Source organism: Bradyrhizobium sp. AUGA SZCCT0105 (assembly GCF_018129565.1).
GTDB lineage: Bacteria > Pseudomonadota > Alphaproteobacteria > Rhizobiales > Xanthobacteraceae > Bradyrhizobium.
This window is the reverse complement of record NZ_JAFCMK010000002.1, coordinates 1,175,528-1,288,850: the sequence shown is the minus strand read 5'-3', so window position 1 is coordinate 1,288,850 and position 113,323 is coordinate 1,175,528. Positions and strand designations below refer to the sequence as shown.

The 113,323-nt window shown below is 65.2% G+C and carries 102 protein-coding genes, 1 other RNA gene, 1 pseudogene and 1 riboswitch (1 of these 105 only partly in view); of the genes and pseudogenes, 60 read left to right on the top strand and 44 right to left on the bottom strand.

Translation table 11 applies throughout. The features are described from left to right. The 7 genes from JQ573_RS15170 to JQ573_RS15140 form a co-directional block, all read right to left on the bottom strand. Positions 1–1,180: the 5' portion of a HAMP domain-containing sensor histidine kinase gene (locus tag JQ573_RS15170; protein ID WP_212310611.1), read on the bottom strand. It extends 614 nt beyond the left edge of the window; 1,180 of the gene's 1,794 nt are visible here — the first part of the coding sequence; its start codon is at positions 1,178–1,180; its stop codon lies off the left edge, out of view. A 62-nt stretch (positions 1,181–1,242) separates the two neighbouring features. Then, a complete protein-coding gene (thiC, locus tag JQ573_RS15165) occupies positions 1,243–3,141 on the bottom strand; it encodes a phosphomethylpyrimidine synthase ThiC (RefSeq protein WP_212310610.1) in 1,899 nt (632 codons plus the stop codon). Between the two features lie 139 nt (positions 3,142–3,280). Further along, positions 3,281–3,907, bottom strand: a complete 627-nt coding sequence (locus tag JQ573_RS15160; RefSeq protein ID WP_212310609.1) for a thiamine phosphate synthase — start codon at positions 3,905–3,907, stop codon at positions 3,281–3,283. Continuing rightward, on the bottom strand, positions 3,894–4,676 hold the full coding sequence (locus JQ573_RS15155; RefSeq protein ID WP_212310608.1) for a thiazole synthase: 783 nt from the start codon (positions 4,674–4,676) through the stop codon (positions 3,894–3,896). The genes JQ573_RS15160 and JQ573_RS15155 overlap by 14 nt, the downstream gene beginning before the upstream one ends. 179 nt (positions 4,677–4,855) lie before the next feature. Further along, a complete protein-coding gene (gene thiS, locus JQ573_RS15150) occupies positions 4,856–5,053 on the bottom strand; it encodes a sulfur carrier protein ThiS (RefSeq protein ID WP_212310607.1) in 198 nt (65 codons plus the stop codon). Continuing rightward, positions 5,044–6,057: an FAD-dependent oxidoreductase gene (locus tag JQ573_RS15145; RefSeq protein ID WP_212310606.1), complete on the bottom strand. Its 1,014-nt coding sequence runs from the start codon at positions 6,055–6,057 to the stop codon at positions 5,044–5,046. The genes thiS and JQ573_RS15145 overlap by 10 nt, the downstream gene beginning before the upstream one ends. Further along, a riboswitch (TPP riboswitch) is annotated at positions 6,045–6,188 on the bottom strand. (Overlaps the previous gene by 13 nt.) A 198-nt stretch (positions 6,189–6,386) precedes the next feature. Continuing rightward, on the bottom strand, positions 6,387–6,914 hold the full coding sequence (locus tag JQ573_RS15140) for a lytic transglycosylase domain-containing protein (protein WP_212310605.1): 528 nt from the start codon (positions 6,912–6,914) through the stop codon (positions 6,387–6,389). A 360-nt stretch (positions 6,915–7,274) separates the two neighbouring features. On the opposite strand from JQ573_RS15140, the gene JQ573_RS15135 reads away from it, so the two are divergent. Beyond that, on the top strand, positions 7,275–7,469 hold the full coding sequence (locus tag JQ573_RS15135) for a hypothetical protein (protein WP_212310604.1): 195 nt from the start codon (positions 7,275–7,277) through the stop codon (positions 7,467–7,469). A gap of 45 nt (positions 7,470–7,514) precedes the next feature. Here the strand turns inward: JQ573_RS15135 and JQ573_RS15130 are convergent, their stop codons facing one another. Beyond that, positions 7,515–8,870, bottom strand: coding sequence for an ATP-binding protein (locus JQ573_RS15130; protein WP_212310603.1), 1,356 nt, complete (start codon positions 8,868–8,870; stop codon positions 7,515–7,517). Between the two features lie 2 nt (positions 8,871–8,872). After that, positions 8,873–9,610 (bottom strand): response regulator, encoded by a 738-nt coding sequence (locus tag JQ573_RS15125; protein ID WP_021079973.1) that lies wholly within the window; start codon positions 9,608–9,610, stop codon positions 8,873–8,875. A 287-nt stretch (positions 9,611–9,897) separates the two neighbouring features. Between JQ573_RS15125 and JQ573_RS15120 the strand changes: the two genes are divergently transcribed. Both JQ573_RS15120 and JQ573_RS15115 read left to right on the top strand, forming a co-directional pair. Further along, the gene (locus JQ573_RS15120; protein WP_212310602.1) at positions 9,898–10,275 is read left to right on the top strand and encodes a PRC-barrel domain-containing protein; all 378 of its coding nucleotides are present in this window, start codon (positions 9,898–9,900) and stop codon (positions 10,273–10,275) included. Between the two features lie 379 nt (positions 10,276–10,654). Further along, positions 10,655–11,173 carry a PRC-barrel domain-containing protein gene (locus tag JQ573_RS15115; RefSeq protein ID WP_212310601.1) on the top strand — a complete coding sequence of 173 codons (519 nt, stop codon included), beginning with the start codon at positions 10,655–10,657 and terminating at the stop codon, positions 11,171–11,173. 90 nt (positions 11,174–11,263) lie between these two features. Here JQ573_RS15115 and JQ573_RS15110 read toward each other — a convergent pair whose 3' ends face one another. The 4 genes from JQ573_RS15110 to JQ573_RS15095 all read right to left on the bottom strand — a co-directional run bounded on the left by JQ573_RS15110 (position 11,264) and on the right by JQ573_RS15095 (position 17,141). Continuing rightward, on the bottom strand, positions 11,264–12,661 hold the full coding sequence (locus JQ573_RS15110) for a glycerophosphodiester phosphodiesterase family protein (RefSeq protein ID WP_312011471.1): 1,398 nt from the start codon (positions 12,659–12,661) through the stop codon (positions 11,264–11,266). A 202-nt stretch (positions 12,662–12,863) separates the two neighbouring features. Then, positions 12,864–13,835: an HlyD family secretion protein gene (locus JQ573_RS15105; protein ID WP_212310600.1), complete on the bottom strand. Its 972-nt coding sequence runs from the start codon at positions 13,833–13,835 to the stop codon at positions 12,864–12,866. Next, positions 13,822–16,173, bottom strand: coding sequence for an ABC transporter permease (locus JQ573_RS15100; protein ID WP_212310599.1), 2,352 nt, complete (start codon positions 16,171–16,173; stop codon positions 13,822–13,824). The genes JQ573_RS15105 and JQ573_RS15100 overlap by 14 nt, the downstream gene beginning before the upstream one ends. Next, the gene (locus JQ573_RS15095; protein ID WP_249131704.1) at positions 16,170–17,141 is read right to left on the bottom strand and encodes an HlyD family secretion protein; all 972 of its coding nucleotides are present in this window, start codon (positions 17,139–17,141) and stop codon (positions 16,170–16,172) included. Before JQ573_RS15095 ends, JQ573_RS15100 begins: the two co-directional genes overlap by 4 nt. Positions 17,142–17,732: 591 nt before the next feature. Here JQ573_RS15095 and JQ573_RS15090 point away from each other — a divergent pair. After that, positions 17,733–18,035, top strand: a complete 303-nt coding sequence (locus JQ573_RS15090) for a hypothetical protein (RefSeq protein WP_212310810.1) — start codon at positions 17,733–17,735, stop codon at positions 18,033–18,035. A gap of 159 nt (positions 18,036–18,194) precedes the next feature. Further along, positions 18,195–18,347, top strand: coding sequence for a hypothetical protein (locus JQ573_RS15085; RefSeq protein WP_212310597.1), 153 nt, complete (start codon positions 18,195–18,197; stop codon positions 18,345–18,347). A 143-nt stretch (positions 18,348–18,490) separates the two neighbouring features. Here JQ573_RS15085 and JQ573_RS15080 read toward each other — a convergent pair whose 3' ends face one another. From JQ573_RS15080 to JQ573_RS15070, 3 genes are all read right to left on the bottom strand, one after another. Then, positions 18,491–19,705 (bottom strand): ABC transporter substrate-binding protein, encoded by a 1,215-nt coding sequence (locus JQ573_RS15080; RefSeq protein ID WP_212310596.1) that lies wholly within the window; start codon positions 19,703–19,705, stop codon positions 18,491–18,493. Positions 19,706–19,978: 273 nt separating this feature from the next. Further along, complete coding sequence (locus JQ573_RS15075) at positions 19,979–21,547, bottom strand: DUF4403 family protein (protein WP_212310595.1); 1,569 nt, start codon at positions 21,545–21,547, stop codon at positions 19,979–19,981. Positions 21,548–21,769: 222 nt separating this feature from the next. After that, positions 21,770–22,459, bottom strand: a complete 690-nt coding sequence (locus tag JQ573_RS15070; protein ID WP_212310594.1) for a L,D-transpeptidase — start codon at positions 22,457–22,459, stop codon at positions 21,770–21,772. Between the two features lie 248 nt (positions 22,460–22,707). Between JQ573_RS15070 and JQ573_RS15065 the strand changes: the two genes are divergently transcribed. Beyond that, positions 22,708–23,922, top strand: a complete 1,215-nt coding sequence (locus JQ573_RS15065) for an acyltransferase (RefSeq protein WP_212310593.1) — start codon at positions 22,708–22,710, stop codon at positions 23,920–23,922. A gap of 25 nt (positions 23,923–23,947) precedes the next feature. On the opposite strand, the gene JQ573_RS15060 is transcribed toward JQ573_RS15065, so the two are convergent. Both JQ573_RS15060 and JQ573_RS15055 read right to left on the bottom strand, forming a co-directional pair. Beyond that, positions 23,948–24,730, bottom strand: coding sequence for a sulfite exporter TauE/SafE family protein (locus tag JQ573_RS15060; RefSeq protein WP_212310592.1), 783 nt, complete (start codon positions 24,728–24,730; stop codon positions 23,948–23,950). Between the two features lie 91 nt (positions 24,731–24,821). Continuing rightward, positions 24,822–26,207 carry a TAXI family TRAP transporter solute-binding subunit gene (locus tag JQ573_RS15055; protein WP_212310591.1) on the bottom strand — a complete coding sequence of 462 codons (1,386 nt, stop codon included), beginning with the start codon at positions 26,205–26,207 and terminating at the stop codon, positions 24,822–24,824. A 138-nt stretch (positions 26,208–26,345) separates the two neighbouring features. Between JQ573_RS15055 and JQ573_RS15050 the strand changes: the two genes are divergently transcribed. The 3 genes from JQ573_RS15050 (at position 26,346) to JQ573_RS15040 (ending at position 28,983) form a co-directional block, all read left to right on the top strand. Then, a complete protein-coding gene (locus tag JQ573_RS15050) occupies positions 26,346–27,401 on the top strand; it encodes a glycosyltransferase family 1 protein (protein WP_212310590.1) in 1,056 nt (351 codons plus the stop codon). Positions 27,402–27,435: 34 nt separating this feature from the next. Next, complete coding sequence (locus JQ573_RS15045) at positions 27,436–28,125, top strand: methyltransferase domain-containing protein (protein ID WP_092115972.1); 690 nt, start codon at positions 27,436–27,438, stop codon at positions 28,123–28,125. A 240-nt stretch (positions 28,126–28,365) separates the two neighbouring features. Then, positions 28,366–28,983 (top strand): hypothetical protein, encoded by a 618-nt coding sequence (locus JQ573_RS15040; protein ID WP_212310589.1) that lies wholly within the window; start codon positions 28,366–28,368, stop codon positions 28,981–28,983. A 321-nt stretch (positions 28,984–29,304) separates the two neighbouring features. Here JQ573_RS15040 and JQ573_RS15035 read toward each other — a convergent pair whose 3' ends face one another. Continuing rightward, the gene (locus tag JQ573_RS15035; protein WP_212310588.1) at positions 29,305–30,969 is read right to left on the bottom strand and encodes an aminotransferase class III-fold pyridoxal phosphate-dependent enzyme; all 1,665 of its coding nucleotides are present in this window, start codon (positions 30,967–30,969) and stop codon (positions 29,305–29,307) included. Positions 30,970–31,003: 34 nt separating this feature from the next. On the opposite strand from JQ573_RS15035, the gene asd reads away from it, so the two are divergent. Together asd and JQ573_RS15025 are read left to right on the top strand one after the other, a co-directional pair. Then, entirely contained in the window at positions 31,004–31,873 is an 870-nt protein-coding gene (asd, locus tag JQ573_RS15030; RefSeq protein WP_212310799.1) for an archaetidylserine decarboxylase, read from the top strand. 134 nt (positions 31,874–32,007) lie between these two features. After that, positions 32,008–32,892 carry an NUDIX hydrolase gene (locus tag JQ573_RS15025; RefSeq protein ID WP_212310587.1) on the top strand — a complete coding sequence of 295 codons (885 nt, stop codon included), beginning with the start codon at positions 32,008–32,010 and terminating at the stop codon, positions 32,890–32,892. Here the strand turns inward: JQ573_RS15025 and JQ573_RS15020 are convergent, their stop codons facing one another. Next, positions 32,893–34,704 (bottom strand): transcriptional regulator, encoded by a 1,812-nt coding sequence (locus tag JQ573_RS15020; RefSeq protein ID WP_212310586.1) that lies wholly within the window; start codon positions 34,702–34,704, stop codon positions 32,893–32,895. It abuts the gene before it with no gap. A gap of 100 nt (positions 34,705–34,804) precedes the next feature. Here JQ573_RS15020 and JQ573_RS15015 point away from each other — a divergent pair, with 100 nt between their 5' ends. The 3 genes from JQ573_RS15015 to JQ573_RS15005 all read left to right on the top strand — a co-directional run bounded on the left by JQ573_RS15015 (position 34,805) and on the right by JQ573_RS15005 (position 36,593). Then, positions 34,805–35,164 (top strand): nickel-binding protein, encoded by a 360-nt coding sequence (locus JQ573_RS15015; RefSeq protein WP_249131703.1) that lies wholly within the window; start codon positions 34,805–34,807, stop codon positions 35,162–35,164. A 78-nt stretch (positions 35,165–35,242) separates the two neighbouring features. Continuing rightward, the gene (locus JQ573_RS15010; protein WP_212310585.1) at positions 35,243–35,653 is read left to right on the top strand and encodes a hypothetical protein; all 411 of its coding nucleotides are present in this window, start codon (positions 35,243–35,245) and stop codon (positions 35,651–35,653) included. A gap of 112 nt (positions 35,654–35,765) precedes the next feature. Then, on the top strand, positions 35,766–36,593 hold the full coding sequence (locus JQ573_RS15005) for a class I SAM-dependent methyltransferase (protein WP_212310584.1): 828 nt from the start codon (positions 35,766–35,768) through the stop codon (positions 36,591–36,593). A 122-nt stretch (positions 36,594–36,715) separates the two neighbouring features. Here the strand turns inward: JQ573_RS15005 and JQ573_RS15000 are convergent, their stop codons facing one another. From JQ573_RS15000 to JQ573_RS14980, 5 genes are all read right to left on the bottom strand, one after another. Then, positions 36,716–38,353 (bottom strand): FecR domain-containing protein, encoded by a 1,638-nt coding sequence (locus JQ573_RS15000; RefSeq protein WP_312011470.1) that lies wholly within the window; start codon positions 38,351–38,353, stop codon positions 36,716–36,718. Between the two features lie 71 nt (positions 38,354–38,424). After that, positions 38,425–38,751, bottom strand: a complete 327-nt coding sequence (locus JQ573_RS14995; RefSeq protein ID WP_244549566.1) for a hypothetical protein — start codon at positions 38,749–38,751, stop codon at positions 38,425–38,427. 155 nt (positions 38,752–38,906) lie between these two features. After that, positions 38,907–39,521: a septation protein IspZ gene (locus JQ573_RS14990; protein WP_212310583.1), complete on the bottom strand. Its 615-nt coding sequence runs from the start codon at positions 39,519–39,521 to the stop codon at positions 38,907–38,909. A 144-nt stretch (positions 39,522–39,665) separates the two neighbouring features. Next, complete coding sequence (locus JQ573_RS14985) at positions 39,666–40,769, bottom strand: helix-turn-helix domain-containing protein (protein ID WP_249131702.1); 1,104 nt, start codon at positions 40,767–40,769, stop codon at positions 39,666–39,668. Positions 40,770–41,005: 236 nt separating this feature from the next. Next, complete coding sequence (locus JQ573_RS14980) at positions 41,006–41,779, bottom strand: DUF2147 domain-containing protein (protein ID WP_212310581.1); 774 nt, start codon at positions 41,777–41,779, stop codon at positions 41,006–41,008. Between the two features lie 182 nt (positions 41,780–41,961). Between JQ573_RS14980 and JQ573_RS14975 the strand changes: the two genes are divergently transcribed. The 6 genes from JQ573_RS14975 (at position 41,962) to JQ573_RS14950 (ending at position 46,099) form a co-directional block, all read left to right on the top strand. Continuing rightward, a complete protein-coding gene (locus JQ573_RS14975; protein WP_212310580.1) occupies positions 41,962–42,783 on the top strand; it encodes a DUF2147 domain-containing protein in 822 nt (273 codons plus the stop codon). A 103-nt stretch (positions 42,784–42,886) separates the two neighbouring features. Continuing rightward, the gene (locus JQ573_RS14970; RefSeq protein WP_212310579.1) at positions 42,887–43,228 is read left to right on the top strand and encodes a hypothetical protein; all 342 of its coding nucleotides are present in this window, start codon (positions 42,887–42,889) and stop codon (positions 43,226–43,228) included. Positions 43,229–43,434: 206 nt separating this feature from the next. Further along, positions 43,435–43,824, top strand: coding sequence for a hypothetical protein (locus tag JQ573_RS14965; RefSeq protein WP_212310578.1), 390 nt, complete (start codon positions 43,435–43,437; stop codon positions 43,822–43,824). 227 nt (positions 43,825–44,051) lie between these two features. After that, a complete protein-coding gene (locus tag JQ573_RS14960) occupies positions 44,052–45,269 on the top strand; it encodes an extensin family protein (RefSeq protein WP_212310577.1) in 1,218 nt (405 codons plus the stop codon). A gap of 111 nt (positions 45,270–45,380) precedes the next feature. Beyond that, positions 45,381–45,764 carry a response regulator gene (locus JQ573_RS14955; RefSeq protein WP_212310576.1) on the top strand — a complete coding sequence of 128 codons (384 nt, stop codon included), beginning with the start codon at positions 45,381–45,383 and terminating at the stop codon, positions 45,762–45,764. Between the two features lie 140 nt (positions 45,765–45,904). Then, entirely contained in the window at positions 45,905–46,099 is a 195-nt protein-coding gene (locus JQ573_RS14950; RefSeq protein ID WP_212310575.1) for a hypothetical protein, read from the top strand. Positions 46,100–46,185: 86 nt separating this feature from the next. Here JQ573_RS14950 and JQ573_RS14945 read toward each other — a convergent pair whose 3' ends face one another. Beyond that, entirely contained in the window at positions 46,186–46,776 is a 591-nt protein-coding gene (locus JQ573_RS14945; protein ID WP_212310574.1) for a TetR/AcrR family transcriptional regulator, read from the bottom strand. Positions 46,777–46,898: 122 nt separating this feature from the next. Here JQ573_RS14945 and JQ573_RS14940 point away from each other — a divergent pair, with 122 nt between their 5' ends. The 4 genes from JQ573_RS14940 to JQ573_RS14925 all read left to right on the top strand — a co-directional run bounded on the left by JQ573_RS14940 (position 46,899) and on the right by JQ573_RS14925 (position 51,379). Next, complete coding sequence (locus JQ573_RS14940) at positions 46,899–47,279, top strand: DUF4267 domain-containing protein (protein WP_212310573.1); 381 nt, start codon at positions 46,899–46,901, stop codon at positions 47,277–47,279. 1 nt (position 47,280) lies between these two features. Next, positions 47,281–47,601 carry a DoxX family protein gene (locus JQ573_RS14935; RefSeq protein ID WP_212310572.1) on the top strand — a complete coding sequence of 107 codons (321 nt, stop codon included), beginning with the start codon at positions 47,281–47,283 and terminating at the stop codon, positions 47,599–47,601. Positions 47,602–47,680: 79 nt separating this feature from the next. Continuing rightward, entirely contained in the window at positions 47,681–48,385 is a 705-nt protein-coding gene (locus JQ573_RS14930) for an SDR family oxidoreductase (protein WP_212310571.1), read from the top strand. A 321-nt stretch (positions 48,386–48,706) separates the two neighbouring features. After that, entirely contained in the window at positions 48,707–51,379 is a 2,673-nt protein-coding gene (locus JQ573_RS14925; RefSeq protein WP_212310570.1) for an alpha/beta hydrolase fold domain-containing protein, read from the top strand. A gap of 77 nt (positions 51,380–51,456) precedes the next feature. Here JQ573_RS14925 and JQ573_RS14920 read toward each other — a convergent pair whose 3' ends face one another. Then, positions 51,457–51,750, bottom strand: coding sequence for a hypothetical protein (locus JQ573_RS14920; protein ID WP_212310569.1), 294 nt, complete (start codon positions 51,748–51,750; stop codon positions 51,457–51,459). Positions 51,751–51,914: 164 nt separating this feature from the next. Then, the gene (locus JQ573_RS14915; protein ID WP_212310568.1) at positions 51,915–52,757 is read right to left on the bottom strand and encodes a GNAT family N-acetyltransferase; all 843 of its coding nucleotides are present in this window, start codon (positions 52,755–52,757) and stop codon (positions 51,915–51,917) included. 369 nt (positions 52,758–53,126) lie between these two features. Here JQ573_RS14915 and JQ573_RS14910 point away from each other — a divergent pair, with 369 nt between their 5' ends. Beyond that, positions 53,127–56,063 (top strand): Ig-like domain-containing protein, encoded by a 2,937-nt coding sequence (locus JQ573_RS14910; RefSeq protein ID WP_212310567.1) that lies wholly within the window; start codon positions 53,127–53,129, stop codon positions 56,061–56,063. 85 nt (positions 56,064–56,148) lie between these two features. Beyond that, complete coding sequence (locus tag JQ573_RS14905) at positions 56,149–56,505, top strand: PKD domain-containing protein (RefSeq protein WP_212310566.1); 357 nt, start codon at positions 56,149–56,151, stop codon at positions 56,503–56,505. A gap of 89 nt (positions 56,506–56,594) precedes the next feature. On the opposite strand, the gene JQ573_RS14900 is transcribed toward JQ573_RS14905, so the two are convergent. After that, positions 56,595–57,665 (bottom strand): helix-turn-helix transcriptional regulator, encoded by a 1,071-nt coding sequence (locus JQ573_RS14900; protein WP_212310565.1) that lies wholly within the window; start codon positions 57,663–57,665, stop codon positions 56,595–56,597. 138 nt (positions 57,666–57,803) lie between these two features. Next, complete coding sequence (locus tag JQ573_RS14895) at positions 57,804–58,451, bottom strand: TetR/AcrR family transcriptional regulator (RefSeq protein WP_212310564.1); 648 nt, start codon at positions 58,449–58,451, stop codon at positions 57,804–57,806. Between the two features lie 190 nt (positions 58,452–58,641). On the opposite strand from JQ573_RS14895, the gene JQ573_RS14890 reads away from it, so the two are divergent. From JQ573_RS14890 to JQ573_RS14880, 3 genes are all read left to right on the top strand, one after another. Continuing rightward, positions 58,642–59,973: an HlyD family secretion protein gene (locus JQ573_RS14890; protein WP_212310563.1), complete on the top strand. Its 1,332-nt coding sequence runs from the start codon at positions 58,642–58,644 to the stop codon at positions 59,971–59,973. Positions 59,974–60,022: 49 nt separating this feature from the next. After that, positions 60,023–61,612 (top strand): DHA2 family efflux MFS transporter permease subunit, encoded by a 1,590-nt coding sequence (locus JQ573_RS14885; RefSeq protein WP_212310562.1) that lies wholly within the window; start codon positions 60,023–60,025, stop codon positions 61,610–61,612. A 365-nt stretch (positions 61,613–61,977) separates the two neighbouring features. Then, positions 61,978–63,777: an ABC transporter ATP-binding protein gene (locus tag JQ573_RS14880; protein ID WP_212310561.1), complete on the top strand. Its 1,800-nt coding sequence runs from the start codon at positions 61,978–61,980 to the stop codon at positions 63,775–63,777. Between the two features lie 152 nt (positions 63,778–63,929). Here the strand turns inward: JQ573_RS14880 and JQ573_RS14875 are convergent, their stop codons facing one another. Beyond that, positions 63,930–64,226, bottom strand: coding sequence for a DUF1330 domain-containing protein (locus tag JQ573_RS14875; RefSeq protein ID WP_249131830.1), 297 nt, complete (start codon positions 64,224–64,226; stop codon positions 63,930–63,932). 387 nt (positions 64,227–64,613) lie between these two features. Beyond that, a complete protein-coding gene (locus JQ573_RS14870) occupies positions 64,614–65,357 on the bottom strand; it encodes a sulfite exporter TauE/SafE family protein (RefSeq protein ID WP_212310794.1) in 744 nt (247 codons plus the stop codon). Between the two features lie 190 nt (positions 65,358–65,547). Here JQ573_RS14870 and JQ573_RS14865 point away from each other — a divergent pair, with 190 nt between their 5' ends. Continuing rightward, the gene (locus JQ573_RS14865; RefSeq protein ID WP_212310560.1) at positions 65,548–66,279 is read left to right on the top strand and encodes an alpha/beta fold hydrolase; all 732 of its coding nucleotides are present in this window, start codon (positions 65,548–65,550) and stop codon (positions 66,277–66,279) included. 69 nt (positions 66,280–66,348) lie between these two features. Here JQ573_RS14865 and JQ573_RS14860 read toward each other — a convergent pair whose 3' ends face one another. Beyond that, positions 66,349–66,876: a hypothetical protein gene (locus tag JQ573_RS14860; protein ID WP_212310559.1), complete on the bottom strand. Its 528-nt coding sequence runs from the start codon at positions 66,874–66,876 to the stop codon at positions 66,349–66,351. Positions 66,877–67,029: 153 nt separating this feature from the next. After that, positions 67,030–67,209: a hypothetical protein gene (locus tag JQ573_RS14855; RefSeq protein WP_212310558.1), complete on the bottom strand. Its 180-nt coding sequence runs from the start codon at positions 67,207–67,209 to the stop codon at positions 67,030–67,032. A 230-nt stretch (positions 67,210–67,439) separates the two neighbouring features. Here JQ573_RS14855 and JQ573_RS14850 point away from each other — a divergent pair, with 230 nt between their 5' ends. Together JQ573_RS14850 and JQ573_RS14845 are read left to right on the top strand one after the other, a co-directional pair. Then, the gene (locus JQ573_RS14850; protein ID WP_212310557.1) at positions 67,440–68,459 is read left to right on the top strand and encodes a patatin-like phospholipase family protein; all 1,020 of its coding nucleotides are present in this window, start codon (positions 67,440–67,442) and stop codon (positions 68,457–68,459) included. 4 nt (positions 68,460–68,463) lie between these two features. Then, positions 68,464–69,915 carry a GntP family permease gene (locus JQ573_RS14845; protein WP_212310556.1) on the top strand — a complete coding sequence of 484 codons (1,452 nt, stop codon included), beginning with the start codon at positions 68,464–68,466 and terminating at the stop codon, positions 69,913–69,915. Positions 69,916–70,024: 109 nt separating this feature from the next. Here JQ573_RS14845 and rnpB read toward each other — a convergent pair. Beyond that, positions 70,025–70,439: RNase P RNA component class A (gene rnpB, locus JQ573_RS14840), an RNA gene on the bottom strand. Between the two features lie 147 nt (positions 70,440–70,586). On the opposite strand from rnpB, the gene JQ573_RS14835 reads away from it, so the two are divergent. Together JQ573_RS14835 and JQ573_RS14830 are read left to right on the top strand one after the other, a co-directional pair. Then, positions 70,587–70,946 carry a YciI family protein gene (locus tag JQ573_RS14835; protein ID WP_021077249.1) on the top strand — a complete coding sequence of 120 codons (360 nt, stop codon included), beginning with the start codon at positions 70,587–70,589 and terminating at the stop codon, positions 70,944–70,946. Positions 70,947–71,015: 69 nt separating this feature from the next. Then, positions 71,016–72,251: an RNA polymerase sigma factor gene (locus JQ573_RS14830; RefSeq protein ID WP_212310793.1), complete on the top strand. Its 1,236-nt coding sequence runs from the start codon at positions 71,016–71,018 to the stop codon at positions 72,249–72,251. Between the two features lie 81 nt (positions 72,252–72,332). Here the strand turns inward: JQ573_RS14830 and JQ573_RS14825 are convergent, their stop codons facing one another. Continuing rightward, complete coding sequence (locus tag JQ573_RS14825; RefSeq protein WP_092115929.1) at positions 72,333–72,557, bottom strand: hypothetical protein; 225 nt, start codon at positions 72,555–72,557, stop codon at positions 72,333–72,335. 253 nt (positions 72,558–72,810) lie between these two features. Further along, positions 72,811–73,662, bottom strand: coding sequence for an N-acetylmuramoyl-L-alanine amidase (locus tag JQ573_RS14820; RefSeq protein ID WP_212310555.1), 852 nt, complete (start codon positions 73,660–73,662; stop codon positions 72,811–72,813). 478 nt (positions 73,663–74,140) lie between these two features. Between JQ573_RS14820 and rsmH the strand changes: the two genes are divergently transcribed. The 11 genes from rsmH (at position 74,141) to murC (ending at position 88,173) form a co-directional block, all read left to right on the top strand. Continuing rightward, entirely contained in the window at positions 74,141–75,136 is a 996-nt protein-coding gene (rsmH, locus tag JQ573_RS14815; RefSeq protein WP_212310554.1) for a 16S rRNA (cytosine(1402)-N(4))-methyltransferase RsmH, read from the top strand. Positions 75,137–75,138: 2 nt separating this feature from the next. Beyond that, positions 75,139–75,591: a hypothetical protein gene (locus JQ573_RS14810; protein WP_212310553.1), complete on the top strand. Its 453-nt coding sequence runs from the start codon at positions 75,139–75,141 to the stop codon at positions 75,589–75,591. Further along, complete coding sequence (locus JQ573_RS14805) at positions 75,588–77,360, top strand: peptidoglycan D,D-transpeptidase FtsI family protein (protein WP_409334628.1); 1,773 nt, start codon at positions 75,588–75,590, stop codon at positions 77,358–77,360. Before JQ573_RS14810 ends, JQ573_RS14805 begins: the two co-directional genes overlap by 4 nt. 49 nt (positions 77,361–77,409) lie before the next feature. Further along, entirely contained in the window at positions 77,410–78,867 is a 1,458-nt protein-coding gene (locus JQ573_RS14800; RefSeq protein WP_212310552.1) for a UDP-N-acetylmuramoyl-L-alanyl-D-glutamate--2,6-diaminopimelate ligase, read from the top strand. Beyond that, on the top strand, positions 78,864–80,297 hold the full coding sequence (locus tag JQ573_RS14795) for a UDP-N-acetylmuramoylalanyl-D-glutamyl-2,6-diaminopimelate--D-alanyl-D-alanine ligase (protein ID WP_212310551.1): 1,434 nt from the start codon (positions 78,864–78,866) through the stop codon (positions 80,295–80,297). Before JQ573_RS14800 ends, JQ573_RS14795 begins: the two co-directional genes overlap by 4 nt. Before the next feature lie 10 nt (positions 80,298–80,307). Then, on the top strand, positions 80,308–81,414 hold the full coding sequence (gene mraY, locus JQ573_RS14790; protein WP_097674583.1) for a phospho-N-acetylmuramoyl-pentapeptide-transferase: 1,107 nt from the start codon (positions 80,308–80,310) through the stop codon (positions 81,412–81,414). A gap of 109 nt (positions 81,415–81,523) precedes the next feature. After that, positions 81,524–82,924, top strand: a complete 1,401-nt coding sequence (gene murD, locus JQ573_RS14785) for a UDP-N-acetylmuramoyl-L-alanine--D-glutamate ligase (protein ID WP_212310550.1) — start codon at positions 81,524–81,526, stop codon at positions 82,922–82,924. Between the two features lie 433 nt (positions 82,925–83,357). Further along, positions 83,358–84,509: a putative lipid II flippase FtsW gene (gene ftsW / locus JQ573_RS14780; RefSeq protein ID WP_212310549.1), complete on the top strand. Its 1,152-nt coding sequence runs from the start codon at positions 83,358–83,360 to the stop codon at positions 84,507–84,509. A 104-nt stretch (positions 84,510–84,613) separates the two neighbouring features. Then, the gene (gene murG / locus JQ573_RS14775) at positions 84,614–85,714 is read left to right on the top strand and encodes an undecaprenyldiphospho-muramoylpentapeptide beta-N-acetylglucosaminyltransferase (protein WP_212310548.1); all 1,101 of its coding nucleotides are present in this window, start codon (positions 84,614–84,616) and stop codon (positions 85,712–85,714) included. Positions 85,715–85,751: 37 nt separating this feature from the next. Next, positions 85,752–86,582, top strand: a complete 831-nt coding sequence (locus tag JQ573_RS14770) for a class I SAM-dependent methyltransferase (RefSeq protein ID WP_212310547.1) — start codon at positions 85,752–85,754, stop codon at positions 86,580–86,582. A 187-nt stretch (positions 86,583–86,769) separates the two neighbouring features. Beyond that, positions 86,770–88,173, top strand: coding sequence for a UDP-N-acetylmuramate--L-alanine ligase (gene murC / locus JQ573_RS14765; RefSeq protein WP_212310546.1), 1,404 nt, complete (start codon positions 86,770–86,772; stop codon positions 88,171–88,173). A gap of 56 nt (positions 88,174–88,229) precedes the next feature. Here murC and JQ573_RS14760 read toward each other — a convergent pair whose 3' ends face one another. Continuing rightward, the gene (locus JQ573_RS14760) at positions 88,230–88,565 is read right to left on the bottom strand and encodes a GIY-YIG nuclease family protein (protein ID WP_212310545.1); all 336 of its coding nucleotides are present in this window, start codon (positions 88,563–88,565) and stop codon (positions 88,230–88,232) included. A gap of 20 nt (positions 88,566–88,585) precedes the next feature. Between JQ573_RS14760 and murB the strand changes: the two genes are divergently transcribed. From murB to ligA, 10 genes and pseudogenes are all read left to right on the top strand, one after another. Then, entirely contained in the window at positions 88,586–89,503 is a 918-nt protein-coding gene (gene murB / locus JQ573_RS14755) for a UDP-N-acetylmuramate dehydrogenase (protein WP_212310544.1), read from the top strand. Further along, positions 89,503–90,489, top strand: a complete 987-nt coding sequence (locus JQ573_RS14750) for a D-alanine--D-alanine ligase (RefSeq protein ID WP_212310543.1) — start codon at positions 89,503–89,505, stop codon at positions 90,487–90,489. Before murB ends, JQ573_RS14750 begins: the two co-directional genes overlap by 1 nt. 125 nt (positions 90,490–90,614) lie before the next feature. Then, positions 90,615–90,883 (top strand): annotated as a pseudogene (locus JQ573_RS40185) (hypothetical protein); the annotation flags it as partial. Beyond that, positions 90,823–91,830 (top strand): cell division protein FtsQ/DivIB, encoded by a 1,008-nt coding sequence (locus JQ573_RS14745; protein ID WP_212310542.1) that lies wholly within the window; start codon positions 90,823–90,825, stop codon positions 91,828–91,830. The pseudogene JQ573_RS40185 and the gene JQ573_RS14745, both read left to right, overlap by 61 nt. Beyond that, positions 91,827–93,143 carry a cell division protein FtsA gene (ftsA, locus tag JQ573_RS14740; protein ID WP_212310541.1) on the top strand — a complete coding sequence of 439 codons (1,317 nt, stop codon included), beginning with the start codon at positions 91,827–91,829 and terminating at the stop codon, positions 93,141–93,143. Before JQ573_RS14745 ends, ftsA begins: the two co-directional genes overlap by 4 nt. Before the next feature lie 89 nt (positions 93,144–93,232). Continuing rightward, the gene (ftsZ, locus tag JQ573_RS14735) at positions 93,233–95,017 is read left to right on the top strand and encodes a cell division protein FtsZ (RefSeq protein ID WP_212310540.1); all 1,785 of its coding nucleotides are present in this window, start codon (positions 93,233–93,235) and stop codon (positions 95,015–95,017) included. A 350-nt stretch (positions 95,018–95,367) separates the two neighbouring features. Beyond that, complete coding sequence (lpxC, locus tag JQ573_RS14730) at positions 95,368–96,330, top strand: UDP-3-O-acyl-N-acetylglucosamine deacetylase (protein ID WP_212310539.1); 963 nt, start codon at positions 95,368–95,370, stop codon at positions 96,328–96,330. Positions 96,331–96,603: 273 nt separating this feature from the next. After that, a complete protein-coding gene (locus tag JQ573_RS14725; RefSeq protein ID WP_409334627.1) occupies positions 96,604–97,512 on the top strand; it encodes an outer membrane protein assembly factor BamD in 909 nt (302 codons plus the stop codon). A gap of 13 nt (positions 97,513–97,525) precedes the next feature. After that, complete coding sequence (recN, locus tag JQ573_RS14720) at positions 97,526–99,196, top strand: DNA repair protein RecN (protein ID WP_212310538.1); 1,671 nt, start codon at positions 97,526–97,528, stop codon at positions 99,194–99,196. A 7-nt stretch (positions 99,197–99,203) separates the two neighbouring features. After that, positions 99,204–101,357 (top strand): NAD-dependent DNA ligase LigA, encoded by a 2,154-nt coding sequence (ligA, locus tag JQ573_RS14715; RefSeq protein WP_212310537.1) that lies wholly within the window; start codon positions 99,204–99,206, stop codon positions 101,355–101,357. A gap of 163 nt (positions 101,358–101,520) precedes the next feature. On the opposite strand, the gene JQ573_RS14710 is transcribed toward ligA, so the two are convergent. Then, entirely contained in the window at positions 101,521–102,798 is a 1,278-nt protein-coding gene (locus JQ573_RS14710; RefSeq protein WP_212310536.1) for a multidrug effflux MFS transporter, read from the bottom strand. A gap of 300 nt (positions 102,799–103,098) precedes the next feature. Beyond that, positions 103,099–104,928: an aminopeptidase P family protein gene (locus JQ573_RS14705; protein ID WP_212310535.1), complete on the bottom strand. Its 1,830-nt coding sequence runs from the start codon at positions 104,926–104,928 to the stop codon at positions 103,099–103,101. A 188-nt stretch (positions 104,929–105,116) separates the two neighbouring features. On the opposite strand from JQ573_RS14705, the gene JQ573_RS14700 reads away from it, so the two are divergent. Beyond that, positions 105,117–105,302 carry a hypothetical protein gene (locus JQ573_RS14700; RefSeq protein WP_212310534.1) on the top strand — a complete coding sequence of 62 codons (186 nt, stop codon included), beginning with the start codon at positions 105,117–105,119 and terminating at the stop codon, positions 105,300–105,302. Positions 105,303–105,320: 18 nt separating this feature from the next. Here JQ573_RS14700 and JQ573_RS14695 read toward each other — a convergent pair whose 3' ends face one another. Further along, positions 105,321–105,827: a hypothetical protein gene (locus JQ573_RS14695; protein ID WP_212310533.1), complete on the bottom strand. Its 507-nt coding sequence runs from the start codon at positions 105,825–105,827 to the stop codon at positions 105,321–105,323. Between the two features lies 1 nt (position 105,828). Then, complete coding sequence (locus tag JQ573_RS14690) at positions 105,829–106,713, bottom strand: 50S ribosomal protein L11 methyltransferase (RefSeq protein WP_212310532.1); 885 nt, start codon at positions 106,711–106,713, stop codon at positions 105,829–105,831. A gap of 171 nt (positions 106,714–106,884) precedes the next feature. Between JQ573_RS14690 and JQ573_RS14685 the strand changes: the two genes are divergently transcribed. After that, entirely contained in the window at positions 106,885–107,049 is a 165-nt protein-coding gene (locus tag JQ573_RS14685; protein ID WP_212310531.1) for a Flp family type IVb pilin, read from the top strand. A 277-nt stretch (positions 107,050–107,326) separates the two neighbouring features. On the opposite strand, the gene JQ573_RS14680 is transcribed toward JQ573_RS14685, so the two are convergent. Continuing rightward, the gene (locus JQ573_RS14680) at positions 107,327–108,934 is read right to left on the bottom strand and encodes an NAD(P)/FAD-dependent oxidoreductase (RefSeq protein ID WP_212310530.1); all 1,608 of its coding nucleotides are present in this window, start codon (positions 108,932–108,934) and stop codon (positions 107,327–107,329) included. Between the two features lie 181 nt (positions 108,935–109,115). Here JQ573_RS14680 and JQ573_RS14675 point away from each other — a divergent pair, with 181 nt between their 5' ends. The 3 genes from JQ573_RS14675 (at position 109,116) to JQ573_RS14665 (ending at position 112,603) form a co-directional block, all read left to right on the top strand. Then, positions 109,116–109,826, top strand: coding sequence for a hypothetical protein (locus JQ573_RS14675; protein ID WP_212310529.1), 711 nt, complete (start codon positions 109,116–109,118; stop codon positions 109,824–109,826). A 6-nt stretch (positions 109,827–109,832) separates the two neighbouring features. Then, positions 109,833–110,228, top strand: a complete 396-nt coding sequence (locus JQ573_RS14670; RefSeq protein WP_212310528.1) for a DUF6915 family protein — start codon at positions 109,833–109,835, stop codon at positions 110,226–110,228. A 110-nt stretch (positions 110,229–110,338) separates the two neighbouring features. Further along, positions 110,339–112,603: a fused MFS/spermidine synthase gene (locus JQ573_RS14665; RefSeq protein WP_212310527.1), complete on the top strand. Its 2,265-nt coding sequence runs from the start codon at positions 110,339–110,341 to the stop codon at positions 112,601–112,603. A 118-nt stretch (positions 112,604–112,721) separates the two neighbouring features. Here the strand turns inward: JQ573_RS14665 and JQ573_RS14660 are convergent, their stop codons facing one another. Beyond that, positions 112,722–113,309 (bottom strand): TetR/AcrR family transcriptional regulator, encoded by a 588-nt coding sequence (locus tag JQ573_RS14660; RefSeq protein ID WP_212310526.1) that lies wholly within the window; start codon positions 113,307–113,309, stop codon positions 112,722–112,724. Positions 113,310–113,323 lie beyond the last annotated feature (14 nt).

Genomic DNA, 113,323 nt, shown 5'->3' with positions numbered 1-113,323 from the left:
AATTTGTTTCAAGGGCAAATACTGGATTTCCGAGTTTGTGGGCTGCGGTGAAGGCGACGTCTTTCCAGACTGCATCGCGTTCAGCCTTAACGCGACGTCCTTTTTCATTTTCCAGGGTGGCGATGGTTCTCGCGTACTGCTCTGCCAGCGCGGAATATTCGAGATACAGCTCCTCGTAAGACTTTCGGGAAGGAGAGCGATTGCGCTGCTCTTCGCCGAAGTATTTGAACGCGATCTGCGGATGCTGCCGGATTAAGCTCACGAGTTGGCGCCTATCCCACACTCGAACACGTAAGGCACGTGCTGTCCGGCTGTCGGCTTGACGGCGTTCTAATCGGCGGAACTGGTCCTCCAGAATTTCCGCGGACGAGTCGCCTCTAACAAAAATAAAAAGGAGAGTAACAGGAGTATCTTGAGTTGCTTCAATGTCCCGGAGCCCTTGACGACGTAAGCGCGTTAGCAAGAAATCAGGATCATGAAGTGCCATGGTAAGAAGCTTTTCGGATGCAGTCCGCAGGCCCATTGAAATGAGCCATAGTTCGCTATATTCGAACCCGTCTGGATCTTTCTTAGGTAGACTAGCAACAACATCTATTTCATCGAGATGCTTGCCCCATTCCACTCGTCGATAGCCCATTTGTGTAAGCAATTCGAAGCAGAGGTTTTCTAGGTCTCTGGGGTGAAGCGTTTCAAAGTCAATTTCGGGCAGTGTTGACCGTACAGCAAGCTGCGAAATGCTCCGAAATCGACGAGGATTGCGAACTACGTCTTCAAAAAACTTTCGTAGAGACAGTTGCAGTCGGCGAAGGCCTGCCGTCGACTTGTCATACGAAATCTTAGTTTGGTCAGAGCGTAGGAAAAAATCGGGAGGCCGCACTTCCTCATCGACTAGGAGGACGATCGGCTTACCTATGGCCTGCGTTAGGCCAATCTCGTAGTAGACATTTTGGCTCTGGCTTTGGCTTAGAACGGCAACTACTAGATCGGCTTGCTGAAGATCAGACATTGCAGTGGTTTCGGGTTGCAATGGCAGCACTTCGTCACGCGCTACGACTCTGATGTTGCTATCCCGTGCGGCGGACAATATTGACCGCCGCAAATCTTCATACTCGACGCCGCGGGGGGCGATTATGGCGCACGTGAGACGCGTCCGCCGGGCAGGCGTCGAGGCTTCTGCCATTCAGGTGACTCCCTGGTGATGCACTATGGCGACGAAAAAGAAACGTAACGGCAAGTAGGCCCTCACAACACCCGATTGCTCTCCTTCACCTTGTCCGCGTCGAGATACAGGTTCTCGCCCATCTCCTTGAACTTGGCGCTCATCGTCGCCATGCCGTCCTCGATGGTGCCTGAGATCGACGCCCCGACGCCGGTCGGATCGTTGAGCGTCGCGGCGTAGTCGCGGACGTCCTGGGTGATCTTCATCGAGCAGAACTTCGGGCCGCACATCGAGCAGAAATGCGCGACCTTGTGGGCTTCCTTCGGCAGGGTCTCGTCGTGGAAGTTCTTCGCGGTCTCGGGATCGAGACCGAGGTTGAATTGGTCCTGCCAGCGGAAGTCGAACCGGGCGCGGCTGAGCGCATCGTCGCGGAGCTGCGCGGCGGGGTGGCCCTTGGCGAGATCGGAGGCGTGGGCCGCGATCTTGTAGGTGATGACGCCGACCTTGACGTCGTTGCGATCGGGGAGACCCAGATGCTCCTTCGGCGTGACGTAGCAGAGCATCGCGCAGCCGAACCAGCCGATCATCGCGGCGCCAATGCCCGAGGTGATGTGGTCATAGCCCGGTGCGATGTCGGTGGTCAGCGGTCCGAGGGTGTAGAACGGCGCCTCGCCGCATTCCTTGAGCTGCTTGTCCATGTTGATCTTGATTTTGTGCATCGGCACGTGGCCGGGGCCCTCGATCATGACCTGGCAGCCCTTGTCCCACGCGATTTTTGTCAGCTCGCCGAGTGTCTCCAGTTCGGCAAACTGCGCGCGATCGTTCGCGTCGGCGATCGAGCCGGGGCGCAGGCCATCGCCGAGCGAGAACGAGACGTCATACTTGCGCATGAGGTCGCAGATCTCGTCGAAATGGGTGTAGAGGAAGCTCTCCTTGTGATGCGCGAGGCACCACTTCGCCATGATCGAGCCGCCGCGCGACACGATGCCGGTGACGCGGTTCGCCGTGAGGTGGATGTAGGACAGCCGCACGCCGGCGTGGATCGTGAAGTAGTCGACGCCCTGTTCGCACTGCTCGATCAGGGTGTCCTTGTAGAGCTCCCAGGTCAGCTTGACGGGATCGCCTTCGCACTTCTCCAGCGCCTGGTAGATCGGCACGGTGCCGATCGGCACCGGCGAGTTGCGCAGGATCCATTCGCGGGTGGTGTGGATGTTGCGCCCCGTCGAGAGATCCATCACGGTGTCGGCGCCCCAGCGGATCGCCCACACCATCTTGTCGACCTCTTCCTCGACCGACGAGGTCACCGCCGAGTTGCCGATATTGGCGTTGATCTTGGTCAGGAAGTTGCGGCCGATGATCATCGGCTCGAGCTCGGCGTGGTTGATGTTCGATGGGATGATGGCGCGGCCGCGCGCGATCTCGCTGCGGACGAATTCCGGCGTGATGAACGCCGGCACCGCGGCGCCGAAGCTCTCGCCGTCGGCAAGCGCGGCTTCCGCGCGCTCGAGCTGCTGCTTGCGGCCGAGATTCTCGCGCTCGGCGACGTAGATCATCTCCTTGGTGATGATGCCGGCGCGGGCAAACTCGAGTTGCGTGATCTTGTGACCGTCGAGGCCGCGCAGCGGCTTGTGGTGCGCGGTGAACGCCTTGGCAGCGTGGGATGCGCCGACATTGCCGTTGTCCTCCGGCTTGATGGTGCGTCCCTGATATTCCTCGACGCCGCCGCGCTCCTTGACCCAGGCGAGGCGATTGCGCGGCAGGCCACTGTTGACGTCGATCGTCACGGCCGGATCGGTGTAGGGGCCGGAGGTGTCGTAGACCGGCAGGTTCGGCTCGCCGGCGCCTTCCGACAGGATGATCTCGCGCAGCGGCACGCGGATGTCGGGCGCGGCTGCGGGCGTTGCAAAGATCTTGCGCGATGAGGGCAGCGAGCCGGTGGTGACGGCGGGGAGTGTGGTGTCGGGGTTGGAGCGGATGTTCATGGGGATCCTCCGGTTTAATTCGTGTCAGTTGTTGCCGTCATTGCGAGCGCCGCGAAGCAATCCATAGTTCCGCAAGCGGAGGCGTGGATTGCTTCGTCGCTTGCGCTCCTCGCAATGACGGTGGCGAGAGTTGTCTGCATCACGCGGCCTCCGCGCTGAGGCCGAGCCATTGCCGCACCCGCGCGTCGGGGTCGGCGTTCTGGGTGACGTCACTGACGACGGCGATCGAGTCGGCGCCCGCGGCGAAGATCTCGGCCGCGTGCTCGAACTTGATGCCGCCGATCGCGACAAGCGGAATGGCGCCGATGCGCTTCTTCCACTCGGTGATCTTGGGTATGCCCTGCGGCGCGAACCGCATCGACTTCAGCGTCGTGAAGAAGATCGGGCCGAGCGCGACGTAATCGGGTTTCGCTGCGAGCGCGGCGTCGAGTTCGGCATCGTCATGGGTGGAGACGCCGAGCGTGAGCTTTGCCTTGCGGATTTCAGCAAGGTCCGCGTCGGCGAGGTCTTCCTGGCCGAGATGCAGATGCTCGGCGCCGGCAACGATCGCCGCGCGCCAGTAATCGTTGACGACGAGCTTTGTGCCCGTGCCCCTGGTCACCGCCAGCGCGTCGCTGACGATCTGCAACGCCCCGGCATCGTCGAGCTCCTTCGCGCGCAGCTGGATGGTGCCGACGCCGAGTTTGGTCAGTCGCTCGACCCACTGGACGCTGTCGACGACGGGATAGAACGGATCAGGATACGCGTGGCGATCAGGATACGGCATGCCAGAACGGGGTCCCAACGACAGGGGTGGAGGGGGAGGCGAAGTCGCGGGCTTCCATCAGCCCGGCTTCATAGGCGGTGCGGCCGGCCTCGACGCCGAGGCGGAAGGCATTGGCCATCGCAACCGGATCGGCGGCTTTCGCCACCGCGGTGTTGAGCAGCACGGCGTCGTAGCCGAGTTCGAGCGCTTCGGCGGCATGCGACGGCGCACCCAAGCCGGCATCGACCACCAGCGTGATGTCGGGCAGGCGGTCGCGCAGCAGCCTCAAGGCATCGCGGTTGATGATGCCTTTTGCACTTCCTATTGGCGCGGCCCACGGCATCACCACCTTGCAGCCGGCCTCGACCAGGCGCGAGGCCACCGAGAAATCCTCGGTGCAATAGGGGAACACTTCAAAGCCGTCCTTGATCAGGATGGTGGCGGCCTCGACCAGGCCGACCACGTCGGGCTGTAGCGTGTCGTTGTCGGCGATCACCTCGAGCTTGATCCAGGGCGTGCCGAACAATTCGCGCGCCAGCTTTGCGGTGGTCACCGCCTCGCGCACGCTGCGGCAGCCCGCGGTGTTCGGCAGCACGGTGACGCCGAGCTCGCGGATCAGCGCCCAGAACGCATCGCCGGTCTTGCCGCCCGCGGCTTCTCGGCGGAGTGATACGGTAACGATGCTGGCGCCCGAAGCGCGGATCGCGCCCTGCATGATCGCGGGCGACGGATACAGCGCCGTGCCGATCAGCAGGCGGGAGGGGAAGGATTTGCCGTAGAAAGTGACCATGATCCGTGGTGTCTCCTCAAATCAATCTGTCGTCCCGGCGAAGGCCGGGACCCATAACCACGACCGGCAATTGCCGCAGGGAACGTCTCCCCGCGTGCTTCACGGAAGGGCCGCGGAGTATGGGTCCCGGCTTTCGCCGGGACGACGAGGGGAGAAGGCTTGCATGAAGTGCCATCACATCACCCTCCCTGCCGCGGCGTGATGATCTCGATCTCGTCGCCGGCCTTGAGAGGGGTCTCGGCCCAGCGGCTCTTCGGCACCACGTCGTAATTCACTGCGATAGCGAAATGGGTGCCCTCGTAGTCGAGCTCGGCGAGCAGCGCGTCGACGCTGGAAGCCGCGATCTCCCGCTGCTCGCCGTTCACGATCACGCGCATTGCATCACCTCATTGTCGATTTCGCCGCGCGCGAGATAGGCGAGCGTCAGCTCGGCCAGCGCCGGCGCCAGCAGGAAGCCGTGGCGGTAGAGTCCGTTCACCGTGATGCGTTCCTGCTCGATGCTGATTTTGGGCAGATTGTCCGGAAACGCCGGGCGCAGGCCGGCGCCGAATTCGACGATGCGCGCCTCGCCGAAGGCCGGATGCACCACGTAGGCGGCGCCGAGCAATTCCAGCGCCGAGCGCACACTGACGCCGTTGTCCTCGGCCTCGATCGAGGTCGCCCCCAGCATGAAGCGGCCGTCGCCGCGCGGGATCACGTAAAGCGGCCAGCGCGGATGGATCAGCCGCACCGGCCGCAACAATTCGACCTCCGCGGTCTCGATGACGATCATCTCGCCCTTGACGCCGCGCAGGCTCGGCTCGCGGTCGCGCGCGGCAACGCCGCGGCAGTCGATCACCAGGCCGTCGAGATCATCAGCCTCGGCGTCGCTGCCGAATTTGATGGCGCCGCCGGCCTTGGCGATCGCGGCATGCAGCCGCGGCAGCACGCGGCGCGGCTCGACATGGCCCTCGTCGGGATAGAACAGACCGTCACGAAAGCGGCCCTCGAGCGACGGTTCGAGTTCGCGGACGCCCTCGGCATCGAGCCGGCGATAACCTGACGTGAGGCGGGCAAAGCGCTCGAAATCGGCGCGGTCGCGCGGATGCGCCACCACCAGCGAGCCGTTGAACGCCGTTTCCGGAAAATGCTGCCGCCACAGGTCGAGCGAGCGAATGCCGAGCCGCGAGATCACGGGTTCGGAGGCCTCCGCCTCGCACCACGGCGCCAGCATGCCGCCGGCCCAGTGGCTTGTGGATTGCGTCATCGCAGCGTCACTGCGCTCATGCAGGGTGACGGCACGTCCGGCCTCTGCGAGCAACAACGCATGCCAAGCGCCGGTTATGCCTGCGCCGATGATGGAGACGGGGGAATCCCCCCGCGCTTGTGACGTCTGATACATCCCTGTCCCTTCGCCGGCATGACCCGGATCAGGTTCAAAGGGTCACCGCGGTCCCGAACTGATCGCCGTGATGGCGAAGTCCAAGCTTGCGGTATCTCAGCTCCTCCTTCGGAGCACCCCTCGGAACGCCCCTAATGTAGGCTGATGGGCGGATGTGTCAACTTGTATGCCAGGAGCGGCACCGCGGTGTGCGCAGAACGCGCGTGCCCCGGACGCAGTACAGCGCGACAGCGGTGCGCGGCTGAGCCAGGCGTATTCTTTCGAAACGGAGGTCCCGGCTCTGCCGAGCAACGCTTGCGCGTTGCACCGCGTCCGGGACACGCAAGCAGCTATTTGGGAGCCTGTTCCGGCTTCGGCTCGGCGGTCTCGGCCGACATTTTCTCTTGCTTGGCGAGCTCCTTCGGCGGCACACCCGCGCCGCCATGCATCGCCTCCTGGAGGTGACCGCCGCGCTGCCGCTTTGCGACATAGTAGTACCCGCCCGCGAAATAACGCACGGCTCGGTCGAAATCCCCATTGGCGGCGCGATAGGCGCCCGCGAGGTATTTGACGCCGTATTTGAGGTTGGTCGCGGCGTCGCGCAGACCTTCGGCGGTACCGGTGTAGCCGACCCCGCGGGCGGTCGCGAGCTTGATCTGCATCATCCCGATGGCGCCGCCGCGCCCGATCAGCTGCGGATGGTACTTGCTCTCGCGGACGATGACGCGATGCACCAGCTCTTCCGGCACCAGGTTGGCCTGGGCCTCGGCCGCCACGATCGCCTCATATTGCGCCCGCGATTGTGCACGCGCGCTGGCGCAGGACGCCAGCACCGCGATCGCGGCGGCAAGGCAGCTAAGGCTCTGAAGGGTCTTCATCTCGGGTCGCCCGGGTGATCAAACGCGCGTCGGTTCTGCGGTCTCATTGGTACGGCGAGCGGGCAGGAATGTGGCAAAACCTTCGCATCAGCGAAACGTTCCGCGTCCGTGATCGTCTGGGTGCGGCTGAAGCGGACGATGCGCTTGCGAAGACAGATGCTTCAAATTGTTTGCTTCAAACGTCGCAGCCGAAAATTGTTTTTGCGTCCGATTCTTGCGGCCGCCTTTTGCCGCACACTATCCACAGCGGATTGTCGTGCAAACGACTCGATGAAGGTCTACACTGATCGGCGACAGCGCGCGTGTCAGCACGTCTGTCCGTTCAAAAGCACGCAAGAAACAACATTCGGGAGATGCGCCATGGTCCGGCAGGACACCGGCTACATGCCTCGCGAAAATCCCTGCGCGCAATGCGGCAAGCCGATTGCCCGCCCCGATTGGGTGGAGCACAGCGAGGGGCGCACGTCGTTCCTGTGGAATTGCCGCGTCTGCAATTACCGCTTCGAGGCCATCGCGATCTACGACACCGCGCAGCTCACGCCGCTCGCCGCCTGACGCTTTGGTTATCGGTCAGCTTCGTCGCCGATCAGCCCCGGCTGATCAGGCTGCGGACTTCCGCGGCTGCAACTGTTGCTGCCGCGCCGGCAGTTCGATCCGGACCACGAGCCCGTGCGGCTTGCGATCGTGCAGCGACAGCGTGCCGCCATGCGCGAGCACGATGGCGTTGGCGATCGACAGGCCAAGGCCAAAGCCTTCAGCCTCGTCCATGTTGCGCGCCTGGTCGCCGCGCACGAACGGCTCCAGCACGCTCGCCTTGTGCGCGTCCGAAATGCCGGGGCCGTCATCCTCGATGTCGATGACGAGGCGATCCGGCTTGACGTCGAGGCGAACAGCGACTTCGCCGCCGAAGCGCACGGCATTATCAACCAGATTGGTGATGCTGCGATGCAGGTCGGCTGGCCGCGCGGTCGCCATCGCGTGCTGCGGACCCTCGTAGCGGACCTTATGTCCCATGTCGGCGAACTGGTCGGTGACGAGGTGCAGCGTGCTCGCGATGTCGACCAGCGTCATCTCCTCGAGCTTGCGGTCGTTGCGCAGGAACGACAGCACCGATTCCAGCATCGAGCGCATCTGGTCGAGATCGCGCAGCATGCGGTGGCGATGGGTCTCGTCCTCGATGAATTCGGCGCGCAGCCGCATCCGCGTGATCGGCGTGCGCAGGTCGTGGCTGATCGCGGCCAGCATCTTGGTGCGGTCGTCGATCAATGCCGTGATCCGCTCGCGCATCCGGTTCAGCGCCTTGGCCAGCGAGCGGATCTCCTCGGGGCCGCGTTCGGGCAGCGGCGCGGCAGCGCCGTTCAGGCTGAAGGTCTCCGCGGCCTTGACGAAGGACGACAGCGGCGCCGTCAGCGCCCATGCCGCCCACAGGCCGAGCAGGGTGACGCTGATGACGGCGAACAGCACCGTCATCATCCACGGCCCGCCCCAGAACGGCCGCATGTGCTGGTCCGGCATCAGGTTCGCGGCGAACATGGTGCCGTCAGGCAGGCGGATCGCGACGCGGCGGATCTCGCCGTCATGCGGCGTGCTGCCCGCCTCGCGCGGCAGAGAGAAGACGTGATAGCCGGCGCCGAGCCGGCGCAGCGCGTGCAGGCTCGGCGGGTCGGTCTCGGTGAGGGCGCTGGTATCGGACGTGAAGTCAGCGATCGCAAGCTGCGGGAAGGCTCTGATGACGTCGGCCTGGAGCCGCGGCCGCTCCGATGCCGGCGCGTGCCCGAGCAGTTGCGCGGCGGCGGCGAGCTGGGTGTGCCAGCGGTCGGACGGCTCCGGCCGGTCCGGGTGATGGATCAGGAAGGTGGCGGTGATGATCAGGTGCAGCGTGACGATCGAGACGACGACCAGCGCCGCCATCTGGGCGCCGATCCCCCGCAGACTCAGCACACGCAGCAGCTTCATGGTCAGTTGCTCGTGGCGGCAACCGCCTCCACCCTGGGAGTGAACACATAGCCGCCGGACCGCACCGTCTTGATCATGGTGGCTTCCTGCGGATCGGGTTCGATCTTGCGTCTGATACGGCTGACCAGCACGTCGATCGAACGCTCGAACGAGCCGGCGCTGCGGCCCTGCGTCAGGTCGAGCAGGCTGTCGCGCGACAGCACGCGGCCGGGCCGTTCGCAGAAGGTGCGCAGCAGGTCGAACTCGGCGCTGGTCATGGCGACGCGCGCCCCTTCGGGGTTGCGCAGCTCGCGCAGGCGGATGTCGATGCGCCAGCCGAGGAAGGTCAGCGTGGTCGCCCCCTCGATCGCGCTGGCGTTGCGCGCGGCGGCCTGCCGGCGCAGCACCGCGTTGATGCGCGCGAGCAACTCGCGCGGGTTGAACGGCTTGGCCAGGTAATCATCGGCGCCCATCTCGAGGCCGAGGATGCGGTCGACGTCCTCGCCGCGTGCGGTCAGCATGATGATCGGCGTCTGCGACTCCGCGCGCACCTTGCGGCACAGGCTAAGGCCGTCCTCGCCCGGCAGCATGACGTCGAGCACCAGGAGATCCACGCGGTGGTCGGTCATGGCCTTGGCCATCTCGCGGCCGTCGGAGGCGGTCGTGACATGACAGGAATTGGTACGGAGATATTTTGCGATGAGCGACCGCGTCTCGCGGTCGTCCTCGACGACAAGGATATTGGGCGCAGCCTGGGTCATACCGACTCTTTTGTCCGTGATTCGGGGGAAGCGGCTCAGGAATTTTGTTTCAGTGTATTTCTGAAATCTTGCCCGGCAGAACGAGTTTACAGATCGGTGCTGTCGAGAAAAGTTATCGTTCTGTCATCAAGCCTAATGCTTTGAAATACGGATAGAACTTTCCAAGGCTGCGCCGCGGCCCCGAGCTGCCTTGGCGGCCCGAAAAAGGGAAGGGCGGCTGTCATAACCAGGGCCGGAACCCGTTCCCCCGGCGACGCGTTATTTCTCTTTCAGGCCAGGAGGGTGAGATGGCTGTCGAGGTCAGTGCAAGGCCGCATCAGCTCATTGCAAGCGATCGCGTCGAGGGCACGGCGGTGCGCCGGGCCAATGGCGACATGATCGGCCATATCGAGCGGCTGATGATCGACAAGATCTCGGGCAAGGTGTCGTACGCGGTGCTGAGCTTCGGTGGTTTCCTCGGTATCGGAACCAATCTGCTTCCGCTGCCGTGGGGCCGGCTGCACTACAATACGAAGTTCGAGGCTTATGAGCTCGACATCGAGGACGACGAATTGAAGCGCGCGCCGTCGTTCCGTGCCGACAAGGATTTCGATTGGGGCGACCGCTCGCAGGAAGTCGAGCTGCATCGCTTCTACGGCGTGCCGCCCTATTGGGGCGGCTTCTGAGCGCGGCAAGTCACGCGCAATCAGCGTCCGTGGCGCGAGGCGCGCTGCGACATGCGCGTGCGGATGATTTTGGGCAAGCGCGGTTCGCCGGGACGACTTAGTGAGCCAAACATCGTCACATCAGGGACTGCGCGTCCGGCGCAGTCGTGAGGCTCAACCGCAGCCTACTTGAGAGATCACGATCGCTTTCGTCAAGCACCGCAGCGTTCCATGTGTCGGAAAGTGCGCAACCCTCGGGCTTGCCGCATCGCTTCCATGGCGTTCCCGGCATGGCGTTCCCAAGCATTGGGGCGGCTTTTGAGCGCAGGCTCGTTAGGAACGGTCGCGGACATCACGGGTTTTCCCAGCATCGATTTTGCGAACTGAGGAGAGCGCAACTATGTTGGTCAAATCCATCATCGCCGGCGTGGCCGGCTCCGCCCTGCTTGCAACCGTCGCGATTGCACAGACCCCCACCGACAAGGGCGACAAGATGTCTCCTGCGGCATCGACGACAACGACCACGTCATCGACCTCGTATCAAGGCAACTGGCGCGCGTCCAAGGTCGTCGGCCTCAGCGTGTACAACGACAAGAACGAGAGTGTCGGCTCGATCAATGATCTCCTGATGGAGAAGGGCGGTGCCATCAAGGCCGTCGTCATCGGTGTCGGCGGCTTCCTTGGCGTCGGCGAGCATCTGGTCGCAGTGCCGCTCGACAAGGTGAAGTTCGTCAACGAGCCGGTCGCTTATACCGGCGCGTCGAACACCGGCAGCACGACCAAGTCGACGACCACCACCGGCGCGGCGCCCGCAGCGGCGGCGTCGAAGCCGAATCCCTGGTATCCGGATCACGCGGTGTTCAGCGCGACCAAGGACGAGCTGAAGGCGATGCCCGAGTTCAAGTACGCAACCGAGTAACGCGGATCGCCCTGTGTGAAAGACGAATGCGCCCGGCGATACCGGGCGCATTTGTCGTTAGGCGCATGAAATCCGCGTCTGTTGCCAGCGTCACCAGCCGAGTTCGCGCAGATAGGCCGCGCGGGCGGCGACGCCGGTGTGCGTGAAGTCCGTGAAGACCCCATCCACGCCGAGACGGAAGAACTTCAGATATTCCAGGCCAGGGTCGCCGCGATAGTCGGCAGCCAGATATTTCTTCTCGTTGCGGAACGTGAAGACATGCACGAACAGGCCGAGCTTGTGCGCGTCGGCAATGACGCTGGTGGCGTCCTGCGTCGAGGCATCCGCCGTCGATCCCTTGTAGGGCGTGCCGTCGGCGTTGGTGTCCTTCCACGGTGAGATCTTGTAGGGGACGATATAGGCCTTCCACGGACCGATGCCGTCGGCATAGGTCTTGATCTCCGCGAGGCCCTCGGGCGTCAGCATCGCATCGAAGGTGCGGCCGTCACCCGCGACCGTCCAGTCGTACGGGCGGGAATTGGCGATGTTGTTGAGCAGCACCTTGCCGGTCTTGAAGTCGACGCCGTTGCCATCGATCAGCTGGACCTGCCGCGTTTCCAGTCCGTGACTGCGCATATATTTCAAGCTGCCGGGCTCAAAGCTCTGAACGATGATCGGAGCGTCCTTCGTGTTGAGGCCGTTATCCCTGATGATCTTGATCAGGGCGTCCTCGAGCGGGTGGCTGCCGGGCGCGCCGCAGCCATTGGCGATCGCCTGGGCATTGTTCCAGGTCGGATTCTTGGTTTCCGGATAGACCGCGATCGAACGTCCCGTCGTCTTGCTCTTGGCTTTGGCGATGTCGATGATGTCCTGGAAACTGATGATCGGAAACTTGCCGTTGAACAGTTTTGGCCGTTCGTTGGCGGCATCATAGGTGGTGCCGGCGATCCAGGTCTTCAGCTCGTCCATGGTGAAATCGGTGATCGACCAATCATTGGTGTGGTCGTCGCCATCGACGATGAGCGCCTTCAGCACCGATTTGGGATCGGCCGGATCGATGAGGTCGGTGGGATATTCGGCCGGCCCGCTGGTCGGCGTTTGCGCCCATTTCACCTTGACGGGAACGCCCGGCGCGGTGCGCTTGCGCTTCGCGACATCCGCATTGGTCTTCGCCACTTCGGCGACGTTGGTGTTGTCGCCGAGCCACGGATTGTGACGCGCCACCAGCACGCAATCCTTGGTTAGATGCAGGTCCTCTTCGAGCGCGTCGGTGCCGAGGTCGGCGGCCAGCTCATACGATGCCTCGGTCTCCTCGGGCACCAGGCCCGGCACGCCGCGATGCCCGATCACAAGCGGCTGCTTGCCGTCGACGGTCAGGAACGGCTTGGCGCCGGCCGGCGCCGGGCCGGTTTGCGCTGACGCCATCGACGGCAGCAGGATCGCCAAAGCCGCCGCACCGAGCAGCATCGCGCCAACATGCGCCTTCCGTCGCGAACGAATCTGCCTCACGGCCAAATCTCCATCTTTTGCGCGGCATCGGGGCGATGCCATGAGGGCCGAGCCGAACAGGACCGACGCTGTTGTCTTCTTGTCGCAATCTTCTGACAGTCCGATGACTATTCGGCGAGGCGGGCAGACACAAGCTTCCGCGTCGGGCCGGAGGGCGACAGCACGCACTTCATTGCGGCTCGCGACCGGGCGCGGCGCGTTGTCAACGCTCGATCCGGACGCTCATGCCGGGTTCGAGACCTTCCGCGGCGCCTGCGGGGTCGAGACGCAGGCGCAGCGTGTTGCGGTCGTGATCGCCGATCACGCGCTCGGCCTGCCAGGTGGCAAACACCCCGAGCGGCCGCAATTCGGTGATGGCAGCCTTGGTGGCGGCGCCGGAGCCGTTTGGTATCACGCTCACGGTCTTGCCCATCGCAAGGCCGTCGAGATGGTCCTCGCGCACATTGAACGACAGCCATTGCTTGCCGGCCGCCGCGATCATCAGGATCGGCTGACCCGCACGAACGTTCTCGCCCACTTCGCCTGCGATCACGCTGACCACGCCGTCGACCGGTGCGCGCAGCACCATCTTGTCGAGACGGCGCTCGAGCACCGCGACGGCGGCCGCAGCCGCCTGCACTTGCGCCTCGGCGATGGCGCGCTCCTCTTTGGTCGGCCCTGCCACACCCGCATCGTAATTCGCCTGGGCCGCCGCCACGCCGGCGCGCGCGGCGGCAACGTCGTTCTCGGCCTGGTCGAGCGCCTGCTGGGTTTCAAAGCTCTGGCTCGCCAGCGTGGTGATCCGCTTGAGCTGGGTCTCCACATAGTCGAGCCGTGAATTGGCCTTGGAGATCGCGGCTTTCAGCGAGTCGATCTGCTCGCGGCGTACGCCGGCATAGACGTTGTTACGGTTCGCCACCGCGGCGGCATGCGCGGCCCGCGCCTGGTCGGCCTGCGCGCTCAACTCGACCGCGGAGAGTTTGGCGAGGACGTCGCCCGCGTGCACCTTGGCGCCTTTCTCGACTGCGATCGACACCAGCTGGCCGTTCACTTCCGGCTCGATCCTGACCTCGGTCGAGCGGACCACGCCGACGATTGCAGGGGCCGGCGTTGCGCGGCTCTCGGCGTAGATCAGCGCGCCCGCGACGAGCCCAAGCGGGATCGCGACAATGGCGATGCGCCTAGCGTTGGGCATCTTGCTGTCCTCTCTTGAACACCAGCGCGGAGATCACGGCGAGCACGAAATAGCCCAGTGCCAGGCACCACAGCCTCAGCCAGTCATGCGAGACCTCCCAGATGCTGGCGCCGAGCTGGTTGATGCGCACGAGGCCGTCGATCGCCGAGTCGGCCGGAAACAGCCGGCCGAGTGCCGTGGCCGCAGGGGGGATGGCCTCGCGCGGCCATGCGAAGCCGGCGGTGAAGAACTGCGGCAGGCTGGTCGCCAGCAGCAAAATGGTGGCGTTCTCCGGCCGCGTGAACCAGGCGCCGATCGCCTGTCCCATGAAGCTCGTCGCCAGCAGGAAGACGGTCGCGAGCGCGAAGATCTGCGGCAGATGCCCGAGCGTCGAGAAACCATAGATCCGCGGCAGCACGATCAGATAGAGCGCGAGCGCCGGCAGGTAGATGGTCAGATGGGCCACGCCGCGCCCGAACACGCCCGCGACCAAGTTGCGAGAGTTCGCAACAGTGCTGCGGGAATTCGCCAGCGCCGTGCCGGTCAGCATCGCCGCGCCGATCAGCAGCGTCTGTTGCAGAATCAGCATGAACGCCGCCGGGACGATGTAGCTCGCATAGCCGCCGACCGGGTTGAAGATCGGTTGCAGCAGGACGTTGGCCGGGCTGAGGCTTGCGAGCTTCGCCTTGACCAGACTTCCGTCGGCGCGGGCGCCCCGCGACACCAGTTCGGATGTCAGCGTGCCGATCGCGGTGGCGACCGCGCCTGCGGTCGAGCGGAAGATGAACAGATAGGTGGCGTCGGCATAGACCGGGATGTGCGCGGTGAGGCCCTTGAGCACGTCGCGTTCGGTGCCGGGCGGGATCTGCACCGCGGCAAATGCATAGCCGCGGTCGATCGCGGTGCTTGCCTCCGCAAGAGTGCGGGCGCGAACCGTCACGCTCAATGTGCCACTGGCATCGAGCGTCTCGACGATCTGGCGCGAGAGATCGCTGAGATCATTGTCGACGACCGCAATCGGCAGCTTGCGCAGGATCTGGTTCAGATAGGGTTGCGGATAATAGATGCCGTAGACCAGCGGCGCGAGGAACAGCAGGCTGAAGGCGCTGCGCGTTCCGAGCACGCGCCGCCACTCCGCCGTGAAGGCGCCGCCGACGCCTGATGACGCCGGCTCGCTGACCGGCGGTTCGGCCGGCCGCGCCGCCGCAAACCAGCCCCTGCGCGTCAGGCTCGCCATGCGCAGCAAGGCGAGCGCGGCAAACAGCAGCGTAAGGCCTGCGAGCGCGGCGAAGGGGATCGCCGATTCCGATGCCGGCAATCCACGCGCCGCTTGTCCCATCAGCACTGCCATGTACCAGCGCAGCGGCAGGATCGCGCTCCAGACCTGCGCAAACGTATTCATGCCGATGGTGGGAAAGCCGACACCGGCATAGCCGAAGGCGGGGGAGGCGATCAGGCCGGCAAGGCCGAGCCCGGTCGCGAGGTCGCCGACCAAAAGCTGCAGCAGCGCGCCGAGCGACAGGTAGGCGATGATCAGAAGCAGGCCCGCGGCAATCATCAGCAGCACGTCGCCCTTGAAGGGAATCTGCAGCACGCCTTCGAGGATCAGCGGCTGGGCCAGCATGATCAGGATGAAGATCACGAACAGCGGCGCCAGCTTGCCGGCGAGCGCGGCGATCGGATCGCCGCCGGCGCTTTCGAGCCACTCGCGCGCGTTGCGGCGGTGGAATTCGGAGCCGACCGAATAGCCCGCGGCGAGCGTGATCACCACGTGGATGATCGTCGGCAGCAGCGCGCGCAGCAGGAACTGCGCGTAGTTCTTCTGCGGATTGACCAGCGCGATGGTCTCCGCCGACAGCGTTCCCATCGATGCCGGGGCGGGGGCGGCGCGGTTGGCGGGAGCTGCCGCGCTCGCCGCGGCGGACAGCACATCGTTCAGGCCCGACGACGCGATGCCGGCCGCGGTCAAGAATTGCTGGTTGTAGAAGCCGACCACCTGCGGACGGCGATCGGCCTTCAGGTCGCGTTCGAAGTTCGGCGGGATGAAGATCGCCGAGATCGCCTTGCCGGACCGGATGTCCTGCACGGCTGACGACAGCGAGCCGGAATCGTCGACGATCCGCAGACTCGGCGACGCCGCGACCTGCTGCGTCAGCGCGCGCGAAGTATCCGACTTGTCGGTGTCGACGATGGTGACGCCAAGGCCGCGGATCACCGGTTGGCTGAACACGGCCGTGAGCACCACGAAGGCGAACAGCGGCACGCCGAAGATCAGCAGCAATGCCACGCGGTCGCGCACCAGCCACTGGCATTCGCGCTGTGCGACCCGCCAGAATCCGGGCTTTGAGGCCAGCCTCATTGCCGCGACCGCCAGTCGAGATAGGCGCTCATTCCGGGCCGCAGATCGGGCACCGGCTGGACCGGATAGGCGCGGATCGAGAATGTCCGCAAGTCGAAATCGCCGGTGGCGCGGGTCGCCCGCCAGCTCGCATATTCGCCCTTGGTGGCGATCAGCTTGACCTCGACCGTGACATGATGGTCGTCGAGCGCCGGAATCCGGACGTCGAACTTGTCGCCGACCTTCAGGCCCTTCACCAGATCCTCGCGCAGATCGAAATGGATCCACAGGTCGCCGAGATTGATCAGCGTCACCAGCGGCACGCCCGGCGAGACGAACTCGCCCGGCTCGACGTTGCGCTGATAGACCTGCGCGGCGACCGGCGCGTAGACCGCGAGCTGATCGATGACCGACTGGACGCTCTGAATGTCGGCTTCGGCCTTCTCGACATTGGCTTTCGCGATCGCGCGTTCTTCCTTGGTGTAGCCGTTGACCGCCTGCTCATAGGCCGATTTCGCCTGATCGAGCCCGCGCTCGGCTTCGTGCAGCGCATCGGTGGTCTGATCGAGGCGGGCCTGCGGCGCGTTACCTTGCTCGGTCAGTGTCTTGGCGCGATCGAAGGTCTTCTGCGCCAGCACCTGCGCGGCCTCCGCGCGCTCCATTTCCGCCTTCCGCGCGGCAATGGTTTCCGCCCGCGTTCCAACCATGACATTGGCGAGCTGCGCATCCGCGACGGCCTTGGCGGCGCGCATCTGATCTTGCTTTGCCAGCGTTTCCGGATTGTCGATCTTCACCAGCACGGCGCCCGCCGCCACGTTCTGACCGCGCTCGACCGGGATGTCCTTGACCCGTCCGTCGACGCGCGCGGCGATATCGAGCCGCGTTGCATCGACCTCGCCCTGCACGAGCAGCGGCTCGGGCCGCAGCAGATAATAGATCGACAGCGCAACGATGATTGCTGCAACGCCGCCGACAATGATCGCCGGCATGCGCGTTGCCGCGTGCGCATTGTCCTGGCGCGGTGCTTGTGGTGGCTCCGACGTGCTTCGGCTCTCACTACCAGAAGGTGACACGTCCATGACTGACCCCACATTGGCTCACGACCAGGATAGTCATTCACTATGGCGTGGATGTTAAATCCTGCCAACCTCGGCAGCCTGTCCGATCCGGCTTGAATTTGACCGAAGCAACCGCGTCCGGTGCCGCGCAAGCGATCTCGCTTCGATGTGCGCCGCATCGACGCGCGGTTGCGTGCACAATTCCAGCGGCGGGCGCTTTGAAGCGCGTAGCCCGCGTGCTCGCTGCATGTGACGAACCATCCTGCAGTGAACCCAGGTTCCGCCCAGGTTCGCGCCTGCGAGCACCAGCGTGCCCGCTGACTTTCGCGCCGCTGCCGCGTGGCCCGAGCAGGCCGCCATTGCGGGCCGCGCATGGCATCGCCGGTCACACGGATATTTGAAGCCCCGCGCCCGAATAAATCGCATCCGATTAAATCGGGACACTTGAAGACCGGTCGCGCCATGCCTTTATCAGGCGCGAGCGAATTAATCGTATACGATGTAAATCGCGGGAGCGTTGCCATGACTACCAGGGTTTCCCACGTCGCCAGGACGTTCAGCACGACGACGTTCAGAACCATCGCGCTGGCGGCAATGCTGTCGGCTATCACAGCGACGGCGGCCTCGGCCCAGGCCGCGATCTCCGAGCCGGCAGCCTACCAGGCGCTGTATCCGTATCGGGACGTGCTCAATAACGGCGCGCCGACGCCGGCGGCCAGGCTGGTGTTGCTGCCGCCCGCGGTGCTGCAGGCGCTGCAAGCGCAGGAGAGCGGCATCGGCGTCGTTCACGTGCCGCGCCGCAGTACGCATCGTGCCCGGCGCTGAGGCCCCACACGGGGATGTGCGTCGATCGACCCACATCCTCAAACCGGATCAGACCAGCTCTCGCGACCGTGATTGAATGATAACAATCATTCTATTGATCGCCGGTGCGGCTCGACTACGTCGAAATGCAGTAGCTTTCCCTTATGACGGAGACGTTCCATGACCAAGCAGATCGACGACCTCTCAAGGTACTATCGCTATGAGCTCGTGCACGGCGACCATGCCGATTTCATCGCCTATCAACGCAATCAGGGCGACGGCGTCTGGCAGACGTATTCGACCTGGATGATCCCGCGCCCGAATGGCGAATAGCGCCGGCTGACGCGGGCGATTACCGGGACCTGCCGCGGAAAGAGACGCGGAAAGAAAAATGCGCCCGGTGCCGGCCGGGCGCATTTCTTGTTGGCTGTCATCAGGCGCACATCCGGGGGACCCGGCCCGCGGCAGCGTGCTCGTCAGTTCGACTTCACCAGCGGGCAGCCGCCCTTGTCGAGCGGACGGAAGGCTTCGTCGCCGGGCACGGTGGCGATCAGCTTGTAGAGATCCCACTCGCCCTTGGATTCCTCGGGCTTCTTGGTCTCGAACAGGTACATGTCGTGCACCATGCGGCCGTCGATCCGGATATGGCCGTTCTTGGCGAAGAAGTCGTTGACCGGCGTCTTGCGCATCTGCTCCATCACCTTCGGCGCCTCGTCGGTGCCGATCGCCTCGATCGCCTTCAGGTAATGCATCGTCGCCGAGTAGAGGCCGGCCTGGATCATGGTCGGCATGTGGCCGACCTTCTCGTTGAAGCGCTTCGAGAAGGCGCGGGTCTCGTCGTTCATGTCCCAGTAGAAGGCGTCGGTGACGATCAGGCCCTGTGTCGCCTTCAGGCCCAGCGCATGGGTGTCGGTGATTTCCATCAGCAGCGCGATCAGCTTCTGGCCGCCCTGGGTCAGGCCGAACTCGGCGGCCTGCTTCAGCGCGGTGGTGGTGTCGCCGCCGGCATTCGCCAGCGCCACGACCTTGGCCTTGGAAGCCTGCGCCTGCAGCAGGAAGGACGAGAAGTCCGACGAGTTGAGCGGATGGCGCACGTCGCCCAAGACCTTGCCGCCGGTCTCCTTGACGACGTTGGCGGCGTCGCGCTCCAGCGCCATGCCGAAGGCGTAGTCGGCGGTGACGAAGAACCAGGTGTCCTCGCCGCGCTTGACCATCGCCTTGCCGGCGACGTTCGACAGCGCGTAGGTGTCGTAGGTCCAGTGCACGGTGTTGGGTGAGCAGGCAGTGCCGGTGATATCGGAGGAGCCGCCGCCGGAATTGATGTGGATCTTGTTCTTCTCGCGCGTCAGCGCCGAGATCGGCAGCGCGACCGACGAGGTCGGCACGTCGAGGACCGCATCGACCTTGTCGTTGTCGTACCAGTTGCGCGCGATGCTGACGCCGACGTCGGGCTTGTTCTGATGATCGGCCACGACGACCTGGATCGGCTTGCCCTTCACCTTGCCGCCGTAGTCTGCGACCGCCATCTCGACCGCGGCGACCGAGCCCTTGCCGGTGGCGTCCGCATAGAGGCTCGACATGTCGGTGAGCACGCCGAGCTTGACGACGTCGTCGGAGATCTGGGCGTTCGCCGCGGTGCCGGAGACCGCGAGCGCGAGGCCGGCCGCTGCTGCGGCCAAGAGCGATTTCATCGTGTTTCTCTCCCTGATCTTTTCCTTGGGGGTTGCTTCCACGAGGCACCTTCTATCCGGTGCGGCAACCTGTCGCAAAGACGACTTTTTGGGCATGCGTGAGTCGCGGCCCGCGGTGGCGTGCCGGCTCCTTTACCTCGCCCCGTTTGCGGGGAGAGGTCGGATTGCGGAGCAATCCGGGTGAGGGGGTACAGGTCTCACTGCATTCGCGACCCGTGGAAAAAGCCCCTCACCCCAGCCCTGTCCCCGCGAAGGGCGGGGAGAGGGGCAAGACTACAGCGCCGGCAGCGCGGTGACGGCGGCCTTGATGTTGCCGTCGGTCTCCACGATCACCCGGAGCGTCTTCGAATCGAACGCGATGCCGGCGAGGCGGATGCTGTTGACGTCGGCGTCGACGCGGATGCCTTCCTCGTTCTTCTGCAGGTCGGCGATGGCGGCGGTGATCTTCCGCTGCGCGTTGGTCGCGAATGGCTTGAGGTCGACGACCAGCCGGTCGGCGAGCGCCTGCTGCAGATGCGGGATGGCCGCGCGCGCGGCGGCGCCGAGCAGGCCGAACGCGGCCTCGGACTCGACCGCCAGCTCGACGTCGGTGAGCCGCAGCGTCTGCGCCGCCTGGTCGAGCCGCGGCCGGCCCCAGATGTGCACGGTCGCCTCGGCGCCGAAGCCGAAGAAGCTCTTCTTCTCCTTGGCGTGCACCAGAAGCGAGATCAAAAGCCGGTCGCCGGAGGCGGCGATGCTCGCACTCTTGACGGTCACGTCGACCGGGCCGGAGCCGTCCTCGGGGAAGGTCTTGCCCTTCAACTGCGCCTCGACGAGCTGCGTCAGCGTGGTGAAGGACATGTCGACCGGCAGGCCGACCGAGACCTGGCTCGGCATCGGCGGCACGATCGAGAGCTTGTCGGGGAACGGGCAGTTCGGCGTGGTCTGCGTCTCCGTGATCCGCGTCTCGGCCTCGATCCCCATGGTCAGGATCAGCGAGGACGCATCGACCTTCGGCTGCGCGGCGATCGCGCGGGTCGGCCGCAGCTCGAGCCACATCGGCGGCATCGACGCGGTGCCGCCGGTGCCCTGCAGCGGGATCGAGCGGCAGGCCTTGACCCATTGCGTGCGGGCGGCGTTCTGGAACACCGGGTTGTTCTGCAACCGCGCCTCGACCACGGAAATCTGGTCGGCGACCGCCTTGTCGATGACCGGCTTGACCTGGGCCGGCACGCTGATGCGGACGCCGGCGGCCGACAGGCTGGTGTCGCCGAGATTGACTTGCGCCTGCAGGTTCGGCTCGATCCGCCAGGACGCGCCGAGCTTCGGCCGCGCGGTCAGCGTGACGCTGCCCTTGATGTCGGCATTGGCGTTGATGTTCTTGATGTTCACGGCGCCGATCTGCTTGGCGACGTTGCCGCCGAGCAGGCTGCCGAGCGCGTCGCTGACCGCGCCGGTCGCCTTCGCCGACAGCGAGCCGGTGACCTTGAGCGTGCCGTTGATCGGGGTCGTCAGCGTCAGCACGTCCTGCGCGCCGGTGGCCGCGATCGGCCCGCGCGAGGCGGTCCAGCCGATGTCGGCATTTTGCAGGATTTGCTGGACCGGATTGTCGGCCTTGCCGCCGAAGGTCTTCGGCGCGCCGCGTTCGGCGGCATCGCGGATCGCAGACAGCGCGACCGAGACCTGCGCCACGACCGTCGAGGAGCGCGGCGCCGGCGGCAGCGGCGGCAACTGCACGAGCGGCGGTGTCTGCACCGTGACGCTCGGCGCGAGCCAATCCATGGCCTTGAGACTGATCGCGAACGAGACCAGCACCACCGTGAGCCCGAGCGCGATCGTTCTTGGATGCATCGGTAGACGCATCATTCCCCCGGATGAAATCAACTTGACGGGTTGTACAGGCCCGCCGACGAGGGCGCCAGTGTGGCGGGATCAAGCTGCTTCGGGGGCGGAGGCGGGCCGGTCGCCCGAGATCACCTGTAAGTTAACGATCTGGACGTTAACGATCATGAACGCGACGACGGCCCCGGCATCGTGCCGGAGCCGTCGTCAATGTCTGCTCGCCAATGTCTGAATGTGTCGGGCCTAGCGGACGGCCGAGCCGAGGTCGGCGCGGCGGTCGGTCATCGGCAGCACGATCACCTTGGTGCCGACGCTGACCCGCGAATAGAGGTCGGTGACGTCCTCATTGGTGAGGCGCAGGCAGCCGGAGGAGACGTGGGTGCCGATCGTCTCCGGCGCGTTGGTGCCGTGGATGCGGTACACGGTGCCGCCGAGATACATGGCGCGGGCGCCGAGCGGGTTGCCGGGGCCGCCGGCCATGTGACGCGGCAAATAGGGTTGGCGGGCGATCATTTCCGGCGGCGGGGTCCAATCCGGCCACTCCGCCTTCTTGGTGATGGTTTGGGTACCCGACCAGGTGAAGCCGTCGCGGCCGACGCCGATGCCGTAGCGCATGGCCTGGCCGTTCCCGAGCACGAGATAGAGATAGGTGTGCGGGGTATCGATGATGACGGTGCCGGGCGCCTCGCGGGTCGGATAGGCGACGACCTGGCGGCGCAGGCGGGCGGGCAATTCGACGGAACGGTCTTCCTCCTGCGCCTGCGGCATCGACTGCACCGGCGGCTGCACCGCCTCGGTCGGCGGCGTCAGGATGAAGGGGAACATCGGCAGCGGAGCGGCCGCGGCGGAGCCCGAGAAAGCGACGGTGCCAATCGCCAGCGCACCGAAGGCGGCGGCAGCGAGACGTGCGTTCAGCTTGATGGAATTGAACATTGTCGACCCCTGTTGTTTGCGCCCTGCGCGCCAGTTCCGGCGCGTCGTTGGGTCAAACCAGTACAGGTGAGGCGTTTCAGGACGTTTGCACGAAATCGCCAAAATGGTTTCGTGCGGTTAGGGATTTGTTTCGTCGGTGTTTCGTCGCACGGTTAAGGGCACGTTGCCGGGCGCTGTCCCGTCCCGAGACATCGTTCCTGGCACGGCGCTTGCTGTCCGAAGGCGTGGTTTGGAATGGAGTGGAATTCATGCCAGCGCCTTCGATCGGAAGCATGCTGGATCAGCAGAAAGGCTTTGGTCCTGGGTTCGATTTTCTCCGCGTTGCGCTCGCGATCTCGGTCGTCGCCGGGCATACGTCCTATGTTGCCACCGGGCGGGGCGACTCCGATTTGACGGGGATCTTCTGGTTTCCGCAATTTGCCATCCTCGTGATGTTTTTCGCATTGAGCGGATTCCTGATCGCCGCAAGCGGGCTGCGGCTCAGCCTGAAGGAATTCCTGATCAATCGCGGCATGCGGATCGTTCCGGCGCTCGCGGTCGAGATCGTGCTGTCGGCGTTGATCCTCGGACCGATCTTCACCACGCTGCCGCTCTGGGACTATTTCACCAGCGCCGGCACCTACAAATATTTCACGAATGTCGTCGGCCTCGTGAACTACACCCTGCCGGGCGTATTCAGCGGCAATCCCGCGCCGGAGGTCAACAGTTCGCTGTGGACCGTGCCGTTCGAATATGGCTGCTACGCTGTCATGGCGGTCATCATGACCTTGGGGCTGCTGCGCAGGCCGGCGCTGATCGTGCTCGGCGCTGTCGTCCTGGTCGGTATCGGCTTTGCCGTGCAGATCACCGGGCATGCCGCAACGCCGTCGCAGCTGCCTCCCGGCGTCGCCGGCTCGCTGTATGACAAGATCTTCAGCACGGCGCTGTTCCTCGGGCGCGGCGCGAAACTGCCGGTTGCCTGCCTGCTCGGGATCGCGATCTACCTTTACCGCGACCGCATTCCCTATGACGGGCGCATTCTCGCCGTCTGCTGCGCGCTCTGCCTCGGAGCAGCACTGCTCGGACCGGCCGCCTGGATCACCCAGCCCGTCCTCAATGCCGTCATTGCTCCGGCGCTGGTCTACATCACCGTGTTCCTCGGTGTTTCGAAGCTGCCGCGGCTGCCGCTGTTTTCAAGGGGCGACTATTCCTACGGGATCTATCTGTACGGTTTCCCGATGCAGCAGGTGGTGAAGGTGTGGCTGCCGAACGCGTCGTTGATTGTCCAGTTCGCCGTCGCGCTGGTGCTGATCACGGCGTTCGCGGCGTCCTCCTGGCACTGGATCGAGAAGCCGGTCCTGAAGCTGCGCCGCCATTTCTCGTTCGTGGCGCGCAAGCGGCTCGAGCCGGAGGATATGGTCGAGATGCTCGAGGGGATCGGGCCACTAGCCATCAGCGTCAGCGGCAGCAGGCGATCTTCCTGACGAGCAGCAACAACGTCGCCTGCGCTCAGAGCCGAACGTATCCGGCCAGTCCGTCCCACAGCAGCTTGGCCGCGGTGATGACGAGAATGGCGTAGCAGGCGCGGTACAGCGCGCGCTGGTCGAGGCGTTCGTGCAGCCGCCAACCGGCCCAGACGCCGACCGGCACGGCCGGCACGCAAAGCGCCATCAGCATCCACAGGCTGCGCGACGGCGTGGCGAGCACGAGCCACGGGCCGGCCTTCAGCAAATTGCCGACCGTGAAGAACAGGCTGGTGGTGCCGGCGTAAAGCGCCTTCGACATGCCGAGCGGCAGCAGATAGATCGCAAGCGGCGGCCCGCCTGAATGCGCGACCATCGTGGTGACGCCGGAGGAGAGCCCGGCGAACGTCGCCTTGATCGTCGAGCGCGGACGCGGCTTGATCTCGCCGCCGCCGATGAACCACAGTGCGGCGAACACCAGCGTCACCAGGCCCATCACGATCTCGACGGCATGCCGGTCGAGATCGCGCAGCGCGAAATAGCCGAGAACGATGCCGACCGCGAGCGCCGGCAGCAGCATCGCGAGGTCGACGCGCGACCAGGTGCTCGGGCGCCAGAAACGCAGCGCCGTAAGGTCCATGACGATGAACAATGGCGCGAGCAGCGCGCCGGCCGCAATCGGGTCCATCGCGAGCGAGAGCAGCGGGATGCCGATAATGGCAAAGCCGCCGCCGAACGCGCCTTTCATGAAGGCGATCAGGAACACGCCGGCCAGCGCGACCGCGAGCACGAGCGGCGCGGGCAGGTCTGCGATGAGGGATGCGATCATAGTGTGGCGCAGCATGGGGGCGTACGCATGCACGCGCAATCCAAACATTGCTCTCGGTGCACATTGCTCTCGGTGCAATCGGCGTACGCGCCTAGCCGGCGCGCATCCTCGGCACGCCCGACCTGTCGCCGTTGATCACGGCGCGGCGATCGGAGACGGCGTGATGGAATTGCTCGAGCGTCAGTCCGATCGCCGAGAGATCGCCGTCCTCGATCGCGCCGTCGTCGTAGCAATCGAGCGCCTCCCGCAGCAGCGCGTCCGCATCGCTCTGCATTGCCGCGAGCTCCTCCGGCGTCTCGGCGCCGCGCACCCGCGAGATCAGCGTCAGCAGACCGTCGCGATGGGTGATGTAACGCTCCCGCTCGTCGCGCTTCACGTAGTGGCGCAACCAGGCTCCCGCCGTGCCGAGGCCGGAGACCAGCAGGATGCCGCCCCAGATGTAGTCGGAGTATTTTTCGAGGAAGGTGCGTTCGGTGCCGTCGATATAGGCCGCCGCGCCTTGATGCGCCGGCAGCGCGGCATCCTTGTCGGTGTCCGGCTTCTCGATCTTGGCCGCCGCCGGCACGTCGCGCGCGACCTGGAGCCGCTGCGTGAACAACTGCCGATCGAGTGCGCCGACGGTTGCCTCGTGCAGCGCATGTTGCGCGATGATGAGGTGATTGACGCCGACGGTCTCGATCTTGTCCTCGGGCCGGGCCGGCGAAGAGGAGAAGATGCTGCCGGCGATTTCCTCGGACTCATAGAGCGGATGCTTCTGCGCGATTGCTTCCGAGACATCGACGGGGAGGAATTTCGGTTCGCCGCGCGCCGCCGCCGTCGCCGCGATCGCGTCCGCCGTGATCTTGCTGTCGAGCGGCCCGACGGTCATGTAGGCGTCGAGCGAAGGATCGCGCGCGAGATCGGCGACCTTGTTGACGGCGAACTGGCTGATCGCAACCTTGTCGGGGTTGATGCCGGACTCGGTCAGGATCACGCGCAGCAGCGTGACGTTGGCCGGGGTGCTGCCGACGACACCGACCTTGTGGCCGGGGAGATCGTCGATGCTCTTGATCTTCGCAGACCGCGGCTTGCCTTTGCCGCCCGACGGTGCCCACAGCACAACGACATTCTTGCGCAGGACCGCAACCGCCTCGGCGCTCGCCGGCAGACTGAGATCGCCGCGCACGACCGCGAGGTCGACCTTGTTCGCGGTGAACAGCGCGATGCTTTCGGCGGCCCCCTGTGTCGTGACCGGCTTCAGCCGCACCGAATTGCCGTCACGCGCGAAGGCCTGCGCGAAGCCCTGGATGAGCTTGACGTCGTCACTGCCGGTCGGGCCGACCGCGATCTTCAGCGTCACCGGACGCAGCCCGTAGAACAGCAGGCCTGCGGCGACGGCAAACACGAAGATGCCGGCCGCCAGGATCAGGAGCGACGAGTTTCGCCGTTTGAGCCTGCGGCGCGTGGTGCCGGGATGTTCACTCTGCTGCTCTGACATCTGGCTGTCATGTTACACGAAAAACCGGCAGTTCGCCGTGAAAAACAACCTAACATTTCGATGACGTCATACGTTTGAAACATCCATGTCAGAACGTCGTGCGAGCAGAATCAAGATTAACGATTTGGGTCTCCTGCGATGCGCATACTCGTTGCGACCGATGCCTGGCATCCGCAAGTCAACGGCGTGGTTCGGACGCTGACGTCGCTTGCGCGCAGCGCAGCGACCCTCGGCGCCGAGATCGAATTCCTCACCCCCGACGGCTTCCGTTCGGTCGGCGTGCCGACCTATCCGGGCCTGCGCATGGCGCTGCCGAACCGCCGCGAGATCGCGCGTCGGATCGAGGAGGCCGCGCCCGAGGCGATCCACATCGCGACCGAAGGACCGATCGGCTGGGCGGTGCGCGGCTATTGCCAGCGCAACAAGCTCGCCTTCACCACATCCTATACAACGCGCTTCCCCGAATATGTTTCAGTGCGCACCGGAATTCCCGACAGCGTCGGCTATGCCGTCCTGCGCCACTTCCACGCGGCCGGATCGATGACGATGGTCGCGACCGACTCGCTGCGATCAGAGCTTGCCGAGCGTGGCTTTCGCAAGCTCGGCTTCTGGACCCGCGGCGTCGACACTAAGATCTTCAATCCCGACCAGCCGGCGCTGCTCGACCTGCCGCGGCCGATCTTCATGACCATGGGCCGCGTCGCAGTGGAGAAGAATCTCGACGCCTTCCTGTCGCTGGACCTGCCGGGTTCCAAGGTCGTGGTCGGCGACGGTCCGCAACGGGCGGCACTGCAACAGAAATATCCCGACGCGATTTTCCTCGGCGAGAAGAAGGGCCAGGATCTGACCTCGCACCTCGCCGCCGCCGACGTCTTCGTGTTCCCGAGCCTGACCGACACCTTCGGCGTCGTGCAGCTCGAGGCGCTGGCCTGCGGCACGCCGGTCGCGGCGTTCCCGGTCACCGGCCCGAAGGACGTCATCGCGGATCATCCGATCGGCGCGATCGACAACGATCTGCGCAGCGCCTGCCTGCGCGCGCTGAACATGTCGCGCGCCGACTGCCGCAATTTTGCGTTGGAGCGTTCCTGGGAAAACAGTGCGCGTCAGTTCATCGGCAATCTGGCCACGTTGCAGCCGAGCCGCGCGCCGCGGCCCGCCCGCCGCGTTGCCGGCCGCAGTGCGGTTCCGAATTAACAGCTCAAACGAATGAAAGACGAGAGACTTATCTATGGCTGAAATCATCAAGCTGGGCGCCGACCGTTCCATGGACTTCGACCGCGAAACGGTCGAGCAGGCCTATGATCGCTGGGCGCCGATCTACGACCTCGTGTTCGGCGGCGTGTTCAGCAAGGGCCGGCAGGCTGCGATCCAGGCCACCAACAAGATCGGTGGCCGCGTGCTCGAGGTCGGCGTCGGCACCGGCATCTCGCTACCGCTCTATAGCCAGAATGTGCGCATCTTCGGCACCGACATCTCCGAGGCGATGCTCGAGAAGGCCAAGAAGCGGGTGGCCGAGCAGGGCCTGAAGAATGTCGAGGGCCTCGCGGTGATGGACGCCGAGAAGCTCGAATTCCCCGACGATTCGTTCGACGTGGTGATGGCGCAGTACGTGCTGTCCGCGGTGCCGAACCCGGAAGCCGCGCTCGACGAGTTCGCCCGCGTGGTGCGTCCGGGCGGCGAGCTGATCATCCTGACCCGCGTCAGCGCCGATGCCGGCGTCCGCCGCTTCATCGAGCAGAAGCTGCAGCCGGTGGTGCGCCCGCTCGGGTTCCGGACCGCCGAATTCGCCTGGTCGCGCTACACCAAATGGCTGGCTGGCGCGCGCGGCATGGAGCTCGCGGAACGCCGCCTGATCCCGCCGCTTGGCCACTTCTCGCTGGTCCGCTTCCGCAAGGCGGACGTCGCCAAAGCCGCCTGAGGCGGTTGGCCAGGCGGCTCAGCCCGCCGATCCTCCGGGTGAGGTGGTGCACAGCGCGCCCCTAGCCAGGAGGCTACGATCTCCTTCGCCTCATCCCCGCAAACCGCGCCGGGATGAGGCGAGACCCTTCTCCGGTTGCGTCAAGGCGTCGTTCCGCATTGTCATATGTCATTATGATGATGTCACACGCGATACATCGAATCCCTGTAAATCCTGTCCCGAAAGATGTTGGGGGAACCAATGATCAAGAATTTTCTGCAAGAGCTGCGTACCCAGCGCTGGGATGACCATCGCTTCTACCATCACAGCCGGATCAACCAGAGCCTGCACTTCGTCAGCGCGCTGAGCTTCCTGTTCGCCTATGTGATGCTGTTCTTCGATCCGGTCGTGTCGGCACTGGTCGGCTGGCTGGTCTCGATGACCTCGCGCCAGGCCGGTCACTTCTTCTTCGAGCCGAAGGGGTATGACCACGTCAACCAGGCGACCCACGAGCACAAGGAAGACATCAAGGTCGGCTACAACCTGCAGCGCAAGGTCGTGCTGATGGCGATCTGGGCGCTGTCGCCGATGGTGCTGTACTTCGATCCGACGCTGTTCGGCCTGTTCAAGCCCTGGGTCACGATGAGCGACTTCACCCGTCAGGTCGCCAAGGTCTGGCTCGTGGTCGGCATCGGCGGTCTCCTGTTCCGCACCATCCATTTGTTCTTCATCCGAGACATCGAGACCGGCCTCGTCTGGATGACCAAGATCGTCACCGACCCCTTCCATGACCTGAAGCTCTATCACAAGGCGCCGCTGTTCCTGATGAAGGGCGAGCTGATCGATCCGGGTCTCGAGAAGCACGTCAAGCACGCCTGATCGTTGCTCCAAGATCTTTCCGATATGCGTCATGCCCGGGCTTGTCCCGGGCATCTACGTCTTGAGACGTCGCAACAACAAGGTCTCGTCTTGAAGCTTCTCGTCTGTGCACTCTCTTCACCTCGCCCCGCGTGCGGGCAGAGGTCGGATTGCATCGCCAGATGCAATCCGGGTGAGGGGGGCTCACCGCGAGTCCGTCTGTTACCGATTTTGTGGATGCGGGCCCTCACCCCAACCCTCTCCCCGCATCCGCCTTCGTCCGAAAGCGGGCTTCGGCGGACAAGAGCGCGGGGCGAGGGAGCGAGAGGGGGGTACCGGCGCTTAACGCCCGAACCTCACGGCGACCATCTCTTTCAGGATCTGCCGCTTGATGTTCTTGTTGGTGAGGCCTTCCTTGTGCCACCACCAGGCGTCGCGCTTCATCTTCTCGGCTGCCGCAGCGAAGCGGTCGGCGACCTCGGCGAAATCGGCGTCGGTGTAGTTCAGGCTGAAGATCAGCCGGCCGGTGCCGACCCAGCTCAGCGCCAGTCCCTCGGCCCGCAGATAGTATTGCAGCATCCAGTTGTAGCGGGACGGCTCGGTGTAATAGACCGTCCAGATCGACGAGATGTTGCCGACACGAACCGGCAGGCCTTGTGCTTCGAGGCGGTCGTTGAGCGATTTGGCGCGGCCGTTCCAGGTCTCGTCGAGCCCGTTGTAGATCGAGCGGAAATTCGGGCTGGCGAGCCGGCTCAAAAACTCGTCCATCGCCGTCATCACGTAAGGATGCGAGTTGAAGGTGCCGCGGGCGAAGCAGATGTCGGCCGGCCGGTCGTCGCGGAAACGCCGCATCAGGTCCTTGCGGCCGCACACCACGCCGACCGGAAGCCCGCCGGCAAGGCTCTTGCCGTAGGTCGCCATGTCGGCCTCGACGCCGAAATATTCCTGGGCGCCGCCGGCGGCGAGGCGGAAGCCGACGAACACCTCGTCGAAGATCAGCACGATGCCGCGCTCGGTGCAGACCTCGCGCAGCTTCTTCAGCCATTCGGTGTAAGCGGCGCGGTCGTACCCCGAGGAGCGCGACGAATCGACCAGCGCGGAATCGCCGGGCGCGTTGCCGTTCGGATGCAGCGCCTGCAGCGGATTGACCAGCACGCAGGCGATGTCCTTGCGGGTGCGCAGGACATGCAGGGTCTTCTCCGACATGTCGGCGAGCGTGAAGGTCTCGTGCGGCGAGACCGGATTGCCGACGCCGGGCTGCACCTCGCCCCACCAGCCGTGATAGGCGCCGGCGAATCGGACCAGATGGGTCCGCTTGGTGTGGTAGCGCGCGAGCCGCACCGCCTGCATCACGGCCTCGGTGCCGGACATGTGGAACGAGACCTCGTCGAGGCCGGATATCTCGCAGAGGCGCTTGACGTTGTCGGCAATGATCGGGTGGTAGGGGCCGAGCACGGGGCCGAGCGCGTGCGCCCGCTTCTCACCCTCGGCGATGCACTCCTTGTAGAAGTCGTTGCCGAAGATGTTGACGCCGTAGGAGCCGGTCAGGTCGTAGGACACATTGCCGTCGAGGTCGGTGACGGTGACGCCGCTCGAGGCCTCGACGAAGGCCGAGGTGCCGAGATGCTCGCGCACCAGGCGGCTGTACTGGAACGGCACGCGGTAGGTTTCGGTGAACTGCAGGTCGGAGATCCGCTCCGTCACCTCGGCGGTCAGCGCGCGGCCCTTGGGATAGCGATCCGCGTAGAGGCCGGCGAGGCGGAAGAAGCCGTCCTGGCGCTGCATCGCGACGTCCTTCGGCGCGCCGTCGGAGCGGAAGAAGTCGTCGATGTCGAATTCGTAGTGCGGCACCATGCGCGCCACCATCTTGGACATCTTGGAATGTCCGGTCAGCGAGCGGTGCTTGGCCCGCGACAGCGCGAGGCGGGCCTGAATTTTGGGGAAAGCTGCGGCCGCGCCGGCAAGCGCGGCGGCGGACAGCGAGAGAATCGGAAGGGATGTTTCCATGACAGAAGCGCTAGCCTCGGCACCTAACAAATTCATGACAGTCAAGGGCCTGATCTCGGCATTCACCCAGCAGGAAGACCTCAATTTCCTGCTAACCAACCGGATTCCGCGGGCGGCGATCACCCGCTTCATGGGCTGGTTCTCCAAGGTCGAGAACCCCCTGGTGCGCGACGCCTCGATCGCCTGCTGGAAGCTGTTCTCCGACCTCGATCTGTCCGAGGCGAAGAAGACCGAGTTCAAGAGTTTGCACGATTGCTTTACCCGAGAGCTCAAGCCCGGCCTGCGCCCGGCGGTGGCCGATCCCGCCATCATCGTGAGCCCGTCGGATGCGATCATCGGCGCGCATGGGCGGATCGAGGATGGGCAGTTGTTCCAGGTCAAGGGCGCGCCCTATTCGCTGCTCGATCTGGTCGGCGATCCCGCGCTGGTGGAGCAGCACAGCAACGGCCGCTTCGTCACGCTGCGGCTGACGTCGAGCATGTATCACCGGTTCCACGCGCCGTACGATCTTGCGATCGACAAGGTCACGTTCATTCATGGCGACGTCTGGAACGTCAATCCGATCGCGCTGAAGCGGATCGAGCGGCTGTTCTGCAAGAACGAGCGCGCGGTGCTGCGCGCGAAGCTTCCAACCGGCGAGGCGCTGACGCTGGTTCCGGTCGCCGCCATCCTGGTGGCGAGCCTGCGCCTGCATTTCCTCGACGTCACGCTGAACGCGCAGTCGCGGGGCCCGGTGGATTTCCCCTGTAACGCGCATGTCAAGAAGGGCGACGAACTCGGCTGGTTCGAGCACGGCTCGACCATCATTGTGCTCGCGCCCGGCAGTTTCGAATTCTGCGACAATGTCGCGGAGGGAACGCGGATCAAATGCGGCGAACCGCTGTTGAAAAAGCCTACGAACTGATCTCGCTGTTTCCTGCGCGCCATTCTTTGAGCATGATCTGCCCGGAAAACCGGTTTCCACTTTTCAGGAACATGCTTTAGAGTAGCCGGGATCGTCGGGCGACGATCCTAAATCGCAAACCTGATGGACACGAGATGGCGCGGACGCCTGTTCTGGCGGCGGGAGGCATTGTGCTGCGGCGGGACGCTCCGCAGCGCTTTGCCGTTGTGCGCCTGCGCAAGCGCAATGAGTGGGTGCTGCCCAAGGGCAAGCTTGACGATGGTGAGACGCCGCGCGACGCCGCCGAGCGCGAGGTGCTGGAGGAAACCGGCCACGACGTCGAGGTGCACGAATTCCTCGGCATGCTGGTCTATGATTCAGGCGGCCGTTCCAAGGTGGTGCATTACTGGCGCATGGATGCCGGCGGCAAGCCGGTGCGCGCGTTGATGAGCGACATCAGGGAAGTCGACTGGCTGCCGCTCGATGAAGCGCTCGATCGCCTGTCGCGCGGCTATGAACGTGCATTCCTGGAGAATGTCGGCCCGATCGCGTTGCAGGCCGCGGCGAACGCCATGCGCGAGCGGCGCGCGCGGTTGCGGGTTGCGGCCGCGGAACGACGGCGCGCGCGGCTTGCAGAAGAGCCGGTCGTTGAGGTGCCTGAGGTCGCAAATGCGCCCGTTGCCGCCGAGGCGACCGGGGTCGCTGAGGCGACCGGGGTCACCGAAGTGACCGGGGATGCCGGGACGCCGATCGTCGTGGACGCGCCGGCACCTGTTGAGCTGCCGGTCATAGCTGACCCGTTCGATATCGCGGAGACGCCGGTGGCGGAAGCCGAACCGGATCAGCCGGCCATCGCGCCGGAGCAAGTCGCTGTGGATGCCGGCCAAGCGGTCGAGACAGCGGCTGTTGTGGAGCCGGCGGCATCCGAACAGCCGCCGCCATCCGCGCGCGGGATCGAACCCGTTGCCACGGCCGTTCGGCCGGTCCCGCGCAAGAATCTGATCGAGCGCGTGCGCGACTGGCTGCGTCGCGCGGCCTGATCACCCGCACATCTGACGTCGTGCGGTTGGTTGCCAGGCGTCAATGTCGTGCTGCAAGGCAACGCAGTCGGCAACGCGCTTGGGCGACCCCAACTCATTTGCCAGAAGCTGTGCCGCGTGAACTTCCGCCGTGGCGCCGCGAACGTCCCCGCGCTCCAGCTGGAGCCTGGAAATCTGCAGCCTCAGCCGCACGATTTGGACCCGTCCCTCGATGCTGGACCACAGCTGGCGGGCGAGATGGAGATGTCGCATGGCTGCTTCATGGTCCTGCCGGGAAAGCGCGAGGATCGCCTGCGCTTCGTTGGTGAGCGCGCGGATCGAGGGCATCGGCCAGCGATCCGGACTCCCCGAAAGTTCGCAGATCAATGCCTTGGCCTGGCCGCTCCGATGCGTGTGTGCTGCAACCAGTGCCAGATGTGCGAGCAGGATTCCCCGTCGCTGCAGGGTCCACCAGGTCTTGCCGATCAAGCTCCGTTCGAGGCTCGCATGGGCAGCCTCAGCTTCGCCTCTTGCGAGCAGCAACATCGCGCGGCCAGGCTCCGGGCACCAACCCATCGTGTAAGCCCTGTCGTAGGCTTCAAGCGCTGCGTCGTCATTGCCGATTGCAGCCAGGATATCGCCCAGCACCCGGTTGGCATCGCCCATCGACCATGGCGCATCGCTGGTCAGGCGCGCGAGCGCGTCCTGAATCCGAGCCAGTGCCTCGTCGAGCGAGCCTCTGATGCCGAGCACCTCGGAGCGATGCAGCTGGCATGAACCTGTCAGTTCCATACCGCTGCTCGAACAGAAATTCTGGTAGCTCCGCGTCCATTGGTCGGCCCGCGCCCAATCTCCGAACATCCGGGCTGCCCAGAGAATGTTGCAGTAGAGGCTGCCGCCCATGACCGGATCCAGATTGTTGCTGGACAGTGCGACCGCGGCGGCATGGTCCTGATCGGCCAGTCCGCCATGCGTGTCGCCGAGGCACAGGCGATAGAAGCCGCGATAGGCCAGGCTCAGAGCTTCGATGTTGAGCGCATCCTTGTATCTGACGGCGGTGTAGGCCGCGTCGGCCAGCGCGAGCGCCTGTTCCGGCTCGCCATCGAAGGCGGCCAGTTTGGACTTCATCCATAACAGCAGGGCGGTCGTCGGAGGATCGTCGAGCCTCGAGGCCCAATCTTCCGCGCGCGCGAGCCAGCCCTTTCCGATCGCGGCCTGGCCGCTCTCGAAATGCAGGCCCGAGAGGGCGATCGCGTCGACCGCTGCTCCGGCAGCGTCGCCGGCCTCGCTGCGCGCGGCGACCGCGCGAACCAGAATCGGAATGGCTGCCGCTGTCCTGCCGAGGCATTGCAGGGCAAGAGCCCAATCGTGGAAATCTTCGGCGCTGAGCTGGCCGTCTCCGTCGGCGCTCTGAAAGAGCGTTGCCGCCTGCAGCCATAAATGTCCGACCGCCGCACGTCGGGCGAGGCCGATTGCTCCGATTGCACCGCGTGTTCCGTCTTGATTGCGATCGGCACGTTCCGGCGGCCTGATCTCGGAATCAACGAAGAACCGATATCCTTTGCCCGGCAGATTCCGGATCGCTCCCTCCATGCCACCCCTGCGTAGCGCGGCGCGCAACGAACTCACCGCCCGCTGCAGCGAATTGTCGGTGACCGTGACGTCTGGCCAGACGGCCTCGAGTAGCTCGTCTTTTGAGATGACCCGGTCGCGGTGGTGGACAAGGTAGACCAGCAGATCGAACACACGCGGCTGCAAAGCGACTTCCTGCCGCGCGCACAGCAGCACGCGTCCAGCTTCATCAAGCTCGAACAGTCCAAATGAGAATGCCATGTGTATGAGTTCGGGCTCGGCGGAAAAGGTTCAGGCAAAGATCAGGCAATGATCAGTCCGCGGTAAGGACAGTTGGCGTTGACCGCGCCTATAGCTGAGCATGGCCGCGATCACCGCAGCCTGTCGTTCAACCGTCGCAACTGAGGAGATTTCGATGGAACTCTACGTCATTCGCCGTCCGAGCGCCTGGGCAAACATGGGTGAGCTGGAACTCGCCGGCGCAACCTCCGCCAGGATCGGCGACGAGCAGATGCCGGACCGCGTCCGCTGGATCCGCAGCTACGTGGTGCATGAGGCAGATGGCCGCATTGGCACTTTCTGCATCTACGAGGCGCGTGACGGTGACTCGATCCGGGATCATGCGCGCTGCGTCGGCATGCCGGGTGAGGAATTCTACAAGGTCGCGACCACAGTGGTGGTGCGTGGTGATCCCGTCCAACCGCCCATTGCAGCCGAATGACGCCTGCGAGGCGTCGCATGGCGCGTCCCGCCAAACCATTATCCGGAGCGCCATCACACTTCGATCAAGGAAACGATTATGCCGATTTCATTCATGGAGTCCTTCTACAATCCGGTGCGAAGGCATTTTTCCATTCTGCTTTTGTGCATCCGCCGGATCGTCAATCAGTCGGTCGCGGGGATGCTTGCACGTCGCGAGCGGCAGGCAAATTGCCTGACGTCGCGCGATCTCGGCGGCGGGCGGTCGAAAGGCGCCGGCAACCGCGGCTCTCGGCCGATCATTCGAAGCGCGCTGCTCGGGCTGATGATCGCGGGTCTGTCGTCACCCGTGTTCACGCGAGCAGAGGAGCCTGCCGTTCGGGAGCATGGTGCAGCTCAGGCGCAGCGGGCGGTTTGGTCTCAGCGCAGTGGGCACGGCTGCAGGCATCGTTCGGATTGGAGCATTGTTGCCGCGTCCACCATCCCGGTCCTTCTCGACCGTCGCAGCTAGCTCGCAGCACATTGAAGTCATTGCACGACGCCCTTTGGCGCAACTCGCGGACATCAGGCGGAGCCAGCGGCTTCGCCGCCGGCCGCACAACACATTTTCAAAGGAGATTCACATGAACGTTCAGACCGAAATGCCCGCTGTCGATCTCGCTGCCGTCAAGGCACGCCAGCAAGCCACCTGGAGCTCGGGAGACTACGCGATCGTCGGCACCACGCTTCAAATCGTCGGCGAAACGCTCTGCGAGGCTGTCGACCTGCGCAGCAATCAAATGGTGCTCGACGTCGCCGCCGGCAACGGCAATGCGACGCTGGCCGCGGCGCGGCGCTTTGCCGACGTGGTCTCGACCGATTACGTCGGAGCGTTGCTCGAGCGCGGCCGTGAGCGGGCGGCCGCGGAGCGGCTGCCGGTCACGTTCCAGGAAGCGGACGCGGAGAGGTTGCCGTTCGCCGATGCGAGCTTCGATGTCGTGCTGTCGACCTTCGGCGTCATGTTCACCGCCGACCAGCAGCAGGCGGCGAATGAACTGCGCCGTGTCTGCCGCATCGGCGGCAAGATCGGCCTTGCGAGCTGGACGCCGGAAGGATTCATCGGCCAGGTCTTCAAGACCATCGGCAAATATGTGCCGCCGGCGCCGGGCGTCAAATCTCCCGCGCTATGGGGCACCGAGGCGCATCTCGCCGCCCTGTTCGGCCCGCAGGCCACGGTTGACGCCAAACGCAGGCACTTCAATTTCCGTTACAGGTCGCGCGAGCATTTTCTCGAGATATTCCGAACCTACTACGGTCCGGTGCTGAAAGCCTTCGGGTCGATCGATGCCGTCAAGCAGCAACTGCTCGCTGCCGACCTGTTCGGCCTGATGGACCAGTTCAATGTCGCCAGGGATGGAACGCTGGTCATCCCCAGCGAATATCTGGAGGCCGTGATTACCAGGCGGGGCTGACCTGCCGTTCGCAATTCGTCGATTGGAGTGTGGTGCCGGCGTTCTCGCCGGCGCCACGCTCGCGCGTTGGATCGCAGAAGCTCGTCAGCGAAGCTCAGGTGAGCGTGCGTTGCTGCGATCGGTCAATTGTGACGCTTGTCCTTGGGCGGCGGCTTCGCGGCGCGCGGCGGTGGTGCGCGCCGTTGCTGGAAGGCGGGGCGTGCCTGCACTGCGGGCCGTTGCATGCCGGGGCGGATGCTAGGCGCGGCCTGCTGAATGCCGGGCCGCGCCTGGCCAGGGGCCTGCGGCGCAGGCTGGGCCGCGCCCTGTCGCGGCACGCCCGGCTGAGCTGGCTGTCCCGGCTGGCGCACGCCGCCCGGCACCTGCGTGCGTCCGGGTTGCAGGCCGCCTTGACGTGCAGGCGATTGTTGTCCGCCGGGTGGTGTCGCGCCGCCCTGACGCGCGGGTTCTTGGTGCGCGGGCTGTTGTCCCGCAGGCCGCTGTCCGGCTGGCGTCTGGACGCCGGGCGTGTGCGGCAGCGTCGGGCCGCCGGGCTGGCCGGGCAGCGCGTGTTGTGCGCCGCCTTGCTGCTGCGTGCCGGGCTGCTGCTGCTGCGAGCCCTGCCGGCCAGGCGTGCCCGGTTGCGTGCCCGGTTGTTGCGGCTGGCCTGGACGGTTCGGCTGGCCGGGCTGCTGCAACTGGCCCGGACGGTTTTGCTGACCCGGCTGCTGCGGCGCATTGCGGTTCTGGCCCGGCAGGCCGTTCTGGCGCTGCGGGTTCGGCTGCACCGGCTGGCCGCGATTCGGATAGGGCGCGGCCGGATTGGCCCTGCGGAAGTCGGGATTGGCGCGGCGGAAGTCACGCTGCTCGGTCACGACCTGACGGCCCAACGTCTGCGCGGAATGCACCGCGCGCACGAAGCCCTGGTCGCGCGTCATCTGTTGCGGCGAGATCGTCAGCGGCACCGCAGCGAAGCGCGCGCCGCCGGTGCCGGGACGAATCGCAAACCCGCTCGCCCCGCGCGTCAGCACGCCGAGCGAGGCGCCGCCGCGGTCGTTGACCTCGATGCGGCCGACATGTCCGTCGGCGTCGGGATAAAGCTTGATACCGACATTGTTGCTGGTCGCGGTCGCGCCTTCGGGCACTTCGACAAGGCCGGTGGTGCCGCGGATGCCGAGCGTTGCGGTCGGCGTCGAGATCTTCATGTCGCCGGTCTTGGCGACGGCGGCGGCGACGAACGCCGCCGTTCCCTTGGCGACGTTGAACAGCGCGCTGTTCTGCTGGCCGCCGTCCTCGTAGACATAATTGTCGATCGTGATCCTGGCGTTGGCCCGCAGGTTGAAGGTGGTGCCGTCGTTGAAGGTGATGCCGAGCGAGGAGGTCGTGGATGTCGCGACGTCGTCATTGGCAAAAATGTCGTCGCGGATCTGCAACGGCGTCGTGGTGTTGTTGCGCGTGACGGTGGCGGTGCCGGTCAGTGTCGCGACGTTGCCGATCGGCTCGGGCGCGGTGGCCGGAGCGGGGGCAGGCGCGGGCGTTGACGGTGTCGCACTCGGCGCCGGGGCGGGTGAGGGTGCCTGTGCAGGCTGCGCTTGCGCGATTTGCGTCAGGTCCGGCGCGGCATTGGCCGTTGCTTGCCAACCGATCGTGACGCCGGCACCAAGCAGAAGCGCATAGAGGAAGGCGCGGCGCATCACCATCGATTCCCGGGAGGCATTGGGGATCGGCAATTGAGCCGCGTCAGGCTGAATGCCGAATGAACGGTCCTGCCTTGTTGTCATGGCGGCCCCGAACGATCAAGCACCGCACTCCCGGAAGGAAGCGCGGCGCTTGGTTGTTGTTGGGGCTTTGGTTAGCCGCGCTTGTGAGGAGTGATGTTGAGTGGCTTCGCCGGCTTGGCCGCGGGAGCATAGCTTGCAGGCTGCGCGGCGGTCGCCGGCGGCACGTAGTGGAACACCGCCTTGCAGCCATCGCTGAGCAGCGCGCGCTGCCGGACCATGCAGGCGGTGACGCGATCGACATCGGGGATTTCCGAGCTGCACAGCCGCATGGCGTCGCCGGTGCACATCTGCTGCTGCTCGTCGGTGTAGGCATAGGACGCCGAGGTCAAGAGGCCGAGCGTGAACGCGGTTGCCGCCAGCAGTTTGCCGTGACGAAGCGTCGAAGCGGTGAAAGCCATGATGTCCCCCTTGTGGTGAGCGCGCCGTTGCAGCGCGTCGTCGAGGTCATCACTAGGGAGGCTTGGTTTCGGCAGTTCTTCGTGCGCATGGCAAAATGGTTTCGTCGCACGCCGGTTTGTTTCGTTAACCACACGCCGACGGGTAACGTCAGCGCCTATGGTGTCGCCGCCGCCGGAGCCCCCTCGAGCGCGAGCACGGCCTCGCGCTGGGCTTCGGGCATGGCGCGGATGCGGCGCCTGGCGATGAGGCGGATCGCGGCAAAGCCGCCGAGGAACACCGCGATCTTGCTCACGATGCCGAAGATCGGCATCACCACAGCCCATGTCGTGATCTCGCAGGTCAGCGCGATGAAGGCATTCACGGCGGCGGAGGTAAACATCAGGGCTGCCCAGGCGTAGCCGACCATCACGGCGACATCGGGCACGACGGTCTGCGCGATCTCGGGCAGATAGCGGTTGAGCCAGCCTCGCTTCAGCATCACGACGCCGACGATTGCGTAGATCACGCTCGGCTTGAACAGCACGAAGCGCGGGTCATTCGTAAGCAATGTCGCAGTGCCGGCGGTGACCACCAGGAACAGGCTCAGCCATTCCATGGTGTCGATCCGCCTCCGGCGCACGATCTGGATGCCGATCTGCGTGACGCCGAACGCGATGCCGATACCGACCGAGAGCGCGGTGTTGTGCGTCAGCAGGAACAGAACCAGAAAGACTAGGGTCGATGCCAGGTCGAGGGCCAGCAGCTTTGCCGCGGTAAAAAAGTGCTTCATCGGCCGTCGAACTCCGCTTGCCAGATCACGTTGCCAGGTCAAGTTGTCATGTCACGCCTTGGCGCGATCCGCGCCCGTGTCGGCACAGCTAGGCAGATTGTCGGGCCGCAAGCCTATCGATTTCTGAAATCGAGGAGTGAATTCTCACTCCGATCGAGCGATTTCCGCAGTGTTCGTGGTTTGCGCGGCCGTCGCCCGGCGCCGAAACTCGGTCGGCGTCAGCCCAGTGTCCGCCTTGAAGGCGCGGTTGAACGGCGCCAGCGACTGGAACCCGGCATCGAGCGCAATCGTCAGCACCGGCACCTCGGCCTGGCCGACATCGGCGAGCGCCGCCTTGGCTTCGTCGAGCCGGTAGCGGTTGAGGAAGGCGTTGAAGTTGCGGTGGCCAAGTCCGTCATTGATCAGCATCCGCAGCCGGTATTCCGGCATGCCGAGCTTGACTGCCAGCACGCCGATGGTCAGCCCCTCCTGCCGATAGGTCCGCTCGGTCGCCATCAGGTGCTTGAGGTGATTGAGCGCGGCCTGGCTGGAAGGCGGCGGACCGGCATTGGTGAGCGATCGCGCGACCGGTGCGGCCTGGCCATTTCCGCCGCGGGCGCCGGCAACCGCCGGCTGGCTCTCGGGCGGATCGAACAGCATCATCCAGATCGCGATCAGCGCGAATGCGCCAAGCGCGAGCGCGGCGCTGAGGCTGATCGAGCGGGTCGGAATCGCGGCGAGCCCGGCCGCCGCGGCGAACATCATCTGAAGGCCGATGCCGATCAGCAGCGCGATCAGGATCCGGCCGCGTGCCGTGGTCACGGCGGTGCGCCATCCCTTCGGAATTTGCGCGATCCCGAGCACGGCGAAAGCGATCGTCGCCAGCGCCAGGGCGCGGCCGCACGGCCCGGCGAGATCGGGCCAGATCGTCCAGCAATTATGGCTCACAACACCAAGGCCGGCGAGCAGCGTCCACACCGCCGCGTGCCAGGGCCGCAGGGCAAACCGCTCGTCGAACATCGCGCGCGCCCACAGCCAGAAGATCACCGGCGAGCCCATCGCGAAGGCGATGAACGGAGAGCTCCAGCCGAATGACGATGCGGGAAAGAACGGCGCAGTGGTGATCGCGTAGGCCGCGCCGGCCACGCCCATCGCGGCACCGAGATGCGCAGCGCGATGCACCGCCGCGTAGCGCAGCAGCAGCACCGCGCAAACCACCAGGAACAGCGCGACCACCGCGCCCCGGAGACCGAATTCAAGAGCCGTCATCGCCATCGCAAGCCGCCGGCAGGTTCGATTCAACCTCGACACGGCGGCACTTATAGCGCGTCCGGCGATCGACATGAAGCGACCGCCGGGCGGGTGCGAAATGTGATTCACCTTTCGTCATGGCCGGGCTCGTCCCGGCCATCCACGTCTTTCTTGCATGATTGGCGCAAAGACGTGGATGCCCGGCACAAGGCCGGGCATGACGGAAAATGATTCAGATACCGAAGATTGGCGTGCTAGCCGACCCGCTTCCAGGTCTGACCGCCGCAGAACATGCCGCCGAAGGCGCAGCCCTGCACGCGCATCGCATTCGGGCCCTTCATCGCGATCGTCGAGTCGTAATTCCGGCCGGAGTCGGGATCGTGGATGCGGCCGCTCCATTTGCTGCCGTCGGGCCTCATGTTGATCAGGATGCGTTCGTTGCTCTTCACCGAATAGCCGCACAGATTGGTGCCGCAGGCTTCGACGCGGACATTGCCCTTGTTCTCCTCGGTGGCCCAGACGCCGATCGGTCCGGTCGCCGGTGCAGGTGCGACGGCAACCGGAGCGGCTTGCGGCTGCGGCGCGGGCTGTGCGGCGACCGGGGCCGGCGCAACGGGCGCGGCGTCAACCGGCGCGGGGGCCGTGGTCGCAACCGTCGCCGGTGGCGCAGGGGGCGGCGGAGGCGGCGGGACCGCGGCAGCGGCCGGCGCGGCCGGCTGCGGCGCGGCGGCCTGAACCGGCGCAAGTGAAGGTGCAGGTGCGGGCGCGGCCGGCGGCGCGGGTGACGGCGAGCTCGTCGAGGCGACATCGTCATCGTCGTCGGACTTCGAGCCGAGGTTCTTGCTGATGCCGCCGATCGTGCCGCTATAGCCCGGCGCCGAGATGCGGATGCAGGACAGCGCGCTGCAATTGCGCGGCGCCTCGACATGGATGCGCTGGCCGTCGATCTGGAAGGTGATGCCGGTGCCGCCGGCATTCGCCGATGTGGTGGCCATCAGCAGCGCGGCGATCGCAACGAGCTTCTTCATCTTAAGTCTCCGTGGCGTTGAGCGGGGGCGGCGATTGGTCCGGACGCTACGCGTGGCCGGCTCCGGGCTCTGTGATGTGCGTCACGTTGCTGGGTCGAGCCGAATTGCTCGCCACGGTGACGGAGATCACTGCGCCGCGAGCACGGCGGCCTTAAGCGTCATCGGATGTTCTGGAGGCTTCGATGAAGCGCTTCTGCCTGCTCGTCGCACTGATGCTGTTCACGCCCTTCGTCCATGCCGCTGAGGGCATCACGTTCTCGATTGGCGGCCATCGCGTCCATCTCGATTCGACGCGCTGCCGCTCGCTGTCCTGCGTCTCGGTCTCTGGCGGCCCCAGGCGCGACGACGGCGGTGACAACGGCCGCACGCTCAAGCCGGTGTCCGCGCCGGCGACGACGGCAGCGATCCCTGCTGCGCCGGCCGCAAGCGCGCTGCCCGCGCCCGTGCCGGCAGCGCCTCCTGCGCCGCCACCGATCATCGTGTACAAGCCCGCCCCAGCCGCGCCCGCTGCCGCTCCGCCACCGTCGGCACCGTCGCCGCCGCGCGTGATGACGCCCCAGTCAACACCGGTTGTCGCCGCACCGCCCCCACCGCCGGCCGCGGTGCCGGCGCCGCCGGTGCTGCGCGTCTCGCGCGAGGCCGACGAACCCGACGACGGTCCGATCGGCGACTGGCAGACCGAAGCCAACGATCTGGTGCGCATCCGTCTCTGCGGCACGGCGCTGTGCGGCTATGCGCTCGACAAGACCACGCGCGATCTCGGTGAAGCGGTGCTGATCAACATGAAGCCTAAGCAGGAGGCGCGCTGGGATGGCGGTGTCACCAGCCATGACAGCGGCACCATCCGTTACGGCACGCTCGAGTTGAAGGGGGCCGATAGACTGCGGGTCTTGTCCTGCGCGCTCGGCCGCGTCTACTGCACCGGTGCCGATTGGGTCCGCGTCTCGCGCGCACGGCACCGCGTGATCACGCAGGGGCAGCTCCGGAGTGAGCCGCGCTCCTGAACGCGCAGCTGTCCAATTTGTAACCGGACGCCGTCGAACCGTTTGCGGTCTCGCGCGCGACCGATAGAGGTCAACACTGTCTTCGCAAGCGATGGAGGCAAACATGAAACGCCTGAGCCTGGTCGCGCTGCTGCTCGTCGGCAGCGTCGCCGCCGCCCGTGCCGACAACGACATCTACACCAACATGTCAAAACAGAAGCGCGGCGACGACGCGCTGCATGCCGACGCCGCGGTGTGCGATGCGCAGTTTGGCGCGCCGCAGAACGGCACGCCGACGTCGCGGCAATACAAGAGCTGCATGCGCGCCCGCGGCTGGCGCTTCAGCCACACCATTCGCACGCTGCGCCGGCACGACGACGGCTATCCAGATCCCGACAATCCCGGCCTCGTCTGCCACGATTTTACGATCGGCAGCATCACCGGATCGAGCTGTTCGAATTTTTGAGATGATGGCGAGGCGCTTCCTGGTCCGTCACCCTGAGGAGCGCGAAGCGCGTCTCGAAGGGTCGACGGCCCCGCTGGTGGCCGTGCATCCTTCGAGGCTCGCTCCGCTCGCACCTCCGGCGGCAAAGGCGAAGCCTTTGCGCGGGGATGACGGGCTGAGAGAAAAACAAAGCGCCCGGCGGGGGCGGCCGCCCGGGCGCTGAACTCATGGCCTGGTCGAATGCTTTAGAACACGCCGAGAATGATGGCGCCGACGAAGGCGAACGCGATGTACGCGGCCACAATGCTCAGCTTGCTCAGCAGAGGACTCGCGAAATCCATTGGGAAGCTCCCTTGGCTCACAACGCTGCCCGCATTAACGCGAAAGCTAGCAAGAGGTTCCTGGCCGAAAAAGTCAGCCTTGCTGCCAAGCTCGATGTTCCCATGCGATGCCGCATTGCGATGCGTGGCTCAAACAGGCGGCGAATCAAGACGTTGAAGCGCACGCAAATAAATTCCGCGGCGTTGCGGGTTGCGGTCAGGCTGCCGGTCCCGGATACCGTCTGTCGGGCCTCAGAAAGGTTGTTGTGCTTTGAAACACAATCGAAAGGTGAATGACGATGCCGTAGGATGTCCAACCTCCATGCCTTCTCGACCACAACAATGCGGTGGCGTCGCTCCGCTGCGACGTATGCGGAGCATTCGCCACAGTTGATGACACAACGAGATCGATGCGGTCGCGCGAATTGCCCTGCCGGGTTCCGCCGCATGGTTAAAGGCACCTGAAATCAAGCAGTCGAAATGCGTTGAAGAGTCTTTAATCAAATTCGCAGAACCTCCGCGCCATGACGCGTGGAGTTCGTTTGTATCTCGTCGGCTCCCTTGTCCTTGTGTCGCTTGCTGGTTGCGGCCGCGGTCTGTTCCAGACTGCCGAGCGCGAACCGTGGCGGGCCGAGGCCGAGGCCGCATGCCTGAAATCCGGCGCAGTCAAGGAAGGCCCGGACCTCGTCCGCATCGATCCGATCTCCGGCCCAGGCGTCTGCGGCGCCGAGTTTCCGCTCAAGGTCGCCGCGCTCGGCGAAACCAGTTCGGCTTACGGATTTGCCGACGACAGCCTGCGTCCACCGGCGTCCGTCGGCAACCAGCCGCGTTGGCCGATCAATCGTCAACCGGGCCCGGCGCCCGCACAGGCGCCGTATTCCGAACAAGCCGTCGGTCAGCCGAACTATGGCGGCCAGCAGAGCGGACCGGTGTCGCTGTCGGCGCCCGGCGTCCCGCCGCAGCAGGGCGAGATCGACCTGCCGCCGGACGGCTCGCCCGATGCCAGCGGCGAGCGACCTTATTATCCTGGCCTGCGCAGTAATCCGCAGCGCGAGGGCGCGACCGCGCCCTATTCACCTGCGCCGTATTCGCAGCAACCGCCAGGCGCGCCACTGCCGCCACGGCTCGGTCCGTCGAACGGCAATCCGGTGATGACGGTCGGCCCGGTCGCAGTGAAGCCTGCCGCAACGCTGGCGTGCCCGATCGTCTCGGTGCTGGAGCGCTGGCTCGCCGATTCCGTGCAGCCGGCGGCGCAGCGCTGGTTCGGCGCGCGCGTCGTCGAGATCAAGCAGATCTCGGCCTATTCCTGCCGCGGCATGAACGGCAATTCGCACGCGCATATTTCCGAGCACGCCTTCGGCAATGCGCTCGATATCGCGGCCTTCACGCTCTCTGATGGCCGGCGCATCTCGGTGAAGGATGGCTGGAAGGGCCTACCGGAGGAGCAGGGCTTTCTGCGCGATGTCCAGGCCGCCGCCTGCCAGCAATTCACCACGGTGCTGGCGCCGGGTTCCAACGTCTATCACTACGACCACATCCATGTGGATCTGATGCGCCGGGCCAGCCGGCGCCTGATCTGCCAGCCCGCTGCCGTCTCCGGCGAAGAGGTCGCGGCGCGCGCCGGCGGCCGTAGCCCCTATGCAGCGCGCGAACCTTATGTCACAGGATCGCTTGGCGGCAGAAGGCCGGCTCCGCGGGGTAAGGCGGGGGTCAACGAAGAAGACGAATTCGCCGACGAATAGGACGCGTCTGATACCCGTATTATTACTGGGGGTGCCGTGCAAACGGTAGCCACTATTTGCTGCATATGCTCGCTGAGCCGGGCGCACCCGGCTGATTTCTGGGGGATAGCTTTGCAAGACGTGCCGATCATTCTCGTCATCGAAGACGATCGTGATCTTCAGATGATGGTAGAGGACGCCCTGAGAGACGGCGGCTATGAGCCGGCGATCGCAGGCTCGGGTGAGGAAGCCCTGACGCTGCTGAAGGCGTTCCGAACCAAATACAGTGCGCTGGTCACCGACATCCGCCTGCTTGGCCGGCTCGACGGCTGGCGGGTGGCGCGCGGCGCCCGCGAGATCGATCCGTCATTCCCTGTGCTCTACATCACCGGCGGCGGCGGCGACGAGTGGCCGACCCGGGGCGTGCCGGACAGCGTGCTCCTCAACAAGCCGTTCTCGCCCGACGAACTGGTCGCGGCCCTGACGAAGCTGCTCAAGAACGGCGCGCCGGCCTGACGGCGGTCTTGAGCGGCCTGCCGCGCATGGTGGGCTGTTCGGGGCAGGCGCTTATTCCGTCCTTATAAGATCTCGAAGCAGACCTTCTCGAATTCATATGTCCTCGCGCTCATCTTCGCCGCAGCAACCGGAGAACGAAGATGACGACCTATCGCGCCTATATCGTCGGACCGCACAGCCGATCCATCGGCGTGGTCAACTTGGATTGCAGCGATGACGATCAGGCCGTCACATCGGCCAGCCGTCTTGTCGACCGCCATGATGTCGAGCTGTGGCAGATGGACCGGCCGGTGGCCAGGTTCGACGCCTGTTCGAAGCAGGTGTTCCGGAAGTAGTGCGACACCGCGCAGCAGACCAGCGCGCAGACTCACAAGCGGGCGGCCAGTCTCGATCCGCCGAAGCAGTCATTCAACTGAGCGTCTCAGCCGCGAGCACGCGAGCTGTTTCCGGAAACGACGATCGCCCGGACCACGAGTGCGATGCGTTGGTTGCGCGCGCCGGGCCTAACTCGGCCCGAACGTTCGAGTGCAGCGAGCCCATGAAGGGCTGCCCAAAAAGTCTCGGTCACATCAGCTACCTCGACGCAAAACGGCGCGACGACCGCCGCGAGTGCTTCGAAACCGGCCCGCAGTTCAGGTCTGGTGCCAGCTTCGGCGAACCGCAAATCCGTTGGCAGGACAAACATGGCGTCGTAAAGCGCGGGACGATCCAGCGCAAAAGCGAGATAGGCCAGGGCGACATTCTTGAGGGCGTTTCGTCCTGTCGATCCGCTCGCTGCTTCGCGAAGTGCGACCGTGAGTTCCTTGAAGCCCTCGACTGCAACTGCCGCAACAATCGCATCCCTGTTCTTGAAATGTGAGTAGAGCACGGGCTGGCTATATTCGATCTCGTCGGCGAGGCGGCGGATTGTAACGCCATCCCATCCTTCGCGCTCTGCGATCACCCGCGCTGCCGCGACAATGCGATGCTCGCGCGCAGCCCGGTCCCTGCCTTTCCGTTCAGCGGTACCCAATCCTCGATCTCCCGCACCTGGAAGGCCCAAATATATCAATATCATACCGATGCTTGACATTCTAGCAATGCTATTTATCTAGCATCGCTAGATATTGTTCTTAAGCTAGATGAGGACGTGTGATGCATTGGCTTGCGCTCGGAACGGGATTGCTCCTGGCCCTGGGAATTATCGCGATCGGCACCCTCTATGTCGCGAGCCCGACAACCGCGACACGCAGTTTCGGCCTGCCGCTTCCTGAAAATGGCACCAACATCGCTTGGTGGCTTCGCCTCAAGGGGGTGCGCGACATTGTGGCGGGACTGGCCGTATTGGCGTTCATGGTGTTCGGCGCGCCGCGCGAGGTCGGCATCATCCTGCTGGTTGAAGCCATCATCCCCATCGGGGACATGCTGCTGATTCTCGCAGCGAAAGGCTCCACCAAAAGCGCCTTCGGCATTCACGGTCTCACGGCGGTGATCATGGTCCTTGCGGCTGTGCCGCTGATCATTGGAGTGCCCTGAGATGATGCATGCTCTTTCAATCTGGCTGCTCGCTGCCGGCTTCTTTGGCGCAGGCCTCTTCAATGCGATCAGCACATCAGCGACCCAAGGCGATTTCGCTCGGTGGGGCTACCCGCGCTGGTGGGGCATTTTGACCGGTGGACTAGAGATGATAAGCGCTGTTCTGATCGCAATTCCCGTCAGTCGGGTTGTCGGCCTGGTGCTTGGGGCGGCCATCATTGCGGCCGCGGTTTCCACCGTTCTGCGCCACCGTGATTTTTCGCACCTGGTGCCACTTGGCGTCTTTGTCACCTTGATCGCTCTTGCCGCGACCTCGTCCTGACCGCCGCCCGGGTGTCGCCCGGCGCGATCCCTGATGATAGACCTTGCGTCAGCTTCGTCATCAACAGGGATATCAGGCCATGGCTTCGGAAAAGGTCGTATTCGTCACCGCAGGCGGCAGCGGCATGGGAGCGGCGGCGGCGCGGCGGCTTGCCGCAGATGGATTTCGCGTTGCGATCCTGTCGTCGTCGGGCAAGGGCGAGGCGCTGGCCGGCGAGCTCGGCGGCATCGGCTTCACCGGCTCGAACCGGTCGAACGACGACCTGAAGCGCGCCGTCGACGGCGTAATGGCGCGCTGGGGCCGCATCGATGCGCTGGTCAACAGCGCCGGCCACGGCCCGCGTGCAGGCGTGCTGGAATTGACCGACGAGCAGTGGCACGCCGGTCTCGACGTCTATCTGATGAACGTGATCCGCCCGACACGTCTCGTCGCACCTCACATGCAGGCGCAGAAGTCGGGCGCGATCGTCAACATTTCCACCGCCTGGGCTTTCGAGCCGAGCGCGATGTTTCCGACCTCTGCGGTGTTCCGCGCCGGGCTCGCCGCGTTCACAAAACTGTTCACCGACAGCTACGCGACCGACAACGTCCGCATGAACAATGTGCTGCCCGGCTGGATCGACAGCCTGCCGGCAACCGACGCGCGCCGCGACAGCGTGCCGATGAAGCGCTACGGCAAGGCGGAGGAGATCGCCGCGACGATCGCGTTCCTCGTCTCCGACGGCGCGGGCTACATCACCGGCCAGAACATCCGCGTCGATGGCGGCTTGATGCGGTCCGTGTAAGGCAGGACTGCGAATCCGTCATCCTGAGGAGCGCGCTCTTGCGCGCGTCTCGAAGGATGCACGGCCACAGTCGGGCCGTCGACCCTTCGAGGGCCGCTGAAGAAGCGGCCACCTCAGGGTGACGGGTCTAGATTCGAGCGCTCGACTTTGACACGGCCTTGCCGCAACGTGCCAGCTCAGCACTTGCGTCTACGCGCTGCGCGCCGCACCCCAGGCCGCGCACGCCACAATTGCGGCGACCTCAGATTGCGTTTGTCGTGATGACAAACTGAAAGCGCAGGGCTAGCCTTCCGTCAAATCAAAACATACGGGAGGAATGGCATGCCAGACGCAGCAGTTGCAGCACGCGCTTCGGACTCCACGCACAGCGGAACCACGCAGCAGGTTGACGTCGCAGTCGTCGGCGCCGGTTTCGCCGGTCTCTATCTGTTGCATCGGTTGCGTAAGGCGGGCTTCTCGGCGGTTGCGCTCGAAGAGGGCGGCGATGTCGGCGGCACCTGGTACTGGAACCGGTATCCCGGCGCGCGCTGCGACATCCAGACCATCGATTACAGCTACACGTTCGATCCCGAACTCGATCAGGCGTGGACCTGGTCGGAGAAATACGCGACCCAGCCGGAAATCCTGCGCTATCTCGGCTTCGTCGCCGACCGGTACGATCTGCGCCGCGACATCAGGTTCGGCACCAAGGTCACGCAGGCGACCTGGGACGACGCGACTTCGCGCTGGCAGATTGCGACCAACAACGGCGCCAACGTCTCGTGCCGCTACTACATCATGGCGACCGGCTGCCTGTCGTCGCCGAAGCCGCCGGAGATCGACGGCGTCAAGGATTTTAAAGGCGAGATCTATTTCACCGGCCGCTGGCCGCACCAGGGCGTCGACCTGAAGGGCAAGCGCGTTGCCGTGATCGGCACCGGATCGTCGGGCATTCAGTCGATCCCGTTGATTGCCGAACAGGCCGCGCAACTCACCGTATTCCAGCGCACGCCGAATTTCGCACTGCCGGCCGGCAACGGTCCGGCGCCGGAAGATCGCAAGACCTTCTTCGAGACCGACCGTGCGGCCTATCGCGACCAGGCGCGCTGGTCGATGGCCGGGGTGCCGTATCCGCAGCAGACCGTGGTGAGCTGGCAATTGAGCGACGCCGAACGCCGCGAGCGGTTCGAGAAGGCGTGGGCGGCGGGCGACCTCGTCCACATCCTGACCCAGCTCTGGGCCGACCAGGCGGTCGATGTCGACGGCAACCGGCTGGTCGGCGATCTGATCCGCGAGAAGATCGGTGCCGTGGTCAAGGATCCGGAGACGGCCGCGGCGCTCACCCCGCACGATCATCCGTTCGGCGCCAAGCGTCCCTGCCTCGATACCAATTACTACGCGACCTACAACCGTCCGAACGTGACGCTGGTCAATCTGCGGCAGGAGCCGATCAAGGCGATCACCGCCGGCGGCATCTCGACCGACAAGCGCAGCTTCGATGTCGACGTCATCGTGTTCGCCACCGGTTTCGACGCGATGACCGGCGCGATCATGGCGGTGCATCCGATCTCCGGCCGCGGCGGCAAGTCGCTGTCGGATGTCTGGGCGCACGGACCGCAGACCTATCTCGGCGTCACCGTCGCTGGCTTCCCCAATCTGTTCATGATCACCGGTCCCGGCAGCCCGTCGGTGCTGTCGAACATGGCGGTGTCGATCGAGCAGCATGTCGACTGGGTGGTCGACCGCATCGCCGCGTTGCGCGACGCCGGCTTCACGACGATGGAAGCCACCGAGACCGCGCAGGCCGGCTGGGAACGCCATATGGCCGATTGTGCGACCCTGACGCTGCACCGGCTCGCCAACACCTGGTACACGGGCGCCAACGTGCCCGGCAAGCCGCAGGGCGTGATGCCCTATACCGGCGGCGTCGGTCCGTATCGCAGCATCTGCAACGAGGTGGTCGGGCGCGGCATGCTCGGCTTCAAGCTCTCGGGTCCCGGTGTTGCCGAGCAGTGCAATGACGGCGAGGTGGTGCGTTTGCAGCCGGATGTGCGGCTGGTGCTCAATATGCTCGGTGAGATGAACCTGCCGCCGATCGAGACGATGGGCGCGCAGGGCGCACGCGACTTCCTCAACGAGTTCAACAAGGGCCGTCCTGCCGGCCGTCCGGTCGGCGAGGTCGGCACCGGCGTGCTGCAGGGCGCCGATGGTCCGCTGCCGTACAAGCTGTATCGTCCGGCGACGCCGGGGCCGCACCCGATCGTGGTGTATTTCCACGGCGGCGGCTGGGTGCTCGGCGACGAGCTGTCGGATGATCCGTTCTGCCGCGATCTGTGCCGGCGCACCGGCATGATCATCGTCAGCGTCGGCTATCGCCACGCGCCCGAGCATCGCTTCCCGGCTGCGGCCGAGGACGGCTATGCGGCGACGCGCTGGATCGCAGCCCACACCGCCGAGCTCGGCGGCAGGGCAGGGCCGGTGCTGGTCGCAGGCTGGAGCGCCGGCGGCAACATCGCGGCCGTGACCTGCCAGCTCGCGCGCGATCGCGGCGGGCCCGAGATCGCAGGCCAGCTCTTGATCTGCCCGGTCACCGACTCCTCGTTCGACCGGCAGTCCTATGTCGACAACGCGGCCGGCTACTTCCTGACCCGCGGGCTGATGTTCTGGTTCTGGGACCTGTACTGCTCGCCGGCCGACCGCACCGATCCGCGCGTCGCGCCGTTGCGCGGCAAGCTCGAAGGCCTGCCGCCGGCGTTCATCGCGACTGCGGAGTTCGATCCGCTGCGCGACGAGGGGAATGCCTATGGCGACGCGCTCGCGAAAGCCGGCGTCAAGGTCGAGCAGCTCAAGGCGCAGGGCCACTTCCACTCGTCGTTCGTGATGGTCGACGTCATCATCACCGGCGTCGCCGGCCGCGTGAAAATGGCGAAGGCGCTAAGGCGTTTCGCCGGACTGCCCGAGGAGCTGGAGCAGGACAACGTCGCCACCCCGCGGGTCAACGCGGCGGCGAACTAGGGGGCGCAAACCCCCGCGGCTTGCCCGCGGGGATTTCGCACGACTTCGGAGCTCCGGTTCAATCAGAACCGGAAGCTCTAGAGGAAGGCGAGATGCTCCACCTTGTGCACGACGTCGTCGAGCGTCTGCTTGGTGGCCGCGGTATCGCCGCCGGCCATGAACACCTGCCAGAACTGCCGATCGACATTGTGCAGATGCAGGATGGACACGCGAACGCCGTTCTTGTTGCCGGCAACCTCTGACTGGGTATTGACGACATCGGTGAAGCCGTTCTGCTTCAGCGTGTTGGCGACGACGCCCTTGAGCTCGCCGACATTGGCGAGCGCCTCGCTGAGGCCCATGCTGCGGAAGTTGAAGAACAGGAACGCCATGCGACACCTCCTTCTGTCGCGGACGAGCGCAGCGCGTGCGGAAGTGCACTGAACTGGCTCTCTCGCTCAACCAGAGGTGTATTTCATTATTGAATAAACGCGTTATGAGCCGCTTCACAGGAATCGGGTCCGCGATCGTGCGGCATTTGAACGCAGAGGTTTCTCTAACCGAGCTCGAACGTCGTGACGCCGAACACGCGATCGATCCGCAATGGCGAGATCGCGCCAGTGTACATCCGCGCGGTCTCGAACACCGGCGACAGCCCGAGGCCTTGCGCCAGCGCCACGGCGTCGCGGTTGACCGCGGGAACATCGAGGAAGATGTCGCCGCTGCCTGCACTCGCGAGCAACGCCGAAAGAATGGTCTCGGCGCCGGCGCGGTCGTCGGCGACGAGCGGACCGATCTTGCGGCCGGTACGGCACGGACGGATCACCCCCCAGCCGGCCAGCCTGCCGTCGCGCATCAGCGCGCGTCCGACATGGCCCGGCGCATTGATCCAGGCGCGCAGGAAGGCCGGACGCGGCGCGGGAAACACCGTGGCGTCGTCGGCCTCGACCAGCGCCATAGGCACCTCGGTCAGCGCGACGATGCCGGCGTTCGGCGCTGGTGGTGCGGTGACCGTGCCGCCGTAGCGCACATTGGCGTAAGCGAGCGCGAAGCCGGACTTTTGGTAGTTCGCCTGCTGCGCCACCACGCCATCGAGCCCGATCACGCGCGGATGCGCATGCGCGATGGCCGCATTCCAGATCTTCAGACCGTAGCCGCGGCCGCGCAGATCCGGGCGCACGATGTAGAAGCCGAGGAAGGAGAAATCTGCGCCGTAATTGACGCAGGAGATCACCGCGGCAGGCCGGCCGTCGAGCTCGCCGATGAAGAACCCCAGCGGGTCTTCGGCAGCAAAGCAGGGCGCATCGGCGAGACCGGGATTCCATCCTTCCGCCGCGGCCCAATCCACCGCGAGCGCGATCTCGTCCGGCCGCATATGTCGGATGATGAGGTCGTTCATCGACGATGATCCCGTGTGATTGGAGTCACGGACCGTGCCTCCTTGTCTGCGACGATCACACTACCCTCACAGAATGTGACTGCCCACAGACAGTGCTTGAGCACGCACAAAATTTTCGACGAATTCGTCTAACAATTTATGGTTTTATTACAATCAGAAACACGTTTGACTTGTAGTTGCCACAAGCCTAACAATCGCGCCCGCCGCGGACGTCGGGCGCGGTGCAGGTGAATTCCAGATCCGGCGACCTTTGCGTCGCAAATTTCGAAATCGGAATCACCCTCAGCAGAAAGGATTGCATCTCGCGTCAGCAAGACAACTGAACGGAATTGGGGACGTTTTTCATTTCACCCAAAACGGAGTTTTCCCATGACTCAAGTTGTTAATTTGTCCGGTAATCCAGATATCGATGGCATTCTCTGGGGATGGGAGTGGGGTTCGGGCGGCGCGCAGAATCTGACGTTTTCGTTCCCCACTGGCACCGCTGAATACGGCTACCAGGAGATCGACAATTTCAGCGCGTTCACGGCGGCACAGCAGACGGCAGTACGTACCGCGCTCACCAACATCGCAAGCTTCACCAATCTCACCTTCACCGAGACGACGAGCGCCGGCGCGACGCTGCGCTACGCCAATGCTGATAAGATCGACTACACCGACGACAGCAGTGTCGCCTTGCACACCGGACTGCACGTCCCCGGCAACGCGCCCGGCACTGCGGAGGCCAATCCGCCTGAACTGGGCTACAACGGCAGCGCGCCGTTCTCCGCGATGGGCGCGCAAGGCGACGCATGGTTCGTCACCGGCGGCTACACCAATCCGGTGCTCGGCAGCTTCCAGGATGCCGCCGGAATCATGCACGAGACCGGCCATAATCTCGGATTGAAGCACGGCCACGTCACGCAGGACGGGCACGGCGTGACGTTCCCCGCGCTGCCGGCCGATCACAATTCCTACGAATACTCGGTGATGACCTACAGCCAGTTTCCTGGCGACAACGCCACCAATGGCGACAACGCGCCCGATCATCCGACCACCTACATGCAGGACGACATCGCCGCGCTGCAGTACATGTACGGCGCGAACTATGGTGCCACGGCGCACAACGGCAACACCACCTACACCTGGAGCCCGACCACCGGCGAGGAGTTCATCGATGGCGTCGGGCAGGGCGCGCCGCAAAGCAATTTCGTGCTGATGACGCTGTGGGATGGCGGTGGCACCGATACCTACGACTTCTCCAACTACACGACCAGCCTCTCGATCGATCTCAATCCCGGCGCCTGGACCATTCTGGACACCAGCGCGGCGCACGCGCAGCGCGCCGATCTCGGCAATAACGGCGCGGGTGGCGCCGAGTATTTCGCGCGCGGCAACATCGCCAACGCGTTGATCGATCCGAGCCACCCGACCGAGACCGCGTCGCTGATCGAGGACGCCAATGGCGGGTCGGGCAACGACACGATCGTCGGCAATGCCGCCGACAACGTGCTTCGCGGCAATGGCGGCAACGACACGATCGATGGCGGAGGCGGCACCAACACGGTCGTCTACAGCGGCACCCGGCTGCAATATATCGCGACACTGCTTGGCAGCGGCGCAATCCAGATCGCCGACCAGCGCGGCGGGTCACCTGACGGGACCGACACCGTCACCAACATTCAGAACTTCCAGTTCGCCGACGGCACGTTCAACGAGACCGAAGTGCTGAACCGTCCGCCGGTGCTGTCGCCCGATCCGGGATCGCCGCATCCGCTGACCGAATTGGCCAACACCACCAATTCCGCCTCGCTGCAGGAACTTCTCGGCACGCTGACGTTCACCGATGCGAATGCCGGCGACACGCACACCGCGAGTGAGTCGTTTGATACCGCGACCTGGTCCGGCGGCGTCACGATTCCGCTCGCCACGCAGGCGGCGCTCGCAACGGCGCTGACCGACACGATTGGCGTCGACGGTACCAGCGGGACGCTCAACTGGCAGTTCGACCTGGCGGACAAGAATCTGGACTTCCTGGCGGCTGGTGAGACGCTGACTGTGGTCTACGACGTCACGGTGGCGGACCACCACACCGGCTCGAGCGTCAGTGACGCTTCGACCCAACAGATCACGGTCGTCTTCACCGGCACCAATGATCCCGTGTCGGTAGTGCCGGCACTGTCCAACTTGACGGGGACGATCAGCGAATTGCCCGGCGTCACAGGAAGTTCGACGCCGGATGCGACCGCCGGCACGATCGCCTTCACCGATCCCGACCTCAACGACCGGCCGACTGCGACGATCAATACCGCCGGCGAGACGGTGACCTGGCAGGACTCGACGCACGACTACACGTCGGAACTCACGCCGACGCAGATCGCCTCGCTCGAGGCAGCCTTTACGATCATGCCCGAGGCCGGCAACACCAACGCAGGCAAGATCGACTGGAGCTACAGCATCGTCGACAAGGATCTCGATTTCCTGTCGGTCGGCGAGAGCCTCACCGTCACGGTGCCCGTCATCATCGACGATGCGCATGGCGGGGCCGTCACCCAGGATGTCGTCCTCACCATCAACGGCGCCAATGACGCGCCGATCGCGGTCGCGGACAGCAACGGCACGGCCAAGAAGTCGACGCTGTCGGTTGACGCGTCGCACAGTGTGCTGTCCAACGACACCGATCCTGACATCCACGATCAGGGTCACTCGGTGGTCAGCGCCGTCGACGGGGCGGCCGGCAATGTCGGGCACATCATCGCCGGCACCTACGGCTCGCTGACGCTGAATGCCGACGGCAGCTATGTCTACGTCGCCAACAAGGGGGGCTTGCCGTCGCAGATCGTCGCGCAGGACACCTTCGCCTACACGATTGCCGATCCGCATGGCGCAACGGCGTCGTCGACGCTGAGCATCGTCGTGTTCAATCCCGGCGTCAACTACCAGGCCGGAAGCCATACCACACTGAACGGCGGCAACGGCCAGGACGTGCTCGACGGCTCGGCGGGGCACGACATCCTGATCGGCGGCAATGGCCCGGACGTGCTGATCGGCGGCGATGGTGACACGTTGACCGGCAACAACGGGCCGGACACGTTCCTGTTCCGCCCGCATTTCGGCACCAACGTGATCACCGATTTCGTTGCGCACAATGACGCCGTGCAACTCGACAAGTCGATCTTCGCCAGCGTGAACGACATGCTATCCAATCACACGGCCGATACCGCCGCCGGCGCTGTCATAACGGACGCGTTCGGCGATACGATCACCTTTGCCGGGATCAAGGCGGCGGAGCTGCAAGCGCACGCAGGCGATTTCCATCTGGTCTGAGCCGGAGGAGGGCGTCCTGCGGCTTGATTCATAAAACCACCCGCCGCAATCTGCTTGCGGCGGGTGGGTGATCGGGACATTCGAAATGACGTGGCGTTTGCCGATATTTGCCATCTCCGCAATCACCCTTGGTGTGATCGACATGACCGCGACGACGCAGATGAACGCGACAAGTGCACTTGCCGCTTCGCCGATCTCGGGCGCCGCGCCGCTTGAGGTGACCTTCACCGGCATGGGGCCGGGGATGCCGGAGGGGGTGGTCGTGCTCGATTTCGGCGACGGCCGGACCGATGACACGATCTCACCGATCCGCGGCTTTCGGCGGACGCACGTCTATCGCGCGGCTGGATCGTATACGGCCGTGCTCAAGAGCGGCGCGTACGGCGGTCAACGCCCGGCCGTGCTGGGCGAAATCGGGCGGGTAACCATCATTGTGGATTGAGTCGAATCTCTCTCTCTCTCTCTCCCGTGACGCTACGGCGCGCGCAGCGCGTCTCGAAGGGTAAGCGCCGCGCCGGTGCGGCGCCATGCTCAAGCGATCCGAAGGACGAGGCTGACCAGTTCGGGCTGGCGGTGCGTGCCGGTTTTGGCGAAGGCCGACTTCAACTGGTTGCGTGCGGTGTCGCGAACGATCCCGAGCCGTTCGGCAGCGTCGGCGATCGAGAGGCCGCCCGCGAGCAGCGCCACCAGCCGCGCTTCTGCCGGCGTGAGGCCGAATGCCTGCGCGATCATGCCGGGCTCGGGCATCGCGCGTGGCGTCAAATTGACGAAGACCAGCATCGCCCGCGCGCCGAGGAAGACGTTGCGTGCCGCACCGTCGATCGGCAACGCGCGCAACACCACCGGTCCCTTGTGCGTACGGCGGATCAGGATCGGCTCGATCGGCAGCGCCGCGCGCTCGGGTGCGGCGCGGATCAGATCGATGACTTGATCAAGCCGCGCCTGTGCTGCTTTGTCGCGCACGATCAGCCGGCGATCCCTGATCCTGATGTCCGCATCGAAGCCGGCATCGGCGGCTTCGTTGCGATCGATCACGAGGCCTGTGCGATCGAGTGCGACGGCCGGCTGCCGCACCCGGTCGAGAATGCCGGTCATGGAGGCGAGCGCGATGCGGCCGACCGCAGTCGACAGCGTCGCTGTCTCCGTCAGGCGCGGCCCCAGCTGAGCCAGAAGCCGCGTCTCGCGTGTCTCGAAATGTCCTTCCTCCCCGGTGCGTTGCAACGTCAGCACCCACGGCGCGCTGTCGGCCCAGAAGCCGATGCCGGCGAACCATTTGAAGCCGAACGGATACAGCACCTCATTGTACATCGGATCCGACCGGATCTGCTCGGGCGTCAGCAAGTCCTGATCGGTGATCACTTCGCCGGCCATTGCTCGCGGAACGCCTGGAGCGCGCGAATCCTGCTCATGCCAGTTGTGTGCGAAGTAGTGCTGCACCATCTCTTCGGTCGACGCGGTGCGCGGCACGTCCGGGGTCCGCACGTCGCTTTGCAGCAGCACGGCGCCGGTTGCGCCCACCGCCTCGCAGATCGACGTCATGATGCCGGTCCACGCCGCCGGGTCGACCACGGCGTCCCCCAGCCGTGCCATCACGCTGGACATTTGATCTGGGTCGATATGCCGGTTCATCCAGGGAATTGTCGCGCGAGGTGGCGTCGCGCGACAAGCGCCAAGTTGCGGTCCTGCCAAAGGAAATAGTCGTATTGGATCGTCACTCGCCTGTCCTGCGACGGCGGGGGATCAATTCGCCTGCTTCGGCCGGTATGCCGCGAAGAACACGCGCGTCGCGCTGTCGACGACGGTTGCGATCCGCTCCGGCGAGGGTGACGGATTGGCCTGGAAGATGAACGCCTGGAACAGCGTTGCCTGGCACATCTGCATGAATTGCCAGGCCGCGAGCTGATAGTCGTCGATCACGAGCTCGCCGAGCGCGGCGCGCGCCTCAAGATAGGCGGCGAAGCGGTCGACGGTGTGGGCGATCACATGGGTGTAGAACCGGCTGCCGAGCTCGGGCATCCGCTCGGCGATCGCCATCACGGTGCGGATCGCGGAGCCGCCACCGGGCCGGCACAGCACCGCGACATAGGCACGGCCGAATTCGGGGAGGGTGGTGTCGACGTCGCGTGCCGGATCGAAGTTGAAGGCGACCTTGCCCTGCTCGCGCTTCTCCTCCTCGACGATCGCCGCGAACAGCCCGGCCTTGTCGGGGAAATACACGTATAGGGTGCCCTTGGAGACCCCCGCGGCGCGGGCGATCTCGCCCATGCTGGCGCCGTCGAAGCCGAGCTCCAGGAATACCTTGCGGGCGCCGTCCAGGATCTGGCGGCGCTTCGAGGACTCCTCATCGCCGACGACGAGGTGGAGGGGGTTTGGGGGCGCTGCAACCATTGATTTAGCTTCTCACCAAAGAACCCAACCCAGAATCAGTCCGGGAAGAATCGAAGCCTTATAATCCGCTGGGCGGGAATGTAGATTGACCGAACCGTTCGGTCAATGGTATTGGTGGGAGTGACGATGCGCCGCACGGCCGTTCTTCCGCCATTGCGCGCGTCAAGAATTTTGGTGGGGAGCCTCGGTTATGGCCGCAGCACGGGATCAGGCTGCACGCATTGTTCGTTCCGGGCCCGAGATGGCCGCGGACGCGGTGGCGCGCGACGCATCCGCCGATCTCGGCGAGCAGGCCAGAACTGACGAAGCCAAAAGGGCCGACGAAGCCAAGAGTCCCGGCGAAAAGGGTCCCGGTGACAAGCGTCCCGCCGAGGCGCCGCCCGCTTCTGCGCCCGAACAGCCGGCGGCGTCGCCCGCTGCCGCGGCGCCGAAATCCGGCAAGCGCAGATTCGTGATGATGGGCGTGCTCGGGCTGCTCGCGCTCGCCGGCGCGAGCTATGCCGCCTATTACCTGATGGTTGGGCGCTTCTACATCTCGACCGACGACGCCTATGTCCGCGCCAACAACACCATGCTCGGCGCGCGCGTCGCGGGCCATATCGCGGCGATCCTGCCCGGCGACAACGCGCTGGTGCGTGCAGGCGATGTGATCTTCCGGATCGATGACGGTGACTATCGCATCGCGGTCGACGCCGCGCGCACGCGGATCGCGACCCAGCAGGCGACGATCGAGCGCATCGGTCGCCAGGTCGCGGCGGCCGAAAGCTCGGTCGAGCAGGCGCAGGCGCAGCTCGTCTCCGCCGAAGCCGGCCTGAAGCGCGCCGATCTCGATTTCGATCGCCAGCAGGCGCTGAGCACCAAGGGCTTTGCCTCGCGCGCCACCTTCGAAGTCTCTGAAGCCGGCCGTGATCAGGGCGCGGCCGCCGTGCGGTCGGCGCAGGCTGCCTACGCCGCCGCAAAGAGCAACGTCGATGTCACCAAGGCGCAGCAGGCCGAGGCCCGCGCCCAGCTCGCCGAGTTGCAGACCCAGCTCGCCAAGGCCGAGCGCGATCTCGATTTCACCCAGGTGCGCGCGCCGGTGGACGGCACCTTCTCCAACCGTCTCGTCAACACCGGCGATTACATCAATGTCGGCCAGCGGCTTGGCAATGTGGTGCCGCTCGACGGCGTCTTCATCGACGCCAACTACAAAGAGACCCAGCTCAAGCGCATCCGCACCGGGCAGCGGGTAACGATCAAGGTCGACGCCTACGGCTTCCGCAAGTTCACCGGCATCGTCGACAGCATCTCGCCGGCCGCGGGCTCGGTGTTCACGCTGCTGCCGCCCGACAACGCCACCGGCAACTTCACCAAGATCGTGCAGCGCCTGCCGGTCCGCATCCGGGTGCCGAACAGCGTCGCCAAGCAGGGCATGCTGCGCGCCGGGATGTCGGTCTACACCACCGTCGACACGCGAGAGGGCGCGGCCGATGCCGATGCCGATACCGACCTCGACGCGCCGATGATGATCCATCCGCAGTGATGCTTGAAGCTTCGGACCGCGGGTTCGAAGCGCGGAGCCTGATGAGCCCATGGCCGACGCGACCACTGCCTCTCCCTCGATGATGACCGGCGCCTCGGAGACCGAGCGGCTCCAGCCCAAGCGGGTGGTCGCCTTCATCATCATGGTGTTCGGCATGTTCATGTCGATCCTGGACATCCAGATCGTCTCGGCCTCGCTCACCGAGATCCAGGCCGGCCTGTCGGCGTCTTCGACCGAAGTCTCGTGGGTGCAGACCGCCTATCTGATCGCCGAGGTGATCGCGATCCCCTTGTCGGGATTCCTGTCGCGCGCGCTCGGCACCCGGCTGTTGTTTGCGATCTCGGCGTTCGGCTTCACGGTTTCGAGCCTGCTGTGCGGCTTTGCCTCCTCGATCGAGCAGATGATCCTGTGGCGCGCGCTGCAGGGCTTCCTCGGCGCCGGCATGATCCCGACGGTGTTCGCCTCGGCCTACACCATCTTCCCGCGCTCCAAGTTCTACATCGTGGCGCCGATCATCGGGCTGGTCGCGACGCTGGCGCCGACCGTCGGGCCGACCGTCGGCGGCTACATCACCGATCTGATGTCGTGGCACTGGCTGTTCTTCATCAACATCGTGCCCGGTGTCATCATCACCATCGGCGTGCTGGCGCTGGTCGATTTCGACCAGCCGAACTTCGCGCTGCTCGAGCGCTTCGACTGGTGGGGCCTGATCTTCATGGGCGGCTTCCTCGGCTCGCTCGAATATGTGCTCGAGGAAGGCCCGCAATATGAATGGCTGCAGGACACTTCGGTCGCGATCTGCGCCGCGATCGGCTTCGTTTCGGCGGTCGCCTTCTTCTGGCGGGTGCTGACCGCGGAGGAGCCGATCGTCGATCTCTATGCCTTCTCCAACCGCAATTTCGCGGTCGGCTGCGTGCTGCAGTTCTGCATCGGCATCGGGCTGTACGGCCTGACCTACGTCTATCCGCGCTATCTCGCTGAGATCCGCGGCTACAGCGCGCTGATGATCGGCGAGACCATGTTCATCTCCGGCATGACGATGTTCTTCATGGCGCCGGTGGTCGGCCGGCTGATGCAGAAGGTCGATCTGCGCTACATCATCGCCTTCGGCCTCGTCACCTTCGCGCTCGGCTCCTGGCAGATGACCTGGATTACGCGCGAGTACGATTTCTACGAGCTCTTGGTGCCGCAGATCCTGCGCGGCATCGGCATGATGTGCGCGATGGTGCCGACCAACAACATCGCGCTCGCCACGCTGCCGCAAGACCGCGTCAAGAACGCCTCCGGCCTGTTCAACCTGATGCGCAATCTCGGCGGCGCGGTCGGGCTCGCTCTGATCAACGAAGCGCTCAACGACCGCACGGATCTGCACATCTCGCGGCTGCAGGACCGGGTGACCTGGGGCAACGCGACCGCGGTCGAGACCCTCAACAATTTCACCCAGCGCCTGCAGGGCATGGGCGATTCCGCCACCATGGCGATGAAGCAGCTCTCGCAGCTCGTGCACCGCCAGGCCCAGGTGATGAGCTATGGCGACGCCTTCTTCATGCTGTCGCTGTTCTATGTCGGCCTCAGCCTGCTGGTGCTGTTCGTCAACAAGCCGCCGTCGATGACCGCGGGCGGCGGCGACGCGCATTGAACGCATCGGCTTCGCGCGCGATGTGCGCCCGGTCGCGTGCAGAGCGTTGCATCATCGACACATTGCCGCACTCACGCGCTTGTCATCTTGCCAATCGCGCGTGATGCATTTATAAGCAGCCCATTCCTTACTCGAACCCGGGAGATGCGCATGAAGTCGTTTATTTCGCAGATCGCGCGCCCACGTTCGATGGTGCTTGACGCGGCTTCGCGTTAGCTCCCGACGCTGATCGGGCCTGATCCCCGATCACCCAAACTTCCCAACACGTTATCTACAATTTCCAGCGACATCAGCGGCCGGATTCCGTCCGCATGTCGCCTCAGATGGAGCCGGCTTGCGCTGCAGAAGCGTGGCCGGAATGTGCCATGACCTCTCTGACGACCAAGCGACCGGCCGCGATCCGGATCGTCCTGCCATTCGTGTTCCACCACTGGCTGGAGCAGCCGCTGCGCGCCTTCGCCGTGACGGCGGGCTTCCTCGGTGCGACCGCGGCCGACCTGTTCATGCCGGTTTTTTCTGGCCATCTGGTTGATGCGCTGACCGCGGGTGCCACCGATGCCGCCGCGCGCCATGGGGCGATGCTGGCATTCGGTGCCATCGTCGGCCTCGGCGCGCTGTCGCTGATGCTGCGGCTGGTCGGTATCCAGACCATCGTGCCGTTCACGCTGAAGACGATGTCCGATGTCGGGCAGCAGGCCTTCATGCGCGTGCAGCGCTTCTCGACCGACTGGCACGCCAATTCGTTCGCGGGCTCCACCGTGCGCAAGATCACGCGCGGCATGTGGGCGCTCGACCTGCTGAACGACACCATCCTGATGGCGCTGTTGCCGTCGCTGGTCGTGCTGCTCGGCTCGATGATCCTGCTCGGGCTGCACTGGCCATCGCTCGGCGCGGTGATTGCCGTGGGTTCGGTGATCTATGTCGCGATGACCATGGTGTTCCAGGTGCGCTACGTCGCGCCGGCCGCGCGCGTCTCCAATGCGTGGGACACCAAGGTCGGCGGCACGCTGGCCGACGCCTTGACCTGCAACGCGGTGGTGAAGTCGTTCGGCGCCGAGACGCGCGAGGACATGCGGCTGGACGGCGTCATCAGCCGCTGGCGCCGGCGGGTGCGGCGGACCTGGTTGCGCTACAACCACACCTCGACGGCGCAGCTGCTGGTGCTGTTGTGCTTCCGCGCCTCGGTGATCGGCGGCGCGATCCTGCTGTGGGCGGCCGGCCACGCCACGCCGGGCGACGTCACCTATGTGCTGACCAGCTACTACATCATCCACGCCTATCTGCGGGATGTCGGCATGCACATCAACAACCTGCAGCGTTCGGTGAACGACATGGAGGAGCTGGTGCAGATCCATGGCGAGCCGCTCGGCATCGCCGACGCGGATGATGCCAGGACGATCGACATCCAGGGCGGCCGCATCGTGTTCGACGACGTCACGTTCCACTATGGCGGCCATCGCTTGCCGCTCTATGACGGGCTGTCGGTCGACATCGATGCCGGCGAGCGCGTTGGCCTGGTCGGGCGCTCCGGCTCTGGCAAGACGACCTTCGTCAAGCTGGTGCAGCGGCTCTACGACGTCTCCGGCGGCAAAATCCTGATCGACGGTCAGGATATCGCCAAGGCGACGCAGCAATCGCTGCGCAGCCAGATCGCGATCGTGCAGCAGGAGCCGATCCTGTTTCACCGCACGCTGGCGGAGAACATCGCCTATGGCCGGCCGGGCGCCAGCATGGAGGCGATCGAGCAGGCGGCGCGGCTTGCCAATGCGCACGAGTTCATCATGCGGCTGCCGAAGGATTACGGCACGCTGGTGGGCGAGCGTGGCGTCAAGCTGTCGGGCGGCGAGCGGCAGCGCGTGGCGCTGGCGCGCGCCTTCCTGGCGGATGCGCCCATTCTGATCCTGGACGAGGCGACCTCGAGCCTCGATTCGGAGTCCGAGGCGCTGATCCAGCAGGCGATGGAGCGGCTGATGAAGGGCCGCACCTCGATCGTGATCGCGCACCGGCTGTCGACCGTGCGCAGCATGGATCGCATCCTGGTGTTCGATCGCGGCGAGATCGTCGAGCAGGGCACGCATGAGGTGCTTGCGGCACGGCAGGGCGGCATCTACCGCGGCCTGTTCGAGCGGCAGGCGACCGAGTTCGGCCAGGCGGCGGCGGAGTAGGGCAGTGGCGCGTGGCTGGCGGGCGATGTTCCGCTAGCCACGCGCCGCGGAGGTTGTGTCGTGCGGGTCACGACCTGCATGAAATGACGGGGCCGCCGATTGAGGCGGCCCCATGCGCGTGTCTATCAAGCAACGCCCAGCGAAGTGGCTGGCTATTGCTCGACTTCGACGACATACCGTCGCAACGTCTTTTGAGACTTCTCGCGCTCGGCGGCAAGATCGGACCAGTCCTTCGACTTGTAGAATGCCACGGCGTCGTCCACGCTGTCCCACTCAACAATGGCGACGTTCTTGGGAGGCGTGCCTTCGATTCCCTGGACCCGTCCGTTCACCGTGCGCAAGGCACGACCATGATGACTGGCAATCGCCTTTCGAGCAGCTTCGAGGTAGGTGGACGAGACTTTCGCTCCGGCAACCGGTTCGATCTCGGCGACACTGTAAGCCTTCAGCTTGGCTTGGGCGTGCAGCCCCTCAACTGCGATACCGCCAATTGCCGAAACCGGCGAATAACGCCATTACCAACGTGTTTCGAGTTCTCATGACTTCCTCCAGCAAAAAATGATTGGCAAAAGGAATCGAACAGTTCACGTCGAAATGACGGGCCTTCTGTGGCCCACCATCCACTCAAGCCTCTTAATGAACGCGATGCGGGTCAATGTCGGATCCAAGGCACTTCGAAAATTGTTTTTCAGTCACAAAGTTTCTCTACTTGCCAATTCAGAAACAACCTTGCGGCCGCCCGCGCAGCCGCACCTTTCAAGAAGGTCGCCGCCGCGCGGTTCGATCATCTTCAGTCCTTGCGAGCACGGGCCATTCTCTGCTGCGCGATCCGCGCGCTACCGCGGCGCCAGCCCGTTCCACACCAGCGCCACGCCGGACAGGAACAGCAGCACCAGCACGACGTCGGAAAAATTGCGGTCGCTGAGCGCGTGGTAGAGGCGCGAGCCGAGCCAGGCGCCGAGCAGCGTTCCTGGAAACGCACAGGCCGTCAACCAGATCAGTTCGGGCTTCACCAGGCCGCTCGCGATCTGGACCAGGAGCGCGGCCGCCAGGATCGTGAAGTTGAAGATCTGAAACACGCCGCGGCGCTGCTGCTTGCCCCAGCCGCGCACGCTCGCCCACAGGATCGGGAGCGGGCCGGACAGTCCGGCGAGGCCGCCGAGGATGCCGCCGGCAAATCCGATCGCGCCGTCGGCCCATTTGCCGCCGAAGGCGATCGACATCGGCTTGCGCTGCAGGAACAGCAGGGTCGGGAACACCAGCAGGAAGACGCCGATTGTCAGCTTGAAGACCTCGGGGTCGGCGCGGGCGATCAGCAAAATGCCGATCGGCACGCCGGCGAGGCCCGCGATGACGAACGGCCAGACCAGGCGGAAGTCGATGGTCTTCCAGATCGACGGCAGCGTCGACACCTGCGCGATGACCGAGCAGACCAGCACCAGCGGCACTGCAAGCGTCGGCGGCAGCACATAGAGCCAGATGCCGAGCGCCATCAGCGCGGTGCCGAAGCCGGCAAGACCGGAGACGAAACCGCCGGCAAGCGCGCCGAAGAACAGGACCGCGTAGCTTGCCGGGTTCAGTTGCTTTCTCCTTCGTCGTCATTCCGGGGCGATGCGAAGCATCGAACCCGGAATCTCGAGATTCCGGGTCTGGTCCTTCGGACCATCCCGGAATGACGATCATGTTTTGCCGCGACGTTTACACGACGCGGGCGGCGGGTACACTTCAAAATCGCGGCTCATCAACGATAATCGGAATGGAAGCATCCCCATGACTGCGAGTTCGTCCACTGCGCATTCGTCCAAAACCTTTCTGGTCTGTCACGGCGCCTGGTCGGCCGGATGGGCGTGGAAGAAAATGCATCCCCTGATGCAGGCCGCCGGGCACCGGCTCGTCACGCCGAGCTACACCGGGCTCGGCGAGCGCGCGCACCTTGCGCATCAAGGGCTCGACCTGGAGGCGCATATCCAGGACATGCTCAGCGTCATTTCGTACGAGGATCTGCGCGACATCGTGCTGGTCGGTCACTCCTATGGCGGCATGGTTGCGACCGGCGTCGCCGACCGGGTGCGTGAGCGCATCGCGCAGATGATCTATATCGATGCCTTCGTGCCGCGCGACGGCCAGTCCCTTTTCGACCTCAACGAGCCGGCCATCGAGACCATGCGCGAGCTCGCGAGCGACGGCGACGGCTGGCGCATCCCGCCGATGCCGACGCCGCCGGATACGTCTCCCGCAGACGTCGAATGGCTCACCGCGCGCCGCGTCGACATGCCGATCAAATGCTTCGAGCAGAAGCTGAAGCTGCAACACGGCGAAACGAATTTGCCGCGCAGCTACATCTACGCCACCCGCACCACCCAAGCCGATACGTTCGGCCAATTCGCCAGGCGCATCAAGAATGAACCCGGCTGGCGCTATTTCGAGATCGACGCCAGCCACTCGCCGAACGTCACCGCGCCGGAGGCGTTGATGGCGCTGCTGCAGGAGATCGTTTCCTGACGCGCCGTCATTCCGGGGCGATGCGAAGCATCGTCCCGGAATCGACCGGGTGCGCTTGTTCGCCCGCGGTCATGCGCCACGCGTATCGCGCACCGCCTGAGCGACTTTCGTCGCCTGCGACACGCGTCCGATTTTCGCGCCTGCAATGATCTTTCTTCGGAGTTCGCTCGGCTTCGACGCCATGCCTTCGCCTGCGGTCGCTCCGGCCGGGGGACGGGTCGTGAAGTTCGCGGCTCGGTGCAGCGCGAGGGCCTTTCGAGCTGCTTCGACATGCGCGGTCCGGGTCGCCAAATTGTGCTGACGCCTGAGCTCCGTGTTCACCCGCTTCAATGCCGCTGCGAACACTTGCTTCCGCTCTGAAGCATGCTTGGCGGTTCCCGGAAAGCTTGTCCCGCGAGCCTCAGCTTTTCCGCGGCTCTCTCGCTGCTTTTGCCGGCCGACCGTTCGCTCCTTGTCGCGCATCTTGCGCAGGCGGGGGCGCATGGCTTCAAGCTCGGATACCTCGACGCCATGGATGGCGGGATGATGCGTCAGGCGGATTGCCTCATATTCTTCGTGGCTAAGAATGCTGCGCTCGAACTTGCAGGCGACCGACATTACCATTCCTCCTCTTGATTTCTTGAATCGCGGGCAGAAGGACACGTCCAGCTTCAGCAGATCATAGCTCCGGTCCCGCCAAGGACCCAAATTCGGCTAGCACCTCGGTCACGACGATCGTCCGCTTTGCCGTAGTGTGCGGGCATGGAACTCCTACTTTTCTGCCTTGTCGTCCTTGAGACGAATCCCCTCGGTCCGCAGAGCCGCAAAGAGAGCCGCGATGTCCTCGGGCTCCATGTTGTTGGGGCACATCCCGTTGAGTTGCTCGGTTGTGATCGTGCCCGTGCTCCTGGCGATGTCTCTTGCCTTCGCCATGATCTTCTGAAGGTCCATCTGCGATCCTCCGCGAGGCACACATCCTACCCCCGCCAACCAATTATGTCGCCTTTTTAAGAAACGTGCCTGCGCCGCGAAGCGAACCAATCGCGTTGGTGCCGCCAACGATGAGGCAACATCCTTGGTGAAGTCCGCCATCGGAACCGGACGGTGACCGCAACTTTGTCTCGCACGTTCCGCCAAACCGCGACATAATCAGAGTCCCACGTGCTGGTGAACATGGCCTCATGAACCGCAGCCCCGTGCTCGTTGATCTGGCGCTCCAAGGTGGAGGCTCGCATGGCGCGTTCACATGGGGTGTCCTGGATCGGCTCCTCGAAGAATCATGGTTTCAGATCGCGGGCATATCCGGGACATCGGCCGGAGCGATGAATGCTGCCGTGCTGGCGGATGGCTGGACCGCGGGTGGCGCTGCGGGCGCACGTGAAGCGCTTGAAAAATACTGGCGAAGCGTCTCACGCGCCGCCGCATTCAGTCCGCTGCAACGGTCGCCGCTCGACCGTCTGATGGGACGCTGGTCGCTCGACAGCTCTCCGGCCTATCTCTTCACGGATTTGATGTCGCGGATGCTTTCACCCTACGACCTCAATCCCCTCGGCTTCAATCCGCTGCGCGACATATTGAACGATAGTATCGATTTCGAGCGTCTTGCACGCGCGCCGATCAAGCTCTTCATAACCGCCACACGGGTTCGTACGGGGCGGGGGCGGATTTTTCGCAACGCGGAGATTACCGCGGATGTCCTGCTCGCGTCGGCCTGCTTGCCAACGATGTTTCGTGCGATCGAGATCGATGGCGAGCCCTATTGGGACGGCGGCTATGCGGGCAATCCCACGGTCACGCCGCTGGTCCGCGAGACCGACGCACACGATACGGTCGTGGTCCAGATCAACCCGACCGAGCGGCCGGAGCAGCCGCGCACGGCCGCTGACATTCTCGACCGGCTCAACGAGATCTCGTTCAATTCTCCGCTGGCAAAGGAGCTGCGGATGATCGCGCTGCTTCGTCAGGTCGCCGACCCCGGCACCGGAGAGGGCGCCCGCTGGGCCCAGATGAAAACGCATCGGATCAAGAGCGACATGCTTGCGACGTTCGGTTCATCATCCAAGCTCAATGCCGAATGGGCGTTCGTGACCAAGCTGCACGAGGAGGGGCGGCGTGCCGCCGGCGAATTCCTCGACGCGCATGGCGCCGATATCGGTGAGCGCTCGACCGCCGATCTGGATATTCTGCTGGCGGAGTGCTGAGCCGATGGGTCTCCTCGGCATTCTCGTCGGGCTTGGACTGCTGGTCGGTCTTGCGTTCCGCGGTTGGAGCGTCCTGCTGCTCGCGCCGCTCTGCGCGTCGGTGGCCGCAGCCTTCGGTGGCGAGCCGTTGCTTGCCAACTGGACGCAGACCTTCATGGCCAGCGCGTCGGAGTTTCTCGCGCAGTTCTTTCCTATTTTTCTGCTTGGCGCCGTGTTCGGGAAACTCATGGATGACAGCGGCGCGGTCGCTGCGGTCGCGGGCTTCATCTCCCGATGTCTGGGCGAACGCCGTGTCATCCTCGCGGTCGTGCTCGCCGGTGCACTGGTCACCTACGGCGGCGTCAGCCTCTTCGTCGCGTTCTTCGTCATCGTTCCGATGGCGCAGTCGCTGTTTCGCACGGCAGGGATTCCGCGTCGTTTGGTGCCGGCGGCGGTTATTCTCGGGACTTCGACCTTTACCATGTCGGCGCTGCCGGGCACGCCGTCGATACAGAATGCGATACCGATGCCTTTCTTCGGCGCGACTCCGTTTGCCGCACCGGGCCTTGGCGTTGTCGCGTCGACGATCATGCTTGGTGTCGGGCTGTGGTGGCTTCTTCGCGCAGAGCAAGCGGCGCGTCGCGCAAATGAGGGCTATGGCGACGAGCCGCCGGTTTCGGCGGATGCAGCCGACGATGAGTTGTTGCGCGAGCGGGCGACGACGGCGCGAGAATTTGACCCGGCGGAGATCCGCCACGGACATCACAGCGACGCCGCCGTCCCGGTCCTCAACGCCATCCTTCCCCTGATCGTCGTTGTCGCAGTCAATCTGCTGATGTCGCTCGTCGTCCTGCCCCGGCTTGATTTCTCATTCCTGGCCGAACAGCGATGGGGAAATACATCGCTGGCTGCCGTGGCCGGTGTCTGGTCGGTTGTCGTGGCGTTGGCTGCAGCGATCGTGACGGTCATACTCTGCAACTGGACGCGACTGCCTGCACTGCGACGAACCATGGATGCCGGTGCGAATGCGTCGGTCCTGCCGGCGCTGAGTGTCGCAAGCCTTGTCGGATTCGGCGCCGTTATCGCCTCGCTTCCGGCTTTCGGCGTGGTGCGGGAGTGGGTGTTGCGAATTGAGGGCGGCCCATTGGTGTCGCTCGCAGTCGCGACGAACATCCTTGCCGCGCTGACGGGGTCGGCTTCTGGCGGCTTGACGATTGCGCTCGATGCGCTGGGCAAGACCTATATGGGTCTTGCCGCGGAGGCGGGTATTGAACCCGGCCTCCTGCATCGCGTCGCGGTGATCGGTTCGGGGACACTGGACATTCTGCCTCACAACGGCGCGGTCGTTAGCCTGCTTGCGATCTGCGGGCTCAGGCATCGCGACAGCTATCTCGACATCGTCATGGTCGGCATTGCGAGTTCCGTCATTGCTCTCGCCGCGGTGATTGCAATCGGCACCGCGTTCGGGTCGTTCTGACGCAAGACGATGGGTCGGCTCGACCGGCCGCGGGCGCGCGTAGCTGGAATGAAGTTTACTGAAAATGGCGAAGGGCCCGGCGTGTTGCGCCGAGCCCCTCATACTCCAAAATATCAGCCGGCCTGTAAGCCGGGTTCTGTAGGGCACCATTCTCGCGAATGGTACGCGACGGCCATTCCTCTGGGACAAGGTTTGCACCTTGCCTCGAGCAACCTACCCGGACAGCGGGCCTGACATCGCCCTGCGGTGTTATCGCGCGTGCGCGAACTAACCGCGTTGCCGTCCCTATTCGGTTTTGCTCCCGGTGTGGTTTGCCATGCCGTCTCCGTTGCCGGAAACGCGGTGCGCTCTTACCGCACCTTTTCACCCTTGCTACCTCCGAGGAGGGAGCGGTTCGTTCTCTGTGGCACTTTCCCTGGGGTCGCCCCCGCCGGACGTTATCCGGCACCGCATGTCGATGGAGCCCGGACTTTCCTCCCCCGCGGCCTTTCGGCAGCAGCGGGAGCGGCCGTCCGGCCGACTGACGCCCACGGCATGGGCGTTTCCGCCCGATCCGTCAAGCGGATAACGGCGGCCAAGGCGGCCAAAATAATTTATCCTGAAGATGTCGTTTGACCTGCCGCCCGTTCGACTGGGTGTCGGCGATCCAGCCGATCAAGAGGAGAGATGAGATGCAATACCTGTTGCTGATCTACCGGAGCGACGCGGAATATGGCCGTATGAATGCCGACGACCGCAAGGCCGTGACGGCGGAGTACGGTGCCTACACCCAGTCCATCATCCAGAGCGGGCACTTCAAGGCGGGCGACGGGCTGCAGCCGGTGTCGACGGCCACTACCGTGCGGGTTCGTGACGGCAAGACGCTGACGACCGATGGGCCGTTCGCGGAAACCCGTGAACAGCTCGGCGGCTACTATCTGGTCGAGGCCAAGGATCTCGACACCGCGCTCGGCCTTGCGGCGCGGATTCCCGGCGCCAAGACCGGCTCGATCGAGGTCAGGCCGGTGATGATCTATGACAACCCGCGATGACGCCGTTATCGCAACATGAATGCAGCGGCCGCGTCACCTGGCGCGGCCGCTGAACGACGATTGATGGCTATGACCCCGAGCCAGATCGAGAAAATCTTCCGCGACGAGGCGGGCCGGGCGCTCGCAACGTTGATCCGTCTCGTCGGCGATTTCGATCTGGCCGAGGATTCCCTGCAGGATGCCTTCGCGGTGGCGCTGCAGCGCTGGCCGATCGGCGAATTCCCCGCCAATCCGCGCGCCTGGCTGGTCAATGTCGGCCGCAACAAGGCGATCGACCGCGTCCGCCGCGCGGTTTCGTTCCGCGGCAAGCAGCAGCAATTGACGCATCACTTGTTGCTGGATGCGGAGGCGTCGCCGGAGCCGGCCGATGCGACGCTCGACGACGACATGCTGAGGCTGATCTTCACCTGCTGCCATCCGTCCTTTGCCGCCGAGGTGCAGGTTGCGCTGACCTTGCGCACGGTGTGCGGCCTGACCACGGCGCAGGTCGCGCGCGCCTTCCTGGTGAGCGAGGACGCGATGGCGCAGCGGCTGTTGCGCGCCAAGCAGAAGATCAAGCTCGCCGGCATTCCCTATGAGGTGCCGGAGCGCGAGGCCCTGGAGCCGCGCCTTGAGGGCGTGCTTGCCGTGATATATCTCGTCTTCACCGAGGGCTATGCCGCGACTGCCGGCGAGGATCTGATGCGGCCCGACCTCGCGCGCGAGGCGATCCGGCTGGCGCGGCTGCTCGATCGGTTGATTCCGGCGCGCGGCGAGATCAAGGGCCTGCTTGCGCTGATGCTGCTGCACGACGCGCGCCGCGCCGGCCGTCAGACCGCAGGCGGCGACATCGTTCTGCTCGAGGAGCAGAACCGTTCGTTGTGGGATTTTCAGCAGATCGCCGAAGGCGTGAGATTGGTCGAGGAGGCGCTGCAGATGCCGGGCCGGCCGCAATCCTACGCGGTGCAGGCTGCGATCGCCGCGCTGCATGCGCGGGCTCCCAGCTATGAGGATACCGACTGGCTGCAGATCGCCGGTCTCTATGAGGTGCTGCTTCGCATCAGCCCGTCACCGGTGATCGAACTCAATCATGCCGCTGCGGTGTCGATGGTCGACGGCCCGGCGCGCGCGCTCGATCTGATCGACGCGCTGGACGCGCGCGGCAGCCTGAAGGGATACGACCAGCTGCCTGCGGTGCGCGCCGATCTGCTGCGCCGCCTCGGCCGCAAGGACGAGGCGCGGCAGGCCTATCTTGCCGCCACCGCGGCGACGCAGCTCGAGCCGCTGCGACGGCTCTACGCACGCCGGATCGCCGAGATGGGCTGACATCGCCTCATCTCGTGTGTGGTCCGTGAAGGCGCGCCGTTCACGTCAACGGTCGTCAGCGCGCCGCGCGGCGTTGAACGCTTAGTACCCTGTCTTGGCCTTGGCGCCGGTCGATTGCCCGGTCGTCGTTCCACTTGACATGCCGGTCGTGGTGCCGGGCGCCATCATCTTCTTCTGCGCATGATGGACCTTGTGGGTCTTGTGATGGGTCGACATGGACTTGTCCTGGGTCGACATCGCACCTGCGGCTACTGGAGCTGCGATGAGGCCGATGGCGACAGCTCCGCTGATGAGTGCTTTGAACATGGACGAATCTCCACTCAGACCGCCCCAAATAAGAAGACGGGACACGGAAAAAAGTTCCAGTTTGCGCGCGAGGATTTGGCCGGAAGCGTCATTGCGGGCGAAGGCGGAAGCAATCCATCGCGCCGCACGCCGAAACGTGGATTGCTTCCGCCTTCGCCGAGGCTCCGGCGGACAAGTCGTCGCGGAGCCTGTCATCGGGCGCGCATTTCGCGCGACCCGTTGGCGCCTCGCAATGACGATGGAAAGACCGAGCCTACCTCGCCGCATCCGGCGGCAGGCTCTCGAGCAGCGCGTGCAGCGTCGCCATGGTGGAGCGGTCGGCGATCCCGTCGACGCGCTCGGGGCGGAAGTGACGCTGGAAGGCGGTGACGACCTCCATGGTCGGGCCGTCGAACTTGCCGTTGGTCGGGATGTTGTAGCCGTAACGCCGGAACGCGGCCTGCATGTTGGAGACGCTGTCGCTGATCGCACCGAGCTGCAGCGCGTCGCCGCGCACGATCGGCGCCGGCTGCACCCAATGCCCGACGCCGGAATTGGCCAGCGAGTGCCAGGGGAATTTCTCGCCAGGATCCTTCTTGCGCCCCGGCGCGACGTCGGAATGGCCGAGCACGCGATGCGAGACCACCTTGCGGCGAAGCATGATGCCGCGGCACAGCGCGATGACGGCTGCGATCTGCCGCAGCGGGAAGTCGGGATAGCCCCAATCGTGGCCTCGATTGATGATCTCGACGCCGATCGAGCAGGAATTGATGTCGTCCTCGCCGGCCCAGGCGGAGACGCCGGCGTGCCAGGCGCGCTTGCTCTCCGGCACGCATTGCACGATGCGGCCGTCCTCGAGCACGATGTAATGCGCCGAGACCTCGGTGCCGGCCGTGCAGAGCTGGGTGATCGCGCCCTCGACGTCGGGCATGCCGGTGTAGTGCAGCACGATCATGTCGGGCTGCCGGTTGTTGGCGCGGTCGCCGAAATTCACCGACGGGATCACGTCGGAGGCGATCGAGGAATCCGGCGTGAACGTCTCCACGTCGGCCACGCCCTTCGGAACAGGAAGGACGCGCTGACGCTTCGAATCAGCGTTGCCGGACGAGGACGAACCAGAAGCCATACGAATCACTCAAAACCCGAACCAGGAGAAAGCATTTTGACATATGGATAAACAAATAGGCGTTTACTATTCCTTTACCGTGAGGGCCGCCGCAATCGGCCTGCCGGTTCCAGGGTCCGCTCCATGAGCCGCGCAACGATGCCGGAGCGAGGGCCGAGAATATCACTCGAATGCGGATCAAAGTCGTGCGATTCCGCTAACCGATCATCAACGTTTTCTTAACGTTAAGTGCCGTTACTGAGAGGTGAAGTGCCGAACCGGTTTCGGGGGACGGCCAAGGTCCGCTGTTGCGCGAAATCCCATGGAAACCCTCCCAATTCCGGTCGGATATCAGGATTTGCGGCCGAGGACGGGAGTTGGCGCTGGGATCACGCAGCGGCCTTTTTGCCGGAACAACCAGCGCGAGGATTCGAGACGCAATGAGTCGGCGCGCAGCCAGCTTGCATGCCAGCAACGCGGCCCTCTCCGGGGGCGGCGCATGAGCGAACGTGCTCCCCGTCACATTTCCGTGCTGGGCCGCGAGGCGGTCGCCTATCTCGATCTGCGCGCCGGCGGCATCTATGTCGACGCGACCTTCGGGGCCGGCGGCTACAGCCGCATGATTCTCGATGTCGCCGATACGCGCGTCATCGGCATCGACCGTGACCGCACCGCGATTACAGGCGGCTTCGATCTGGTCGACGGCGCGGTCGGCCGCCTGACGCTGGTCGAGGACCGCTTCTCTGATCTCGCCCAGGTCTGCGCATCGCAGGGGGTGGATCAGGTCGACGGCGTCGTGATGGATGTCGGCGTCTCCTCGATGCAACTCGACCAGGCTGAGCGGGGCTTCTCGTTCCGCTTGGGCGGTCCTCTCGACATGCGGATGGCACAAAGCGGCCCGACCGCGGCCGATGTGGTCGCAATCGCCTCCGAGAAGCAACTTGCCGACATCATCTATATCTTCGGCGAGGAGCGCCATGCGCGCGGTGTCGCCCGCGCCATCGTTGCCGCGCGCAAGGACGCGCCGATCACAACGACCGAGGCGCTCGCCGACATCGTCGGGAAAGTCGTGCGCGCCAAGCCGAACGAGATTCATCCGGCGACGCGGACCTTTCAGGCGCTGCGTATCTTCGTCAATGAAGAGCTCGATGAGCTCTACCTAGCGCTCGCTGCGGCCGAGCGGGTGCTGAAGCCGGGCGGGCGGCTTGCCGTGGTCTCGTTCCATTCGCTGGAAGACCGCATCGTCAAGAATTTCCTGACCGAGCGCGGCAAGGTTTCCGGCGGCTCGCGGCATCGGCCCGAAGTGGCGCAATCCGCGCCGAGCTTTCATATCCTGACCAAGCGGCCGGTGACGCCCGGCGAGGCGGAGATATCGGCCAATCCGCGCGCCCGATCGGCCAAGCTGCGCGCGGCCGAGCGCACTGCGGCGCCGGCGCATGCGGACGACGACCTGCCGTCATGGCCGCGTCTATCAGACCTGAAGCGGGGAGGCTGACGATGCGCCTCCTCCATCTCCTCGTCATCGGCATGCTGATCTTCGCGGCATCCTATGTCTACCGCATCAAGATGGAATCGACCGCGCGCGTCGAACGCGTGCTGCAGCTCAATGCCGAGATCCGCGAACAGCGCAACGCGATCGCCGCCTTGCGCGCGCAGTGGGCCAAGCTCGACGCGCCGCTGCGACTGCAGGGGCTTGCCGAACGGCATCTGCCGCTGAAACCGGTCAACGCCAACCAGTACGATTCCCTGAAGAACCTGCCGGAGCGGCCGCCGAGCTTCACGCGGCCGGGTTCGCGCGATCCGATCGGCGCGATGATCGACACCATCGAGGCCGCCGCCGCGCCCGACAGCACGACCGGATCGATCGACAAGCCGGCGACCGACCAGCCGGCCGCCGACCAGCCTGCGCCCGCAGAAGATTCCGAGCAGGGCGGGGGAGATCAGCAATGACGGGACCTGCCATGACCGATCCGGCACCCGCCAGCAAGCCGGCCGCAAAATCCGCTGAACCCTGGCGCACGCGGCTGATCCGCACGCTGCTGTACGGCAGCAATGTCGACCGCGCCGCGAAGGCGCGCGCGCGCGTCGGTCTTGCGATCCTCGCCTTTGCCGCGGTCTATTGCGTGCTGGCCGGACGGCTGGTGCTGTTCGCCGTCGGCGCCGACAGCCATGGCGCGCGGCGCACCGCCTCGCAGGACGCGATCGCAACTGCGCGGCCCGACATCACCGACCGCAACGGCGAAATTCTCGCCACCGACGTCAAGGCGCCGAGCCTGTTCGCCGAGCCGCGCCGCCTCATCGACAAGGACGAGGCGATCGAGCTTCTGACCGCGGCCTTGCCCGATCTCGACACCAGCGAGGTGCGCGACCGCCTGTCGTCGCGCAAGGGCTTCGTCTGGCTGAAGCGCGAGATCACGCCGAAGCAGCAGCTCGACATCCACCGCCTCGGCCTTCCCGGCGTCGGCTTCCTGCGCGAGAACAAGCGCGTCTATCCGACCGGCAACGAGGTCGCCCACCTGATCGGCCTCGTCAATATCGACAACCAGGGTATCGCCGGCATGGAGAAGTGGCTGGACAACAACGGTCTGGCGGATCTGCATCGCGCGGGCTTCGCCACCGACCGGCTGCAGAAGCCGGTTGAATTGTCGGTCGACCTGCGCGTCGAGCACGCGCTGCGCGACGAACTGATCAAGGCGAAGGAGAAGTTCAAGGCCAAGGCCGCCTCCGGCCTCGTCTCCAACGTGCGCACCGGCGAGATCGTGGCGATGGTGTCGCTGCCAGATTTCGATCCGAACAATCCGAAGGAGGCGCACGACCCCGATCGCATCAACCGCCTGACCACCGGCGTCTACGAGATGGGCTCGACCTTCAAGGCGTTCACGCTGGCGATGGCGCTGGATAGCGGCCGGTTCGATCTCAACTCGATGTGGGATGCGCGCGGCCCGCTTCATTACGGCAAGTTCGCGATTCATGACGATCACAACATGGGCCGCATGATCAACATGAAGGAGGTGTTCTACTATTCCTCCAACATCGGCGCCGGACGCATTGCGCTGGCGATGGGCGTGGACGCGCACAAGGCCTTCCTGCGCAAGATGGGCCAGCTCGAGCGGCTGCGCACCGAATTGCCGGAGAGCGCCTCGCCGATCGTGCCGAAGAAGTGGGGCGAACTGAACACCGTCACGATCTCGTTCGGTCACGGCATCGCGGTGGCGCCGCTGCAGGCGGTGATGGGCATCGACGCGCTGGTCAATGGCGGCTATCTGATTCCGCCGACCTTCCTGAAACGCACCGAGCAGGAGGCGATGGCGCTGGCCAAGCGCGTCATCAAGCCCGAGACCTCGGACAAGATGCGCTATCTGATGCGGCTCAACGCCGAGATCGGCACCGCGAAGAAGGCCGACGTCAAGGGCTACTATATCGGCGGCAAGACCGGCACTGCGGAGAAGGTGATCAACGGCCGCTACGCCAAGAAGCGCGTGCTGAACGCCTTCACCGCGATCCTGCCCGCCGACAATCCGAAATACCAGCTGCTGATCATGCTCGACGAGCCGCAGCCCCTGAAGGAGACCTATGGTTTCATCACCTCGGGCTGGAATGCGGTGCCGACCGGCGGCAATGTGATCGCCCGAATTGCGCCGCTTTTAGGCGTTGAACCGCGCTTCGATCTGCCGCCGTCCGACCGCCTTATTCTTGCGGCATCCAGAACAACCCAGTAAGGCGTATAATCACGCGGCGCCAGAACGGCGCCGGCCAGACTGGAAGATCATGAGACTTCGCGACCTCTTCAGCGCCGATGCCACGATCGATCCAAGTGCCGACGCGATCGTTGTCGGAGGGCTTGCGGTCGACAGCCGTGCGGTGAAGCCGGGCGACCTGTTCTTCGCGCTGACCGGTAGCAGGACCGATGGCGCGCGCTTCGTCGATGCGGCGATTGCTGCGGGCGCGGTCGCGGTCGCCAGCGACCATCTGCCGCAAGGTCACGGACGCGTTCCGTTTGTCATCACGCCCAATCCGCGCCGCGCGCTGGCGCTCGCCGCCGCGAAATTCTATCCGCGTCAGCCCGCGACGATCGCGGCGGTGACCGGCACCAGCGGCAAGACCTCGGTCGCGGCGTTCACGCGCCAGATCTGGCAGCGGCTCGGTCACTCCTCCGCGAGCATCGGCACCATCGGTCTGGTCTCGGACAAGCGCACCGTCTACGGCTCGCTGACCACGCCCGATCCGATCGCGCTGCATCGCCAGCTCGACGAGATCGCGCGCGATGGCGTCACGCATCTCGCCTTCGAGGCCTCCTCGCACGGCCTCGACCAGTATCGGCTCGACGGCGTGCGCATTGCAGCCGGCGGCTTCACCAATCTGTCGCGCGACCACATGGATTATCATCCCGATGTCGCGCATTACCTGAACGCAAAGCTCCGGCTGTTCCGCGATCTCGTCGCCGACGGTGGCACTGCGGTGATCTCCGCCGATCACGACTGCTCGCGAGGGGTGATCGATGCGGCGCGGACGCGCGGCCTGCGCATCATCACGGTCGGCCGCAACGCTGACACGGGCGAGGGCATCAGGCTCACCGATGCCGCGATCGAAGGCTTTGCCCAGCAGCTCGCGATCGAGCACCGCGGCCGCAAGCACGCGATCCGGCTGCCGCTGGTCGGCGAATTCCAGATCGAGAATGCGCTGGTCGCGGCGGGCCTTGCGATCGGCACCGGCAGCGCCGCCGATGACGTGTTCGGCACGCTCGAACATCTCGAAGGCGCCAAGGGTCGGCTCGAATTCGTCGGCGAGCGTAATGGCGCGCCGATCTTCGTCGACTACGCCCACAAGCCCGATGCGCTCGCCAAGGCGCTGCAGGCACTGCGGCCCTATGCGAAGCGCAGGCTGGTCGTGATCTTCGGCGCCGGCGGCGACCGCGACGCCGGCAAGCGTCCGATCATGGGCGCGATCGCCGCCGAGAATGCCGATCAGATCATTGTCACCGACGACAATCCACGCAGCGAGAAGCCCGAGGCGATCCGCGCCGCGATCATGGCGACCGCGAAGGGCGCGCGCGAGATCGGCGACCGCGCCGCCGCGATCCGCGCCGGGATCGCCGGCCTCGAGCCGGGCGACGCACTGGTCGTGGCCGGCAAGGGCCATGAGGTCGGGCAGATCGTCGGCAACACGACGCTGCCGTTCAGTGATCATGAAGCGGTCGCGAGTGCATTGGCCGAGGAGGGCGCATGAGCACGATGTTGTGGACCTCGGATGCGATGGCGACGGCGATGCGCGCTGCCACGCAAGGCACGCTGCCAGACGGGGTGACCGGTCTTTCGATCGACAGCCGCACCATCGCGCCGGGTGACGCGTATTTCGCGATCAAGGGCGACGTCCATGACGGCCATGCCTTCGTCGAGACCGCGCTAAAGGCCGGCGCCGGGCTCGCCGTGGTCGAGACCGCGCAGCGCGACAAATTTCCCGCCGACGCACCGCTGCTGGTGGTCGACGATGTGCTCGCCGGCCTCGTCGAGGTCGCGCATGCCTCGCGGGCGCGGCTCAAGGCGCAGATCATCGCGGTGACCGGTTCGGTCGGCAAGACCTCGACCAAGGAGGCACTGCGCCGCGTGCTGTCGGCGCAGGGCGAGACCCATGCCTCGGTCGCATCGTTCAACAACCACTGGGGCGTGCCGCTGTCGCTGGCGCGCTGCCCGGCGAGCGCGCGTTTTGCGGTGTTCGAGATCGGCATGAACCATGCCGGCGAGATCACGCCGCTGGTCAAGATGGTGCGGCCGCATGTCGCCATCATCACCACGATCGAGCCGGTGCATCTGGAGTTCTTCGCCGGCATCGAGGCGATCGCCGACGCCAAGGCGGAGATCTTCGCAGGGCTGGAGCCCAAAGGCGCGGTGGTGCTCAACCGCGACAACGGGCAATTCGCGCGGCTGCAGAAGCAGGCGAAGAAGGCCGGCATCTCGCGCATCGTCTCGTTCGGCGCCGACAAGCGCGCCGAGGCGCGGCTGATCGACCTCTCGCTGCACGCGACCTGCTCGGCGGTGCATGCCGATATTCTGGACCATGACATCACCTACAAGATCGGCATGCCCGGCCGCCACATGGCGATGAACTCGCTCGCGGTGCTCGCGGGCGCCTCGCTGCTCGGTGCCGATATCGCGCGCGCGGCGCTGTCGCTGTCGCAGCTCGAGGCGCCGACCGGCCGCGGTCTTCGCCGCACGCTCGAGGTCGGCCATGGCGAGGCGACGCTGATCGACGAGAGCTACAACGCCAACCCGGCCTCGATGGGCGCCGCGCTCAATGTGCTCGGACAGGCCCCGACCGGGCCGCATGGCCGCCGCATCGCCGTGCTCGGCGACATGCTCGAGCTCGGGCCGACCGGGCCCGAATTGCACCGCGGCCTCAACGAAGCCGTGACCGCCAACCGCATCGACCTCGTATATTGTTGTGGTCCGCTGATGCGGAATCTGTGGGATGCCCTTTCCACCGGCAAGCGGGGAGGCTATGCCGAGAGTTCGGCGGCGCTCGAAGCGCAGGCGGTCGCCGCGGTCCGTGCCGGTGATGTGATCATGGTGAAGGGCTCGCTGGGATCGAAGATGAAGCTCATTGTCAGCGCGCTGGAAAAACGCTTCCCCGACAAGGCCGCGCACGAAGAAGCGGTATAGGACTTTTTGAATGTTCTACTGGTTGATCGAACTGTCCAACACCGTTCCGGGGTTTGGGGCATTCCGCAGCGCTCTGAACGTGTTCCGCTACATCACCTTCCGCACCGGCGGCGCGATGGTGACCGGCGCACTGTTCGTGTTCCTGTTCGGGCCCTGGATCATCGATCACTTAAGGCTGCGGCAGGGCAAGGGCCAGCCGATCCGCACCGATGGTCCGCAGTCGCATTTGATCTCCAAGAAGGGCACGCCCACCATGGGCGGGCTGATGATCCTGTCCGGGCTCGTGGTGTCGACGCTGCTCTGGGCCAATCCGCTCAATCCCTATGTCTGGATCGTGCTGGCGGTGACGCTCGGCTTCGGCTTCGTCGGTTTCTATGACGATTATCTGAAGGTCACAAAGCAGTCGCACAGCGGCTTCGCCGGCAGGCTGCGGCTGCTGATCGAGGCGGCAATCGGGCTCGCCGCCACCTACGCGCTGGTCCGGCTCGGGCGCGACGTGTCGTCGACCTCGCTCGTGATTCCGTTCTTCAAGGACCTCGTGATCAATTTCGGCTGGTTCTTCGTGATCTTCGGTGCCTTCGTGATGGTCGGCGCCGGCAATGCGGTGAATCTCACCGACGGCCTTGACGGCCTTGCCATCGTGCCGGTCATGATCGCGGCTGCGAGCTTCGGCATGATCTCGTATCTGACCGGCAACGCGGTGTTCTCGGATTACCTGCAGATCAATTACGTCGCCGGCACCGGCGAACTGGCGGTGCTATGCGGCGCGGTGTTGGGCGCGGGCCTCGGCTTCCTCTGGTTCAACGCGCCGCCGGCCTCGATCTTCATGGGTGACACCGGCTCGCTCGCGCTCGGCGGCATGTTGGGCGCCACCGCGGTCGCGGTGAAGCACGAGATCGTGCTCGCAGTGATCGGCGGCCTATTCGTGCTGGAGGCGGTTTCGGTCATCGTACAGGTCACCTCGTTCAAGCTCACGGGAAAACGCGTGTTCCGGATGGCGCCGCTGCACCATCATTTCGAGCAGAAGGGCTGGACCGAGCCGCAGATCGTGATCCGGTTCTGGATCATCTCGGTGATGCTGGCGCTCGCCGGCCTCTCGACGTTGAAGTTGCGCTGATGATGTCGAATCACAACCACCGTCGTTCCGGGGCTCGCGTAGCGAGAACCCGGAACCTCGAGATTCCGGGTTCGTGCTTCGCACGCCCCGGAATGACAGGGAGACAATCATGATCCCCGTCACCTCCTTCTCGGGCAAGACGGTCGCGGTGTTCGGGCTCGGCGGCTCCGGGCTTGCGAGCTGCCACGCGCTGAAGGCCGGTGGCGCGGAGGTGATCGCGGCCGACGACAGTGCCGATAACGTCGCCAAGGCGGCGCAGGCCGGTTTTACCACCGCTGATCTGCGCACCGTCTCGTGGGCGAATTTTGCCGCGCTGATCCTGACCCCCGGCGCGCCGCTGACCCATCCGGCGCCGCACTGGAGCGTGCTGAAGGCGCGCGAGGCCGGCGTCGAGGTGATCGGCGACGTCGAACTGTTCTGCCGCGAGCGGCGCCGCCACGCGCCGAACGCGCCGTTCGTCGCCATCACCGGCACCAACGGCAAGTCGACCACGACCGCGCTGATCGCGCATCTGATGAAGGTGGCAGGTTACGACACCCAGATGGGCGGCAATATCGGCACCGCGATCCTGTCGCTGGAGCCGCCGCGGATGGGCCGCGTCCATGTCATCGAGATGTCGTCCTACCAGATCGACCTCGCGCCGTCGCTCGATCCCTCGGTCGGCATCCTGATCAACATCAGCGAGGACCACATCGATCGCCACGGCACGCTGGCGCATTACGCTGCGGTCAAGGAGCGGCTGGTTGCCGGGGTGCAGGAGGGCGGCACCGCGATCGTCGGCGTCGACGACGGCTGGTGCCGCGACATCGCCGACCGGCTCGATCGCGCCGGCAAGCGCGTGGTGCGCATCTCCGTGAAGAACCCGCTGCCCGACGGTCTTTATGTGGAGCACGAGACCATCGTGCGCGCCTCCGGCGCGGCGCGCAGCGAGGTCGCGCGGTTAGGGGGCATCGGTTCGCTGCGCGGCCTGCACAATGCGCAGAACGCAGCCTGCGCCTCGGCCTGTGCGCTGGCGATGGGGATTGCGACCGATGTGTTGCAGAACGCCCTGCGCAGCTTCCCGGGCTTGGCGCATCGCATGGAGCAGGTCGGCCGCCGCGGCAATGTGCTGTTCGTCAACGACTCCAAGGGCACCAACGCGGATGCCGCCGCGCACGCACTGTCGTCGTTCGCCGACATCTACTGGATCGCCGGCGGCAAGCCGAAGGCCGGTGGCATCACGGGCCTGACCGGCTATTTCCCGCGCATCCGCAAGGCCTATCTGATCGGCGAGGCGGCGGCCGAATTCTCCGGCACGCTCGGTGACCGAGTCGCGCATGAGATGTCCGGCACGCTCGACGTCGCGATCGCCAGCGCCGCGCGCGATGCCGAGGCGTCGGGGCTAGCAGAGGCCGTCGTGCTGCTGTCGCCGGCGTGTGCGTCGTTCGACCAGTACCGCAATTTCGAAATCCGCGGCACCGCCTTCCGCGACATCGTCCAGGCGATGCCGGGCGTGAAGCCGGTGGTGTAGGCACAATCTCGCCGTCATTCCCCGGTGCGCAATTGCGAACCTGAGGGCGCATCGCTGCGCGATGCCCAGGAAGAAAGAGGGCGGAACGAGACCTCAAGCTTGGGCGCTTCATGTCGCGAGAATACGAACTTGTGCCTCACGTACGACACAACACACTCGGTGTCGTCCTGGCGAAGGCCAGGACCCAGTACCCCGAATCTCAATTGTTGCGCCACGCTGGGGCCGCGATCACGTTCACAATCAAAAGCGGTGTTTATGGGTCCTGGCTTTCGCCAGGACGACGGTTGTGTGTGAGGCTCTGCATGCCCGGATGACGACACCGAACGTGTCGCGAGCCCCCAAACACCTCCCTCAAAAGTTACCCAACCCGTTAACCCCTTGGAAACCATCCTGCGCCACGAATGAACGTTATCTCTGCCATCTGGGGACGCCCATGCTCGCCCGTGACCAACGCACCCCGTTCTCGGATTGGTGGTGGACCGTCGACAAGCTGCTGCTTGTGGCGATCGCCGCGTTGATGCTGGCCGGCGTCATCCTGTCGCTGGCGGCGAGCCCGCCGGTTGCGACCCGGATCGGGCTCGATCCGTTCCACTTCTTCAATCGCCACGTCATGTTCCTGGTGCCGTCGCTGATCGTGCTGATCGGGGTGTCGTTCATGACTCCGCGGCAGATCCGGCGCACCGCGCTGGTCGTGTTCGCGGTGTCGATCGTGCTGATCGTGCTGACGCTGCTGATCGGGCCCGAGGTCAAGGGCTCACGGCGCTGGATCACGCTGCTCGGCGTCAACATCCAGGCCTCCGAAGCCGCAAAACCCGCCTTCGTCATCGTCGCGGCCTGGCTGTTTGCGGAATCGACCAAGCGGCCGGAGATGCCGGCGACCTCGATGGCGCTGGTCCTCCTGTTGACGCTGGTCACGCTGCTGGTGATGGAGCCCGACTTCGGCCAGACCATGCTGATCCTCACGGTGTGGGGCGCGCTGTTCTTCATCGCGGGCATGCGGATGATCTGGGTGTTCGGGCTCGCCGGTGCGGCCGGCGCCGGCCTGTTCGGCGCCTATCTCCTGGTGCCGCACGTTGCGGGCCGCATCAAGCGCTTCATGAATCCGGCCTCCGGCGACACCTTCCAGGTCGACACCGCGATGGAAGCGTTCTGGAACGGCGGCTGGTTCGGGCTCGGGCCGGGCGAGGGCATCGCCAAACGCAGCCTGCCGGACAGCCACACCGACTTCGTATTCGCGGTCGCGGCGGAAGAATTCGGCATCATCCTCTGCCTGATGCTGGTCGCGCTGTTCGGCTTCATCGTGATCCGAACGCTGACCCGCGCCTATGCCACCGAGGACATGTTCTCGCGCTTCGCCGCGTCGGGGCTTGCGATCCTGTTCGGCGTGCAGGCGACCATCAACATGGCGGTTAATCTGCAACTGATCCCGGCCAAGGGCATGACGCTGCCGTTCATCTCCTATGGCGGCTCCTCGTTCGTCTCGCTCGCCTATGGCGTCGGCATGATGCTGGCGCTGACGCGGCAGCGGCCGCGTACCGAGATCGAATCGATGGAAGGCGCCAGCGCCCGGCGCGCCTACGCATGAGGCTTCCCATCGTCATTGCGGGGAGCGCCATGGATTGCTTCCGCCTTCGCCAAGGCTTCGGCGGACAAGTCGCTTCGCTCGCAATGACGGTATAAATTGTTGCCATGGCTGAGTCCCCCCTGATTCTGCTGGCGGCCGGTGGCACCGGCGGCCATCTGTTCCCGGCCGAAGCACTCGCCGTGGAACTGATCAGGCGCGGCCTGCGGGTACGGCTGGCGACCGACGGCCGCGCGCTGCGCTACTCCGGCCTGTTCGGCAGGGAGAGCATCGAGCTCGTGCCGAGCGCGACCGTGCGCAGCCGCAATCCGATCTCGCTGGCGCGGACGGTGCTGATGCTCGGCTACGGCACGCTGGTCGCCGCCAATGTGGTGCGCCGGCTGAAGCCGTCGGCCGTCGTCGGCTTCGGCGGTTACCCGACCTTGCCACCGCTGATCGCGGCGCGGATGCTCGGCGTTCCCGGCATCATCCATGATGCCAACGCGGTGCTCGGCCGCGCCAACCGTTTCCTCTCCGGCCGCGTCAATGCGATCGCGACCTCGCTGCCCGGCGTGCTCGACCGCGATCCCGCGCTCGCCGGCAAGGCCACCACCGTCGGCACGCCGATGCGGCCGGCGATCCTCGCCGCCGCCGCGGTGAAATACACCCCGCCCGAGGTGAACGGGCCGCTGCGCCTGCTGGTCGTCGGCGGCAGCCAGGGCGCGCGGGTGATGAGCGACATCGTGCCGCCGGCGATCGAGAAGCTCGCGCCCGCGCTGTGGAGCCGGCTGATCATCACCCAGCAGGTGCGCGAAGAGGACATGGCGCGGGTGCGCGCGGTCTATGACCGGCTCAAGATCGATGCCGAGCTCGCGCCGTTCTTCGCTGACCTGCCGGCACGGCTGGCCTCGAGCCAGCTCGTGATCTCGCGTTCCGGTGCCGGTACCGTCGCCGAGCTCGCCGCGATCGGCCGGCCCTCGATCCTGGTGCCGCTGCCGGGCGCGATCGATCAAGACCAGTTCGCCAATGCCGGCGTGCTGTCGCAGGCGAACGGCGCGCTGCGCATCACGCAGGGCGACTTCACGCCGGAACGGCTCGCCGCCGAGATCTCGGCCTTCGCCGCCGAGCCCGAGCGACTGACTGTGATGGCGGACGCTGCGCGCAGTGTCGGCCGGCTCGATGCCGCCGAGCGGCTGGCCGATCTGGTCGCGAAAGTGGCCGGGATTTGATGCGCCAATCCGGCAGGACGTCGGGGGAGACTAGATCATGACGGGTCTTTTGATCCACTCCGTCTCGGAATTCTCGGACCTGATCCTCGAAGCGCTGCGCCTTTCGGATGCGCAAGACATCGTCGAGATCGGTGCGGAGTATGGCGGCATGTCGGCGCTGCTCGCCAATCACTGCCGGGCCCGCGGCGGCCAGTTCACCAGCGTCGATCCGGCGCCGAAGCGCGAATTCCTCGATTGGGTGAGCGCCAATCCGGATGTGCGTCACGTCGCGAAGACCAGCCTCGATGCGTTCGGCGAACTTGATGCCGCCGACGCCTGGATCGTCGACGGCGACCACAATTGGTACACCGTGTATCACGAGCTCCGGCAGATCGAGGCGATCAGCCGCCGTGCCGGCAAGCCCGTACTGGTCTTCCTCCACGATGTCGGCTGGCCCTGCGGGCGCCGCGACATGTATTACGCGCCAAGCCAGATTCCCGCCGAGTTTCGTCACCCGCACAGTTTCAACGCCGGTGCCACGCTGGATCGCCCGCTGCTGGTCGAGGGGCGTGGATTTCGCGGCGCCGGCTTCGCCGCATTCGCGAACGCCGCCGGCGGTGCGCGCAATGGCGTGATGACCGCGATCGATGACTTCCTGGCTGAAGAGCTGGCGCAGCGCAGGGAGTTCGGCTTCGCCGAGATCCCCGCCGTGTTCGGCCTCGGCGTGCTGTTCGACATGAACGCTGCCTGGAGTGCACAGCTCGCCGAGCTCGTGCTGCCCTATCACCAGAACAAGCTGCTGCGCGCGCTCGAGACCAACCGCCTGCGCAATTATCTTCGCGTCATCGAGATGCAGGATGAGTTCGCCGTGCGGCCGGGAGCGGCGTAGCCGCCGGGGCCGAGATGGAGATGTCTGTGACGTCAGATCACCAGCACCGGCCGGTAGCTGACAACAGCGACATTTCCGCGGCTGCGGGGTGGAAAAAGCCCTTGTCACGCATGGGAAAAGCGGGGCATCCAGTACTCAGTGCGACCATTGTGAGGCGCGCACGGACGATGATATCAGGAACCGGATCATGAGACTGCCGCGCGAGATCGGACCCATTCACTTCGTCGGGATCGGCGGCATCGGCATGAGCGGCATCGCCGAGGTGCTGATCAATCTCGGCTATACCGTGCAGGGCTCCGACGCGTCGGACAATTACAACCTCGACCGGCTGCGCAAGAAGGGCGCCAAGATCTCGGTCGGCCACACCGCCGAGAATGTCGATGGCGCCGATGTCGTCGTGGTCTCGACTGCGATCAAGCGCGACAATCTCGAGCTGATGGCGGCGCGCGCGCGGCGCATTCCGGTGGTGCGGCGCGCCGAGATGCTAGCGGAATTGATGCGGCTGAAGAGCTGCGTCGCGATCGCCGGCACCCATGGCAAGACCACCACGACCACGATGGTGGCGACCTTGCTCGACGCCGGCGGGCTCGATCCGACCGTGATCAATGGCGGCATCATCAATGCCTATGGCTCCAATGCGCGGCTCGGGGGAGGCGACTGGATGGTGGTCGAGGCCGACGAGAGCGACGGCACGTTCCTGAAGCTGCCGTCCGATGTCGTCATCGTCACCAATATCGATCCCGAGCATCTCGATCACTTCAAGACCTTCGAGGCGATCCAGGACGCGTTCCGCAATTTCGTCGAGAACGTTCCGTTCTATGGCTTTGCCGTGATGTGCACCGATCATCCGGTGGTGCAGGCCCTCGTCGGCAAGATCGAGGACCGCCGCATCGTCACCTACGGCCAGAATCCGCAGGCCGATGCGCAGCTCCTGGATCTGACGCCGATGGGCGGCGGCTCGAAATTCAAGGTCGCGATCCGCGATCGCAAGTCGGGCGCGACGCACGAGATCGCTGACATCATGCTGCCGATGCCGGGGCGCCACAACGCGTCGAACGCGACGGCGGCGATCGCGGTCGCGCATCAGCTCGGCGTGTCCGATGACGTGATCCGCCAGGCCATGGCGGGCTTCGGTGGCGTCAAGCGGCGTTTCACCAAGACCGGCGAGACGAACGGCATCACCGTGATCGACGACTACGGTCATCATCCGGTCGAGATCGCGGCCGTGCTGAAGGCGGCGCGGGAATCCACCAACGGCAAGATCGTCGCCGTGGTGCAGCCGCATCGCTACACCCGCCTGCAATCCTTGTTCGAGGAATTCTGCACCTGCTTCAACGATGCCGATGCGGTCGTGGTCGCGGAGGTCTATCCGGCCGGCGAAGCACCGATCGCAGGCATCGACCGCGACCATTTCGCCGCCGGCCTGCGCGCCCACGGCCATCGCAACGTCGTCCCGCTGCCGAACGCCGGCGAGCTCGCGAAGATTGTTCACGGCCTCGCCAAGTCCGGCGACCTCGTCGTCTGCCTCGGCGCCGGCAACATCACGCAATGGGCCTACGCACTGCCCGACGAATTGAAGGCGCTGGGGTGATGGAGGCCTCGTATCTCACCACGTCATGGCCGGGCTTGTCCCGGCCATCCACGTCTTCACCGCACTATCGTGTCGTACAGGTCGTCCCAGTTCGGATTCGCTGCGATGATTGCGCGAACCTTCCAAGCGCGTGGCCAATGCTTGATGGTGTGTTCACGCTGGATAGCGGCGCGGATGTCGTCGAATTGCTCGAAGTAAACCAGCCGCTTCAAGCCGTAGCGCTTGGTGAATCCATCGACGAATCCAGAACGATGCTCGAATATCCGGCGGACGAGATCGCTCGTTACGCCGACATAGAGCACGCCGTTCGGTCGGTTGGTCAGAAAATAGACGTATCCCCCTGCCATGTGGAGATACTGCAAGACGTGGATGGCCGGGACAAGCCCGGCCATGACGGACGGAGAGGTCACGCATGACCTTCCCCGACATCACGCCCGACCTGAAAACCGCGATGCCGGAGCTGCGCGGGCGGCTGCTGGCGAACCAGTCGCTGGCGGAGCTGACCTGGTTTCGTGTCGGCGGTCCGGCGCAGGTGCTGTTCACGCCAGCGGATGAGGATGATCTGGCTTATTTCCTGAAGCGGCTGCCGCAGGAGTTGCCGGTCTATGTCGTCGGCGTCGGCTCCAATCTGATCGTGCGCGACGGCGGCATGCCCGGTGTCGTGATCCGACTGGCGCCGCGCACCTTTGGCGAAACCAGTGCAGCCGGCGATGTCGTCACCGCCGGCGCCGCGGCGCTCGACAAGCGCGTCGCCGAGACGGCGGCTGCTGCAAACATCGGCGGCATGGAATTCTTCTTCGGTATTCCCGGCACGGTCGGCGGCGCGCTGCGCATGAATGCCGGCGCCAATGGCGGCGAGACCAAGGATGTGCTGATCGAGGCCACCGGCGTTGGCCGCGACGGTACGAAGCATACGTTCGGCAATGCCGACATGAAGTTCGTCTATCGCAACTCTGGCGTCGATCCGTCCATCGTGTTCACCTCGGCGCGCTTCCGCGGCAGGATCACCGATACTGAGGCGATCCGCACCCGCATGAACGAGGTGCAGGCCCATCGCGAGACCGCGCAGCCGATCCGCGAGAAGACCGGCGGCTCGACCTTCAAGAATCCGCCCGGCAACAGCGCCTGGAAGCTGATCGACGCCGCCGGTTGCCGCGGCCTCAAGGTCGGCGGCGCACAGGTGTCGGAGATGCACTGCAATTTCCTGATCAACACCGGCAATGCCACCGGGCATGACATCGAGACCCTCGGCGAGACGGTGCGCGAGCGGGTCAAGCAGACCAGCGGAATTGAGCTGCACTGGGAAATCAAGCGGATCGGGAAAAGCTGATGCAGGTGACCATTCTGTTCGGCGGCACCAACAAGGAGCGGCTGGTCTCGGTGGCGAGCGCGCAGGCGCTGCACCGCGCGCTGCCCGACGCGGAGCTCTGGTTCTGGGACGTCGACGACACCGTGCACGCGGTGACGTCCGAACAGCTGCTCGGCCACACGCGGCCCTTCGAGGTCGACTTCAAGCCCGATGGTCGCGGCATCGCGCTCGACCGGGCACTCGACAAAGCCAGTGCCGAGCAGCGCGTGCTGGTGCTCGGCCTGCACGGTGGCCGCGCCGAGAACGGCGAATTGCAGGCAATGTGCGAGATGCGCGGCGTCGCGTTCACCGGCTCCGGCTCGGCGTCGTCGCATTTGGCGTTCGATAAGCCATCGGCGAAGCGCTTCGCCGCGATCGCAGGCCTCAACGCGCCACAGGGCATATCGGTCGCACAGCTCGATGAGGCGTTCGCCCAGCACGGCAGGCTGATCGCAAAGCCCGCCAAGGACGGATCGAGCTACGGGCTGATCTTCGTCAACGCACAGCAGGACCTTGTCGCGGTCCGCAATGCCGCCAAGCACGAAGACTATCTGATCGAGCCGTTCGTGTCGGGCGTCGAGGCGACCTGCGGCGTGCTCGAGCAATCCGACGGCACGGTGTTCGCGCTGCCGCCGATCGAGATCGTGCCGGCGGAGGGGGGCTTCGACTACACAGCCAAATACCTTCTGAAGTCGACCCAGGAGATCTGCCCCGGCCGTTTCGCGCCCGAGGTCAGCGCCGCGATCATGGACCATGCGCTGCGGGCGCACCGCGCATTGTCCTGCACCGGCTATTCGCGCAGCGATTTCATCGTGTCGGCCAATGGCCCGGTCTACCTCGAGACCAACACGCTGCCCGGCCTCACCGCGGCATCACTTTACCCTAAGGCCTTGAAAGCACAGGGCATCGCCTTTGCCGACTTCCTGCGTGACCAGATCGAGCTCGGCCGCCGCCGCGCCAGGAGTTAAGGCCAACCGGGCGGGAACCCGCCCGACTCGGCCGGATGGAACCCGGACGCTGTTGCTAAAATGCTAACGGGTTCGCGGCAAAGTATTCAGAGCGTTGATCAAAATACACTCCAGGCTGAACTCCTTTACCATTTGTTTACCAGGAAGCCCGAAGGTTAACGCTGGCGGCGCATGTAGCGCTTGGCTGCCGGGGCGTGAGCTGTCGCGGATTACCGCTTCGAGGATCGCAACCAGGGAACAGGGGGCCTCTCTAATCCCACCGGTCTAGCCGAGACGTGATTTGTGCCGGGACCCCGCAGGGTTTGCGGGCGCAACATGTGACGAGCTCGTGCAATGGATGGTGCAGGACGCCTCACCCGATCGCTGCGATCGCTGGGGCCTCAAGCTGACCTGAAAGCAGCCGCTATTGGAGCGGCAATGCTGATGCGCGAGTATGTCGGCGCCCATCTCGCGCGTCGCCGCCGGCGTCCCGCCAGGCCGCCGCAGATGATCGATCGCGAGCCGCCGAACCGCTACATCCTGATGGTCGAACGCTATCTGCCGCGCCGCATCGGCTTGGTCGCGACGCTCGCGATCCTGTTCGGCAGCCTGGGCTTCGGCATCGTCCGGGGCGGCCATCTCGAGGAGTTCACCACGGCGCTGAGCGACACCCGCAATGCGCTGGCCAATTCCGCGGGCTTCCGCATCACCACCGTCGGCATCAACGGCCGCAAGCAGCTGAGCCAGGATGAGGTGCTTGCGATCGGCGGCGTCAACGGCCGCTCCTCGCTGCTATTCCTCGACGCCGACACCGTGCGCGCCAAGCTGAAGGCCAATCCCTGGATCGCCGACGCCACGATCCTCAAGCTCTATCCGGGCCGGCTGCAGATCGACATCGTCGAGCGCACCGCCTTCGCGCTGTGGCAGCAGAACGGCCGCCTGTCGGTGATCGCCTCCGACGGCGCGGTGCTCGAGCCCTACGTGTCGCGCCGCTTCCTCAATCTGCCGCTGGTGGTGGGCAAGGGCGCGGACACCCGCGCCCAGGACTTCCTGGCGCTGCTCGACCGTTATCCGCAGGTGCGCTCGGTGACCAAGGCTGCGATCTTCGTCGGCGAGCGGCGCTGGAACCTGCGCCTCAAGGACGGCCTCGACGTCCGCCTGCCGGAGAACGACGTCGGCAACGCGCTGGCCGCGCTCTCCAGGCTCGACAAGGACGAGAAGCTGTTCTCGCGCGACATCGTCGCCGTCGACATGCGCCTGCCCGATCGGCTGATCGTGCAATTGTCCGAGGAAGCCGGCAAGGCGCGCGACGAGCTGTTCAAGGACAAGAAGTCCAAGAAGAAGGCCGGTGATTCCGCATGACCGGCCTCGATCGCAATTTGACCCCGAAGACCCGCCCGATGCAGAAGCGCACCGCGATGGTGGCTTCGCTCGACGTCGGCTCCAGCAAGATCGCCTGCATGATCGCGCGGCTCAGGCCGTCGCCGCCGAACGAGGCGTTGCGCGGCCGCACCCATGCGGTCGAATTGATCGGCTACAGCCAGATCCAGTCGCGCGGCGTCAAGGCCGGCTCCGTCGTCGATCTCGCCGAATGCGAGAAGGCGGTGCGCCATGCCGTGGCGCTGGCCGAGCGCATGGCCAAGGTCCGTGTCGAATCCGTCCTGCTGTCGGTTTCCGGCGGCAGGCTGCATGGCCAACTGGTTGAAGCCGCGGCCGATATCCACGGCGGCTCGGTGACCGCGGACGATATCAGCCGCGTCACTTCGGCCGGCATGCGCCACGCCGCCGGCGCCGGCCGCACCGTCCTGCACGCGCTGCCGGTCGGCTACGCGCTCGACGGCGTCAAGGGCATCCGCGATCCCAGGGGCATGGTGGCGCGCCAGTTCGGCGTCGACATGAACGTGGTGACGTCCGACGCGACGGTCGCCAAGAACCTGATGCTGGTGGTCGAGCGCTGCCATCTCAACGTCGAAGCCATGGCGTCGAGCCCCTATGTCGCGGGCCTGTCGGTCCTGACCGATGACGAGGCCGATCTCGGCGCTGCCGTCGTCGAGATGGGCGCGGGCTCGACGACGATCGCGACCTATTCCGGCGGCCGCCTCGTGCACGCATCCGGATTTGCGCTCGGCGGGCAACACATCACGATGGATCTTGCGCGCGGCATCGGCGCGTGCATTGCGGATGCCGAGCGAATCAAGACTTTATACGGCACGGTGCTGACCGGCGGTTCGGACTCGCGCGAGCTGATGTCCGTTCCCACTGCAGGCGATGATCGGGAGACTCCGCAAATCGTGTCCCGCGCCACGATCGCCAACATTGTCCGGCATCGCGCCGAGGAGATTTTCGAAATGGTCCGTGACCGGCTCGCGGATTCTCCCTTTGCGGCAGAGCCGAGGGCGCGCGTCGTGCTGAGCGGCGGCGCGTCGCAGCTCACCGGCACCGTCGAGCTCGCCACCCGTATCCTGAACCGTCAGGTCCGCATCGGCCGCCCGCTCGGCTTCGGCCGGTTGCCGAACGAGGCGAAGGGCGCCTCGTTCTCGGTGCCGACGGGCCTCCTGGTCTATCCGCAATACGCACATCTTGAACATGTCGAACCGCGGCGTACGCGGCAGCTCAGGACAGGGACAGACGGTTACTTCGGAAGGGTCGGACGATGGCTTCGCGAGGGCTTCTGATGACCACACCCCGGCTCATTGCATTTTCACCAGCTCCTGCGGCCAGCGGCCGGGACGAACCAACGCGCGCATAATCGAGAGAGGCAACCATGGCACTCAATCTGACACCCCCTGACATCAGCGAGCTGAAACCGCGGATCACCGTCTTCGGCGTCGGCGGCGCGGGTGGTAATGCCGTCAACAACATGATCACCGCCGGGTTGCAGGGCGTCGACTTCGTCGTCGCCAACACCGACGCGCAGGCGCTGACCATGTCGAAGGCGCAGCGCATCATCCAGATGGGCACCCAGGTCACCCAGGGCCTCGGCGCCGGATCGCAGCCCGATGTCGGTGCTGCGGCCGCGCAGGAGGTGATGGACGAGCTGCGCGATCACCTGACCGGCGCCAACATGGTGTTCGTCACCGCCGGCATGGGCGGCGGCACCGGCACCGGGGCTGCGCCCGTGATCGCCAAGGCTGCCCGCGAGATGGGAATCCTCACCGTCGGCGTGGTGACGAAGCCGTTCCACTTCGAGGGTCAGCGCCGCATGCGCACCGCCGAGCACGGTATCTCCGAGCTCCACAAGGTGGTCGACACGCTGCTGATCATCCCGAACCAGAACCTGTTCCGGGTCGCCAACGAGAAGACCACCTTCGCCGACGCGTTCGCGATGGCCGACCAGGTGCTGTACTCGGGCGTCGCCTGCATCACCGACCTGATGGTCAAGGAAGGCCTGATCAACCTCGACTTCGCCGACGTCCGCGCCGTGATGCGGGAAATGGGCAAGGCGATGATGGGCACCGGCGAGGCCACCGGCGAGAAGCGCGCGCTGACCGCCGCCGAAGCTGCGATCGCCAACCCACTGATCGACGATAGCTCGATGAAGGGCGCCCGCGGCCTGCTGATCTCGATCACGGGCGGTAAGGACCTCACTTTGTTCGAGGTCGACGAAGCCGCAACCCGCATCCGCGAAGAAGTCGATGCCGACGCCAACATCATCGTCGGCGCCACCTTCGACGAATCGCTCGACGGCGTCATTCGCGTCTCGGTGGTCGCAACCGGTATCGAGCAGGCCGCGATCGCTTCCCGTGCCCAGGCTCCCGCGCAGCAGCCGGGCGGCTCGCCCGAGAGCCGGCTGGCCGATCTGACCGCTCGCCTGCGTGCCGACAATCAGCGCATGGCCGAGCGCGCCCAGAAGCTGGAACCGCCGACCGGCGTGACGGTTGCTCCGATTGCAGCTGCCGCCGCAGCCCAGCAGCGTCCGGCCGTCGAGCGCGCCGCGCTCGCGGCAATCGCTGCCGCGGTTGCCCCGGACAGCGCACCGGCTCAGGCGCCGATGCAGCCGGGGTCGTACGGTGACGTCACCGTGCGCCCGATCGCCCAGAAGCCGACGTTGTTCCCGGACCACGAGGCGGCCCGCGCCGAGCAGCACGAGCCGATGCCGCCCGAGACCTTCATCCCGCAGGCGGCGGAGCGGTCGCCGGTCCGTGCCCCGCGGATGCCGAAGTTCGAGGATCTGCCGATGCCGGCGCAGGCCGAGATCCGCCAGGCCAGCGGTGACGGCGAGGCGGAGCACCCGCAGAAGACCCGGCTGTCGCTGCTGCAGCGGCTGGCCAATGTCGGCCTCGGCCGCCGCGACGAAGAGACCGAGCCGCCGATCGCGGCCCGTGCCTCGGGTCCTGCGATGCCGACGATGCCACCGCTGCCCGACCGCAAGCCGGCCCGCAGCGTCGCCCAGCAGATCTCGGCGAACGAATCGCCGGTATCGGAATATGCGAAGCGCCCGGCACCGCAGGGATTGGACGCCCATGGCCGCCAGGCGCCTGTTGCCCCGGCGCCACAGGGTGACGACCATCTTGATATCCCGGCCTTCCTGCGCCGGCAGGCAAACTGAAGTTTGTTACAACCTTGGCGACGAAGAAGGCCTCGGCGGGGAACCGCCGGGGCCTTCTCCTTTTGGCGGGAAGGCAGTTGCATCGGGTAAACAAGCAACTGATTTTAAATGATTAATTATTATTTCGGTGGTCAGATGGCCACTCGCCGAGGGCCGTTTTCGCTGCCGCAATTGGGTTAACCTTGGGCGCGAATGCGGCGGAGATGGGGTAACAATCCGTAAAGAAGCGTGAGTTGGCGCGCTTTAGGGCTGTGACTATGGTCTGCCGGGACTTGGGGAGCTCATGCGAGTCGGCCTTGGGGAAGTTTGGCCACTTGAAGTGAGCAAAGTCGGGTAGTGGGCATTATCGAATGAAGTTCAGCCGTCAGACAACGCTTCGGTCGCAAGCCACCGTGACTGGCGTAGGCGTTCATTCCGGTCTTCCTGTCAGTCTCACGCTGGGACCTGCACCCGTTGATGCGGGTTTTATTTTTGTCCGCACCGGTCTCGACGGTGCCGACCGCGAAGTTACCGCCACCGCCGACGCTGTGATCGCAACCGAATTCGCGACGGTGCTGGGTGACCGCGAAGGGCCGCTGGTTTCGACCGCGGAGCATGTTCTCGCCGCGCTGCGCGGCATGGGCGTCGACAACGCCACGATCGAAGTCGACGCTGCAGAAGTTCCGATCATGGACGGCAGCGCTGCGGCGTTTGTCGCGGCCATCGATCAGGCCGGCATTGTGACCCAGCCCGGCGTCCGCCGCTTCATTCAGGTGCTGAAGCCGGTGCAGGTCAAGATCGGCGATGCGATGGGCGAGCTGCGTCCGTTCGCCGGCGGGTTCCGCGCCGAAGTCGAAATCAATTTCGCCAACAAGGTGATCGGTCACCAGACCTACTCCTTCGATCTGTCGCCGGAAGGCTTCCGCCGCGAAGTCGCGCGGGCCCGTACGTTCGGCTGCATGAATGACGTGGCGCGGCTGTGGGGCGCCGGCTTCGCGCTCGGCGCCTCCTTCGACAACACCGTGGTGTTTGACGAGGCCCGCCTGCTCAACGCCGAGGGCCTGCGCTACGCCGACGAGTGCGCCCGCCACAAGGTGCTCGACGTGATCGGCGATCTGGCGCTGGCCGGCCTGCCGCTGCTCGGCAGCTACCGTTCGGTCCGCGGCGGGCACAAGCTCAACAACGCAGTGCTGAAGGCGCTGCTCGCCGACCGCAGCGCCTGGCGCGTGGTCGAATCGGAGACCGCCCGGCGGCCGGTCCGCGGCCATGTCGAAGCCGGTGCAAGCACGGTGGGCGGCCTGGTCGCCCCGGCCTACGGTCCGGACGTGTCCTGATCGCCCAAGTCCTGATCGCCCAAGTCCTGATCGCCTGGCCGGTCAGCCCAATTTCCGTAATAACCACAGCAGGCTGTGAGCGTCGCCGGGTCGCCTTATTCCCGGCGGATTGGCTCCCTATTCGGTTGGTCGACGGTCATTTTTCGGTTAAACAGGCCCGCGGTTGCCTTGATCCGGCGCCAACGGCACGAGAGATATTGCATCCGTGATCGCGGTTCATGGGTGGAGTGGGGTCGCCGTTAACCGCATCAAAGGCGTCAGGTTTTACAATCCATGTCGGCAATGCGTATGGCGCTCGAACAACGCAATTCTTCTGACGTCTCCGGCCTGACCAAGGCCGCGCGCACGCTGCGTTTCGCGGCGGGCCTGATCGTGCTCGCACTGCCGCTGAGCGGCTGCGGCACCGGCGCGCTGTGGGACAAGTTCATGGCCAAGGACGACACGTTCGTCGATGAGCCCGCGGACAAGCTCTACAATGAGGGCTTGTACATGATGAACGAGAAGAAGGACCTGAAGGCCGCTTCGAAGAAGTTCGAGGAAGTCGACCGTCAGCATCCCTATTCGGACTGGGCGCGCAAGTCGCTCCTGATGTCGGCCTATTCGTACTATCAGGCGGGCGACTACGACAGCTGCATCGGCTCCGCCACCCGCTACGTGACGCTGCATCCCGGCAGCCCGGACGCGTCCTACGCGCAATACCTGATCGCGGCATCGCATTTCGACCAGATACCGGACATCTCGCGCGACCAGAGCCGCACCGAGAAGGCGATCGCGGCGCTCGAAGAAGTGGTGCGCAAATATCCGACCTCGGAATACGCCACCCAGGCCAAGGCCAAGATCCAGGCTGCGCGCGACCAGCTCGCCGGCAAGGAAATGGCGGTCGGGCGCTATTACATCGAGAAGCGCGACTTCACCGCCGCGATCAACCGCTTCAAGACCGTGGTCACCCAGTACCAGACCACCCGCCACGTCGAAGAGGCGCTCTACCGGCTGACCGAGGCCTATATGGCGATCGGCATCGCCGGCGAGGCGCAGACCGCCGCCGCGGTGCTCGGCCACAATTTTCCGGACAGCCGCTGGTACAAGGACGCATATAATCTAGTAAAGTCGGGCGGTCTCGAGCCGAGCGAGAATCAGGGATCCTGGATCAGCAGGACCTTCAAGAAGATAGGTCTCGGCTAGGAATTGTCCTCGCATGCTGGCCCGTCTATCGATCCGTGACATCGTCCTGATCGAACGGCTTGATATCGAATTTTCCCGTGGCCTGGCGGTGCTGACCGGCGAAACCGGCGCCGGCAAATCCATCCTGCTTGATGCCTTTGCGCTGGCGCTCGGCGGCCGCGGCGATGCCGGACTGGTGCGCCATGGCGCCGAGCAGGGCCAGGTCACCGCCACCTTCGATGTCCCGAAGGGGCACCCGGCCGCCAGGATTCTTGCCGAGAACGGCCTCGACGACACCGGTGAAATGATCCTGCGCCGCGTGCAACTGGCCGACGGCCGCACCCGCGCCTTCATCAACGACCAGGCGATCAGCGTGCAGACCCTGAGGGCGGTCGGCGCTGTTCTGGTCGAAATCCATGGCCAGCACGACGAGCGCGCTTTGGTCGACGCCTCCACCCACCGCCAGCTGCTCGACGCCTTCGCCGGCCACGAGAAGGACGTCGCCGCGCTGGAGGCGCTGTGGGAAATCAGGCGGACCGCCAACGCCGACCTCGACGGGCATCGCGCTGGCATGGAGCGCGCCGCGCGCGAGGCCGATTATCTGCGCCATGCCTCCCAGGAGCTGAAGACGCTGGCGCCGAAGGAGGGCGAGGAGACCGAGCTCGCCAACCGCCGCACCACCATGATGCAGGGCGAAAAGGTCGCGACCGATCTGCGCGAGGCGCAGGAGGCGATCGGCGGCTCGCATTCGCCGGTGTCGGCGCTGTCGGCCGCAGTGCGGCGGCTGGAGCGGCGTGCCGCCAATGCGCCCAGCCTGATCGAGCCGGCGGTCAAGGCGATCGATATTGCGATCAACGCGCTGGAAGAGGCCGACCAGCATCTCCACGCGGCACTGGCGGCGACCGATTTCGATCCGGCCGAGCTCGAGCGCATCGAGGAACGGCTGTTCGCGTTGCGTGCCGCCTCGCGCAAATATTCGACGCCGGTCGATCTGCTGGCCGCGCTGGCTGCGCAATACGCTGGTGACGTCGCGCTGATCGATGCCGGCGCCGATCAGTTGAAGAAGCTGGAAGCGGCGGCCGCCGAGGCCGACAAGCGCTATGCTGCTGCGGCGGCAAAGCTGTCGGCGGCGCGCACCAAGGCGGCCGAGAAGCTCAACAAGGCCGTCAATGCCGAGCTCGCGCCGCTCAAGCTCGAGCGTGCGAAATTCATGACCCAGGTCGAGGCCAATGCCGCCGCGCCGGGGCCGCAGGGCATCGACCGCGTCGAGTTCTGGGTCCAGACCAATCCGGGCACCAAGCCGGGGCCCATGATGAAGGTCGCCTCCGGCGGCGAGCTGTCGCGCTTCCTGCTGGCGCTGAAGGTCGTGCTGGCCGATCGCGGCTCGGCGCCGACTTTGGTGTTCGACGAAATCGACACAGGTGTCGGCGGCGCGGTGGCGGATGCGATCGGCTCGCGGCTGGCACGCCTCGCCGGCAAGGTGCAGGTGATGGCGGTGACGCATGCGCCGCAGGTCGCAGCCCGCGCCAGCCAGCATCTGTTGATCTCCAAGGATGCGCTCGACAAGGGCAAGCGGGTCGCCACCCGCGTCAACGCGCTCGCCGCCGATCACCGCCGCGAGGAGATCGCACGCATGCTGGCCGGCGCCGAGATCACCGCGGAGGCGAGGGCCGCGGCGGAACGGCTGCTCAGGGCGGCGAGCTAGTCTGCCCATGGCTGCCAAGGCGACGAAAGCGCTGGTCGACGTCGACAAGCTCACCAAGGCCCAGGCCAAGGTCGAGCACATGCGGCTTTCACTCGAGATCGAGGGGCACAACGAGCGCTACTATCAGAAGGACGCGCCGACCGTATCGGACGCGGCCTACGACGCTTTGCGGCGGCGCCTGGAGGCAATCGAGGCCAGGTTTCCCGATCTCGTCAGCAAGGACTCGCCGACGCAGACGGTCGGCGCCGCGCCGGCCCGTGGCTTTGCCAAGGTGCAGCATGTCGTTCCGATGCTGTCGCTCGGCAACGCATTCAGCGACGAGGACGTCACCGAATTCGTCGAACGCATCAGGCGCTTTCTCAAGCTGGATGCCGACCATATTCCGGCGCTGGTCGCCGAGCCGAAGATCGACGGCCTGTCGCTCTCGCTGCGCTACGAAAATGGCGAACTGGTCCGGGCCGCGACGCGTGGCGACGGTTTCACCGGCGAGGATGTCACCGCCAACGTCCGGACCATCAAGGACATCCCGCACACCCTAAAGGGACGCAACGTTCCGGCAGCCTGCGAAATGCGCGGCGAAGTCTATATGCTCAAGAAGGACTTCCTTGAGCTGAACAAGAAGCAGGCCGCGGCCGACGACACGGTGTTTGCCAATCCGCGCAATTCGGCGGCGGGTTCGCTGCGTCAGAAGGACGTGTCGATCACCGCGTCACGACCGCTGAAATTCTTCGCCTACACATGGGGCGAGATGAGCGAGCCGCCCGCCGACACCCAGCACGGCATGCTGGAGTGGATGGGCAGAGCAGGCTTTGTGGTCAATCCGCTGATCACGCTCTGCAAGAGCATCGACGACGTCTTGAAATTCTACAACAAGATCGGCGAGGAGCGGCCTTCGCTCGGCTACGACATTGACGGCGTGGTCTACAAGGTCGACCGGCTCGACTGGCAGGAGCGGCTCGGCTTCGTGTCGCGCAGCCCGCGCTGGGCCATCGCACACAAATTCGCAGCCGAACAGGCAACGACAATTCTCAAGGGCATCGATATCCAGGTGGGGCGCACCGGAGCGATGACGCCGGTCGCGCGGCTCGAGCCGGTGACGGTCGGTGGCGTCGTGGTTTCGAACGCGACCCTGCACAACGAAGACTACATCAAGGGCATCGGCAACGACGGCAATCCGATTCGGGATGGCGTGGATCTGCGCATCGACGACACCGTCGTGGTGCAGCGCGCTGGCGACGTCATCCCCCAGGTCGTCAATGTCGTTCTGGACAAGCGGCCGAAGAGTGCAAAGCCCTACAAGTTTCCGGACACTTGCCCGGTGTGCGGCAGTCACGCGATTCGCGAGGAGGGCGAGGCGGTGCGCCGCTGCACCGGTGCGCTGATCTGTCCGGCGCAGGCGGTCGAGCGGCTGAAGCATTTCGTGTCGCGCCTTGCCTTCGATATCGACGGTCTCGGCGAGAAGCAGATCCAGGAGTTTTACGAGGACGGACTGGTGATGTCGCCGGTCGACATCTTCACGCTTCGCGAGCGGGACCAACGTTCGACCAGAAAATTGATGGAGCGCGAAGGCTACGGCGAAACCTCGGTGCGCAACCTGTTCGACGCGATCGACGCCCGCCGCAACATCGACCTGCACCGTTTGATCTTTGCGCTCGGCATTCGCCATGTCGGCGAAGGCAATGCCAAGCTGCTGGCGCGGCACTACCACACGATCGAGAATTTCCGTGAGGCGATGCTGGCCGCCGCCAAAGGCAGCACGGACGAAGAGAACACCACCGAGGCCTACCAGGACCTCAACGATATCGATGGCATCGGCGAGATCGTCGCAGATGCGGTGGTCGAGTTCTTTGCCGAGCCGCGCAACGTCAAGGCGCTCGGTGAATTGCTGCAGCAGATCGAGGTGAAGCCCGCCGAGCAGCCGCGCAAGAGCTCGCCGGTCTCGGACAAGACCGTGGTGTTCACCGGATCGCTGACCAAGTTCACCCGCGACGAAGCCAAGGCGATGGCCGAGCGTCTCGGCGCCAAGGTCGCGGGCTCGGTTTCAAAGAAGACGGATTACGTCGTCGCCGGCGAAGAGGCCGGCTCAAAGCTGACCAAGGCGCGCGAGCTCGGCGTTGCGGTGCTGACCGAAGACGACTGGCTGAAGCTGATTGAGGAGTGAGGTGCGCGCAGCGTCGTCGCCGCATTCTCCGCTGTCGTCCTCCGCGAAAGCGGGGGACCCAGTATTCTAGAGGCCGCAGTGATTCACCCGACAGGCCGCGGCGTACTGGATCCCCCGCTTTCGCGGGGGATGACGAGGCGAGAGCGCGGTACGAGCGCACGCCTCACATCATCCCCTGCTCATCCTCCTCGGCCTGCGCGATCAGCTCTTCGCTGACCACCACGTTCCGCCGCGGCACCACGAAGATCATGGTGCAGGCGCAGGCGAGCGAGATCGCGAAGAGCGCCGATGTCAGCGGCAGTGTGGTGGTGGAGTGGCCGCCGAGATAGGCGCCGAACTGCGAGATCAGCGAGCCGATGCCTTGCTGCAGGAAGCCCATGGCGCCGGAGGCGGTGCCGGCGGCCTCGGGGCGGATGCTGATGGCGCCGGCGGCGGAATTGGCCATCACGAAGGCATTGGCGACCATCACGATCATCTGGGTGCCGAACAGCCAGAGCGGCGCCTGGTTCAGCCCGGCGAAACTCCAGATCAGGTTCAAGAGACTGCCGCCGACCTGCAGCGCGAGGCCGAACCAGATCAGCTTCTCCAGCGAGTGGCGCGGCGCGAAGCGGACGCACAGCAGATTGCCGATGAAGTAGCCGAACCCGGTCATCGCGAACCACGCGCCGTATTCGGCGCTGCTGCGGCCCATCTGGGTGACCACGATATAGGGGCCGCCGCCGGCGAAGGCGAAGATGATCTGCGAGGCCAGCACCTGGCACAAGAGATAGCCGACGAAGGCGCGGCTTCGCATCAGTTTGCCGAGGTCGCCGCGAAAGCTGGAGCTGTCGGCGCGGTCGCGGCGGGTTTCAGGCAATGCGAGCGCGATGAAGATCGTGGTGATCAGCGACGCCGCGGTAATGAGATAGAGGATCGCGCGCCAGCCGAATGTGGTCTCCAGCAGACCGCCGGTGAGCGGGCTCACCATCTGCGCGATCATCAGCGCGGCGACGACGAGGCTGATCATGGCGCCGACACGCTCGCGCGGATAGAGATCGCGGATGATGGCGCGGCTGATCACCATGCCGCTGGCGCCGCCGAGCGCCTGGAAGAAGCGCGCCGCGATCAGTTGCGGCAGGGTCTCGGCGAAGTCAGAGCCGATGCCGGCCACCACCATCAGGCCGAGGCCCGCGAGCAGCACCGGGCGGCGGCCGAATTTGTCGGACAGCGGTCCCATGATCAGTTGCGAGAGCGCGATGCCGACCATGTAGAGCGACACGGTCATCTGCGCGATCCCGATGTCGCGGCCGAACGTGGTCGCCAGCACCGGCAGCGCCGGAACCAGCATGTAGAGCGAGATCGGCGCGACGCCCGTCATCACGACGAGCATCAGCAGCATGACCTTCGATGTCGCGATGTTAGTTGTGGCCGCGCCGGGCGGCTTGCCCATCACGCCGTGCATTCAGGTCCGATCCAGCATTGTGGAACGACTGTAGCGTGCCCGTCCGCGCGGAATACGGGTGTTTCGGCATACGCCCATGCATTTCGGGCGGCGAAGCGAGGTAGTTTCGCCTCGCGCAACAAGCGCCGCTGTCGTCAGCCACAAATTCCACAGTCGTCCTCCGCGAAAGCGGGGGACCCAGTATTCCAGAGGCAGGTGTGTTTGAACCGATGGGCCGCGGCGTACTGGATCCCCCGCTTTCGCGGGGGATGACACCGAGTGCCGGGATGACACCGAATGTGTGGATGCTTGAACGCGCCGCTACGTCAGCGCCGCCGTCGCCTCATCCAGCCACAGCTTGGTGGCATTGTCGTCGAGATGCGGACGTACCACGCGCGCGACGCGGGCGTGGTAGTCGTTGAGCCAGCTCAATTCGCCTTCGCTCAGCATGCTGACCTCGATCAGGCGGCGATCGATCGGCGCCAGGGTCAGCGTCTCGAATGCGTTGACCGGCTTCTCTGCGCCGGCGATGTCGGTGCCGATCACCAGCTCGAGGTTCTCGATCCGGATGCCGTAGGCGTCGGTCTTGTAGTAGCCGGGCTCGTTGGACAGGATCATGCCGCGCTTCAGCGGCGTGGTGCCGAGCTTGGAGATCCGCGCCGGCCCTTCATGGACGCTGAGATAGCTGCCGACGCCGTGGCCGGTGCCGTGCTCGAAATCGATGCCGGCCTGCCAGAGATGTTGCCGCGCGAAGCTGTCGAGCTGTGCGCCGGTGGTGCCGTCGGGGAAGACCGCGCGGGCAATCGCGATATGGCCGCGCAGCACGCGGGTGAAGCGGTCGCGCATCTCGTCGGTCGGCTGGCCGATCGCGATGGTGCGGGTGACGTCGGTGGTGCCGTCCTCATATTGCGCGCCGGAATCGATCAGCAGCAGATCGCCGGGCGCGATGCGGCGGTTGCTCTTGCGCGTCACGCGATAATGCACGATGGCGCCGTTCGGCCCGGTGCCGGCGATGGTCGGGAACGAGACGTCCTTCAGCGCGCCGGTCTGGCGGCGGAAGGTTTCCAGCGCCTCGACGGTGTCGATCTCGGTGAGGTGGCCTGAGGGTGCCTCGCGGTCGACCCAGGCGAGGAAGCGCACGAGCGCCACCGCATCGCGCTGATGCGCCGTGCGGGTGCCGACGATCTCGGTGAGGTTCTTGACCGCCTTCAGCAGGCTGACCGGATCGTTGCCGCGCACCGGCTTGCCGCCGGCGCCGGAGATCAGGCGGCTCAACGCGTCGGCCGCGGTCGCGCTGTCGAGCGCGATCGAGGCGCCGCGCTTGGCGAGCTCGGTCAGTTTTGGCGTCAGCGCCGCCGGCTCTTCGACATCGGCGGATTGTTCGAGATGGTCGCGGGTCGCGTTGGACAGCTTGCGGTGATCGATGAACACCAGCGGCCGGCCTTCCTTCGGCACCAGCGCATAGGACAGCGGCAGCGGCGTATGCGAGACGTCGGCGCCGCGGATGTTGAAGGTCCAGGCCACCGCGTGGCTGTCGGAGAGCACCAGCGCATCGACCCCGAGCTTGTTGATCTCGAGCCGGATGCGCTTCAGCTTCTCGGCCTCGATCTCGCCGGAAAACTGCGCGCCGTGGATCGCGACCGGGCCGAGCGGCGGCGCCGGCCGTTCGTGCCAGACCGTATCGACCGGGTTGCCGTCGACGGCGACCAGTTCGGCGCCGGCCTTGGCACAGGCGGCCGCCAGCCGTTCGGCTGCCGCAGAAGTGTGCAGCCAGGGGTCAAATCCTAGGCGGTCGCCGGCTGCCAGGTGCCGGGTCAGCCAGTGCTCCGGCGGCGGCTCGACCAGCGACTCGACCTGCCAGGCCTTGCGATCGACCTGCTTGCCGGCCTGCAGCGTGTAGCGCCCGTCGACGAACAGGGCGGCTTCCTTGCTCAACACGATCGCGAGCCCGGCTGATCCGGTGAAGCCGGTCAGCCAGGCAAGCCGCTCCTCGGACGCCGCAACATACTCATTCTGCTGCTGATCGGCGCGCGGAACCACGAACCCGATCAGCTTGCGCCGGGCCAATTCCTCGCGCAGCGCGCTTAAGCGCGCGGTCAGCGCCACGCCGCCTTCGGGCTCTTCGAACGTCTGGAAATGGGCTTCGAACATCGCCTTTGCACTCTCTTCGGATGCAGCATGAGCTTCGCGCCGACGCGCTGAGGCATGACCACATTTTTGGCATAACTTATGCTTGAATCATGGCATAGTGGAAGTGACCGGACGATGTCCACCATCGCCGATCGAGCGTACGGGGGGGCGTCCAGGAGTGTCTCAACTCAACGGTGAGGAGATGCACGATGCCTGCATTCACGTTTGAGAAGATCTCGCCGCCGGTTCGCCGCGGGCCGATTGCGCCGGTCGAGCAGAAGCAACGTGGCGTCATCGTGCAAATGCTCGACCGCTTGGTCGAGGCGCGTGCCAGGCGTGCAGCCGGTCAGGACAAGGCCGACACGGCCGGCCGCGATTCCGCAGCGCCCGAATAGCCAATCCGCAGATCGCGTTTACGGTGCGAGGTCGGACGCCTTCGCCACGGTTACATTGACGACCCTGGTGCCCTCGAGTTCACGCACGATCCGCTCATCGGGGCCGACGACACCCAGATCGAATTCGCGCTCCGGCGTCAGCAACGTCACGCGCTGACCGGCGATCACGACGACGGTCATGTCGAGCGGCTCGCCGGATATCGCCCATTCCCTTAGCTCGTTGCGAAACGGCTCCCTGCGCCAGGCATCCGGAAAGCCCGGATCGCATCTGACCTCGAGCCCGTCGTCCGACGTGGTCAGGACGAGCTTCGATCGGGAGGGCTTCCAGTGCTCGTCCAGCAGCTCATTGACCAGCCAGACGCAGCTGAACGCGCGGCACTCTGCCGGCCGGCTTGGATAGATCCGGCAGCCGCGCCCTGGCTTGCAATGGGCACACCATGCGTTGGCCGGCTTCGCCAGCTGCTCGATCGCCATCACCTTGCAGCAGAGCGTGCAGTCGCCGCACTGTCTGCCGGTCGCGGCCATTTCACCTGACCGAGCGCAGCAGCAGGCTGCTCCAGCCCTCGATCTTCAGATGCCGCAGCGGCACCAGCCCGCGGGCGCGATAAGCAGCAACGACCGCCGGCGCCTGATGCGTCAGCAGGCCCGAGAGGATGACCTGCGCCGACGATGCGAGGTGCCGGGCCATCGGCCCCGCCAGCTGGCGCAGCGGATTGGCGAGGATGTTGGCGAGCACCAGATCGAACGGCCCGTCCTCGGCAAACCGCGGCGATGCAAAGCCGGTGGCACGGATCACATCGACCAGATGTCCTGCCCCGTTCAGCCGGGCATTCTCGGCGGCGACCTTGACCGACGGCGGGTCGATGTCGCTCGCCAGCACCTTGCGATGCTGCGCCTTGGCGGCGGCAATTCCCAGCACGCCGGTCCCGGCGCCGAGATCGAGCACCCGGCGGGGCTGATAGGCCTTCAGCACGTGATCGAGCAGCAGCAGGCAGCCGCGCGTGGTGCCGTGATGGCCGGTGCCGAAGGCGAGCGCCGCCTCGATCTCGATCCCGAGCTTGTTCGGTGGTATCCTGTGCCGGTCATGTTGGCCATGGACGATGAACCGGCCGGCCGCGACCGGGACCAGATCTTCCAAGCTGGCCTTGACCCAGTCCTTTGCCTCGACGGTGTCAAATACCAAAGTCGATGCGACATCGGGCCGCACAGTCTGTCCGACCAGCTCGCGCAACAAGGTTTGGTCCGGCGGCTCGGCAAAATGGACGGTGACATCCCAGCGGCCATCCGGCCGCTCGAAGGCCGCAAACGCCGCCTGATCCTCGAAATACATCTCGGAGAGCGCGTCGACCACGCGCTTTGCGGTCGGTTCGTCTGGAAAGGTGATGCTGGCGCGGTGTGTGGACGGGGTCATCGGAGGCCGGTAGCGCGGTTTTTGTTAAAGTTTCAAGCCGTATTCAATCGAATATCGCGAGAATTGATAGGTTCCCGATTCAGACAACCTTAGATACCGCCGTACTACTACGGAGGTGGAACTAGGGAACACCCTTCGTTCCAAGGCATCACAACCCAGGGCAGGGCTGCAATGAGAACTCTTTTCGTTAGGTTTTTACAGAATGAATCCGGCGCGACCGCCATCGAATACGGACTGATTGCGACCGGCATCGCCATCGCCATCATCGCTGCGGTGAATGGCGTCGGCACGAACTTGAGCGGGACGTTCAGCACGGTCGCGAGCTCGCTCAAGTAATTTCGCAGACGGCGTTCTCGAGCAAGCACCGGGCAACGAGGCCCGGTGTTTTCTTTTTGACGGGTTGTCCACAGAGCCTCACGCAGCCTGTCCACAGGACGTCGAGCGCATTATCCCCGGGGTTGTCGGCTTCCGTTCCACCGGCAGTCAACCGGGATACTCACCGATTGTCCCGCCAAGGCACACCACCTCTGGCTACGGTCGACCCACAGCTTCTCAACAGACCTGTCCACAACTTGGCCCGGCGCCGACCGCGGCCCGCGATGCGCCCTCTGCTCTATGCGAACAGCGCGCGATGGTCGGCGAGGACGGCCCGCGCGGCGTTGTGGCCGGGGGCGCCGGTGACCCCGCCGCCGGGATGGGCGCCGGAACCGCAATGGTAGAGACCGCGCAGCGGTCCGCGGTAATCGGCATGGCCGAGCATGGGACGCGCCGAGAACAGCTGGTTCAGTGTCAGCGCGCCGTGGAAGATGTCGCCGCCGAGCAGGCCGAACTGCCGCTCGAGGTCCAGCGGCGACAGGATCTGGCGGCCGACCACACTGCCCGCGAAACCGGGGGCATACGTGTCGACGGTTGCGATCATCAGGTCGGCGACTTCCTCGCGATGGTCGTCCCATGATTTACCGTCGGGCAATTGCGGCGCGACGTGCTGGCAGAACAGGCTCGCGACATGCTGACCCGGCGGGCTCAAACTGTCGTCGAGCGTCGAGGGGATCAGCACCTCGACGACCGGCGCGCGGCTCCAGCCAAATTCACGCGCGTCGCGCCAGGCGCGATCCATGTAGCCGAGACCAGGCGCGATAATGATGCCCGCAGTGAGGTGATCGCCCGGGCCGGGCAACGCCGTGAACGAGGGCAGGGTATCAAGCGCCACATTCATCCTGAATGTGCCGGAGCCGTTCTGCCATCGCCCGATGCGCGTGCGGAATTCGCTTGCCAGTGCGCCTTCCGGCACCAGGCGCGTGTAGAGCAGCTTCGGGTTGACGTTGGAGACGACATATTTGGCGCTGATCGTCTCGCCATTGTCGAGCATGACGCCGGTGGCGCGATCCTTCTCGACGATCACCTCGCGGACAGGCGCATCGGTTTCGATCTCGACACCATGGCCGCGCGCGGCACGCGCCATCGCCTGGGTGATCGCGCCCATGCCGCCGATCGCGTGGCCCCAGACGCCCTTCTTGCCGTTCACCTCGCCAAACGCATGGTGCAGCATCACATAGGCCGAGCCGGCCGCGTAGGGGCTGGCATAATTGCCGACGATGGCGTCGAAGCCGAACAGCGCCTTGACGAGGTCGTTCTCGAAACGCTCGTCGAGCATCTCGCCGGCCGAGCGTGTGAACAGGTCGAGCAGATTGCGCTGCTGCTCGAGCGACAGCCGGCGCAGGATGTTGGCGGTGCCAAGCGCGTTGAAGGCTTCACTCATGGCGCCGAGGCCGAAGCCTTCGACCAGGTTCGGCGGCGCGCGCAGCACGAATTGGCGCAGCACATCGGCGATCGCTTCGAGTTCCCCCGAGAACACGCCGATCGTTGCCGCATCCCGCTGGCTCAGTCGCTCGACCGACTGCTGGGTGCGGCCTTCGCCGGTCAGCAGGTAACTGCCGTCGGGTGCGGGGAGGAAGTTCTGCGCGCGGCGTTCGACGATCTTGAGGCCGTGCTCGGCAAGTTTCAGGTCGGAGATGATTTGCGGGTTGAGCAGGCTCACCGTGTAAGCGGCGACCGAATTGCGGAAGCCCGAACAAAACTCTTCGGTGACGGCGGCGCCGCCGACCACCTTGCGGCGCTCGACGACCCTGACCTTGAGCCCGGCCATCGCGAGATAGGCCGCGCAGGTGAGGCCGTTGTGCCCCGCACCGATGATGACGACGTCAACTTCATGATTGGACATGGTGCTTCTATAGGCCGGATGATCTCATCCGGCCACCGTCCGCGATGCCCTTGCATCCGGCGAGTCACAAAATCGTACCGATCCGGATACGATAATTCGACCGCGATTGTGGGGCCGTGAGCCCCCGGCGGGGCAGGCAGGGCGCCTCGTTCGTTCAGTCTTGCCAAACCGTGGAGTGCAAATGCCGTTTGTTTTTGATCAAACTCAAATCGAGTGGCCCGACGACGATTCCGATCTGCCGCCGCCGCGTGCCGACCAGTTCGTCTATCTGCCGGCGCCGGAATATGGCGGGCAACACGACCCCGTGCATTTTTCTCTGGACGTCCCGCCCGAACCGCCGCCGGACAAGGTGCCGGTTTCGCGACCAAGCCTGTGGGATCGCCTGCGTGGCCGCAGGACTCCGGCTGCGCCAAGCCCGCAGGCGACGGCGGCCTGGCATGCCGCACGCGCCACGCAGGCCGTCTTTGTCCGGCAGCGTTTGCTCGCCGCGGTCGTTCCGGTGCTCACCGATCTCGGCGTGCGGCAGCTCTACTGTCGCTATGACGGAGGCAATGACGAGGGATTCACCTGGCTCGAGAGTGCCACGCTTCACGACGGCACGCGCATCGACACCGCTGCACTGGTCGATCAACTCGTCGCGCGCAAGCTGCTCGACCGACTGGTCGCGCGCGGGGTGACGCGCCGGTACGACGGCAGGAGCGAGCACAACCAGATCGACTCCTTTGTTCACGACTGGCTGTGCACGGAGTTTGCGACCATGCTGCTCGGCAGCGGCTATGGCACCGGCGAGCATGTCCTGTACGGCGCGTTCACGGTCGATCTCGACGCCGGCACCGTGACCGACGACCCCGCCGCCGATCCGGTGACCCGCAACGCAGAGATCACGAGGTAGCCCGCGATGGCGCATCCCTATCATCATGCGGTGCGCTCGGCGCGCCTGTTCGGCGGTGTTCCCGAGGACTACCTGCCGATCCACGACTGGTTCGACGAGAGCAAGGCGCATCTCGCCGACGTGCGGCACCGCGCGCTGCGTCATCACAGCGAAGGCATCTTCCTCTGCGAGAAGATCTTCGGTGCGACGCTGACCAACAGCGCCGGCAAGCAGGTGCCGGTGCGGACGGTCGGCGAGCAGCACGTCAAGGACGATCTCGGCTGGATCCCGTCGGTCAAGGATTGGCTGCAACATCTGGAAATGCAGCCCTGGATGGGACGAACGCCGTTCCGGCCGCAGATGGACGAAGCTGCGCCGCTTACCGGCGCGGTAGGTTCGACCGATGATGTCCTGACCGGCTGAGCCGCTCAAGCGATTGGCATCGGTGGCCGTGTTGCCCGCTGCGTGGCGCTATGATTCAATGCAATGCATCTGCCCGGTGTTGATCTGCCGGATCGTGACCGGGAGTATTCATGTCGTCTGAGCCGTCCGCCTCGCGAAACCGGCTGGTGCTGGTTGTCTACACCGCAGCGATCTTCGTCAGCGCGCTGTTGCTGTTCTCGGTGCAGCCGCTGTTCACCAAGATGGTGCTGCCGCGGCTCGGCGGCTCGCCGGCGGTGTGGTCGGTGGCGATGGTGTTTTTCCAGTCGCTGCTGCTCGGCGGTTACGCTTACGCACATCTGCTGATGAAGCTGAACGGCCGCGTGGTGCCCATCGTGGTGCATCTCGTGCTCCTCGTCATCGCGCTGCTGACATTGCCGCTGACGATCAAAAGCGGCTGGGGCGAGCCGCCGACCTCGGGCTACGCGGTCTGGCTGCTCGGCCTGTTCGCGGTGTCGATCGGCCTGCCGTTCTTCGCGCTCGCCGCCAACAATCCGCTGCTGCAGGCCTGGTTCGTGCGCACCGGCCATCCCAACGGCCCCGACCCGTATTTTCTTTATGCGTCCTCGAACATCGGCAGCTTCCTGGCGCTGCTGTCCTATCCGGTGCTGCTCGAGCCGATGTTCACCTTGCGCACCCAGAACCTGATCTGGACCGGCGGCTATGGGCTGCTGATCGTTCTGATCGCAAGCTGCGGCGTGCTGCTGTTGCGCTCGCCGGCCTATGCCGCCGCGCTCGACGGGCAGGTTGACGACGCGAAAGCACCGGCGCCGTCCTGGTCGCGGCGGGCACGCTGGATCTTCCTGGCTGCCGTGCCGTCCGGCCTGCTGATCGCAGTGACGGCGCATATCTCGACCGACGTCGCGGCCGCTCCCTTGCTCTGGGTGCTGCCGCTGTCGCTGTATCTGTTGACCTGGGTGCTGGTGTTCCAGTCGCGGCCGCTGCTGCCGCACAAATGGATGCTGCTGGCGCAGCCGCTGGCGATTGCCGGCGTCGTGATCCTGCTCGCGGTCGGCGGCGAGCAGAACCTGCTCCTCACGCTCGGCGGCCATCAGCTCTGCTTCTTCATCATCGCGATGGCCTGCCATGGCGAGCTCGCGCGCACCCGCCCGGCGGCGAAATATCTTACCGGCTTCTATGTCGCGCTGTCGTTCGGCGGCATGGTCGGCGGCCTGTTCGCGGGGCTGATCGCGCCGTTCACCTTCTCATGGATCGCCGAATATCCGATCCTGCTGGCGCTCGCGGCGCTGTGCCGTCCGCCCGGCGGCGCGGAGCGGCTGCCGCGCTGGAGCGCCTGGTACTGGCCGTTCCTTGCGGTGCTGGCGGTGGCGCTGATCGCGCCGAGCTATTCGGCCGGCGACATCTTCAACTGGTTTGACGACCACCGGGTGTGGGTGATCGGCGCGGTCGGCGTGCTCTCGGCGCTGCTCGCGCTCGCACTGAATGCCAATCGCTGGAAGATATTCGCCACCGTCGTGGTCGCGCTGGTGGTGCTGCGCGCCTATCCATCCGACGACGGCCGCGTCGAAACCGTGCGCAGCTTCTTCGGCGTGCACAAGATCGTGGTGACGCCGAACGGGCAGTATCACGTGCTGATGCACGGCACCACGATCCATGGCGCCGAGAAGTTCAAGAACGACGACGGCACGCCGGTCAGCGGAAAGCCGGAGCCGATCAGCTACTATCACAAGGACGGCGGCATCGGGCAGGCCATCACCGCAATGCGCGAGCGCAAGGGTGCGCCGCTGAAAGTGGCTGTCATCGGGCTCGGCTCGGGGACGCTGACTTGTGCATCGGCCCCCGGCGAGGACTGGCGATTCTTCGAGATCGACCAGTCGATGGTCGATACCGCGCGCGACCCGAAATACTTCACCTACATCCAGAGCTGCGAGCCGAACCTGAAGCCTGTGATCGGCGACGCGCGGCTGACCTTCGCCAAGGAGCCGGACGGCGTCTACGATCTCATCATCGTCGACGCCTATTCGTCGGACGCGATCCCGATCCATCTCGCGACCGAAGAGGCGATGGCGATCTACAAGGAGAAGCTGGCGCCGCAGGGCGCGGTCGTGATGCACGTCTCCAACCGGCATCTCGAACTTGCCAGCGTCGTGGTCGGCATCGCCGATGCCAACGACATGAAGAGCTGGGTCTATAGCGAGGATTCCGGGCGCGACAATGAGTACATCTTCTCGACCTCGGTCGTGGTCTCCGCGCGCGAGGACGCCGATGTCGGCAAGCTCGCGTCATCTGACGTCTGGACCGAGACCGACGCCAACGAGAAGCAGCGGGTCTGGACCGACGACTATTCGAACGTGCTGGGCGCGGTCTACCGGCGCCTGCGCGACGGCGAGCAGTAGGCTCTAGCGGTCTTGCTCTAGAGCATTTCGGTTCTGATTGAATCAGAACCGAAGCTCTAGATTTTTGTTTGACGCGTTTTCTTCACGCGAACCGGTGGCCACTTCGCTCGAAAACGTTCTAGCGCTCCGCTACCAGCAGCTTCGCGATCCCTGAGCTGACGATCGCGGCGAACAGTTCGGGGTCGTCGAACGCCCGCGCAGAGAGCATCGCGCCATGAACCGACGCCATCAGCATTTGAGCTTCCTGTTCCGGCTGCTTGTCCAGCCGGAACAGGCGCTGCTCTGCGCCAGCCTGCAGCACCGACGTAAGCCATCGCGCAAGATGATGGAAATGGGCGCGGACGCGCGATGCGACCTCGTCCGGCAACATCGGCATCTCGCCGGCAAGCATCGCGCAGACGCAGAACGGCAGCGTGGCATCTCGAATGCACGCCTGCCAGAAGCTCACATAGGACTGCAGTTGGTCGGCCGGGCTGGCGGACTGCTCCAGCAGGGACTTCAGCCCCAGCTCGGTCTGCTGCCGGTAGCGATCGACCAGCGCCGAAACCAGCTCGGCCTTGGTCGGGAAGTGATGGTGGATGCTCGCCTTCCTGATGCCGATCGCATCCGAGATGTCGGCATAGCTGAACCCGTTATAGCCGCCCGCCACGATGAGAGACTGCGCGACGTCGAGAATCCGCTCTGAAGTCGAAATCATTGGGTTCATGCCGGCGCCTACCT

Bases quoted from the DNA above. Each gene is read 5' to 3' on its own strand.
- thiC (WP_212310610.1), bottom strand. From the start codon at position 3,141: ATGAACATCCGCTCCAACCCCGACACCACACTCCCCGCCGTCACCACC.
- JQ573_RS15160 (WP_212310609.1), bottom strand. From the start codon at position 3,907: ATGCCGTATCCTGATCGCCACGCGTATCCTGATCCGTTCTATCCCGTC.
- JQ573_RS15155 (WP_212310608.1), bottom strand. From the start codon at position 4,676: ATGGTCACTTTCTACGGCAAATCCTTCCCCTCCCGCCTGCTGATCGGC.
- thiS (WP_212310607.1), bottom strand. From the start codon at position 5,053: ATGCGCGTGATCGTGAACGGCGAGCAGCGGGAGATCGCGGCTTCCAGC.
- JQ573_RS15145 (WP_212310606.1), bottom strand. From the start codon at position 6,057: ATGTATCAGACGTCACAAGCGCGGGGGGATTCCCCCGTCTCCATCATC.
- JQ573_RS15140 (WP_212310605.1), bottom strand. From the start codon at position 6,914: ATGAAGACCCTTCAGAGCCTTAGCTGCCTTGCCGCCGCGATCGCGGTG.
- JQ573_RS15135 (WP_212310604.1), top strand. From the start codon at position 7,275: ATGGTCCGGCAGGACACCGGCTACATGCCTCGCGAAAATCCCTGCGCG.
- JQ573_RS15130 (WP_212310603.1), bottom strand. From the start codon at position 8,870: ATGAAGCTGCTGCGTGTGCTGAGTCTGCGGGGGATCGGCGCCCAGATG.
- JQ573_RS15125 (WP_021079973.1), bottom strand. From the start codon at position 9,610: ATGACCCAGGCTGCGCCCAATATCCTTGTCGTCGAGGACGACCGCGAG.
- JQ573_RS15120 (WP_212310602.1), top strand. From the start codon at position 9,898: ATGGCTGTCGAGGTCAGTGCAAGGCCGCATCAGCTCATTGCAAGCGAT.
- JQ573_RS15115 (WP_212310601.1), top strand. From the start codon at position 10,655: ATGTTGGTCAAATCCATCATCGCCGGCGTGGCCGGCTCCGCCCTGCTT.
- JQ573_RS15105 (WP_212310600.1), bottom strand. From the start codon at position 13,835: ATGCCCAACGCTAGGCGCATCGCCATTGTCGCGATCCCGCTTGGGCTC.
- JQ573_RS15100 (WP_212310599.1), bottom strand. From the start codon at position 16,173: ATGAGGCTGGCCTCAAAGCCCGGATTCTGGCGGGTCGCACAGCGCGAA.
- JQ573_RS15095 (WP_249131704.1), bottom strand. From the start codon at position 17,141: ATGCCGGCGATCATTGTCGGCGGCGTTGCAGCAATCATCGTTGCGCTG.
- JQ573_RS15090 (WP_212310810.1), top strand. From the start codon at position 17,733: ATGACTACCAGGGTTTCCCACGTCGCCAGGACGTTCAGCACGACGACG.
- JQ573_RS15085 (WP_212310597.1), top strand. From the start codon at position 18,195: ATGACCAAGCAGATCGACGACCTCTCAAGGTACTATCGCTATGAGCTC.
- JQ573_RS15080 (WP_212310596.1), bottom strand. From the start codon at position 19,705: ATGAAATCGCTCTTGGCCGCAGCAGCGGCCGGCCTCGCGCTCGCGGTC.
- JQ573_RS15075 (WP_212310595.1), bottom strand. From the start codon at position 21,547: ATGCGTCTACCGATGCATCCAAGAACGATCGCGCTCGGGCTCACGGTG.
- JQ573_RS15070 (WP_212310594.1), bottom strand. From the start codon at position 22,459: ATGTTCAATTCCATCAAGCTGAACGCACGTCTCGCTGCCGCCGCCTTC.
- JQ573_RS15065 (WP_212310593.1), top strand. From the start codon at position 22,708: ATGCCAGCGCCTTCGATCGGAAGCATGCTGGATCAGCAGAAAGGCTTT.
- JQ573_RS15060 (WP_212310592.1), bottom strand. From the start codon at position 24,730: ATGATCGCATCCCTCATCGCAGACCTGCCCGCGCCGCTCGTGCTCGCG.
- JQ573_RS15055 (WP_212310591.1), bottom strand. From the start codon at position 26,207: ATGTCAGAGCAGCAGAGTGAACATCCCGGCACCACGCGCCGCAGGCTC.
- JQ573_RS15050 (WP_212310590.1), top strand. From the start codon at position 26,346: ATGCGCATACTCGTTGCGACCGATGCCTGGCATCCGCAAGTCAACGGC.
- JQ573_RS15045 (WP_092115972.1), top strand. From the start codon at position 27,436: ATGGCTGAAATCATCAAGCTGGGCGCCGACCGTTCCATGGACTTCGAC.
- JQ573_RS15040 (WP_212310589.1), top strand. From the start codon at position 28,366: ATGATCAAGAATTTTCTGCAAGAGCTGCGTACCCAGCGCTGGGATGAC.
- JQ573_RS15035 (WP_212310588.1), bottom strand. From the start codon at position 30,969: ATGGAAACATCCCTTCCGATTCTCTCGCTGTCCGCCGCCGCGCTTGCC.
- asd (WP_212310799.1), top strand. From the start codon at position 31,004: ATGACAGTCAAGGGCCTGATCTCGGCATTCACCCAGCAGGAAGACCTC.
- JQ573_RS15025 (WP_212310587.1), top strand. From the start codon at position 32,008: ATGGCGCGGACGCCTGTTCTGGCGGCGGGAGGCATTGTGCTGCGGCGG.
- JQ573_RS15020 (WP_212310586.1), bottom strand. From the start codon at position 34,704: ATGGCATTCTCATTTGGACTGTTCGAGCTTGATGAAGCTGGACGCGTG.
- JQ573_RS15015 (WP_249131703.1), top strand. From the start codon at position 34,805: ATGGCCGCGATCACCGCAGCCTGTCGTTCAACCGTCGCAACTGAGGAG.
- JQ573_RS15010 (WP_212310585.1), top strand. From the start codon at position 35,243: ATGCCGATTTCATTCATGGAGTCCTTCTACAATCCGGTGCGAAGGCAT.
- JQ573_RS15005 (WP_212310584.1), top strand. From the start codon at position 35,766: ATGAACGTTCAGACCGAAATGCCCGCTGTCGATCTCGCTGCCGTCAAG.
- JQ573_RS15000 (WP_312011470.1), bottom strand. From the start codon at position 38,353: ATGACAACAAGGCAGGACCGTTCATTCGGCATTCAGCCTGACGCGGCT.
- JQ573_RS14995 (WP_244549566.1), bottom strand. From the start codon at position 38,751: ATGGCTTTCACCGCTTCGACGCTTCGTCACGGCAAACTGCTGGCGGCA.
- JQ573_RS14990 (WP_212310583.1), bottom strand. From the start codon at position 39,521: ATGAAGCACTTTTTTACCGCGGCAAAGCTGCTGGCCCTCGACCTGGCA.
- JQ573_RS14985 (WP_249131702.1), bottom strand. From the start codon at position 40,769: ATGACGGCTCTTGAATTCGGTCTCCGGGGCGCGGTGGTCGCGCTGTTC.
- JQ573_RS14980 (WP_212310581.1), bottom strand. From the start codon at position 41,779: ATGAAGAAGCTCGTTGCGATCGCCGCGCTGCTGATGGCCACCACATCG.
- JQ573_RS14975 (WP_212310580.1), top strand. From the start codon at position 41,962: ATGAAGCGCTTCTGCCTGCTCGTCGCACTGATGCTGTTCACGCCCTTC.
- JQ573_RS14970 (WP_212310579.1), top strand. From the start codon at position 42,887: ATGAAACGCCTGAGCCTGGTCGCGCTGCTGCTCGTCGGCAGCGTCGCC.
- JQ573_RS14965 (WP_212310578.1), top strand. From the start codon at position 43,435: ATGGCCTGGTCGAATGCTTTAGAACACGCCGAGAATGATGGCGCCGAC.
- JQ573_RS14960 (WP_212310577.1), top strand. From the start codon at position 44,052: ATGACGCGTGGAGTTCGTTTGTATCTCGTCGGCTCCCTTGTCCTTGTG.
- JQ573_RS14950 (WP_212310575.1), top strand. From the start codon at position 45,905: ATGACGACCTATCGCGCCTATATCGTCGGACCGCACAGCCGATCCATC.
- JQ573_RS14940 (WP_212310573.1), top strand. From the start codon at position 46,899: ATGCATTGGCTTGCGCTCGGAACGGGATTGCTCCTGGCCCTGGGAATT.
- JQ573_RS14935 (WP_212310572.1), top strand. From the start codon at position 47,281: ATGATGCATGCTCTTTCAATCTGGCTGCTCGCTGCCGGCTTCTTTGGC.
- JQ573_RS14930 (WP_212310571.1), top strand. From the start codon at position 47,681: ATGGCTTCGGAAAAGGTCGTATTCGTCACCGCAGGCGGCAGCGGCATG.
- JQ573_RS14925 (WP_212310570.1), top strand. From the start codon at position 48,707: ATGCCAGACGCAGCAGTTGCAGCACGCGCTTCGGACTCCACGCACAGC.
- JQ573_RS14920 (WP_212310569.1), bottom strand. From the start codon at position 51,750: ATGGCGTTCCTGTTCTTCAACTTCCGCAGCATGGGCCTCAGCGAGGCG.
- JQ573_RS14915 (WP_212310568.1), bottom strand. From the start codon at position 52,757: ATGAACGACCTCATCATCCGACATATGCGGCCGGACGAGATCGCGCTC.
- JQ573_RS14910 (WP_212310567.1), top strand. From the start codon at position 53,127: ATGACTCAAGTTGTTAATTTGTCCGGTAATCCAGATATCGATGGCATT.
- JQ573_RS14905 (WP_212310566.1), top strand. From the start codon at position 56,149: ATGACGTGGCGTTTGCCGATATTTGCCATCTCCGCAATCACCCTTGGT.
- JQ573_RS14900 (WP_212310565.1), bottom strand. From the start codon at position 57,665: ATGTCCAGCGTGATGGCACGGCTGGGGGACGCCGTGGTCGACCCGGCG.
- JQ573_RS14895 (WP_212310564.1), bottom strand. From the start codon at position 58,451: ATGGTTGCAGCGCCCCCAAACCCCCTCCACCTCGTCGTCGGCGATGAG.
- JQ573_RS14890 (WP_212310563.1), top strand. From the start codon at position 58,642: ATGGCCGCAGCACGGGATCAGGCTGCACGCATTGTTCGTTCCGGGCCC.
- JQ573_RS14885 (WP_212310562.1), top strand. From the start codon at position 60,023: ATGGCCGACGCGACCACTGCCTCTCCCTCGATGATGACCGGCGCCTCG.
- JQ573_RS14880 (WP_212310561.1), top strand. From the start codon at position 61,978: ATGACCTCTCTGACGACCAAGCGACCGGCCGCGATCCGGATCGTCCTG.
- JQ573_RS14865 (WP_212310560.1), top strand. From the start codon at position 65,548: ATGACTGCGAGTTCGTCCACTGCGCATTCGTCCAAAACCTTTCTGGTC.
- JQ573_RS14860 (WP_212310559.1), bottom strand. From the start codon at position 66,876: ATGTCGGTCGCCTGCAAGTTCGAGCGCAGCATTCTTAGCCACGAAGAA.
- JQ573_RS14855 (WP_212310558.1), bottom strand. From the start codon at position 67,209: ATGGACCTTCAGAAGATCATGGCGAAGGCAAGAGACATCGCCAGGAGC.
- JQ573_RS14850 (WP_212310557.1), top strand. From the start codon at position 67,440: ATGAACCGCAGCCCCGTGCTCGTTGATCTGGCGCTCCAAGGTGGAGGC.
- JQ573_RS14845 (WP_212310556.1), top strand. From the start codon at position 68,464: ATGGGTCTCCTCGGCATTCTCGTCGGGCTTGGACTGCTGGTCGGTCTT.
- JQ573_RS14835 (WP_021077249.1), top strand. From the start codon at position 70,587: ATGCAATACCTGTTGCTGATCTACCGGAGCGACGCGGAATATGGCCGT.
- JQ573_RS14830 (WP_212310793.1), top strand. From the start codon at position 71,016: ATGACCCCGAGCCAGATCGAGAAAATCTTCCGCGACGAGGCGGGCCGG.
- JQ573_RS14825 (WP_092115929.1), bottom strand. From the start codon at position 72,557: ATGTTCAAAGCACTCATCAGCGGAGCTGTCGCCATCGGCCTCATCGCA.
- JQ573_RS14820 (WP_212310555.1), bottom strand. From the start codon at position 73,662: ATGGCTTCTGGTTCGTCCTCGTCCGGCAACGCTGATTCGAAGCGTCAG.
- rsmH (WP_212310554.1), top strand. From the start codon at position 74,141: ATGAGCGAACGTGCTCCCCGTCACATTTCCGTGCTGGGCCGCGAGGCG.
- JQ573_RS14810 (WP_212310553.1), top strand. From the start codon at position 75,139: ATGCGCCTCCTCCATCTCCTCGTCATCGGCATGCTGATCTTCGCGGCA.
- JQ573_RS14805 (WP_409334628.1), top strand. From the start codon at position 75,588: ATGACGGGACCTGCCATGACCGATCCGGCACCCGCCAGCAAGCCGGCC.
- JQ573_RS14800 (WP_212310552.1), top strand. From the start codon at position 77,410: ATGAGACTTCGCGACCTCTTCAGCGCCGATGCCACGATCGATCCAAGT.
- JQ573_RS14795 (WP_212310551.1), top strand. From the start codon at position 78,864: ATGAGCACGATGTTGTGGACCTCGGATGCGATGGCGACGGCGATGCGC.
- mraY (WP_097674583.1), top strand. From the start codon at position 80,308: ATGTTCTACTGGTTGATCGAACTGTCCAACACCGTTCCGGGGTTTGGG.
- murD (WP_212310550.1), top strand. From the start codon at position 81,524: ATGATCCCCGTCACCTCCTTCTCGGGCAAGACGGTCGCGGTGTTCGGG.
- ftsW (WP_212310549.1), top strand. From the start codon at position 83,358: ATGCTCGCCCGTGACCAACGCACCCCGTTCTCGGATTGGTGGTGGACC.
- murG (WP_212310548.1), top strand. From the start codon at position 84,614: ATGGCTGAGTCCCCCCTGATTCTGCTGGCGGCCGGTGGCACCGGCGGC.
- JQ573_RS14770 (WP_212310547.1), top strand. From the start codon at position 85,752: ATGACGGGTCTTTTGATCCACTCCGTCTCGGAATTCTCGGACCTGATC.
- murC (WP_212310546.1), top strand. From the start codon at position 86,770: ATGAGACTGCCGCGCGAGATCGGACCCATTCACTTCGTCGGGATCGGC.
- JQ573_RS14760 (WP_212310545.1), bottom strand. From the start codon at position 88,565: ATGGCCGGGCTTGTCCCGGCCATCCACGTCTTGCAGTATCTCCACATG.
- murB (WP_212310544.1), top strand. From the start codon at position 88,586: ATGACCTTCCCCGACATCACGCCCGACCTGAAAACCGCGATGCCGGAG.
- JQ573_RS14750 (WP_212310543.1), top strand. From the start codon at position 89,503: ATGCAGGTGACCATTCTGTTCGGCGGCACCAACAAGGAGCGGCTGGTC.
- JQ573_RS14745 (WP_212310542.1), top strand. From the start codon at position 90,823: ATGGATGGTGCAGGACGCCTCACCCGATCGCTGCGATCGCTGGGGCCT.
- ftsA (WP_212310541.1), top strand. From the start codon at position 91,827: ATGACCGGCCTCGATCGCAATTTGACCCCGAAGACCCGCCCGATGCAG.
- ftsZ (WP_212310540.1), top strand. From the start codon at position 93,233: ATGGCACTCAATCTGACACCCCCTGACATCAGCGAGCTGAAACCGCGG.
- lpxC (WP_212310539.1), top strand. From the start codon at position 95,368: ATGAAGTTCAGCCGTCAGACAACGCTTCGGTCGCAAGCCACCGTGACT.
- JQ573_RS14725 (WP_409334627.1), top strand. From the start codon at position 96,604: ATGTCGGCAATGCGTATGGCGCTCGAACAACGCAATTCTTCTGACGTC.
- recN (WP_212310538.1), top strand. From the start codon at position 97,526: ATGCTGGCCCGTCTATCGATCCGTGACATCGTCCTGATCGAACGGCTT.
- ligA (WP_212310537.1), top strand. From the start codon at position 99,204: ATGGCTGCCAAGGCGACGAAAGCGCTGGTCGACGTCGACAAGCTCACC.
- JQ573_RS14710 (WP_212310536.1), bottom strand. From the start codon at position 102,798: ATGCACGGCGTGATGGGCAAGCCGCCCGGCGCGGCCACAACTAACATC.
- JQ573_RS14705 (WP_212310535.1), bottom strand. From the start codon at position 104,928: ATGTTCGAAGCCCATTTCCAGACGTTCGAAGAGCCCGAAGGCGGCGTG.
- JQ573_RS14700 (WP_212310534.1), top strand. From the start codon at position 105,117: ATGCCTGCATTCACGTTTGAGAAGATCTCGCCGCCGGTTCGCCGCGGG.
- JQ573_RS14695 (WP_212310533.1), bottom strand. From the start codon at position 105,827: ATGGCCGCGACCGGCAGACAGTGCGGCGACTGCACGCTCTGCTGCAAG.
- JQ573_RS14690 (WP_212310532.1), bottom strand. From the start codon at position 106,713: ATGACCCCGTCCACACACCGCGCCAGCATCACCTTTCCAGACGAACCG.
- JQ573_RS14685 (WP_212310531.1), top strand. From the start codon at position 106,885: ATGAGAACTCTTTTCGTTAGGTTTTTACAGAATGAATCCGGCGCGACC.
- JQ573_RS14680 (WP_212310530.1), bottom strand. From the start codon at position 108,934: ATGTCCAATCATGAAGTTGACGTCGTCATCATCGGTGCGGGGCACAAC.
- JQ573_RS14675 (WP_212310529.1), top strand. From the start codon at position 109,116: ATGCCGTTTGTTTTTGATCAAACTCAAATCGAGTGGCCCGACGACGAT.
- JQ573_RS14670 (WP_212310528.1), top strand. From the start codon at position 109,833: ATGGCGCATCCCTATCATCATGCGGTGCGCTCGGCGCGCCTGTTCGGC.
- JQ573_RS14665 (WP_212310527.1), top strand. From the start codon at position 110,339: ATGTCGTCTGAGCCGTCCGCCTCGCGAAACCGGCTGGTGCTGGTTGTC.
- JQ573_RS14660 (WP_212310526.1), bottom strand. From the start codon at position 113,309: ATGAACCCAATGATTTCGACTTCAGAGCGGATTCTCGACGTCGCGCAG.